Annotated in this window: 117 protein-coding genes and 1 tRNA gene (2 of these 118 only partly in view); 47 read left to right on the top strand and 71 right to left on the bottom strand. The window is 34.2% G+C overall.

Annotated features, from left to right (window positions below):
• Window positions 1–847, bottom strand: the 5' end (the start) of a protein-coding gene (locus HQN85_RS10695; protein ID WP_173271986.1) for a GMC oxidoreductase. The gene continues 890 nt to the left of window position 1, outside the view; only the first 847 of its 1,737 coding nucleotides appear in the window; it begins with the start codon at window positions 845–847; the stop codon falls past the left edge of the window.
• 110 nt (window positions 848–957) lie between these two features.
• On the opposite strand from HQN85_RS10695, the gene HQN85_RS10700 reads away from it, so the two are divergent.
• Both HQN85_RS10700 and dnaK read left to right on the top strand, forming a co-directional pair.
• Window positions 958–2,151 carry a class I SAM-dependent methyltransferase gene (locus tag HQN85_RS10700; protein WP_173271988.1) on the top strand — a complete coding sequence of 398 codons (1,194 nt, stop codon included), beginning with the start codon at window positions 958–960 and terminating at the stop codon, window positions 2,149–2,151.
• Window positions 2,152–2,324: 173 nt separating this feature from the next.
• A complete protein-coding gene (gene dnaK / locus HQN85_RS10705) occupies window positions 2,325–4,232 on the top strand; it encodes a molecular chaperone DnaK (RefSeq protein ID WP_173271990.1) in 1,908 nt (635 codons plus the stop codon).
• A 148-nt stretch (window positions 4,233–4,380) separates the two neighbouring features.
• On the opposite strand, the gene HQN85_RS10710 is transcribed toward dnaK, so the two are convergent.
• From HQN85_RS10710 to HQN85_RS10750, 9 genes are all read right to left on the bottom strand, one after another.
• Entirely contained in the window at window positions 4,381–5,076 is a 696-nt protein-coding gene (locus HQN85_RS10710) for a TMEM175 family protein (protein ID WP_173271993.1), read from the bottom strand.
• A gap of 11 nt (window positions 5,077–5,087) precedes the next feature.
• Entirely contained in the window at window positions 5,088–6,164 is a 1,077-nt protein-coding gene (locus HQN85_RS10715; protein WP_173271995.1) for a phosphotransferase enzyme family protein, read from the bottom strand.
• Complete coding sequence (locus tag HQN85_RS10720) at window positions 6,155–7,054, bottom strand: nucleotidyltransferase family protein (RefSeq protein WP_173271997.1); 900 nt, start codon at window positions 7,052–7,054, stop codon at window positions 6,155–6,157. The genes HQN85_RS10715 and HQN85_RS10720 overlap by 10 nt, the downstream gene beginning before the upstream one ends.
• 71 nt (window positions 7,055–7,125) lie before the next feature.
• Entirely contained in the window at window positions 7,126–8,694 is a 1,569-nt protein-coding gene (locus HQN85_RS10725; RefSeq protein ID WP_173271999.1) for a helicase HerA-like domain-containing protein, read from the bottom strand.
• Between the two features lie 95 nt (window positions 8,695–8,789).
• A complete protein-coding gene (locus HQN85_RS10730; RefSeq protein ID WP_173272002.1) occupies window positions 8,790–9,236 on the bottom strand; it encodes a DUF2059 domain-containing protein in 447 nt (148 codons plus the stop codon).
• A 327-nt stretch (window positions 9,237–9,563) separates the two neighbouring features.
• Complete coding sequence (locus HQN85_RS10735) at window positions 9,564–10,682, bottom strand: M42 family metallopeptidase (RefSeq protein ID WP_173272004.1); 1,119 nt, start codon at window positions 10,680–10,682, stop codon at window positions 9,564–9,566.
• Window positions 10,683–10,742: 60 nt separating this feature from the next.
• Window positions 10,743–11,150: a GNAT family N-acetyltransferase gene (locus HQN85_RS10740; protein ID WP_173272006.1), complete on the bottom strand. Its 408-nt coding sequence runs from the start codon at window positions 11,148–11,150 to the stop codon at window positions 10,743–10,745.
• 6 nt (window positions 11,151–11,156) lie between these two features.
• Window positions 11,157–12,698 (bottom strand): acyl-CoA carboxylase subunit beta, encoded by a 1,542-nt coding sequence (locus HQN85_RS10745; protein WP_173272008.1) that lies wholly within the window; start codon window positions 12,696–12,698, stop codon window positions 11,157–11,159.
• Between the two features lie 30 nt (window positions 12,699–12,728).
• Complete coding sequence (locus tag HQN85_RS10750) at window positions 12,729–13,964, bottom strand: porin (RefSeq protein WP_173272010.1); 1,236 nt, start codon at window positions 13,962–13,964, stop codon at window positions 12,729–12,731.
• Window positions 13,965–14,203: 239 nt separating this feature from the next.
• Here HQN85_RS10750 and HQN85_RS10755 point away from each other — a divergent pair, with 239 nt between their 5' ends.
• The 4 genes from HQN85_RS10755 (at window position 14,204) to HQN85_RS10770 (ending at window position 17,590) form a co-directional block, all read left to right on the top strand.
• Window positions 14,204–14,500, top strand: coding sequence for a hypothetical protein (locus HQN85_RS10755; protein ID WP_246249718.1), 297 nt, complete (start codon window positions 14,204–14,206; stop codon window positions 14,498–14,500).
• Between the two features lie 81 nt (window positions 14,501–14,581).
• On the top strand, window positions 14,582–16,186 hold the full coding sequence (locus HQN85_RS10760; protein WP_173272015.1) for a SulP family inorganic anion transporter: 1,605 nt from the start codon (window positions 14,582–14,584) through the stop codon (window positions 16,184–16,186).
• Between the two features lie 5 nt (window positions 16,187–16,191).
• Window positions 16,192–16,827 carry a carbonic anhydrase gene (locus HQN85_RS10765; RefSeq protein ID WP_173272016.1) on the top strand — a complete coding sequence of 212 codons (636 nt, stop codon included), beginning with the start codon at window positions 16,192–16,194 and terminating at the stop codon, window positions 16,825–16,827.
• 103 nt (window positions 16,828–16,930) lie between these two features.
• Window positions 16,931–17,590, top strand: coding sequence for a carbonic anhydrase (locus HQN85_RS10770; protein WP_173272017.1), 660 nt, complete (start codon window positions 16,931–16,933; stop codon window positions 17,588–17,590).
• Between the two features lie 109 nt (window positions 17,591–17,699).
• On the opposite strand, the gene pruA is transcribed toward HQN85_RS10770, so the two are convergent.
• Window positions 17,700–19,331, bottom strand: coding sequence for an L-glutamate gamma-semialdehyde dehydrogenase (gene pruA, locus HQN85_RS10775; RefSeq protein WP_173272018.1), 1,632 nt, complete (start codon window positions 19,329–19,331; stop codon window positions 17,700–17,702).
• A 151-nt stretch (window positions 19,332–19,482) separates the two neighbouring features.
• On the opposite strand from pruA, the gene lpxK reads away from it, so the two are divergent.
• From lpxK to HQN85_RS10790, 3 genes are read left to right on the top strand one after another with little or no spacing between them, the layout of a single operon-like run.
• Window positions 19,483–20,535 (top strand): tetraacyldisaccharide 4'-kinase, encoded by a 1,053-nt coding sequence (lpxK, locus tag HQN85_RS10780; protein ID WP_173272019.1) that lies wholly within the window; start codon window positions 19,483–19,485, stop codon window positions 20,533–20,535.
• A complete protein-coding gene (locus HQN85_RS10785) occupies window positions 20,507–21,322 on the top strand; it encodes a purine-nucleoside phosphorylase (protein ID WP_173272020.1) in 816 nt (271 codons plus the stop codon). The genes lpxK and HQN85_RS10785 overlap by 29 nt, the downstream gene beginning before the upstream one ends.
• Window positions 21,322–23,316 carry a putative porin gene (locus HQN85_RS10790; RefSeq protein ID WP_173272021.1) on the top strand — a complete coding sequence of 665 codons (1,995 nt, stop codon included), beginning with the start codon at window positions 21,322–21,324 and terminating at the stop codon, window positions 23,314–23,316. Before HQN85_RS10785 ends, HQN85_RS10790 begins: the two co-directional genes overlap by 1 nt.
• A gap of 53 nt (window positions 23,317–23,369) precedes the next feature.
• Here HQN85_RS10790 and HQN85_RS10795 read toward each other — a convergent pair whose 3' ends face one another.
• Window positions 23,370–24,551 carry an asparagine synthetase B gene (locus HQN85_RS10795; protein WP_216847278.1) on the bottom strand — a complete coding sequence of 394 codons (1,182 nt, stop codon included), beginning with the start codon at window positions 24,549–24,551 and terminating at the stop codon, window positions 23,370–23,372.
• Between the two features lie 340 nt (window positions 24,552–24,891).
• On the opposite strand from HQN85_RS10795, the gene HQN85_RS10800 reads away from it, so the two are divergent.
• On the top strand, window positions 24,892–25,353 hold the full coding sequence (locus tag HQN85_RS10800) for a peptidylprolyl isomerase (protein ID WP_173272026.1): 462 nt from the start codon (window positions 24,892–24,894) through the stop codon (window positions 25,351–25,353).
• Window positions 25,354–25,364: 11 nt separating this feature from the next.
• The gene (locus HQN85_RS10805; protein WP_173272028.1) at window positions 25,365–25,907 is read left to right on the top strand and encodes a DUF5606 family protein; all 543 of its coding nucleotides are present in this window, start codon (window positions 25,365–25,367) and stop codon (window positions 25,905–25,907) included.
• 237 nt (window positions 25,908–26,144) lie between these two features.
• Here the strand turns inward: HQN85_RS10805 and HQN85_RS10810 are convergent, their stop codons facing one another.
• Together HQN85_RS10810 and rlmH are read right to left on the bottom strand one after the other, a co-directional pair.
• A complete protein-coding gene (locus HQN85_RS10810; protein ID WP_173272030.1) occupies window positions 26,145–26,882 on the bottom strand; it encodes a tetratricopeptide repeat protein in 738 nt (245 codons plus the stop codon).
• A complete protein-coding gene (gene rlmH, locus HQN85_RS10815; RefSeq protein WP_173272032.1) occupies window positions 26,860–27,333 on the bottom strand; it encodes a 23S rRNA (pseudouridine(1915)-N(3))-methyltransferase RlmH in 474 nt (157 codons plus the stop codon). Before rlmH ends, HQN85_RS10810 begins: the two co-directional genes overlap by 23 nt.
• A gap of 161 nt (window positions 27,334–27,494) precedes the next feature.
• Between rlmH and HQN85_RS10820 the strand changes: the two genes are divergently transcribed.
• Together HQN85_RS10820 and HQN85_RS10825 are read left to right on the top strand one after the other, a co-directional pair.
• The gene (locus HQN85_RS10820) at window positions 27,495–28,841 is read left to right on the top strand and encodes a GH1 family beta-glucosidase (RefSeq protein ID WP_394353091.1); all 1,347 of its coding nucleotides are present in this window, start codon (window positions 27,495–27,497) and stop codon (window positions 28,839–28,841) included.
• Between the two features lie 55 nt (window positions 28,842–28,896).
• On the top strand, window positions 28,897–29,124 hold the full coding sequence (locus HQN85_RS10825; RefSeq protein WP_173272036.1) for a putative signal transducing protein: 228 nt from the start codon (window positions 28,897–28,899) through the stop codon (window positions 29,122–29,124).
• Window positions 29,125–29,126: 2 nt separating this feature from the next.
• On the opposite strand, the gene HQN85_RS10830 is transcribed toward HQN85_RS10825, so the two are convergent.
• From HQN85_RS10830 to HQN85_RS10840, 3 genes are all read right to left on the bottom strand, one after another.
• On the bottom strand, window positions 29,127–29,651 hold the full coding sequence (locus tag HQN85_RS10830) for a hypothetical protein (RefSeq protein ID WP_173272038.1): 525 nt from the start codon (window positions 29,649–29,651) through the stop codon (window positions 29,127–29,129).
• A gap of 163 nt (window positions 29,652–29,814) precedes the next feature.
• The gene (locus HQN85_RS10835) at window positions 29,815–32,088 is read right to left on the bottom strand and encodes an aconitate hydratase (protein ID WP_173272040.1); all 2,274 of its coding nucleotides are present in this window, start codon (window positions 32,086–32,088) and stop codon (window positions 29,815–29,817) included.
• 275 nt (window positions 32,089–32,363) lie between these two features.
• The gene (locus HQN85_RS10840; protein ID WP_173272042.1) at window positions 32,364–33,026 is read right to left on the bottom strand and encodes a polysaccharide deacetylase family protein; all 663 of its coding nucleotides are present in this window, start codon (window positions 33,024–33,026) and stop codon (window positions 32,364–32,366) included.
• An 82-nt stretch (window positions 33,027–33,108) separates the two neighbouring features.
• Between HQN85_RS10840 and HQN85_RS10845 the strand changes: the two genes are divergently transcribed.
• From HQN85_RS10845 to HQN85_RS10860, 4 genes are all read left to right on the top strand, one after another.
• A complete protein-coding gene (locus tag HQN85_RS10845) occupies window positions 33,109–34,476 on the top strand; it encodes a TolC family protein (protein WP_173272044.1) in 1,368 nt (455 codons plus the stop codon).
• A gap of 27 nt (window positions 34,477–34,503) precedes the next feature.
• A complete protein-coding gene (locus tag HQN85_RS10850) occupies window positions 34,504–35,865 on the top strand; it encodes an efflux RND transporter periplasmic adaptor subunit (RefSeq protein ID WP_173272046.1) in 1,362 nt (453 codons plus the stop codon).
• Window positions 35,866–36,007: 142 nt separating this feature from the next.
• Entirely contained in the window at window positions 36,008–37,006 is a 999-nt protein-coding gene (locus tag HQN85_RS10855) for an NAD(P)H-dependent glycerol-3-phosphate dehydrogenase (protein ID WP_173272048.1), read from the top strand.
• A gap of 85 nt (window positions 37,007–37,091) precedes the next feature.
• Entirely contained in the window at window positions 37,092–37,424 is a 333-nt protein-coding gene (locus tag HQN85_RS10860; protein WP_173272050.1) for a hypothetical protein, read from the top strand.
• Between the two features lie 139 nt (window positions 37,425–37,563).
• Here HQN85_RS10860 and HQN85_RS10865 read toward each other — a convergent pair whose 3' ends face one another.
• The 3 genes from HQN85_RS10865 to HQN85_RS10875 all read right to left on the bottom strand — a co-directional run bounded on the left by HQN85_RS10865 (window position 37,564) and on the right by HQN85_RS10875 (window position 40,823).
• The gene (locus tag HQN85_RS10865) at window positions 37,564–39,468 is read right to left on the bottom strand and encodes a DEAD/DEAH box helicase (protein ID WP_173272052.1); all 1,905 of its coding nucleotides are present in this window, start codon (window positions 39,466–39,468) and stop codon (window positions 37,564–37,566) included.
• Window positions 39,469–39,601: 133 nt separating this feature from the next.
• Entirely contained in the window at window positions 39,602–40,360 is a 759-nt protein-coding gene (locus tag HQN85_RS10870; RefSeq protein WP_173272054.1) for a pseudouridylate synthase, read from the bottom strand.
• Between the two features lie 4 nt (window positions 40,361–40,364).
• A complete protein-coding gene (locus HQN85_RS10875) occupies window positions 40,365–40,823 on the bottom strand; it encodes a DUF4293 domain-containing protein (RefSeq protein WP_173272056.1) in 459 nt (152 codons plus the stop codon).
• 145 nt (window positions 40,824–40,968) lie between these two features.
• Here HQN85_RS10875 and truA point away from each other — a divergent pair, with 145 nt between their 5' ends.
• Both truA and HQN85_RS10885 read left to right on the top strand, forming a co-directional pair.
• Window positions 40,969–41,724, top strand: coding sequence for a tRNA pseudouridine(38-40) synthase TruA (gene truA / locus HQN85_RS10880; RefSeq protein ID WP_173272058.1), 756 nt, complete (start codon window positions 40,969–40,971; stop codon window positions 41,722–41,724).
• Between the two features lie 6 nt (window positions 41,725–41,730).
• Entirely contained in the window at window positions 41,731–43,521 is a 1,791-nt protein-coding gene (locus tag HQN85_RS10885) for an ABC transporter ATP-binding protein (RefSeq protein WP_173272060.1), read from the top strand.
• A gap of 1 nt (window position 43,522) precedes the next feature.
• On the opposite strand, the gene HQN85_RS10890 is transcribed toward HQN85_RS10885, so the two are convergent.
• Entirely contained in the window at window positions 43,523–43,957 is a 435-nt protein-coding gene (locus tag HQN85_RS10890) for a hypothetical protein (RefSeq protein WP_173272062.1), read from the bottom strand.
• 323 nt (window positions 43,958–44,280) lie between these two features.
• Here HQN85_RS10890 and HQN85_RS10895 point away from each other — a divergent pair, with 323 nt between their 5' ends.
• Window positions 44,281–45,555: a dicarboxylate/amino acid:cation symporter gene (locus HQN85_RS10895; RefSeq protein ID WP_173272064.1), complete on the top strand. Its 1,275-nt coding sequence runs from the start codon at window positions 44,281–44,283 to the stop codon at window positions 45,553–45,555.
• A 68-nt stretch (window positions 45,556–45,623) separates the two neighbouring features.
• Here the strand turns inward: HQN85_RS10895 and HQN85_RS10900 are convergent, their stop codons facing one another.
• Window positions 45,624–46,061, bottom strand: a complete 438-nt coding sequence (locus HQN85_RS10900) for a cupin domain-containing protein (protein ID WP_173272066.1) — start codon at window positions 46,059–46,061, stop codon at window positions 45,624–45,626.
• A 513-nt stretch (window positions 46,062–46,574) separates the two neighbouring features.
• On the opposite strand from HQN85_RS10900, the gene sucD reads away from it, so the two are divergent.
• The 10 genes from sucD (at window position 46,575) to fabG (ending at window position 56,593) form a co-directional block, all read left to right on the top strand.
• On the top strand, window positions 46,575–47,447 hold the full coding sequence (sucD, locus tag HQN85_RS10905; protein WP_173272068.1) for a succinate--CoA ligase subunit alpha: 873 nt from the start codon (window positions 46,575–46,577) through the stop codon (window positions 47,445–47,447).
• A 168-nt stretch (window positions 47,448–47,615) separates the two neighbouring features.
• On the top strand, window positions 47,616–48,095 hold the full coding sequence (locus HQN85_RS10910) for a methionine-R-sulfoxide reductase (RefSeq protein ID WP_173272070.1): 480 nt from the start codon (window positions 47,616–47,618) through the stop codon (window positions 48,093–48,095).
• 128 nt (window positions 48,096–48,223) lie between these two features.
• Window positions 48,224–48,598: a septal ring lytic transglycosylase RlpA family protein gene (locus HQN85_RS10915; protein ID WP_173272586.1), complete on the top strand. Its 375-nt coding sequence runs from the start codon at window positions 48,224–48,226 to the stop codon at window positions 48,596–48,598.
• Window positions 48,599–49,043: 445 nt separating this feature from the next.
• On the top strand, window positions 49,044–50,021 hold the full coding sequence (locus tag HQN85_RS10920; RefSeq protein WP_173272072.1) for a ribonucleoside-diphosphate reductase small subunit: 978 nt from the start codon (window positions 49,044–49,046) through the stop codon (window positions 50,019–50,021).
• A 116-nt stretch (window positions 50,022–50,137) separates the two neighbouring features.
• The gene (locus tag HQN85_RS10925; protein ID WP_173272074.1) at window positions 50,138–52,522 is read left to right on the top strand and encodes a ribonucleoside-diphosphate reductase subunit alpha; all 2,385 of its coding nucleotides are present in this window, start codon (window positions 50,138–50,140) and stop codon (window positions 52,520–52,522) included.
• Between the two features lie 125 nt (window positions 52,523–52,647).
• The gene (locus HQN85_RS10930) at window positions 52,648–52,854 is read left to right on the top strand and encodes a cysteine-rich CWC family protein (protein ID WP_173272076.1); all 207 of its coding nucleotides are present in this window, start codon (window positions 52,648–52,650) and stop codon (window positions 52,852–52,854) included.
• Between the two features lie 81 nt (window positions 52,855–52,935).
• The gene (locus HQN85_RS10935; RefSeq protein WP_173272077.1) at window positions 52,936–53,811 is read left to right on the top strand and encodes a carbon-nitrogen hydrolase; all 876 of its coding nucleotides are present in this window, start codon (window positions 52,936–52,938) and stop codon (window positions 53,809–53,811) included.
• 113 nt (window positions 53,812–53,924) lie between these two features.
• Complete coding sequence (locus HQN85_RS10940; RefSeq protein ID WP_173272079.1) at window positions 53,925–54,296, top strand: four helix bundle protein; 372 nt, start codon at window positions 53,925–53,927, stop codon at window positions 54,294–54,296.
• Window positions 54,280–55,380: an agmatine deiminase family protein gene (locus HQN85_RS10945; protein ID WP_173272081.1), complete on the top strand. Its 1,101-nt coding sequence runs from the start codon at window positions 54,280–54,282 to the stop codon at window positions 55,378–55,380. Before HQN85_RS10940 ends, HQN85_RS10945 begins: the two co-directional genes overlap by 17 nt.
• A gap of 469 nt (window positions 55,381–55,849) precedes the next feature.
• Entirely contained in the window at window positions 55,850–56,593 is a 744-nt protein-coding gene (fabG, locus tag HQN85_RS10950; RefSeq protein ID WP_173272083.1) for a 3-oxoacyl-[acyl-carrier-protein] reductase, read from the top strand.
• Window positions 56,594–56,669: 76 nt separating this feature from the next.
• Here fabG and HQN85_RS10955 read toward each other — a convergent pair whose 3' ends face one another.
• Window positions 56,670–57,407: a L,D-transpeptidase family protein gene (locus HQN85_RS10955; RefSeq protein WP_173272085.1), complete on the bottom strand. Its 738-nt coding sequence runs from the start codon at window positions 57,405–57,407 to the stop codon at window positions 56,670–56,672.
• A 70-nt stretch (window positions 57,408–57,477) separates the two neighbouring features.
• On the opposite strand from HQN85_RS10955, the gene HQN85_RS10960 reads away from it, so the two are divergent.
• Together HQN85_RS10960 and HQN85_RS10965 are read left to right on the top strand one after the other, a co-directional pair.
• Window positions 57,478–59,562, top strand: coding sequence for a hypothetical protein (locus tag HQN85_RS10960; RefSeq protein WP_173272087.1), 2,085 nt, complete (start codon window positions 57,478–57,480; stop codon window positions 59,560–59,562).
• Window positions 59,562–60,173: a trimeric intracellular cation channel family protein gene (locus HQN85_RS10965; RefSeq protein WP_173272089.1), complete on the top strand. Its 612-nt coding sequence runs from the start codon at window positions 59,562–59,564 to the stop codon at window positions 60,171–60,173. The genes HQN85_RS10960 and HQN85_RS10965 overlap by 1 nt, the downstream gene beginning before the upstream one ends.
• Here the strand turns inward: HQN85_RS10965 and HQN85_RS10970 are convergent.
• The 7 genes from HQN85_RS10970 to carA form a co-directional block, all read right to left on the bottom strand.
• On the bottom strand, window positions 60,170–60,667 hold the full coding sequence (locus HQN85_RS10970) for a hypothetical protein (protein WP_173272091.1): 498 nt from the start codon (window positions 60,665–60,667) through the stop codon (window positions 60,170–60,172). The two genes, HQN85_RS10965 and HQN85_RS10970, sit on opposite strands and share 4 nt — an antisense overlap.
• A 91-nt stretch (window positions 60,668–60,758) precedes the next feature.
• On the bottom strand, window positions 60,759–61,058 hold the full coding sequence (locus tag HQN85_RS10975) for an FtsB family cell division protein (protein WP_173272093.1): 300 nt from the start codon (window positions 61,056–61,058) through the stop codon (window positions 60,759–60,761).
• 155 nt (window positions 61,059–61,213) lie between these two features.
• Complete coding sequence (eno, locus tag HQN85_RS10980) at window positions 61,214–62,509, bottom strand: phosphopyruvate hydratase (protein ID WP_173272095.1); 1,296 nt, start codon at window positions 62,507–62,509, stop codon at window positions 61,214–61,216.
• Window positions 62,510–62,665: 156 nt separating this feature from the next.
• Complete coding sequence (locus HQN85_RS10985) at window positions 62,666–63,229, bottom strand: NADPH-dependent FMN reductase (protein WP_173272097.1); 564 nt, start codon at window positions 63,227–63,229, stop codon at window positions 62,666–62,668.
• Between the two features lie 42 nt (window positions 63,230–63,271).
• Window positions 63,272–64,366, bottom strand: coding sequence for an ABC transporter permease (locus HQN85_RS10990; RefSeq protein ID WP_173272099.1), 1,095 nt, complete (start codon window positions 64,364–64,366; stop codon window positions 63,272–63,274).
• A gap of 44 nt (window positions 64,367–64,410) precedes the next feature.
• Window positions 64,411–65,178, bottom strand: coding sequence for an ABC transporter ATP-binding protein (locus tag HQN85_RS10995; RefSeq protein WP_173272101.1), 768 nt, complete (start codon window positions 65,176–65,178; stop codon window positions 64,411–64,413).
• Window positions 65,179–65,332: 154 nt separating this feature from the next.
• Window positions 65,333–66,445, bottom strand: a complete 1,113-nt coding sequence (gene carA, locus HQN85_RS11000) for a glutamine-hydrolyzing carbamoyl-phosphate synthase small subunit (protein ID WP_173272103.1) — start codon at window positions 66,443–66,445, stop codon at window positions 65,333–65,335.
• A gap of 327 nt (window positions 66,446–66,772) precedes the next feature.
• On the opposite strand from carA, the gene panB reads away from it, so the two are divergent.
• Complete coding sequence (gene panB, locus HQN85_RS11005) at window positions 66,773–67,588, top strand: 3-methyl-2-oxobutanoate hydroxymethyltransferase (RefSeq protein WP_173272106.1); 816 nt, start codon at window positions 66,773–66,775, stop codon at window positions 67,586–67,588.
• A gap of 3 nt (window positions 67,589–67,591) precedes the next feature.
• Complete coding sequence (locus HQN85_RS11010; RefSeq protein WP_173272108.1) at window positions 67,592–68,290, top strand: RluA family pseudouridine synthase; 699 nt, start codon at window positions 67,592–67,594, stop codon at window positions 68,288–68,290.
• A gap of 105 nt (window positions 68,291–68,395) precedes the next feature.
• On the opposite strand, the gene HQN85_RS11015 is transcribed toward HQN85_RS11010, so the two are convergent.
• From HQN85_RS11015 to HQN85_RS11055, 9 genes are all read right to left on the bottom strand, one after another.
• Window positions 68,396–68,866 carry a hypothetical protein gene (locus HQN85_RS11015; RefSeq protein ID WP_173272110.1) on the bottom strand — a complete coding sequence of 157 codons (471 nt, stop codon included), beginning with the start codon at window positions 68,864–68,866 and terminating at the stop codon, window positions 68,396–68,398.
• A 232-nt stretch (window positions 68,867–69,098) separates the two neighbouring features.
• Complete coding sequence (locus HQN85_RS11020) at window positions 69,099–70,553, bottom strand: glycoside hydrolase family 30 protein (protein WP_173272112.1); 1,455 nt, start codon at window positions 70,551–70,553, stop codon at window positions 69,099–69,101.
• A 757-nt stretch (window positions 70,554–71,310) separates the two neighbouring features.
• Window positions 71,311–71,523, bottom strand: coding sequence for a helix-turn-helix domain-containing protein (locus HQN85_RS11025; RefSeq protein WP_173272114.1), 213 nt, complete (start codon window positions 71,521–71,523; stop codon window positions 71,311–71,313).
• Window positions 71,524–71,525: 2 nt separating this feature from the next.
• Complete coding sequence (locus HQN85_RS11030) at window positions 71,526–72,065, bottom strand: DUF2975 domain-containing protein (protein ID WP_173272116.1); 540 nt, start codon at window positions 72,063–72,065, stop codon at window positions 71,526–71,528.
• A gap of 347 nt (window positions 72,066–72,412) precedes the next feature.
• Complete coding sequence (locus HQN85_RS11035) at window positions 72,413–72,799, bottom strand: DUF2200 domain-containing protein (RefSeq protein ID WP_246249720.1); 387 nt, start codon at window positions 72,797–72,799, stop codon at window positions 72,413–72,415.
• Window positions 72,800–72,831: 32 nt separating this feature from the next.
• Window positions 72,832–73,224, bottom strand: coding sequence for a DUF1801 domain-containing protein (locus tag HQN85_RS11040; RefSeq protein WP_173272118.1), 393 nt, complete (start codon window positions 73,222–73,224; stop codon window positions 72,832–72,834).
• 12 nt (window positions 73,225–73,236) lie between these two features.
• A complete protein-coding gene (locus HQN85_RS11045) occupies window positions 73,237–73,803 on the bottom strand; it encodes a dihydrofolate reductase family protein (RefSeq protein WP_173272120.1) in 567 nt (188 codons plus the stop codon).
• Window positions 73,804–73,867: 64 nt separating this feature from the next.
• Window positions 73,868–74,791, bottom strand: coding sequence for an SRPBCC family protein (locus HQN85_RS15775; RefSeq protein ID WP_173272122.1), 924 nt, complete (start codon window positions 74,789–74,791; stop codon window positions 73,868–73,870).
• A gap of 7 nt (window positions 74,792–74,798) precedes the next feature.
• Window positions 74,799–75,287: a DinB family protein gene (locus tag HQN85_RS11055; RefSeq protein WP_216847262.1), complete on the bottom strand. Its 489-nt coding sequence runs from the start codon at window positions 75,285–75,287 to the stop codon at window positions 74,799–74,801.
• 129 nt (window positions 75,288–75,416) lie between these two features.
• Between HQN85_RS11055 and HQN85_RS11060 the strand changes: the two genes are divergently transcribed.
• Window positions 75,417–76,403: a GlxA family transcriptional regulator gene (locus HQN85_RS11060; RefSeq protein WP_173272124.1), complete on the top strand. Its 987-nt coding sequence runs from the start codon at window positions 75,417–75,419 to the stop codon at window positions 76,401–76,403.
• A 19-nt stretch (window positions 76,404–76,422) separates the two neighbouring features.
• On the opposite strand, the gene HQN85_RS11065 is transcribed toward HQN85_RS11060, so the two are convergent.
• From HQN85_RS11065 to HQN85_RS11140, 16 genes are all read right to left on the bottom strand, one after another.
• Window positions 76,423–77,331 carry a helix-turn-helix domain-containing protein gene (locus HQN85_RS11065; protein ID WP_173272126.1) on the bottom strand — a complete coding sequence of 303 codons (909 nt, stop codon included), beginning with the start codon at window positions 77,329–77,331 and terminating at the stop codon, window positions 76,423–76,425.
• A 38-nt stretch (window positions 77,332–77,369) separates the two neighbouring features.
• Complete coding sequence (locus tag HQN85_RS11070; protein WP_173272128.1) at window positions 77,370–78,275, bottom strand: NmrA family NAD(P)-binding protein; 906 nt, start codon at window positions 78,273–78,275, stop codon at window positions 77,370–77,372.
• 105 nt (window positions 78,276–78,380) lie between these two features.
• On the bottom strand, window positions 78,381–78,827 hold the full coding sequence (locus HQN85_RS11075) for a DinB family protein (protein ID WP_173272130.1): 447 nt from the start codon (window positions 78,825–78,827) through the stop codon (window positions 78,381–78,383).
• A gap of 118 nt (window positions 78,828–78,945) precedes the next feature.
• Window positions 78,946–79,509: a hypothetical protein gene (locus tag HQN85_RS11080; RefSeq protein ID WP_173272132.1), complete on the bottom strand. Its 564-nt coding sequence runs from the start codon at window positions 79,507–79,509 to the stop codon at window positions 78,946–78,948.
• Window positions 79,510–79,533: 24 nt separating this feature from the next.
• Window positions 79,534–79,932, bottom strand: a complete 399-nt coding sequence (locus tag HQN85_RS11085; protein ID WP_173272134.1) for a hypothetical protein — start codon at window positions 79,930–79,932, stop codon at window positions 79,534–79,536.
• Window positions 79,933–80,129: 197 nt separating this feature from the next.
• Window positions 80,130–82,187 carry a TonB-dependent receptor gene (locus HQN85_RS11090; RefSeq protein ID WP_173272136.1) on the bottom strand — a complete coding sequence of 686 codons (2,058 nt, stop codon included), beginning with the start codon at window positions 82,185–82,187 and terminating at the stop codon, window positions 80,130–80,132.
• Between the two features lie 306 nt (window positions 82,188–82,493).
• A complete protein-coding gene (locus tag HQN85_RS11095) occupies window positions 82,494–83,195 on the bottom strand; it encodes an outer membrane beta-barrel protein (protein ID WP_173272138.1) in 702 nt (233 codons plus the stop codon).
• 106 nt (window positions 83,196–83,301) lie between these two features.
• Window positions 83,302–83,490 carry a hypothetical protein gene (locus HQN85_RS11100; RefSeq protein ID WP_173272140.1) on the bottom strand — a complete coding sequence of 63 codons (189 nt, stop codon included), beginning with the start codon at window positions 83,488–83,490 and terminating at the stop codon, window positions 83,302–83,304.
• Between the two features lie 12 nt (window positions 83,491–83,502).
• Complete coding sequence (arr, locus tag HQN85_RS11105) at window positions 83,503–83,940, bottom strand: NAD(+)--rifampin ADP-ribosyltransferase (protein ID WP_173272142.1); 438 nt, start codon at window positions 83,938–83,940, stop codon at window positions 83,503–83,505.
• A 23-nt stretch (window positions 83,941–83,963) separates the two neighbouring features.
• On the bottom strand, window positions 83,964–84,416 hold the full coding sequence (locus tag HQN85_RS11110; protein WP_173272143.1) for a VOC family protein: 453 nt from the start codon (window positions 84,414–84,416) through the stop codon (window positions 83,964–83,966).
• 88 nt (window positions 84,417–84,504) lie between these two features.
• Window positions 84,505–85,011, bottom strand: a complete 507-nt coding sequence (locus HQN85_RS11115; protein ID WP_173272145.1) for an Imm63 family immunity protein — start codon at window positions 85,009–85,011, stop codon at window positions 84,505–84,507.
• 35 nt (window positions 85,012–85,046) lie between these two features.
• A complete protein-coding gene (locus tag HQN85_RS11120; RefSeq protein ID WP_173272147.1) occupies window positions 85,047–85,571 on the bottom strand; it encodes a GNAT family N-acetyltransferase in 525 nt (174 codons plus the stop codon).
• A gap of 220 nt (window positions 85,572–85,791) precedes the next feature.
• A complete protein-coding gene (locus HQN85_RS11125; RefSeq protein WP_173272149.1) occupies window positions 85,792–86,154 on the bottom strand; it encodes a DUF4406 domain-containing protein in 363 nt (120 codons plus the stop codon).
• 4 nt (window positions 86,155–86,158) lie between these two features.
• The gene (gene nudK, locus HQN85_RS11130; protein ID WP_173272151.1) at window positions 86,159–86,737 is read right to left on the bottom strand and encodes a GDP-mannose pyrophosphatase NudK; all 579 of its coding nucleotides are present in this window, start codon (window positions 86,735–86,737) and stop codon (window positions 86,159–86,161) included.
• Between the two features lie 52 nt (window positions 86,738–86,789).
• Complete coding sequence (locus HQN85_RS11135; protein WP_173272153.1) at window positions 86,790–87,515, bottom strand: YqjF family protein; 726 nt, start codon at window positions 87,513–87,515, stop codon at window positions 86,790–86,792.
• 221 nt (window positions 87,516–87,736) lie between these two features.
• Window positions 87,737–87,892, bottom strand: coding sequence for a DUF3601 domain-containing protein (locus tag HQN85_RS11140; RefSeq protein ID WP_173272155.1), 156 nt, complete (start codon window positions 87,890–87,892; stop codon window positions 87,737–87,739).
• A 664-nt stretch (window positions 87,893–88,556) separates the two neighbouring features.
• On the opposite strand from HQN85_RS11140, the gene HQN85_RS11145 reads away from it, so the two are divergent.
• A complete protein-coding gene (locus tag HQN85_RS11145) occupies window positions 88,557–89,177 on the top strand; it encodes a hypothetical protein (protein WP_216847263.1) in 621 nt (206 codons plus the stop codon).
• A gap of 205 nt (window positions 89,178–89,382) precedes the next feature.
• Here HQN85_RS11145 and HQN85_RS11150 read toward each other — a convergent pair whose 3' ends face one another.
• From HQN85_RS11150 to HQN85_RS11170, 5 genes are all read right to left on the bottom strand, one after another.
• Window positions 89,383–89,937 carry a DUF6985 domain-containing protein gene (locus HQN85_RS11150; protein ID WP_173272159.1) on the bottom strand — a complete coding sequence of 185 codons (555 nt, stop codon included), beginning with the start codon at window positions 89,935–89,937 and terminating at the stop codon, window positions 89,383–89,385.
• Between the two features lie 193 nt (window positions 89,938–90,130).
• Window positions 90,131–91,297 (bottom strand): FAD-dependent oxidoreductase, encoded by a 1,167-nt coding sequence (locus HQN85_RS11155; RefSeq protein WP_173272161.1) that lies wholly within the window; start codon window positions 91,295–91,297, stop codon window positions 90,131–90,133.
• A gap of 23 nt (window positions 91,298–91,320) precedes the next feature.
• Complete coding sequence (locus HQN85_RS11160; RefSeq protein ID WP_173272163.1) at window positions 91,321–92,070, bottom strand: helix-turn-helix domain-containing protein; 750 nt, start codon at window positions 92,068–92,070, stop codon at window positions 91,321–91,323.
• A 96-nt stretch (window positions 92,071–92,166) separates the two neighbouring features.
• On the bottom strand, window positions 92,167–92,541 hold the full coding sequence (locus HQN85_RS11165; RefSeq protein WP_173272165.1) for a hypothetical protein: 375 nt from the start codon (window positions 92,539–92,541) through the stop codon (window positions 92,167–92,169).
• Window positions 92,542–92,599: 58 nt separating this feature from the next.
• Window positions 92,600–92,953 (bottom strand): hypothetical protein, encoded by a 354-nt coding sequence (locus tag HQN85_RS11170; protein WP_173272167.1) that lies wholly within the window; start codon window positions 92,951–92,953, stop codon window positions 92,600–92,602.
• Between the two features lie 253 nt (window positions 92,954–93,206).
• Between HQN85_RS11170 and HQN85_RS11175 the strand changes: the two genes are divergently transcribed.
• Window positions 93,207–93,551 carry a single-stranded DNA-binding protein gene (locus tag HQN85_RS11175; protein ID WP_173272169.1) on the top strand — a complete coding sequence of 115 codons (345 nt, stop codon included), beginning with the start codon at window positions 93,207–93,209 and terminating at the stop codon, window positions 93,549–93,551.
• Between the two features lie 77 nt (window positions 93,552–93,628).
• Here HQN85_RS11175 and HQN85_RS11180 read toward each other — a convergent pair whose 3' ends face one another.
• Genes HQN85_RS11180 through HQN85_RS11190 form a run of 3 tightly spaced genes read right to left on the bottom strand, consistent with a single transcriptional unit; the run spans window position 93,629 to window position 96,655 of the window.
• Window positions 93,629–94,132: a GNAT family N-acetyltransferase gene (locus HQN85_RS11180; RefSeq protein ID WP_173272170.1), complete on the bottom strand. Its 504-nt coding sequence runs from the start codon at window positions 94,130–94,132 to the stop codon at window positions 93,629–93,631.
• 5 nt (window positions 94,133–94,137) lie between these two features.
• A complete protein-coding gene (gene map, locus HQN85_RS11185) occupies window positions 94,138–94,902 on the bottom strand; it encodes a type I methionyl aminopeptidase (protein WP_173272172.1) in 765 nt (254 codons plus the stop codon).
• 4 nt (window positions 94,903–94,906) lie between these two features.
• Window positions 94,907–96,655 (bottom strand): S41 family peptidase, encoded by a 1,749-nt coding sequence (locus tag HQN85_RS11190; RefSeq protein ID WP_173272174.1) that lies wholly within the window; start codon window positions 96,653–96,655, stop codon window positions 94,907–94,909.
• A 202-nt stretch (window positions 96,656–96,857) separates the two neighbouring features.
• Here HQN85_RS11190 and HQN85_RS11195 point away from each other — a divergent pair, with 202 nt between their 5' ends.
• Together HQN85_RS11195 and HQN85_RS11200 are read left to right on the top strand one after the other, a co-directional pair.
• Window positions 96,858–99,068, top strand: coding sequence for an NADP-dependent isocitrate dehydrogenase (locus HQN85_RS11195; RefSeq protein ID WP_173272176.1), 2,211 nt, complete (start codon window positions 96,858–96,860; stop codon window positions 99,066–99,068).
• Between the two features lie 214 nt (window positions 99,069–99,282).
• Complete coding sequence (locus HQN85_RS11200) at window positions 99,283–100,104, top strand: hypothetical protein (RefSeq protein ID WP_173272179.1); 822 nt, start codon at window positions 99,283–99,285, stop codon at window positions 100,102–100,104.
• Window positions 100,105–100,177: 73 nt separating this feature from the next.
• Here the strand turns inward: HQN85_RS11200 and HQN85_RS11205 are convergent, their stop codons facing one another.
• A complete protein-coding gene (locus HQN85_RS11205) occupies window positions 100,178–100,867 on the bottom strand; it encodes a response regulator transcription factor (protein ID WP_173272181.1) in 690 nt (229 codons plus the stop codon).
• The gene (locus tag HQN85_RS11210; RefSeq protein WP_173272182.1) at window positions 100,864–102,366 is read right to left on the bottom strand and encodes a sensor histidine kinase; all 1,503 of its coding nucleotides are present in this window, start codon (window positions 102,364–102,366) and stop codon (window positions 100,864–100,866) included. The genes HQN85_RS11205 and HQN85_RS11210 overlap by 4 nt, the downstream gene beginning before the upstream one ends.
• Window positions 102,367–102,487: 121 nt before the next feature.
• Here HQN85_RS11210 and HQN85_RS11215 point away from each other — a divergent pair, with 121 nt between their 5' ends.
• Window positions 102,488–103,681 (top strand): redoxin family protein, encoded by a 1,194-nt coding sequence (locus tag HQN85_RS11215; RefSeq protein WP_173272183.1) that lies wholly within the window; start codon window positions 102,488–102,490, stop codon window positions 103,679–103,681.
• Between the two features lie 123 nt (window positions 103,682–103,804).
• On the top strand, window positions 103,805–104,227 hold the full coding sequence (locus HQN85_RS11220; protein ID WP_173272185.1) for a hypothetical protein: 423 nt from the start codon (window positions 103,805–103,807) through the stop codon (window positions 104,225–104,227).
• 14 nt (window positions 104,228–104,241) lie between these two features.
• Here the strand turns inward: HQN85_RS11220 and HQN85_RS11225 are convergent, their stop codons facing one another.
• The gene (locus HQN85_RS11225) at window positions 104,242–106,098 is read right to left on the bottom strand and encodes a DNA polymerase III subunit gamma/tau (protein WP_173272186.1); all 1,857 of its coding nucleotides are present in this window, start codon (window positions 106,096–106,098) and stop codon (window positions 104,242–104,244) included.
• 388 nt (window positions 106,099–106,486) lie between these two features.
• On the opposite strand from HQN85_RS11225, the gene HQN85_RS11230 reads away from it, so the two are divergent.
• The 5 genes from HQN85_RS11230 to mtgA all read left to right on the top strand — a co-directional run bounded on the left by HQN85_RS11230 (window position 106,487) and on the right by mtgA (window position 109,347).
• The gene (locus HQN85_RS11230; protein ID WP_173272188.1) at window positions 106,487–107,233 is read left to right on the top strand and encodes a DUF3108 domain-containing protein; all 747 of its coding nucleotides are present in this window, start codon (window positions 106,487–106,489) and stop codon (window positions 107,231–107,233) included.
• A 178-nt stretch (window positions 107,234–107,411) separates the two neighbouring features.
• Window positions 107,412–107,774, top strand: coding sequence for a 30S ribosomal protein S6 (rpsF, locus tag HQN85_RS11235; protein ID WP_173272592.1), 363 nt, complete (start codon window positions 107,412–107,414; stop codon window positions 107,772–107,774).
• Window positions 107,774–108,037, top strand: coding sequence for a 30S ribosomal protein S18 (gene rpsR / locus HQN85_RS11240; RefSeq protein WP_055132310.1), 264 nt, complete (start codon window positions 107,774–107,776; stop codon window positions 108,035–108,037). The genes rpsF and rpsR overlap by 1 nt, the downstream gene beginning before the upstream one ends.
• Window positions 108,038–108,047: 10 nt before the next feature.
• Window positions 108,048–108,491 carry a 50S ribosomal protein L9 gene (gene rplI / locus HQN85_RS11245; RefSeq protein WP_173272189.1) on the top strand — a complete coding sequence of 148 codons (444 nt, stop codon included), beginning with the start codon at window positions 108,048–108,050 and terminating at the stop codon, window positions 108,489–108,491.
• A 130-nt stretch (window positions 108,492–108,621) separates the two neighbouring features.
• On the top strand, window positions 108,622–109,347 hold the full coding sequence (gene mtgA, locus HQN85_RS11250) for a monofunctional biosynthetic peptidoglycan transglycosylase (protein ID WP_173272191.1): 726 nt from the start codon (window positions 108,622–108,624) through the stop codon (window positions 109,345–109,347).
• 21 nt (window positions 109,348–109,368) lie between these two features.
• On the opposite strand, the gene HQN85_RS11255 is transcribed toward mtgA, so the two are convergent.
• Both HQN85_RS11255 and HQN85_RS11260 read right to left on the bottom strand, forming a co-directional pair.
• Window positions 109,369–111,798 (bottom strand): AsmA family protein, encoded by a 2,430-nt coding sequence (locus HQN85_RS11255; protein ID WP_173272192.1) that lies wholly within the window; start codon window positions 111,796–111,798, stop codon window positions 109,369–109,371.
• A 114-nt stretch (window positions 111,799–111,912) separates the two neighbouring features.
• A complete protein-coding gene (locus HQN85_RS11260) occupies window positions 111,913–112,398 on the bottom strand; it encodes an ABC transporter ATPase (protein WP_173272194.1) in 486 nt (161 codons plus the stop codon).
• Window positions 112,399–112,449: 51 nt separating this feature from the next.
• On the opposite strand from HQN85_RS11260, the gene HQN85_RS11265 reads away from it, so the two are divergent.
• Window positions 112,450–112,932 carry a hypothetical protein gene (locus HQN85_RS11265; RefSeq protein WP_173272196.1) on the top strand — a complete coding sequence of 161 codons (483 nt, stop codon included), beginning with the start codon at window positions 112,450–112,452 and terminating at the stop codon, window positions 112,930–112,932.
• A 3-nt stretch (window positions 112,933–112,935) separates the two neighbouring features.
• Here HQN85_RS11265 and HQN85_RS11270 read toward each other — a convergent pair whose 3' ends face one another.
• From HQN85_RS11270 to HQN85_RS11280, 3 genes are all read right to left on the bottom strand, one after another.
• Complete coding sequence (locus HQN85_RS11270; protein WP_173272197.1) at window positions 112,936–113,724, bottom strand: (Fe-S)-binding protein; 789 nt, start codon at window positions 113,722–113,724, stop codon at window positions 112,936–112,938.
• Between the two features lie 55 nt (window positions 113,725–113,779).
• Window positions 113,780–115,075, bottom strand: coding sequence for a (Fe-S)-binding protein (locus HQN85_RS11275; protein WP_173272199.1), 1,296 nt, complete (start codon window positions 115,073–115,075; stop codon window positions 113,780–113,782).
• Window positions 115,076–115,275: 200 nt separating this feature from the next.
• Window positions 115,276–115,343: transfer RNA gene (locus tag HQN85_RS11280), tRNA-Phe, on the bottom strand (it continues 5 nt past the right edge of the window).

The following is a 115,343-nucleotide window of genomic DNA, read 5'->3' on the forward strand; positions in this document are numbered from 1 at the left end:
TTACTTGATATTCTTGTAAATCTTTTCTATTTACGTAAGATACACCTTTTGCTGTACCATCTTTATCTGTAATTACCTCTCTAACCATAGCGTCAGTAATTACAGTTAAATTACCAGTATTTACTGCCGGAATGACCAAACATGAGGATGCAGAAAAATCACCGTACACTTTGCAACTTCTTCCACATTGGCCACAGTAAAAACAAGGTGCACGATCTTTATTTCCTTTAATTTCTTCAGTCATAACTGCACCACGACCTGTAATTACTTGAACACCAGCTTTTTCTGCACCTTTTTTAATAAAAAGTTCATTAAGTCTTGGTTTAGGTGGCTTCATGAAAATCCCATCAGGCTCATTTTCTATTCCTTCTACAGTTCCATAAATTCCTATCATACGATCAACTTTATCGTAAAATGGTTTTACATCAGCATATGTAATTGGCCAAGGATCGGTTAAACCATCTGTTGGTTTAAAATCTATTGGACCCATTCGTAAAGAAATCCTTCCCCAATGGTTTGTACGTCCACCTAGCATTCGCGATCTAAACCATTCGAATTCTGTTTTATCTTTAGTTGTGTAAGGTTCACCGTCTAATTGCCAGCCACCGTAAGAAGCATCAAAATCTCCAAAAGGTCGCGTTGTTCCAGCACCGCGACGGGGAGATTCCCATGGCCATTTCATTTGGTGGGCATCAATTCTTGGATCGAAATATTGACCAGCTTCAAGCATCAAAACTTTTTGTCCTGCATTTGCTAAAACATATGCTGCCATTCCTCCACCAGCTCCAGAGCCAACAATTATGGCGTCATAAACTGTAGATGATTTTTTTATTTGAAAGTCACTCATTATAAATGGTTAGAAATTTAACGATATCCTAATTTAAGCTTAATTTTGGCAAATGAAAATGTTACATCTGCTATTTTAATAAAATCGATGTAACAAATTAATCTAAAGTTATGAGCAACAGTGAAATATTAGCAAAATTTAGGAATCTTTTAAAGGAAATTATTGCTGATGGCAGCTTTGTAAAACTCTCTCTTGGTAACTATCAGGGTAATGATAAAGAATTAAAAAATCTTTATGTGAAAAAGGTGAAAATCAAGAGGCATGATATGCTTTCTTTTAATTATCGTTATAAAACTAGAGATATTTTTAAAAACCATGCAATTGAAGATGGACTTAATTTAATTTACAATTTATTAAGTAACGATTTTAAGATTTGTACTTTATTTTCTGTCAATAAAGAAATAATAATTGAGCATGATAAGAAAGGTATAATAAAAATTAGACAAAGAGATTTAAATACAAATCTGCAACCAAATTTGAATCATAATAAAGAGAAAAAACGCATTATCAAATCCCAGGGAAATGCTTATTTGCATTCGTTAAAGATTACTGATGAAGAAGGAAATGTTTTTAAAAATGCACAAGATAAATACAAACAGATTAATCAATATATAGAGATTTTAAGTTCTTTAATTAAGGAATTACCTGCAGGAACCATAAAAAATGTAGTTGATATGGGCTCTGGTAAAGGATATTTAACTTTTGCTTTGTATGATTATCTACATCAACAACTAAATTTAAAAGCTAATGTTACGGGCGTTGAGTTTAGAGATGATTTGGTAAAGTTATGTAATGATATTGCTCAAGAATCTAAATTTGATCAACTAAATTTTGTTGAAGGAACGATTGAAGATTATCAAGTAAAAGATATTAATCTATTAATTGCCTTGCATGCTTGTGATACAGCAACCGACGATGCAATTTATAAAGGAATAAATGCTGGTGCAGAATTAATTGTGGTCGCTCCTTGTTGCCATAAACAGATTAGAAGAGAAATAGAAAAGAACAAAGTTAAAAATGATGTTTCCTTTTTAACCAAATATGGAATTTTTCTAGAACGCCAAGCTGAAATGATTACTGATGGCATTAGGGCTTTAATTTTAGAATATTATGGCTACAAAACCAAAGTATTCGAGTTTATTTCTGATGCGCATACACCAAAGAATGTGTTAGTGGTAGGAGTGAAGCACAAGGAAAAAGTAGCAAAGAATAAAGAAGAGATATTACAAAAAATTAAAGAGACCAAAGCTTATTTCGGGATTGATTACCATCATTTAGAAAGATTGCTCAATCTTAAATCGTAAATCACTGTCATCATTAATATTTGAATATGGCTTCTGCCAACGTGTCAGCCATTTTTACTTGTCTTTTTTACATTTTAACAGGCTTTTTACTATTATTTCTGCCAAAACCTAATTGGCACATTGCTTGTTATTAAGCATGTAAACATTAAAAATTTAAAGAAATATATAATAAAATGGGAAAAATAATTGGTATAGACTTAGGAACAACAAACTCTTGCGTTTCTGTAATGGAAGGTAACGAACCTGTAGTTATAGCCAACAGTGAGGGTAAGCGTACTACGCCATCTATTGTTGCTTTTGCAGAAAATGGCGAGCGTAAAGTAGGTGAACCTGCTAAACGTCAGGCGATAACGAACCCTACAAAAACAATTTATTCTATTAAACGCTTTATGGGCAGCAGTTATGCTGAAGTTGCTAAAGAAATTGCTAGAGTACCTTATAAAGTAGTTAAAGGTGATAACAATACGCCTCGTGTAGAAATAGACGATCGTAAATATACACCACAAGAAATTTCTGCTATCATTTTGCAAAAAATGAAGAAAACTGCTGAAGATTTCTTAGGACAAGAAGTTACAGAAGCAGTTATTACAGTACCAGCTTACTTTAATGATGCACAACGTCAGGCTACTAAAGAAGCAGGAGAAATTGCTGGTTTAAGTGTAAAGCGTATTATTAACGAACCAACTGCAGCTGCTTTAGCTTATGGTTTAGATAAAGCACACAAAGACATGAAAATTGTTGTGTTTGACTGTGGTGGTGGTACGCATGACGTTTCTGTTTTAGAATTAGGTGATGGAGTTTTTGAAGTTAAATCTACTGATGGTGATACACACTTAGGTGGTGATGACTTTGACCACGTAATTATTGATTGGTTAGCTGCTGAATTTAAAAACGAAAACGGAATGGATTTAAGTCAAGATCCAATGGCGTTACAACGTTTAAAAGAAGCTGCTGAAAAAGCAAAAATTGAATTATCAAGTACAACTTCTACAGAAGTTAACTTACCTTATATTACTGCTGATGCTAGTGGACCAAAACACTTAGTTAGAACGTTAAGTCGTGCTAAATTTGAGCAATTAGCTGGCGATTTAATTAAACGTACAATCGACCCTTGTAAATCTGCTTTGAAAAATGCTGGTTTAAAAGTTACTGATATCGACGAAATTATCTTAGTAGGTGGTTCAACTCGTATTCCTGCAATTCAAGATGCTGTTAAGTCTTTCTTTGGTAAAGATCCAAGTAAAGGTGTAAACCCTGATGAAGTTGTAGCAATTGGTGCTGCTATTCAAGGTGGTGTTTTAACAGGTGAAGTTAAAGATGTATTGTTATTAGATGTTACTCCACTTTCTTTAGGTATTGAAACTATGGGTGGTGTAATGACGAAATTGATCGAAGCAAATACAACTATCCCTTCTAAAAAAGCAGAAACTTTCTCTACAGCTGCTGATAATCAGCCTTCAGTAGAAATCCATATTTTACAAGGTGAGCGTCCAATGGCTGCTCAAAACCGTACAATTGGTCGCTTCATTTTAGACGGAATTCCACCTGCACCTCGTGGCGTGCCTCAAGTAGAAGTTGCTTTTGACATTGATGCTAACGGTATTTTACACGTAAGTGCTAAAGATAAAGCTACTGGTAAAGAGCAGAAAATCCGTATCGAAGCTTCTTCTGGTTTAACTGATGAAGAGATCAAGAAAATGAAAGAAGAAGCTGAAGCTAATGCAGAAGCAGATGCTAAGCAAAAAGAAGAAGCTGATAAAATTAATGGTGCTGATGCCTTGATTTTCTCTACTGAGAAACAATTAAAAGAGTTTGGTGATAAATTATCTGATGATAAAAAAGCACCGATCGAAGCTGGTTTAGAGAAATTAAAAGCAGCTCATTTGTCTCGTAACTTTGCAGATATTGATGCAGCTCAAGAAGAATTGCAAAATGCTTGGAACGTAGCTTCAGAAGAAATGTATAAAGCCGGTCAAGATGGTCAACCACAAGAAGGAGCTCCACAGGCTGATGCACAACAAGGTGGCGATACAGTTACTGATGTGGATTTTGAAGAAGTAAAAGACGACGAGAAGAAATAAGTCTTGAGTCAAAAGTCCTAAGGCGTGATTCTTAGGTTCATAAAAAAAGCGTCGCTGATTAATTTCAGTGACGCTTTTTTTATGGACGTTCGCCATACGAGGCAAGATTAAAACTGTATTTCTTATTGGTATTATTGTATGTTTGATATTACTTCTTACGCTTCAAACTAGGTTTATGTATAAACTCTAATTCTTTCTTTTTACCGAAGTATCTATTTAAGAGCATAATTGCTGGCCAAATTAGCATTGGGCTAAATCTACTCAACATGTTTAAATGATTTTCCCGAGGTAGTAAAAAATTTAGGAGTGCGCCAATAATAAAAATAGAAGGAACAACTAATGTTCTCCAACGAGCTAATTGCCTAGTTTTAAGATCTTCAAATCCTTCAGAAATCCTTCCTCTATGTTTTATAATGTAAGATAATAGAGCATAATTTAAGAGCCCTGTTGCCGCAACATTTGCACAATAGAAATAAAAGGGCAACGAATAAATAGTTTGTTCACTATAATAAGCTGAACTAAATGGCATTAATATAATGGTGAAAAGAAAGAAAAAGTTTAGCCAAATCAATTTATCATCGTAATCTTTAATAAAAGAAAATAACCGATGATGTGAGCGCCAGTAAATAGCAATCACAAAGAAACTAATAATAAAACCAACAAATAAGGGTATTAATTCAGACAATTGATTTAACATGTCAATACCAGTCATTCCCTTATGAATATGAGGAGGTTTAATCTCTATAATAAGAAGTGTAATTGCAATAGCAAAAACAGCATCCGTAAAGAGAATCATCCTTTCAATTTGAAATTCTTTCTTTAATTCTTTATTAACTTGCGACATATATCAGAAACTTAAGATAAACACTCATCAATTATACCCTGCAAAATCTTTTCATTTTCAAATAACTCACTTAAAAGTTTAAACTGATTCTTTGCTCTATCCAAATTTTGTGTAGCATATGTAATCGGATAATAGATGTTTCCATTTAAATAATCAGTTAAAAAACGCAAGGCCTGCATGTAAACAATATATTTCCCTGAAAATAAAATCAATTCCTTTTCCGTAGGAGTTAAAATGGTGGACATTTCAGCTAAATAACCTTTAACAGTAGCCTCAAAATAGGGTAATCTGATTTTTACTTTGTTAAGATCAGTTTCGTTTTCAGAAAAAGCACAAATGTAGGTGCGGATCATATCTCCCAAATCGGAGATGAATTTACCTGGCATTAAAGTATCCAAATCAATAACACAAACACCAATATTAGTAGAAGCATTTAATAATACATTACTAATTTTTGTATCGTGGTGCATTACACGATCTGGGAATTCTTTACTATGTTCAAAAGACCGAAAATAATCTACTATAAAATGATAATGTAAAGCAGTTTCAATTATTTCTTTAGGATTGGCTTTTAAATTAATTGTAGCTTCGTTTAATGCAAAAGTGAATTGCTCATAACGCCAAGCCAAATCATGAAAGCCAGGAATAGTAATAGTTAAAGCTGAAGTATTAAACTCATTTAACAGTCTACTTAATTTGCCAAATTGCTTTGCTGCTTCGTAAGCTTGTTTAGTATCGCTTAAAGTATCAAAAGCTAATGTATTATCTACAAATGGAAGTAAGCGCCAATACTCATTGTTATAATGGGCCATTAAGTCGCCATTTAAGGTAGTAATTGGAGCAGGAAAAAGATATTCTGGACTATGCGTCTTTAAATAATCAGCTACTATTTTAATGTTATTTGCAATAGCAGATGGATCTTTAAAAATCTCTGCATTAACATTTTGAAGGATATATTTTTTATTGTCTTTTAAAGATGAAAGTAAATAGGTGCGGTTAATATGTCCCGAACCTATTTGTTGTAAAGATACGTTGTCCGCTGTAAATCCGTAAGCTTCTATTATTTCTTTAGCAATACTTAGCTCCATAAACTTTCAGGATACATGCCATCTTTTATTAACTGATCTATGCTATTTTGCACAAAGGGCTTATCTTCTTTATAGGTAACACCAAACCATTGGTTAGAAGTTGGCACCACTTTAAAAGTTGCAGTATTGCTTTTAACTAAATTTTCTCCAATTAATGGAATAAAAAATTCTGCCTTTGGATTATTTTTGTTTTCAAGGGCAAAAACTTTAAATAAATCTTCTGTTATCTTGAAAACAGCAGGAGTAAAGCCCCAAAAATTCATAGAAACGGGTGTTTCATAGGCTAACGGATATTCTTTCTCATTCTCCTCATATACTATAGTGCCATCTTTTTCATAAACTTTGGTACGCTCTATAATCTCTTCTAAATTTCCGCTTGCATCAACTTTGCAAACTCCACGTGATACAGCACCAAAGTCCGATAATGTTTTACCAATCTGATATCCAATAATAGAATAATTACTATCAGTAGCCTCGGCATTTAAAAAATGAACCATTTTTTCGTATGCGTCAAAACCATAAAAATCATCAGCATTAATTACACAAAAGGGTTCCTTTACTACTTTTCTGCCCGATAAAATAGCATGCGCTGTACCCCAAGGTTTTTCTCTATAAATTTCCTCTTCAATACCGAATTGTTTTAAATCGAAGTTCTGAAAAACATAGTCTACTTCAATTCTACCTTTAAGTTTAGGGTCAAAAATAGCTTTAAAATTATCTACAAACTCCTCTTTAATAATAAATACCACTTTACCAAAACCAGCTTTAATAGCATCGTAAATAGAATAATCGATAATGGTTTCGCCATTGGGTCCAAAACCATCAATTTGTTTCATGCTTCCATAACGACTAGCCATACCAGCCGCTAATATTAATAAAGTAGGTTTCATCTATTGAAAAATATAGTTGTTAAATAATATAGTTGTTAAATAATAGTAGTTTAAGTGGGCTAAAGATAATATTAAAAGCCAAATAAACTACCGCCAGTCCTTGGTTTTTTGCCAGTTAGCATCCCAAATAAACCACGTACAATTTCTTTCCCAATTTGACGAGTTATTGTGGCTCCCATCACTTGTTCTACAATACTTTTTTCTCCTGGTTTAGGTTTGCTTTCAGCTTCTACACGTTTTTGTTCTTCGGCAGCGGCTTTTACTTCATTATCTTCCGCTAGTTTTTTATTTACTCTATCGGTTAACATTTCAAAAGCACTTACAGGATCAATTGTTTTCTGGTATTTAGTAAACAAGGGACTAGCTTGCATCAGGTTTTCACAGTCTATAGGGGCCATTGGCCCCATTACAGCTCTTGGTGGTGTAAGCATGGTGGCTGCAACTTCTGTTGGAATACCTTTTTCATTTAATACTGTAACTAAAGCCTGTCCAGTACCTAACCCAGTTAGTACTTTATCAATCTCATAAAAGTCGGATTTAGGATAGGTATTTACAGTTTTTTTCAATGCATCTACATCATTAGGTGTAAATGCTCTCAAAGCATGTTGCACTCTATTTCCTAACTGCGCCAATACACTTTCCGGAACATCCATTGGCGATTGCGTGCAAAAGAAAACACCAATTCCTTTAGAGCGAATTAACCTGATAATGGTATTTACCTGCTCTAAAAATGCTTTCGGTGCATCGTTAAACAGCAAGTGTGCTTCATCAAAAAAGAAAATCAATTTAGGCTTATCCAAATCGCCAGCCTCAGGCATTGCATGATAAATTTCGGCTAATAAACTTAACAGAAACGTAGAATATAAAACGGGCTGATTTTGAACATCGGAAATATTTAAAAGAGAAATAACACCTTTGCCATCTACACGATTGAATAGATCCTCAATATCGTAAGATGTTTCTCCAAACATGCCACCTAAACCTTGTTGTTCTATCGCTACAATTTTTCTTAAAATAGTGCTCGAAGTTGCGGTAGAAATAGAGCCGTAGCTGCTTTTAATTTCTGAAGCACCCGTTCCTTCAGATAAATAACCTAAAAGTTTTTTTAAGTCATTTAAATCTACAATAGGCATTTTATTATCATCGGCGTATTTAAACAGCACTGCTAAAACACCTGTTTGAGTATCATTAAGCTCTAAGATTTTGGCTAACAATACAGGGCCAAATTCAGTTACGGTAGCTCGCATTTGTGCACCCAGTTTACCGCTTAGCGAATATAATTCAACCGGAAATCCACTAGGCGAGAAGGGTTTGTTTAATTGTGAGGCTCTTTCTTCAATTTTTGGGTTAGTAGTTCCAGGTTGATTTAAACCAGAAAGATCTCCCTTTACGTCTAACATAAAAACTGGTACTCCAGCGTCGGACAGTTGCTCGGCTAACAATTGCAGGGTTCTGGTTTTACCTGTTCCTGTAGCTCCTGCAATTAAACCATGACGGTTCATCATTCTTAGAGGCAAATTTACCTCCGCTTCACCTAATACCTCGCCATCTAGAATTCCTGCACCTAAATATATAGATGCACTCGTTGGTGCATATGAGGCTTTTATTTTTTCGATGTATAATGATTTTTTATCGCTCATAATGTAAATGTTTGTACGCTTAATTTAAGAAAGAAAATAGGTTAAACTAAAAATAATTGACTTTTTTACCCATATAGCAGGACCTCGGAATTACATTAATTATACTTCTCCTTTAATTTATCAACTATTTTTTGACCAAGCTTCATGCCCCATTGCTGCCCAACTTGCATAGATTCTTGAGTAATGAAAGGGGTTTCTTTGGCAAATTTTTTTCCTATTGGCGATTGATAGAATGCAATTAATTCATTGATATCAGCAAGGGTTAAATGTTTTTCATATACAGGAGCCAACATGTCAACTAAATCGGTCATTGAGGTTTTAACCATCTCTGTACCCATTTCTGTCCAAAATTCTTCAGGTGCATTAGATTTTTGGGTCTTAAAAGCAGTTACCATCTGGTCAATTACAACTTTATAGGTGTTTTCTGCGCCAGATACAACCATCATTTTTTTTACTGCATTTTTGTATTCTGTATTTGTTTGACTAAAACATACGCTTGTAGATAGGATAAAAAATACAAGGAGGGTTAAAATTTTTTTCATGAGCTTTTTGTTTTTAGGGTTAATTTTTATCTGATTATAAAGCTATTTATTTTTAATAGAGTTTACTATTTTCCGAAAAAGAAAGTAAGTATTTCATAGGAATCGTAGTCCTGCTTTGCGTTACAATCTTTTTTATATGTATCAGGCAAGTCAAAGGCCAAGCATCTGCAACAAAAAAGTATTTTCACTGCAATCAGGTTTAAATAACTCAAAACAGCGCAATGGACTTACCTCTTACCAGCGAGTTGGTAACTAAGCACTGCAAGTTTGTTATAAAAACAAAAAGGTCTAAGTTAATCTTAGACCCTTATCTACTTTGTCTAGTTCTTACTTAAACTCTCTAAAATCTTGATCTGCTTTAATGTTTAATAAGCTTTCGTAAATTAAGCTAATTACATTATCGACATCTTCTTTATGCACCATTTCTACAGTGGTATGCATATAGCGCAAGGGCAATGAAATTAATGCAGAGGGTACTCCGCCGTTTGAATAGGCAAAAGCATCGGTATCTGTACCTGTAGAACGAGATGAAGCCTGACGTTGAAAAGGAATATCGTTTTTCTCGGCCGTTTTAATTAATAATTTATTGAGGTTGGTTTGTACCGCAGGCGCATAAGAAACTACTGGTCCTTTGCCGCATGCTAAATCACCCTGTGTAATTTTATTAATCATTGGTGTTGTGGTGTCGTGAGTTACATCAGTTACTATAGCAACATTAGGTTTAATGCGTTGTGCAATCATTTCGGCACCGCGTAAACCAATTTCTTCTTGTACCGAGTTTACAATATATAAGCCAAAAGGAAGTTTTTTCTTGTTCTCTTTTAACAAACGGGCTACTTCGGCAATCATAAAACCACCTGCACGGTTATCTAATGCTCTACCTACATAATAGCGATCGTTTAAAATCATAAATTCATCTTCGTAAGTAATTACGCATCCTACATGAATACCTAGTTTTTCTACTTCTTCTTTAGTAGTGCAACCACAATCTAAAAAGATGTTTTTTAGCTCTGGTGCTTGTTCTTTTTCTCCATGACGTGTATGAATTGCTGGCCAACCGAAAACAGCTTTGACTAATCCTTGGTCGGTATGAATATTTACGCGTTTTGATGGGGCAATTTGATGGTCTGAACCACCATTGCGGATAACGTAAATTAAACCATCGGCTGTAATGTAATTTACATACCATGAAATTTCGTCAGCATGTGCTTCTATAACTACTTTGTAAGCTGCTTTTGGATTAATTACACCAACAGCGGTACCATAGTTATCTATAAAATGTTCGTCTACATAAGGTTTTAAATAATCTAACCATAGTTTTTGCCCTTCCCACTCGTAACCAGTTGGAGCTGCATTGTTGATGTATTTCTCGAAAAATTGTATAGATTTTTTAGTAACTACTGGTACGTGTTTCTTTTTATTATCTTCTTCTTTTTTCTTTGCCATAATTTTATTTTAATTATCGTTTAAATAGATGCTGCACTAAATTGAGCATTGATGAAACGTTTATAAGTTTAACTCCATCACAACGAAATCAAAGCCATCTGCTGTGTAGGTTTTATTTGTTTCGTGGAAGCCAAATTTAACATAAAATTCTTTCGCATTTACCCTAGCATTGCACCAGAGTTTTGTCAGTTTTTGAATTTTACAGAAATCAATTAAGTATTCCATTAATTGCTTGCCCAAACCTTCTCCTTGCAAATCTGGTAAAACCGCTAGTTTACGAAACTGACCAACATCACCCTGTGTAAATAGTGAAACTACACCAGATAATTCATAGTCTACATAAATGCCAAAATGTATGCCGTCGAAATCGTTTTCGAGTTTTACAAAATCATAAGGGTGCTCGGGATACATGGCAATATGACGAATACGCCAAGTAAGCGATGGAAATATTTGTTCGACTACTGCCATTTAAAATTACAATGGAATATTTCCGTGTTTTTTACGAGGATTATTCACCACTTTATTTTCTAGCATTTTAAAGGCTTTAATTAACTTAATGCGTGTTTGCGATGGTTCAATCACTTCATCAACAAAGCCACGTTCGGCTGCACGGTATGGATTAGCAAAAATTTCTGAATACAATTTTTCTTTTTCTAACCATTTATCTTGAGGATTTTGTGCTGCTGTAATTTCTCGTTTAAAAATGATCTCTGCAGCTCCTTTGGCACCCATTACGGCAATTTCTGCTGATGGCCATGCGTAATTCATATCTGCACCAATGTGTTTGGAGTTCATCACATCGTAGGCGCCACCATAAGCTTTACGTGTAATAACAGTGATACGTGGCACAGTAGCTTCGCTAAAGGCGTATAGTAATTTTGCTCCATTGTTAATGATGCCATTCCATTCCTGATCCGTTCCGGGTAAGAAACCAGGCACATCTTCAAAAACTAACAGCGGAATATTAAAACTATCGCAAAAGCGTACAAAACGAGCTGCTTTTACCGAGGCATGGTTATCTAAAACTCCTGCTAAGTAGGCTGGCTGATTTGCTACGATACCTAAACTTCTACCAGCTAAACGGGCAAAACCTACCACCATGTTTTCGGCATAGTCTTTATGTACTTCTAAGAAGCTATCGGTATCTGTAACTGCGGAAATTATGTCGCGAACATCATACGGCTGTGAAACATTTTGAGGCAATACTTCATTTAAGCTAGGGCGATCTTCGTCAGCAATTTCATAAGGTAAACTTGGAGGAAGCTCTTCGCAGTTTTGAGGAACATAACTTAATAACTTTTTAACATGGCTAATGGCATCGAGCTCATTTGCACATGCAAAATGTGTAACTCCAGATTTTGTTGCATGTGTTGTTGCTCCGCCAAGTTCTTCAGAACTTACTTCTTCATGTGTAACGGTTTTCACTACGTTTGGTCCTGTTACAAACATATACGAAGTGTTTTCGACCATTAAAATGAAATCGGTTATGGCAGGAGAATATACCGCACCACCTGCACAAGGTCCCATAATTGCAGATAACTGGGGAATAACACCCGAAGCTTGAACGTTGCGGTAAAATATGTCGGCGTAACCGCCTAAAGAAACTACACCTTCTTGAATTCGGGCACCACCACTATCGTTTAAACCAATAATAGGAGCGCCGTTTTTCATAGCCATTTCCATTACTTTACAAATTTTTTCTGCATGTGTTTCTGAGAGTGAACCACCGAAAACTGTAAAATCTTGAGAAAAAATATAGGTTAGTCTGCCGTTAATAGTTCCATAACCGGTAATTACACCATCGCCTAAATATTTTTCTTGCTCCATTCCAAAATCGGTGCTGCGGTGTGTAACCAGCATTCCAATTTCCTCAAAAGAGCCTTCATCTAATAAAAAATGAATACGTTCACGAGCAGTTAATTTTCCTTTTTTGTGTTGGCTATCTATTCGAGTTTGTCCGCCGCCAAGGTGCGCACTTTTTATTTTATCTTGAAGGATTTCAATTTTGTTTTTCATCTCAAAGTATCAATTTTTTAAAAATAAACATTACCAACGATATTGCAAACGTGTTGTAAATACATCGTCTTTTAAATCTCCTTGATAAGCTGTTAAAGTTGTGCCATCGTTAACTACACGCTCATTATATACTGTGAATTTTAATCTGGCATTTAAAGCACATGTAATTCCGTATCCAAAAGTGCTATATTTAATATCTCCAGCAGTAGTGTTATTGCCGGCAAAGCCGATTGCATTTTCTTTAATCTTGGTATTAGGGTCATATACATCATAAGACAATAAAGCGGTGAATTTGCTTTTCGCAATTTGTTGGGTGAACCAAAAATAATAGCCGTTAAAATGACGGAGATATAGGTTTGTTAAAGGTTGTGTAGCAAAACTTTGGCTTGCATAAGGACCTGCAAGGCTAGTCGAATTAGCAACCCCTGGTTGTGTTCCTTTTACATATTCAGTTTTGAAAGTTGTGGTACCGAAAAAGCCATCATATTGTAGTTGTAAATTTGCGCCGTAATAATTGCGGTTTAAATTTTTATTTACATTTTCTGGTTTTACATTAGCCACAAACCCATTGCCATTATCAGTAAAATAAGTATCAGTATTGCTGCGTACGGTTCCTTTATAAATTGATGCTCCAAATCCTATATGCAATTGTTTATTGGCTAAACTATCAAATTTAAAATTTAAACTACCGATGAGATCTTTCCTAGAATCATAATCTCTAGCCGTAAGACCGCTACCGTTTACTATGGCGAAATCTGCTGTTAAAAATTTTGCGATTTTTTTAGAGTTGAACGTAAGCATGGCTCCCAAATCTCTTTCTCTCGGCATAATGGTTTGAAACACTCTTGCTCGTTCTGGGAAATCTCTGTAGCCAGATGAATATACAATTGAATATCCAAAAGGGCGATTGAACAATCCAGCAGTTAAAGTTAATGCAGAAATTTCTGGAGTATGCAATTGAATAAATGCATCCATTAAATTTACGCCATTTTGTGTTGCGTCTATTTGAAATACAATATTGGAGAATTTATCCACTCGGTCAATTTTTAATCTACCCCTACGAATCATAAAGCGACTATCGCTATTGGTAGAAAAATCTCCGCCTGAAAAAGAAGTAATCCCACTAGATTGTGCTTTTTGAAATTGCGTTTGTAGATATCCAGTTATTTTTATGTCATGCAGATCATAAGATGATGGGGCATTATTGCTTTGCGCCCGTGTTAAAAACGGACAAAATAGTAGTAAAAAGTAAAGCGTTTTTCTCATGAAATCAACATTGTTTTGAGGGGGTTAAATTACGGTTAATCAATTTGTTTTCTGCACAGATTTGAATTTTTAAGCACTAGAATTATAGGTTTAATTATGAAAATCTAATTTTAAATTACATTTTAATTACTATTTTATTTGATGCTTTGCATGTTTTGGAGCTATTTTTGGGGAGAACTGGAAAATTTAACGCATTTATGTTTTTAAGAAAATATCGTATACTTATTGTGATAGCCTTCATGGGCATCTTTACAACAAAGATGGTAATTTCTGGAGCACCTGTATTTTTCGCTCATTTCGATAAATATTTTATGAATGCTGTGATTATGCAACTAGAAGCAGAAAATCACGGAGATGATGCAGGAAAAGCAAACGTTAAATTTTCAGATCATAAATTGATGTTTCAACGTTATGATTTAACATATGTGCCGGTTTTAATAGATTATGGTGTAACCAATAGTTTTATTGAGCATTCTCGGCGTTATGTAGATCCTTATCATCCCTCTGTTCCAACACCGCCTCCCAACTTTTCATAATTTTATTTTCATCAGTTGTGCGAAAAATGTTTTCGCATTGCGATGATATGTCTTAAAATTATTAAAATTTAATAGGTTTTTATGGAAAATAGAAATTCGACCTCTTCTAGGTTCGAAGTAAAAAAATATATCTTAAAAAAGAATTTAAAGAAAGACTTGCCTTCAAGTGTAGTTGTCTTTTTAGTAGCATTACCACTATGTTTAGGTATTGCTTTAGCATCTGGCGCACCCCTATTTGCGGGTTTAATTGCAGGTATAGTTGGTGGTGTAGTAGTTGGTTTTGTAAGTGGTTCGCAATTAAGTGTAAGCGGGCCTGCTGCGGGTTTAACGGTTATTGTTTTAGGAGCTATCGCCCAGTTGGGCAGTTATCAAATCTTTTTACTTGCAGTGGTTTTGGCAGGTGCTTTTCAATTGGTGCTCGGTCTTATTAAGGCCGGCACTATTGGAAATTATTTCCCATCTAGTGTAATAGAAGGGATGCTTGCAGCTATTGGTTTAATTCTCATTTTAAAACAATTGCCCCATGCATTAGGTGTGGACAGCGATTTTTTAGGTGATGAAGAATTTTTTCAAGGCGATAATCAAAACACATTTTCTGCAATAAGTAATGCTGCTAGTCATTTTAGTTTAGCAGCAATTGTTATTAGTGTGCTGTCTATTTTAATTTTGGTGTTTTGGCCAAAAATTAAGAAAGTAAATGTAATACCCGCACCATTATTGGTTGTAGCTTTAGGTATTACTTTAAGCTTAGCTTTTCAACAGACTAATTTTGCATTAAAGGCCCAACAAATGGTAAATATTCCAGTAATAAATGGGTGGGGCGAATTTGCAAACTTGTTTAGTATGCCAGATTTTTCTCAAATTGGGAATAAGCAGGTTTGGATTGTAGCTGGTACAATTGCAATTGTAGCAAGTTTAGAAACACTTTTAGGCGTAGAAGCGGTTGATAAAATTGATCCGATTAAACGCGTAACTCCAACCAATAGAGAGTTAATTGCCCAAGGAACTGGTAATATGATTAGTGGAATGTTAGGTGGTTTGCCAATGACATCTGTAATTGTAAGAAGTTCGGCAAACGTAAACTCTGGTGCTAGAACTAAAATGTCGTCTATATTACATGGGGGATGGCTTTTGCTGTCACTATTATTTATACCTTCCTTAATTAATATGATACCGCTAGCATGTCTGGCGGCCATTCTTTTGGTAACAGGTTATAAATTGACACGTATTTCTTTATTTAAACACATGTACCATAAAGGATGGAATCAATTTATTCCTTTTGTTGTAACTGTAATCGCAGTTGTATTTACCGATTTATTAAAAGGAGTAGCTGTTGGAATGGCTTTTTCTATATTTTATTTACTACGAACAAATATGCGTAATCCTTTCTTCTATAAAGTGCAAGAAGAGGGCAATAAAAAGAATATTAGAATTAAATTAGCGGAAGAAGTTTCATTTTTAAATAAAGCGGCAATTCAGGTATTATTAACAGGAATACCAAAAGAAACCAATGTAATTATAGATGGTTCTAATGCTCGATATATAGATCCCGATGTACTAGAAACTATTTTTAATTACAAGCATAATGCATATACTAAAGGCATTATCGTAACTTTAGAGCACATCAAAAGTCATTATGTTGTGCCAAAATTAAATAACAAAATTGTAGAAGAAATTAAGAATTAGATATAATGAAGGCACATACTTTAGAAACACAAGCAACAATTACCCCAGAAAGAGCATTTGAAATTTTAAAGGAGGGTAATGGTAGGTTTGTACAGAATTTAAAAGCTAACAGAGATTTACTTGCACAAGTAAATGATACTAGAGCCGGTCAATGGCCATTCGCTGTAATATTGAGTTGTATAGATAGTCGTACCTCTGCAGAATTGATTTTTGATCAAGGCTTAGGTGATATTTTTAGTGTGAGAATTGCAGGGAATTTTGTAAATCAAGATATTTTAGGATCTATGGAATTTGGCTGTAATGTAGCAGGGTCTAAATTAATTGTTGTTTTAGGGCACTCAAAATGCGGTGCTTTAAAAGGAGGATTAGATGCTGCTGCAATTCGCGAAACAGGAATGGAAAATCTAACGCATTTAGTAGATCATTTTAACCCAATTATTGAAGAAATTATTACAGAAGGGGAAGAACGCTCTTCTAAAAATGATGATTTGTTAGAAAGGTTGAATATACAAAACGTAAGACAAACCATTATAGATATTCGTAATCAAAGTACTACATTAAATCAATTGGAAAAAGATGGTAAAATAAAAATAGTTGGTGCCAATTATAATGTAGAAACGGGTATTGTAAGCTGGTTATAGTAGTAACTCCCTATATAAATAACAAAGCCTTCATGATATTTAGAAGGCTTTGTTGTTTATTTGTATTGCTATTAAATATGTTAAGAGGTTAATAACTAAAATTATGTGCGCAAAAACAATAGAAACAAAAGATATAACATATGACAATCTGTTACAAGGTAATGCCGATTGGGTTGAGGATATGATAAAAACTGACCCTACTTACTTCGATAAATTATCTGCTGGACAAAATCCGCCAGTTTTATGGATAGGTTGTTCTGATAGTAGGGTACCTGCAAATCAAATTACTAATACTTTACCTGGCGATATTTTTGTACATAGAAATATCGCAAATGTGGTGGTTCACACAGACATGAATATGTTAAGCGTATTAGATTATTCAGTAAATGTTTTAAAAGTAAAACATGTTATTGTTTGTGGTCATTATGGTTGCGGTGGTGTTAATGCAGCTTTAGGAAACAAACAAGTTGGCATTATCGATAACTGGTTAAGAAATATTAGAGATGTATATCGCATGCATGAAAGAGAGATGTCGACCATAAAAGATCCAGAACAAAGATCTAATAGAATGGTTGAGCTAAATGCCATTGAGGGTGCAGCAAATGTTATGAATACTTCTATTGTCCAAAATGCTTGGGCAAGTGGGCAAGAACTTTCAATTCACGCTTGGGTTTACAGTTTAAAAACAGGCTTAATTAAAGATTTAAAAGTAAGCAGTCACAGTCTTGATGATGTTTCACCAGCTTTTAAAGTAGGTCTTTAAGTATGTAATAAATAGAAAATCCCAAGCTTAGGCTTGGGATTTTTTTTAAAAGACTATCAGTTTCTAAAAACTGTTGGTATTATGAATGGCTAATCATCTTCTCAGCAATTTACTCAGCTAAAAATGGATATCTATAATCTTTAGGTGGATCGAAAGTTTCTTTAATTGTTCTTGGTGAAACCCAACGTAATAAGTTAATCATCGAGCCAGCTTTATCATTCGTGCCGCTTCCTCTTGCACCACCAAATGGCTGCTGACCAACTACTGCACCTGTACATTTATCATTAATGTAAAAGTTACCAGCCGCGTTACGTAAACGATGTGTAGCTTTTTCTAATGCGTATCTATCCTGACCAATTACAGCGCCGGTTAAAGCATAAATAGAAGTGCTGTCAATAATATCTAAAGTTTTATCAAAATCTTTATCATCATATACATATACTGTTAAAACCGGACCGAATAACTCTTCGCACATCGTGGTATATTTCGGATCATCTACCACTAAAACAGTTGGTTCTATGAAATAACCTTTGCTATTATCATAATTTCCACCAGCAATAATTTCTACACCTTTATCTTTTTTAGCAGCATCAATATATTTTGCTAAACTGTTAAATGATTTCTCATCGATAACTGCATTGATAAAATTGCTGAAATCTTCTGTGCCCCCCATTTTAAAAGTAGCCAAATCGCGAAGCATAAATTTCTTAACTTCTGGCCAAATACTTTTTGCAATGTAAACTCTACTTGCTGCAGAACATTTTTGTCCTTGATATTCGAAAGCTCCACGAATAATCGCTGTGCTAGAAACTTCAGCATCTGCAGAACCATGAATTAAGATAAAATCCTTTCCACCTGTTTCGCCAACAATTCTTGGATAGGTTTTAAATTTATGAATATTGTTTCCAATCGTTTTCCATATATCCTGAAAAACTCCTGTTGAACCTGTAAAATGAATACCAGCAAAATCTGGATGAGAGAAAATAACATCGCCTGCATCTGGACCAGAAGCGTATACTAAGTTAATTACGCCATCAGGTAATCCCGCTTCGCGGAAAATTTGCATTAAAACATTAGCAGCAAAAATTTGTGTGTTTGCAGGTTTCCATACCACTACATTCCCCATCATCGCTACCGATGTAGGTAAATTCCCTGCTATTGCGGTAAAATTAAATGGAGTTAACGCAAACACAAACCCTTCTAATGGACGTTGTTCCAACCTATTCCAGCTACCACGAGGAGAAACTGGGGGTTGTTGTTTGTAAATTTCAGACATATAACTTACGTTAAAACGTAAGAAATCAATCAATTCACAAGCTGAATCAATTTCTGCTTGATAGGCATTTTTGCTTTGCCCCAACATTGTTGCAGCATTTAATTTATAACGATAAGGACCAGCTATTAAATCTGCGGCTTTTAAAAATATTGCAGCTCTATGCTCCCAAGCTAAGTTCTCCCAATCTGCTTTCGCAGCTAATGCAGCATCAATTGCCATAGTTACATGGTTCTTGTTTCCTTTGCTATAATTAGCCAAAACATGTTGATGATCGTGAGGAGGAGTAATTTTTCCTTTTTGTTCGGTATAAACTTCTTCTCCGCCAATGTACATTGGAATATCAATCACTTTTGAGCGACTATCAGCCAATGCTTCTTTTAATAATTCGCGTTCTTTGCTGCCTGGTGCATACCCTAAAATGGTCTCATTAACAGGTGCTGGTACGTTAAAAAATCCTTTAAGCATAAATTAAATTCTTGTTTGCACAAAGATAGTTTTTTTGACTAAAGCCTATGTGTGTTGCATGTCAAAAATATTAGCCAAAGTAAACCGATTTTGCATACGATATAAAGTCTTGCTGTTGTTTTTTAAATTATCCTTATTTTTGAGATCGAACATGATAAATTTCTTACGCCTTTTCCTCTTTCCCTTTGCTGTTATTTATGGTTTTGTGATCCTGTTAAGGAATAAACTATACGATTGGGGTATCTTAAAATCTACCAAGTTCAATTTGCCAGTGATTTGTATTGGTAATTTAGTGGTTGGCGGATCGGGTAAAACTCCTACAACAGAGTATATAGTTAAATTATTATCTGATTATAAAGTTGCAGTTTTAAGTAGAGGTTATGGTAGGGAAACGAAAGGTTTTGTACTGGCGGATAAAAATTCAACTGCAAAAACCATAGGTGATGAACCGATGCAATATTTTCGAAAATTTCCAACTGTTACAGTAGCTGTTTGCGAGGATAGAGTGAAAGGAATTAATTTATTACAAGATAATCACGATGTGATTTTATTAGATGATGCCTACCAGCATAGAGCTGTAAAAGCTGGGTTTAATATTTTGCTTTTTGAGTTTGATAAATTAATGAAGATGCAATTTCTTCTCCCAATGGGAAATTTAAGAGAGCCTTTACGCAATTATAATAGAGCAAATGCGGTATTAATTACCAAAAGTCCTAATCCTGTAAATATGGTTGATCAGGTAGAAGTGAGAAGAAAAATTGATACTACTTTAGACCAACGTGTTTCTTTCTCATCTATTAAATATGGAGAGTTAACGCATTTGTTTACATTAGAAAATATATCAAATATTACAGGTTTCGAGATTTTCTTACTTACAGGAATTGCGAATCCAAAGCCATTATTAACACATTTAAGTCAGTGTGCAAAGCATATTCATTCTTTTGAGCACCCAGATCATCATGATTTTAGTCAGCAAAATATAAATGAACTTATAGCTGCGTTTAAAAAGCATCCAGCTAAAGAAAAAATTATAATCACAACAGAAAAGGATAGTCAACGTTTATTAGGTGATAATTTAAAAGATTTACTGTTAAATTTGCCAATATACTACCTTCCAATTGAAATAGAATTGGCCCCAAAAGATAAATTTACCTTTGATAAAAATATACTAGATTATGTTGCAAGTACTAAAAGAATCAGTTGAATACCTTAAAAGGAAAATAGGAGAATTTGAACCCGAAGTAGGAATTGTTTTAGGTACAGGTCTTGGCGGACTGGTAAAAGATATTGAGATTATTCATAGCATTATGTACTCCAGCATTCCCAATTTCCCAATCTCTACTTTAGAATTTCACTCAGGGAAATTAATTTTCGGAACACTAGAGGGTAAAAAAGTAGTGGCCATGCAAGGCAGATTGCATTATTACGAAGGCTATTCGATGCAACAAATTACTTTTCCAATTCGGGTATTAAAAGCATTGGGCATTAAACATTTATTTGTTTCAAATGCTGCGGGTTCTTTAAACAAGGATTTCAAAAAAGGTGATTTGATGATTATCAGCGATCATATTAATTTGCAACCAGAAAGTCCACTGCGTGGAATTAATGATTCGGATTTAGGTCCACGTTTTCCAGACATGAGCCAGCCATATAATCGCCCATTAATTGCACAGGGATTAAAAATTGCTGAAACAGAAAAAATAACTTGTCATCAAGGAGTGTATGTTGCAGTAACAGGACCTAATTTGGAAACTAAAGCAGAATACAAGTATTTACGTATAATTGGCGGCGATGCAGTTGGAATGAGTACAGTGCCTGAAGTAATTGTAGCAAACCATATGGGCTTGCCTGTTTTCGCGATTTCTGTATTAACTGATGAAGGTTTTCCAGAAGAATTGTTGCCATTTAGCTTAGAAGAGATTTTAGAAACTGCGGCACAAGCAGAACCAAAAATGACACATATTCTTAGCCAGCTTATCTCTAATTTATAATGCAGAAAATTAGCATATCCATTCTTTTTTGTTGCTTCATTTTATGTTGTGCAAACGCATTTGCACAAGATTTAAAGACAAAGGTTACTAATAATAAAGAATTAGACTCTTTACGAAAAAAAGAAGAGGGTGGTACTGATTCGGTCGTTTTTAGTTCTAAATACATTAGATATACCACGCATAAACTTACTAAGGATAGTATCCAAACGTTACCAATAGATACTGGTTTAACTGGCATACAAAATTTTAGCGTGTTAGCTCAACCTCGTCGTCCAACAGTTGGAACTGGCGTGATGGGTTTAGCTGCAACATCTTTACTTTTCGAACCTTCAAAAACAATTGGATTTGATGCAGGATTTCATGCTTTGGATTTTTATATCTTAAATCACGAAGATGTTAAGTTTTACCAAGCCCGTACACCTTTTACTAGTTTATATTATGTAAATGGATCTGATAAGGAACAAGTTTTAAAAATTACACATTCACAAAACATCAAAAGAAACTGGAATTTTGGTGCCAATTTTAACAGAATAGGAGCGAATGGATTTTATACTCATCAACGTGGAGATGATTTAAATGCAGCAATTTTTACATGGTATCAATCACCAAATAAACGTTATAATTTATGGCTAGATGGCGTGTTTAATACATTGAAAGCCCAAGAAAATGGTTCTATTGTAAAAGAAAATATCTTTACAGAAACTGGAACAAGATTGGTTGATAAACAAGCAGAATCAGTTCGATTAAACTCTGCTAAACAGCTTTGGCGTAAAAACTCTTTTATGCTGAAACAAAGCTATTTTGTTGGTCGTATAGACAGTACAGGTAAAAGTTCTACACAAAGCATTTTGCCAACAAATAAAATAACTTATACTTTAACCTATACCAATAATTCCTATTCATTTAAAAAAGATGAAGCTGATGATTTTAAAGTTTTACCTAAAGGTATTGTAGACGCGGTTTTTACTAACGATTCTACAAGTGTAAAACACATTCAAAACGAATTTATCTATAGCTTTTTTTTAAGAGCAAAGGGAAATTCGATCATTAAAAATGAATTGAAAATTGATGCAGGTATTCGACATGATTTTTATAAATATGCACAATATCGAATATTGAGAGATAAAACTAATTATTCTAAATACCCTAATTCATTTCAAAATATTAGTTTGTTAGGTAACTTGGGTTATAGATTTAGTAATAGAGTAGATTTCAATTTAGATGTTCAACAAATTTTTCAGGGAGAAAATACAGGTGATTTCTTATATGAAGCTAAAAGTAATTTGCTGTTAAGTAAAACAGCTGGACGAATTGTTTTAGGGGCTTACCTTCAAAATAAATCTCCTGAAGAAATTTACAACAGATATGAGGGTAATCATTACAGCTGGGATAAAAACTTCGATCGAACCAAAACTGCTAACCTATCTTTTAATTATATTAATGAACGTTTTAATATAGATGCTTCAGCTGCTTATTATTTAGTTTCCAATTACCTTTATTTTATTAAAAGTGGAACAAATAGTATAGAGCCCACTCAAGAAACAGGTGATATTAACATGCTTAAATTAAGTTTAGGTAAACGATTTACTTATAAAACTTACCATTTGGATGCTTATGTAGCCTATCAAAAAACAGATAGCAAGAATATTTTAAGAACACCAGAAGTATACACGTTTAATAGTATCTATAAAGAGCAAACGTTCTTCAAAAGACTTAAAACACAAATTGGATTTGATATTAGATATAATACACCTTTTGTGGCTTCATCATATTCTCCAGCTGCGAGTCAATTTTATAATGGAGATAACCTCACCTTTGGTTCTAAACCAGTTGTTGATATTTGGGTAAAAGCAGGTTTACGCAGAGCTAATCTATTTCTTAAATACGATTATGTGAATCAGGGATTATTTAGCAATGGTTTTTATACAGTTAACCGTTACCCAATGCCAGATCGATTATTGAAATTTGGTGTAAGCTGGAATTTCTACGACTAATTCTAAAATCTTTATTGATAAATTTATTTTCGGACTTCGGACTTTCTGACCTTTTAGGTTTTCTGTGGTTTTTTCTTTGCTGCTGGAAATAACACATTATTGAGAATTAACCGATAACCAGGAGAATTTGGATGTAAACTTAAATCAGTGGGTGGGTCATTCACTTGGTGTTGGTAATCTTCCGGATCATGACCTCCATAAAAAGTAAATTGACCTTTGCCAATTTCGCCATGCAAATAACGAACTTCATTACCGCCCTTGTTTTCTCCCAATACTGTAATGCTAGGTTTTACTAAACTCTTTCTAAAAGCAGTAGTTTGCCCCATAAAACCTTTAATAACTTTGTCATGATCTTGCGTTAACATGGTTGGAACTAAATCCCATTTTGCAGAAAAATCGAACAAAGTAAAATAGTCATTGCTTTCTATAAAATTACGCGTTTGAGTGACATCAATATCCGAAAACTCATAGCGTTCAGGGTTCATATCAATTTTAAAATCTTTAAATGCAACGCTGTTCGCATAATTAAGTTTAGATTGTGCGTTGGCATCAGTGCCATCGCCATCAAACATACTTTCTGCAATATCAATTCCTTCTGCAGCAAGTGCAATATCGAAACTATCAGTGCCAGAGCACATCGCAAATAGAAATCCGCCGCCAGCACAAAACTCTTTAATACGTTTTGCAACTGCCAATTTCATCTCAGAAACCTTTTTAAAACCATTTCTTTTTGCTGCAGCCTCTTGGTTCTTTACATCTTCTCTGTACCATGTTGCATTTCTAAATGAAGACCAAAACCTTCCATACTGACCAGTAAAATCTTCGTGATGCAAATGCAGCCAATCATAACCTGTTAATTTGTCTTTTAAAACCTCATCATCGTAAATAATATCGTAAGGAATTTCAGCATAAGTTAAAACTAAGGTTACCGCATCGTCCCAAGGTAACTTGCTTTTTGGAGAGTAAACGGCAATTTTCGGAGTTTTCTCCAATTTTACCATTTCCATATTTACATCAGGATTATTGATTTCGTTCAAGATCGCGTTCACTTTTCCATCTGCTAAAATTTCATAAGAAACACCCCTTATTTTACACTCATCTTCAACAGCTTTTACATATTTTACTAAAAAACTACCACCTCTATAATTTAAAAGCCAATCAACTTCAGCTTGTTGCTTTATACTCCAATAAGCAATCCCATAAGCTTTTAGATGGTTTTTCTGATTTTCATCCATATAAATTAATATAGAAGATGCTTTCCCAATAACAGAAAAAAGAAGAATGATAAATAAGAAAATATATTTTTTCAAAATCATAATTGGACCAGCTACACGAATGTATATTTTTTGATGACCATTCTAAAATTATTATGCTGAATTAACGTTAAAATCCATTCTTTCATATAGAATTATAATTTCTTGACAGGATTTATACTGTATTAGTTAGTGCTTTCGTTTCAATTTGCTAAATTTGCCCTTCAACAAAATTATTATCGGTTCATATTCACAATTACAGCGAATAAAAATCATAATAGTTTTGTTATTATTAAAACACTAATCCAACGAAAATTATACGATGAGTAAAGCAATAATAAAAACTGAAAAAGGTGACATGACTGTTGAGTTTTATGATAATGATGCTCCTAAAGCAGTTGCCAATTTTAAAAAGTTAGCCAGTGAAGGCTTTTATGACGGAATTACATTTCACCGTGTAATCCCTAATTTTGTGGTTCAAGGCGGATGTCCTAACTCAAAAGATCCTGCAAAAGCGCATTTAGCTGGTACAGGTGGTCCTGGATATAAAATTGATTGTGAATTAGATGGCGAAAATCAATATCACGATCGCGGTGTGCTTTCTATGGCTCATGCAGGAAGAAACACTGGCGGATCTCAATTCTTTATTTGCCACAGCAGAGCAAATACTGCTCATTTAGATCGTAACCATACTTGTTTTGGTAAGGTTATAGAAAATGTTGATATTGTTGACGATATTAAACAAGGTGATAAAATTTTATCGATCGAAGTACTAGAAGGTTAATCTAAAAATATATGAATTTAAGAGGAATTGTAGCCGTTTCTGGCAGACCAGGTTTATTTAAACTTGTTGGACAAAATAAAGCGGGCTACGTTTTAGAAAGTTTAGATGCACAAAAATTAAAAATTGTAGCTAATATTTCTACAACAAAATTAGCTTCTTTGGAAGATATAACCATTTATGGTGAAGATGAAGAATTAAAATTGACAGATGTTTTAGCAACTATTGCGGCAACAAAAACTGCAGTACCAGATGCTAAAGCTGATGGACCAACGTTAAAAAAGTTTTTTTTAGAAGTTGCACCAGGACATGACCAAGAGAAAGTTTATACTTCTGATATGAAGAAAATTTTAACTTGGTATCACTCCTTAAAAGATATGCCCCTGTTCACTGAAGCAGCTCCTAACACAGAAGTAGAAGGCGCAAAAGCAGATGATAAACTTGAGGCAAAAGCGAAAGCAGCACCAAAAGCTAAACCATCTAATGCTAAGGCACCAACTGCAAAATCATCAGCGCCAGCTAAAAAGGCAAATATGACAAGCAAAAAAGGTGTTTAATTAGTATAAATTACTTTTTAATAAAGAAAAGCCAGTTTGAAAGAACTGGCTTTTTTAGTTAATAAGATACCACAATATAATTACCATAATTAACGAAATGATGATGGCAATATTCATGTATTTACGTTCTTTGGAAGTATCTGTTTTAAATTTGTATTTTCGTTTATAATCGCTGGGTAACATAATAATTCTCCTTTCTTTAATGATGAAAGATGGTGAGCTTTTCCATAAATAATATTATTTGCAATAGGTTGCCAGCATCCTTTTAGCATCATTATTTCCTAAAGCTACTGCTTTCTTAAAATCTGCGCAAGCTTCTTTATTTTGGTGAATACTTATCCTCGCTAATCCTCTATTCATATATGAATTTTGATTAGTTGGATTAATTTCTATCGCTCTAGAGAAATCGGAAATGGCACCATTAAAATCTTTTTGATAGCCTAGTAAAACTCCTCTCTGAAAATAAGGCTCTTCAAAAGATGGATCTATTTTAATAGCCTTACTGTAATCAAGAATTGCCTCTTTAAACTTACTTAAATCTTTATTTGCATTTCCCCTAATTAAATAAGCCGAAGGATAGCCGTCTTTTATGCTAATAGATTTGTCAATGTCCAAAATAGCTCCTTTAAAATCTTTTAAAACATATTTACTCATTCCTCTAACAAAATAGAGAAGTTCGTTTGCTGTATCTATTTTTAGTGCTGCAGTAAAATCAACTATTGCACCTTTATGATTATTTAGATCTTTTTTTGTTAAACCTCTATTAAAATAACTTCGCCAATTGGTAGAATCTATTTCGATAGCTTTGTTATAAGCTTCAATTGCACCAACATAATCTTTTTGAGCTTGCTTATCTACGCCCAAGTTAAAATAATCAATGCTATTAACTGGATTTGAATATTGAGCCTTACTACTAAAACAGAAAAATAAAGCTAAAACTGTTAGTGATAATTTAAGCATGGTGATAAGGTTCATTCTTTAAAATTGTAAAAGCCCTATACAATTGTTCTACAAAAAATAACCGTACCATTTGGTGCGAAAAAGTCATATCTGAAAGTGAAATGCTAGTATTAGCACGTTTATATATGCTTTCATCAAACCCATAAGGCCCCCCAATTATAAAAACCAAGTTTTGTACACTGCCAATCATTTGTTTGTTTAAATAAGTAGCAAATGAAACTGAGCTATGTTTTTTTCCTTTTTCATCTAATAAAACAACCACATCTGCGGGATTTAGTTGCTTTGCGATAAACTCGGACTCTTTATTTTTTTGCTGTGCTTCGGTTAAATTCTTAGTATTCTTAATATCAGGAATAATTAAAATAGTAAAATTGATATAATGTTTCAATCTATTTAAATACTTCTCAATACCTTCAATCAGGTATTTGTCTTCGGTTTTACCAATGGCTATTAATGTTATTTTCAATAGATAATATTTTTTTAAAGCTACGATTTCAAATTTACCTAATTATTTTGAACAGTAAATTTATGTTTTTGTGTTATTAATAGTTTTTGATTGTTATTGGAAATTGTTAATATTAACTTAACAGGAATGTTAGACCTTAGAGGGGTTTTAAGCAAATGAATATGCTAGCTAAAGATTTTGGAGACGATTTTTTATGGGGCGTTGCCACAGCAGCCAGTCAAATTGAAGGGGCAGCAACTACATATGGTAGGGGAGCATCCATTTGGGATACATTTAGCAAACGAAATGGTAAAATAAAAAAAAGCCATAATCCAGAAATAGCCTGCGATTTTTACCATCAATATAAAACAGATATTGCATTAGTTAAAACATTAGGATTTAAAATTTTCCGTTTTTCTATCTCTTGGTCACGTATTTTGCCAGAAGGAAGAGGCTCGATTAACGCAGAAGGAATACAATTTTATCATCATGTGATAGATGAATGTTTAAAACAAGGCATTACTCCTTATGTTACATTATACCATTGGGATTTACCTGAAACTTTAGCTAAACATGGGGGGTGGACAGCTTTTAGCATTAATGCAGATTTTATTGCTTTTGTAACCTTGTGTGCAAAAACATATGGTGATAAAGTTAAAAACTGGATTGTTATTAATGAACCTTTTGGATTCACCTCACTAGGTTACATGCTAGGCATTCATGCACCAGGTGAAACAGGATTAACTAATTTCTTTTCGGCTGTAAAACACACTGCGCTTGCACAAGCGGATGGTGGTAAAATTTTAAGAGCTGAAGTGGATAATGCAAATATTGGCACTACATTTTCCTGCTCAGAAATTATTCCTTACACGCAAAATGCATCAGATTTATTAGCTGCAAAACGTATAGATTGTTTAATGAATCGTTTATTTATCGAACCAACTTTGGGAATGGGTTTTCCAACAGCTGGTTGGGATGTATTGGAGAAATTTGCAGTAAGTCATTCTTTATGGCGCTATCAAGAAAGAATGACTTTCGATTTTGATTATATCGGATTGCAAAATTATTTCCCTTTGGTGATAAAATACAATGCATTCATACCTGTAATTCAGGCTTGGGAAGTAAAGGCAAAAAGTCGTAAAAAACCCCATACTGCAATGGGTTGGGAAATTAATGCAGAAAGTTTCTATAATATTATTAAACAGTTTGCCGCTTATCCGAAGGTAAAAAATATAATGATTACAGAAAATGGCGCTGCTTTTATTGATAAGTTAATTGCAGGAAGGGTACATGATGAGGACCGGATTGAGTATTTTAAATTGTATCTAGCAGCCATGCTTAAAGCTAAGAATGAAGGAATAAATATTACAGGTTATATGGCTTGGACGTTGATGGATAATTTTGAATGGGCAGAAGGATATGATGCCCGTTTTGGTTTAATATACAACGATTTTAAAACGCAAGAGCGAACTATTAAAGACTCAGGTTTATGGTGGAAAGATTTTTTAAGCGAAGGAAATAGAAAGTAGAATAGTGGAAATAACTTTTAACCTTGAACATTCAACTTTTAACTAATTTTGTGGCATGGAAGATAAAATTGTAGTATATAAAACTTTTGAAAACCCAATGGAAGCAAATATTGTATTAACCCGGCTAAAGGATGCTGGTTTTAATTCTTTCCTAACGGGAGAAAATACAGCACTGGTTTACCCTGTTTTTGATATTTCAGTAAGCGGTGTACAATTACACGTTTTTGAAAACGAAGTAGAAGCTATTGATAGATTATTAGCTGAAGAGATGAGGGAAGAATAATTTCAATTTACCTCTTTGTTTTTTTCTAAAGTATTAATATAATCATTTTTGCTCCACAATATAAAATGATATATGCTTCCTCTTGATGTTGAGTTAGAACTAATCCCAATTCTTATTACGAAATTCTTGCCAGCATAATCAGTAAAGGCGAATCCATCTTTTAAATTTGAGCCTATTTTTTTCATTCCATAAGATAGAGCCTTTGCTTTAATATTTTGGTACATAATTTTATTATGAACCTGTAATGAGACCCTATTTTCAACTTCAGAGCTGTAGTCAATATTTAGCCATAATTCTGCTTTCTCAGTTTCATAATTGTTAACGCTATAACCCCATTTCATAGTTCCAAAAGCCTCTTCTGTTTCTTCCGTTGATTCTATTAATTGCCAATTTTTATCAATGAGAAAATTGGTAATTGTACCCACATCTGACCGCTGTATTGTTAATAAATTATCAAAATTAATTTGACTATAGCAAAAATTAATTGTGCTTATAAAAATTAAAGGTATGAATAAAGCTTTTTTCATAAATGAATAATTATTATTATAGAGTTGTTTAAATAATGTATTAAGTTATTAAAGTTATGAAAATTAATTAGTCATTAAATACGAGAAACCGTAAAAAAAGCACAAAAAATCCCGTTAAGATTTTACCTAACGGGATTTTTCATTTATGATTAATTATCAAATATTACAATCTTGCAGCAGCTTCTCTTCTGATAATATTTAATGCTCCACCAGCTTTAAACCATTCAATTTGTTGTGCATTGTAACTGTGGTTAACGAAAATAGTTTCGCTAGTTCCATCTGCATGGTGTAAAACTATTTGTAAAGGCACATTAGGTGTAAAGGTGGTTAAACCAATAATATCCAACGTATCATCTTCACGAATTTTATCGTAATCGTTTTTGTCAGCAAAAGTTAAACCTAACATACCTTGTTTCTTCAAGTTTGTTTCGTGAATACGAGCAAAAGATTTAACCAATACAGCACGAACACCTAAATGACGAGGCTCCATTGCAGCATGTTCACGAGATGAACCTTCACCATAATTCTCATCGCCTACAACAACAGAACCTAAGCCTGCCGCTTTGTAAGCACGTTGAGTTGCTGGAACTGGACCATATTCGCCTGTTAATTCATTTTTAACATTATCAGTTTTGTCGTTAAAATAATTAACAGCACCAATTAACATGTTATTAGAAATGTTATCTAAATGACCACGGAATTTCAACCAAGGTCCTGCCATAGAAATATGATCAGTAGTACATTTTCCTTTTGCTTTAATTAATAACTTTAAGCCTTTTAAATCTGTTCCTTCCCAAGGTGTAAATGGATCCAATAACTGTAAACGATGTGAGGTTGGAGAAACTAAAACTTGTACTCCAGAACCATCAATAGCAGGAGCTTGGAAACCCGCATCTTCAACGGCGTAACCTTTTACAGGCAATTCATCACCAACTGGTGGATCTAATTTTACTTGTTCACCTTTATCATTTGTTAACGTATCTGTTAAAGGATTAAAGCCTAAATTACCTGCAATTGCAATAGCCGCAACAATTTCTGGAGAAGTTACGAATGCGTAAGTATTCGGATTACCATCGGCACGTTTAGCGAAGTTTCTATTGAACGAGTGTACGATTGTATTTTTTTCTGCTTTCTCAGCACCAACTCTATCCCACATTCCAATACATGGACCACAAGCATTAGTAAAAATTGTAGCGTTTAAATTTTCGAAGGTTCCTAATAAACCATCACGGTTTGCAGTATAACGCACTTGCTCAGAACCTGGATTTATACCAAATTCCGCTTTAGTAGTTAATCCTTTATCAATAGCTTGTTTTGCAATAGATGCAGCACGAGATAAATCTTCGTAAGATGAATTTGTACATGAACCAATTAAACCCCATTCTACTTTTAATGGCCATCCATTAGCAGCAGCAACTTCTTTCATTTGAGAAATAGGAGTAGCTAAATCTGGTGTAAAAGGACCATTCAAATAAGGTTCTAATTCATCTAAATTGATTTCTATTAATTGATCGAAATATTTTTCTGGCTCTGCATACACTTCAGCATCACCAGTTAAATGTTCTTTAATTTTATTTGCTTCATCAGCAACGTCGGCACGATTAGTTGCACGTAAATAACGTTCCATACTTTCATCATAACCAAATGTAGAAGTGGTTGCACCAACTTCCGCACCCATGTTACAGATTGTTCCTTTACCTGTACAGCTTAGATTCTCAGCTCCATCACCAAAATATTCTACAATAGCTCCTGTACCACCTTTTACAGTTAAAATACCAGCAACTTTTAAAATTACATCTTTAGCCGAAGTCCAACCATTTAGTTTACCTGTTAACTTAACACCTATTAATTTAGGGAATTTAAGCTCCCAAGGTAAGCCAGCCATCACATCACAAGCATCAGCACCACCAACACCAATAGCAACCATTCCTAAGCCACCTGCATTTACAGTATGACTATCGGTTCCAATCATCATTCCACCCGGGAAAGCATAATTTTCTAATACCACTTGGTGAATAATACCAGCACCTGGTTTCCAAAAACCAATGCCATATTTATTTGAAACAGAAGCCAAGAAATCAAAAACCTCTTTACTTTCTGTGTTAGCATGAGGTAAATCTATAGCAGCACCATCTTTAGCGGTAATTAAGTGATCGCAATGTACTGTAGAAGGAACTGCAACTTGTGGTCTACCTGCTTGCATAAATTGTAACAATGCCATTTGCGCTGTTGCATCTTGCATTGCAACTCTATCTGGTGCAAAATCTACATAATCGGTACCACGGATAAATGCTTTATTCGCATTTCCATCCCAAAGGTGTGTGTATAATATTTTTTCTGAAAGCGTTAAAGGTCTACCAACTACTTTACGAGCCGCATCTACACGACTGCTAAAGTTTGCATACACCTTTTTAATCATTTCTATATCAAAAGCCATTGATAACTTGGTTTTAAAGGTAATCTATTCGTCTAATTGAGAGCGAATTTACAAAAAAAATAGGCTTAATGGTATCATATCTATCTCCTAATTTTATTTAGCATTATTCTAAATAAATTGATGGCTTTACTAGATATAAAATGTTATTGTTCAAAACCGAACAGCTTTGTGCATTTACGAACAGTTATTTTGTTTGTTTAAAATATAAACAGCTGATAATTAGCTGTGTATATGGTTTTTAGTTTTTGGCATAAACTTCGCCTTTAGGCTCGATGTTAAAGCGTGCCAAATTGGTATCCTTTTTCACTTAAATATTTTAACACTTTTGGAAGGGTATAGTGTAAACGGTCAAAGGCTTTTAAACTATCGTGAAAAACCACGATCGAGCCATTTTGAGTGTTTTTGATAACGTTCTGGTAACATTTTTCTGGAGAGAGATTAAGGTCGAAATCGCCACTTAACACATCCCACATAATGATTTCTAGTCCAGAGTCATTAGTTCGTAGTTCTGAGTCTCGATATGATTTCAGACTTTTGACTTTAGACTTTAGACTTTTAATTTGAGATTTCTTAATTCTTCCATAAGGTGGGCGAAATAAGTTAGTTTGTGTAAGTTGTTGGCATTTTAAGATGTTTTGAATATAGGTTTCATCATCGGTTTTCCATCCTTTAAGGTGATTAAAAGTGTGGTTTCCAATAGCATGCCCCTCATTTTTTACTCGCTCAAATACCATAGGATGCTTACTAATATTATCTCCAATACAAAAGAAAGTGGCTTTTACATCAAAGCTTTTTAAAGTATTTAATACAAAGTCTGTAACATTGGGTATAGGTCCATCGTCAAAGGTTAAATAAACAATTTTTTCCGAGCGGGATTTGTTCCATGTTAAAGATGGATAGAACCATTTGAGTAATAGTGGAGATTTAACTAGGTACATACCCAAAAGTAATATTTAGGTTGCACTTAAGAAATTTAAAAAATCAATTAATTGTTTATTTATTATTGTGAAACTAATTTTTATGAAACAAGTTGCCAATTTTAGCTTTTTAACCAAGCTTACATTTATTTTATCTTTAATTATAACTGGGTTTAGCCAAAAAAGCTTTGCGCAAGAACTAATTACTATACAACAAGCAGTAGATAAAACACTAACTAACAATTTACAAGTTAAGCAGTCTATTTTTAGTGAAAGCTTATCTGATATTAATTTAAAGCAATCTAAATATGCGTTACTTCCTACCTTGGGTGCCAATTTATCTCAAGATATGCGTTGGGGCCGTAATAATCAGGGTGCATCTGGGGTTTATGAAAATACTCAGAACTATAGTTTAAATGGCGGCGCAAGTTCAAATGTTGATTTATTTAGTGGCTTAACAAAAATGAATCAGATCAAGCAAAACAAGGTATTGCTTGAAGCTAGTAAAACAAATACTAGTAAGGTGAAAAACGATTTAATTCTATCTGTTGTTACGTCGTATCTTCAAATTCTTTACAATAAGGATTTTTTAAAAGCCGCAAATGATCAATTGACAGTAGCCAAGCAACAATTAAATCAGCAACAACAATTATTAGATGTTGGTAACAAAACATTAGCAGATCTTTCACAAGCTAAATCTCAGGTTGCAACAGCTGAATTAAATGCTACAAATGCACAAAATGCTTTATCGATTTCTTATTTAACCTTAGCGCAATTAATGGATATTCCTTCTTCAACAGTTTATGAAGTGCAAGCTCCTGTTATCGACAATTTAAGCACTCCAAATGGGAAATACAATGCTGAAGAAATTTATGCCAATGCAAGTGCCATGTTTCCAGATATTAAATTAGCCGGTTTGAATACCGAAGCCGCAAAAATTGCTGTTAAAATTGCTAAAGGAAATTTGTTACCTACACTTTCATTTAATGCGAGCTATGGAACAGGTTATTTTTATAATTATAATTTTAATCCACTGTATCCAAATCCATCGTTTTCAAATCAGTTGAGTAATAACATCTCAAAAGGTATTGGTATGAGTTTGTCTATTCCTATATTTAATGGACTTCAGATAAAATCTAATTACAGAAGAGCTAAAATCAATTTGATGCAAACTGAAACTGAGGAGCAGTTGGCGAAAAATAACCTGAATAAAGTTATTTATCAAGCAGTTGCAGATTTGAAAGCGGCAGAAGGCCGTTATGCCTCTACAACCAATGCTTTTACAGCACAAAAAGATGCATATTATGTAATTGAACAACGCTATAACGTAGGTTTAGTAAATTCATTAGATTACAGTACTGCTTTAACAAATAAAAACAAAGCAGAAATAGATATGATACAAGCTAAATATGATTTAATATTTAGAGCTAAAGTGATTGATTATTACCTAGGCAAACAGATTACATTTTAATAAACAAAACAATACTTATACATAATTATGAAACTTAAACACATTTTAATTGGCGTTGGTGTACTACTTGTACTGTTAATAGTTGCAAAATTTACAGGCCTTATTGGTGGCGAACAAATTGAAAAGGTAACTGTAGAAAAAGCAGGCAGTAAAAAAGTAGTAGAAACAGTAACTGCGAGTGGAAAAATACAACCAGAAACAGAAGTTAAATTAAGTTCTGAAGTTTCTGGTGAGGTTACCCAGCTTTTGGTTAAAGAGGGCGATGTAGTTAAGAAAGGTCAATTACTTTGTAAAGTTAGACCAGACGTTTTGCAATCTGGTTATGAAAGAGCAGTTGCTTCATATAATTCTCAAAAAGCAAGCGTTGCAGCCTCTCAACAACAGCTGATACAAACACAAGCCAATTTTGCAAATGCAGAAGCTACTTACAAACGTAATGTAGAGTTGTACAATAAAAAGGTTATTTCTGCCGCAGAATTTGATGCTGCAAAAGCAGCATACTTAACTGCAAAAGCAAATTTAGCAAGCGCTAAAGAAAATGTGACTGGTGCAAGATTTGGTTTAGAGCAAAATGGAGCAAATGTTAAAGAAGCAGGTGCAAACTTAGCTAAAACTACTATTTATTCTCCAGTTGATGGTGTGGTTTCTAAATTATCTATTGAATTAGGTGATCGTATTTTGGGTACTTCACAAATGGCTGGTACAGAAATTATGCGTATATCTAACTTAACAACCATGGAAGTGAATGTGGATGTAAATGAAAATGATATTAACCGTGTGAATGTTGGCGATAGCGCTTCAGTGGAAGTTGATGCTTTTGCAGACAAGAAATTTAAAGGTGTAGTTACTGAAATTGCAAGTTCTTCAACTAGCGTTGGTACCGCAACTACTTCTGTAGATCAAGTGACTAACTTCTCTGTAAAAGTTCGTTTAATTGCAGATTCATATAGCACTGTTAAAGGAGGAGCGAAAGATTTACCATCTCCATTTAGACCAGGACTTTCTGCAACTGTTGATATTGAAAGCGAATCCGTAACTGGATTAGCAGTTCCAATTCAATCTGTATTTACTAGTGATAAGGATAAATCAACAGATCCAATGGCTAATGCTGGAAATGATCAAAATCAGGATAAACAAAAGAGCAAATTGACTGATAAAAAAGTAAAACAGTTTGTTTATTTATTCGATAGCAAAACTTCGACAGTTAAACAAGCTGAAGTAACGACTGGTATCCAAAACGATCAATTTATAATTGTTAAAACTGGATTGAAAGATGGACAAGAAATTGTTTCTGGCCCTTACTCTGCTATTCAAAACAAGTTAAAAGATGGTATGAAAGTAGAGAAAACCACTAAGGATAAGCTATTTACTGCTGAGAAGAAAAAGTAATATCCCAAAATCATAATAATTAAGTATTTTTGACGCTTAGGTAAGGTTTAAAATAAATGCTCGTTTGGCATTTATTTTAAACCTTTTGCCTTTTGGAATAATTTGCGCATAAGTATTTGCTCTTATTCTTAACTTAATAATTATGATACCTAAAATTGCAATGATTGGTGGCGGAAGTTGGGCTACCGCGATTATCAAAATGTTGTCGGATAATCTTTCTGAGAAAGAAATTTTTTGGTGGATGCGCAATGAAGAGGCGATAACGCATATTAAAGCATTTAAACACAACCCTAATTATCTAAGTTCTGTAGAAATTAAAGTGCCTCAAGAAAATATCTCATCAAATATTCGTGATATTATTGCAGCCGCTGATTACCTAATTTTAAATGTCCCAGCAGCTTTTTTAAAAGAGACTTTAAAAGATATTGGCCCTGAAGATTTAAAGGGGAAAAAAATAATTTCAGCTATAAAAGGAATTGTTCCAGATGAAAATTTAATTATCGGTGAATTTATCAATCAAAAATATAATATCTCACTAACTGATATTGTGGTAATAAGTGGACCTTGCCATGCTGAAGAAGTTGCATTGGAAAAACTCTCTTACTTAACTATAGCAAGTATGGATATAGATTTAGCCCAAAATTTCGCCGATTTATTAAGTACAAGATACATTAATACAAATGCATCCGATGATATTTTTGGAACAGAGTATGCTGCGGTTTTGAAAAATATTTATGCAGTAGCAAGCGGAATTTGTCATGGTGTAGGCTATGGAGATAATTTTCAGGCTGTGCTAATTTCTAATGCCATTAGAGAAATTAAACGTTTTGTAGATGCTGTACATCCAATTGATAGAGATATAATGGAATCAGCTTATTTGGGCGATTTAATGGTTACTGCATATTCGCAATTTAGCCGTAACCGAACATTTGGGAATATGATAGGGAAGGGTTATACTGTAAAATCGGCTCAATTGGAAATGAATATGGTTGCAGAGGGGTATTATGCAGCAAGCTGTATGCACTATATCAATCAGAAGTATAAAGTGGATATGCCTATTAGCAAAGCTGTTTACCATATTTTATATGAAAACCGTTCTCCAGCAACAGAAATGAGGTTTTTAACAGAAAAGTTAAATTAAGTAAGCAAATATTCTTTTTGTTTTTGAATAATAGATTTTGAAACAATAACTCATCCGCTATTGTTATCTATAAAAATCTAAGATTATGAAAACGAAAAAATATTTAATAGGAAGTTTAGCTGCTATGGCGATGATTGCGTCAGTGAGCTTTAGTGCGAGCGCACAGGAGAAAAAAACTGAAGCAGGAAAAGTATTACAAAAAACAGGAAAAGTAGCTAAAAGTGTTGGCAATAAAACTGCTGAAGTTGCCGTAAAAGGTACTGCAAAAGTTGTTGATGCAAAGTATAAAGGCAGAATGGCGCCAGATGGTTCTGATGTATATATTGATGGTAAAAATAATAAGTATTACATCAATAGTAAAGGGGCAAAAATTTATTTAAAAGCTAGTCAAATTAGAATTAGACCCGCTAATAAGTAATATTTTGTCATTCCGACTTTGGAGGAATCTCTAAATGAAATTCTTCCTTACACTCTGGATGAAAAATACTCAGGATTAATAAACAACAAAGCCTCGACAATTTGTCGAGGCTTTGTTGTTTATATAAGGTTGTACCTAATTAAGATCTACGTCTTCTTTCGCCACCACCTTCGCGTCTTCCGCTACCACCAGTGTTTCCACCTTTATCATCACGGCTACGGCCAGAGAAATCTCTGAAACCACCACCATTACCACCATCGCGTCTTCCGCTTCCACCGCTGCTTCTTCTATCGCCACCACTACTTCTTCTTTCTCCGCCGAAACCACCGCCTCCGCTTCTTCTTTCTCCACCGCCATAGCCACCACGTCTTCTTTCTCCACCACCTTCACCGCCTCTGCTACCCACTGGTGCATCACCGCTTTTTTCAATTCTTACTTCACGGTTGTTAAATTTAACATCCTTGAAGTTCGTAAATAAAGCATCAACGGTATCATTTTCTACTTCAATGAAAGAATAAACTCCTTTTAAATCTATTTTACCTACTGCTTTACCAGAAATTTTGCCATTATTACATACAAAACCTAATAAATCACCTCGTGTAAAATCATCTACAGAGCCCACGTTGATAAATAAACGAGTGTAATTGCTGTTATCGAAATTTCTTGAACCGCGTTCACCTCTTTCCCCACGTTCACCTCTTTCACTACGCTCATCTGGTGCATTTAAATCTGGTGCTTTAGAATAATAATCTAAAAAGCGATTAAATTCTAATGAAGCAAACTTTTTAATCACTTCTTCTTTGCTCAACTCTGCAAATTCATCCATAATTCTTGGAATGTATTGATCAATTTGCTCATTGTTTACTTCCACATTGTGAACTTTATGTACTAAAGCGAACAATTGTTTTTCGCAAACATCAAAACCTGTAGGTAATTCTGCTTTTGTAAATTGTTTACCAATAATTCTTTCAATTTGGCGAATTTTACCAATTTCTTTAGAGTTAACGATACAGATAGAGATACCAGTTTTACCAGCACGGCCTGTACGACCAGAGCGATGAGTATAACTTTCTATTTCATCAGGTAAAGAATAGTTAATTACGTGAGTTACATTGTTTACATCGATACCACGAGCAGCAACATCAGTAGCAATTAATAATTGCATGTTACGATCGCGGAAACGTTGCATCACTTTATCACGTTGTTGTTGAGATAAATCTCCGTGTAATGAATCTGCATTGTAACCATCTTTAATTAGATGCTCGGCAACATCTTGTGTATCCAATTTGGTTTTACAAAATACTACTGCAAAAATTTCAGGATTAAAATCTACAATTCGTTTTAGGGCAGCGTATTTATCACGAGCACGAACAATATAATATTCGTGTTCAATGTTTACGTTACCTGTATTTTTTGTGCCCATGGTTAATTCTACAGGATTTTCCATGTAGTTTCTTGCAATACGACGAACCTCAGGAGGCATTGTTGCAGAGAATAACCATGTTTTTTTATCGTCAGGTGTAGTCGATAAAATGTCGTTTATGTCTTCTTGGAAGCCCATGTTTAACATTTCGTCGGCTTCATCCAATACTACATATTTAACGCTAGAGAAATCGATGGCTTTACGGCCAATGATATCTAACATGCGGCCGGGCGTGGCCACTACGATTTGTACGCCATTGCGTATTTCACGTAGTTGTTGCATAATGTTTGCGCCACCGTAAACGGCAACTACATGTGCATTAGGCGTGTTTTTAGAGAAATTCTTGATGTCGTTTGCAATCTGCAGACATAGCTCACGCGTTGGGCACAAAATTAGGGCCTGCGGCTTATTGCTCTTAAAGTCTATTAATTCTAACAGCGGCAAACCAAATGCGGCTGTTTTTCCTGTTCCTGTTTGGGCCAAACCAACAAAGTCGTTACTACCTTCTAACAGTACAGGAATAGATTGCTCCTGAATAGGCGTAGGATTTTCAAAACCTAGCTCTTTTACGGCATTAACAACGTCATCACTTATCCCCAATTTACTAAATGGGTTTATCATTATAACATTTTTTAATTAAGCCGCAAAGGTACGGTTAATAATCCGTATTTCACAGTGTGTCAGGTAAATAGTTTTTGAAAGGAAATTATTGGTTTAGAGTGGGTTAGTGAAATTCTTTAAATATACTTTGTGTTTATTCCAAACCAACAAGCATATGTGCCAATATGGGTTCACATTTTTCTTTGCAACAAGCATAAAATTTTTTATGCTTCCAAGTAGCAGATTTAGGCGACAAACCCCACCAAAATTCTGTTAACGCTAGGGGCTTTAATTGATACTGAAAAGCATATTGCAATAATTTTGGCCCAGCACATTCACCAGCACCCGCCGGAGGATTTCTATAGCCTGCCTTACTGAAAATGTCTTTTAAACTTTTTTCTTCTCCAGCCTGATTTAAAAAATAATATTGATCAAATATTTTATTTTGTAATGCAATAGAATGTTGTTTTCTTTTGATTTTGAACTGATCTATTTGCTCTTTATTTAGCGTTTGTTCTGCTTTTAATTCTTTTATTTCCGCATTGATAGTATTCAATTCTTCCATTCCCTTATTTAGGAAGCTATTTGCTGTAAGTAAATCGAATATCGGCGGGACAAATTTAGAGTGGTTATTTGTACCTGCAAGTTTACCTGAGAATGCCGCTAGATATCCAATTTCTTTTTTAGAATTTTGAACAATTAAAACGCCAAACATTTTGCCTATTACAACTCCAGTTTCATCGTTTAAACCAAAATTATGATCCCATTCAGTTTGGTTTTGCAAATAATTTTGTAATTCTTCTGCTGCAATTAAACAAAGTGGATGAGGTTCATCACCTTGCAATAACATAAATTTTGTTGGCAAAGCAACCTTATCTATTGCTTGCACAAAATTGATGAAAAGGTTCGTCATCTACCTACCTCAATCTATCGGCGCTTCTTATCAGTTTATCATCATTATTAATGCCTCTTATAGCTAAAATGATAAAAAAGATGGCAATAACAGGTAAAAACATACCAGCGCTATAGTTTGCAGTTTCTAATCCCCCAGGAATTTTTTTAGCATATTGACTGCACCAAAAAGATAATCCAATAATTAAAACCACAGATGCAATACTTATTCTTTTTTGAGTTGTTCTGTTTTTAAAATTAAAAATATTGACAAAACACATAATGGCAACCGCTATAGTGCTAATAAATAACGGCATAAAAGATTCTATTTGTTTAGTTTGCATACCAGTTTTTTGATATAAACCGCTTGCAATAATTTGATAGTCCATTCCGCCAAAATTTGCAGTAACCATAGGGATAAAAAGTAAGCAGCAAATGGTTATGCCTGCTAATAAAAGCCATATCGATTGTATTCTTTGTATCATAGTTCTAAAATTATTTTAACAAACTTAGCAAAAACTTGTAGCTAAAAGCAAGTTTGCCATCTCTCTTCGGTCATAAAAAATAAAAACAAAAGAAATATATCAAATCAACAACACTAGCAAACTAGAAAAAACTATTTTTGTGGTATTGAGATATTTTATAGAATTAAGTTATGATGGTACAGATTTCCACGGTTGGCAAACACAACCTAACGGGATAACTGTGCAAGCGTGTTTAGATAAAGCATTAACAACATGTTTTAGGCAAGATATTATTTCATTAGGCTGTGGCAGAACTGATGCAGGTGTACATGCTACTCAGTTTTATGCACATTTTGATGTCTTCGATTTACCAGAAGTAACCGTTGTTAACTCGGTAACAAATGTTAATTCATTATTACCTTATACCATTGCCATAAAACGAATTTTTGCTGTAACTAATGAGGCTCATGCCCGTTTTGATGCTATTGCTAGAGCCTATAAATATCACCTTCATTTTGAGAAGGATCCTTTTAAGATAAACAAATCTTGGTTATATAAGGGCGAATTAGATTTCGAGAAAATGAACGAGGCCGCTCAATTATTATTGAATTTTACAGATTTCTCTTGTTTTAGTAAATCGAAAACACAAACATTTACCAATAACTGTAAAATCACACAAGCTGGTTTTGAGAAAATAGATGGAGGATTAATTTTTACCATTAAAGCCGATCGATTTTTAAGAAATATGGTAAGAGCGATTGTTGGAACTTTGATTTTGGTAGGCAAAGGTGATATTGATGTATTAGAGGTTACACAAATTATAGAAAGTAAAAGTAGAAGCAAAGCAGGACAATCTGTGCCAGCTTGTGGTTTATATTTAGTTGCAGTTGAATATCCATTTATTCAATCAAGAAAAAATTAAAAAAGAATGTCTAAAATAACTGGAGATGCATTTAATGTTGGCTTACTTAAAAGAGTTTTTGAGTATGTAAAACCGTATCGAAAAACATTTGTGTGGTCGGTGGTTTTAACACTTTCTTTAGCTATTATAACGCCTGTTAGACCATTTTTAATAGGTTATACGTTAGATAAGTTCATCCTTTTAGGAAACTATAAGGGTTTGGTGCAAATGACCATTTTAATGGTTGTTTTATTGCTTTTGCAAACCCTAATTCAATACAGTCAAACATTGCTAACCAATACTTTAGGGCAATCTGCTATTAAAGATTTAAGAATAAATGTATTTAACCACATTAGCCGTTTACGTCTTAAATATTTCGATCAAACACCAATTGGGCAATTAATAACCAGAACTGTTTCTGACCTAGAAACGATAGCCGATATTTTTTCTGAAGGATTAATTGCAATGGTTGGCGATTTATTGCAAGTTGTGGTAATTATTGCTTGTATGCTATGGATAGATTGGGAGTTAACGCTAATCGTTTTATTGCCTATTCCTTTTTTAATTGTGGCGACTCGTATTTTTCAGAAATCTATAAAAGTAGCCTTTCAAGAAATTAGAACAGAAGTTTCTAACCTTAATACCTATTTACAAGAACACATTAGCGGTATTTCTATCATCCAATATTTTGCAAGGGAAGACCAAGAATATGCTAAATTCAAAAAGATAAATTCTCGCTATCGCGATGCAAACATCCGCTCTAATTGGTATTATTCTATTTTCTTTCCAGTAGTTGAGCTAATTTCTGCTTTATCGCTAGGTTTATTGATTTGGTATGGGTCTAAAATGATTTTAGAAAAACCACTTGATGTTGAGCCTGGAACAATTACTACATTTATTATGTTCATCAACATGCTTTTTAGGCCAATTAGAGAGCTTGCCGATAAATTTAACACTTTGCAAATGGGTATGGTTGGTGCAGAACGTGTATTTAAAGTTTTAGATACTAAAGAAACTACCGAAAATAAAGGAACATACACTCCCGAAAAAATGCAGGGAGCAATTAGCTTCAATAAAGTATGGTTTAGTTATAATCAGGATGGAGAAGTTGAACAGGAAAACTATGTATTAAAAGATATTTCTTTCGAAGTTAAGGCTGGGCAAACAGTTGCTTTAGTAGGGGCAACAGGTGCAGGGAAATCATCAACTATTAATATTTTAAATCGTTTTTATGAAATACAAAAAGGCGAAATTAAAGTAGATGGTGTGCCAATTAAGGATTATGAATTAGGCTATTTACGTAGTCATATTGCAACGGTATTACAAGATGTTTTCCTGTTTTCTGATACGATTTTTAATAATATAACACTTAACAACCCTTCAATTTCATTTGATGAAGTAGTAGAGGCAGCCAAGAAAGTTGGAGCACATGATTTTATCGAACGCTTACCAGGGGGCTATCATTACAATGTGATGGAACGTGGTGCAACACTTTCTGCGGGACAAGCACAATTGATCTCATTTATCAGAGCCTTGGTTTATCAACCATCAATTTTGGTGCTGGATGAAGCTACTTCGTCGGTTGATACTGAAACAGAAATGCTCATACAAAGTGCTATAGAAAAATTAATGCAAGGCAGAACATCGATTGTAATTGCGCATCGTTTGTCCACCATTCAAAAAGCCAATTTAATTATTGTATTGGATAAAGGAGAGATTAAAGAAAAAGGGACACACCAACAACTGTTGAAACTTGATGGCTATTATAAACGTTTATACGATTTACAATTTTCATCTGTTGGCATTGCTAAAAATTAATCTATTTAATTAACTGATCTTCAATAATAGTTTTCGTTACTGTAGTACCGCTTGTTACCGTAGTTTCTGTAGCCAAACCAATACTCGTATTTCTAACAAAACTCAACTTTTGTGTATATGCAGGAGTTCCTGAAAAAGTAATGTTATCTCCAGTTGCATCAATGCTATATGTTCTGGTAGAAATAGGTGTTTTATTTTGTTTTACCACTTTTCCATCGGCACTAAAAACTAACGTGTCAATTGGGTTATATTTTACTGTATCTGGGTTGCCAGCAACGTTGTTTGTGTAAATAGTTTTAATGGTGTATTTAAGCGGCCACTTTCCAATAATTTGCTTTTGTACCAATTCTTGAGGATTAACTTCTGTTTTTTTACAACTATAAATCGTAAGTGCTAAGCCAGCTAAAAGAATACTAACAAGGTTCAATTTTTTCATGGTTAATCACAAAGATAGTTCATTTGTTGCATTCGTTTTTTAAAACGATATGTTTTTAACACAACGCTATCTTTTTTAAAATTTGTACGTCATTGCGAGGCACGAAGCAATCTTACAACAATAAACAGCAGAACTTTGCATTAAGATTGCTTCGTGCCTCGCAATGACGAGTTTGTGATAAAGAAATTTGTTTAAAATCGGAATGCCAATTTTACAATATTAGTTTGTAAAACAATACTATCTTATCCAATACAGATGTAATTTCTTAAAAAAATAGGATGTCAATAAAAAATGTTCCTATCTTCAATTCTTATTCAAATTAAATGAAGTCAATTTTATCTAATTTAACCTTTCAAGTTTTAGTAGCCATCACTTTAGGCGTTTTAGTTGGAGTTTTTTATCCCGCATTTGCACCTCATGCAGAGTTAATTAGCAAGAGTTTTATTAACATGATTAGCATGTTAATTGCCCCAATTATATTTTTCACCATTGTTTTAGGTATTGCCCACATGGGGGATATGAAAAAAGTTGGTCGGGTTGGGGGTAAAGCATTGCTTTATTTTGAAATCGTAACTACCCTTGCTATTATTATCGGTTTAGTAGTGGCTAATGTTTTAAAACCCGGAGTAAATGTACATGTACCGCCCGGCAATGTAGCTAAAATTGCTACCTACACCGCACAAGCTGGAGAAATTAATTGGCTAGAATTCATCGCTCATATTATTCCTAAAAATATTTTTGAAGCATTTACCAAAGGTGAAATTTTACAAATCTTATTTTTTGCTATTTTATTTGGGTATGGTTTAAGTAAAATGGGCGAAAAAGGCCATTCTTTGATTAGCAGCTTCGATAAAATTTCAAAAGTATTATTCAATATCATGAAAGTGGTAATGCGGTTTGCACCAATTGGCGCTTTCGGCGGAATGGCTTTTAGCGTTGGTAAGTATGGCTTAGGCACTTTATTGCCGATGGCGAAATTAATGGGTTCAGTTTATTTAACCTGCTTCTTATTTATTTTTGTGGTGCTAAATGGCATTTGTCGCTATTACAAATTTAGCTTGTGGCAATATTTAAAATACATCCGACAAGAAATATTAATTGTGTTAGGCACATCATCATCAGAATCTGTATTGCCAAGTATGATGAAAAAGATGGAAGATATTGGCTGCGATAAATCGGTGGTAGGTTTAGTTATCCCGACAGGATATTCATTTAACTTAGATGGTACAGCAATTTATTTGGCCATGGCGGTTATCTTTTTAACCCAAGTTTTTAACATCGATTTATCTATTGGCGAACAAATTTCTATTATGGCTGTGTTAATGGTTACTTCAAAAGGAGCAGCTGGTGTTACTGGAAGTGGATTTATTGTGCTAGCAAGTACGCTTACAGCTTTAAAAATTATGCCTGTAGAGCATATTGCTATTTTGTTAGGTGTTGATAGGTTTATGAGTGAAGCAAGAGCAATTACCAACATGATAGGCAACGGAATTGCAACCATCGTTATCGCAAAAAGTGAAAAGGAATTTGATGAGGGAAAATATTTAAAAGCGATTAGACCAGCCGCTATAGAAAGAGCAGAGGAAGATCATTTTTAAGAAAACTCTGTCATTCAGGGCGCAGCGAAGAATCTCAAAGATAGTAATTACCAAAGGTACTTAAACACCTACTTCTTCTCGTAAACAATTAAAATAACCAAATCATTATTGGTATTAGGCTCAATGCCATGAGAACTCCCCGGTCTAGTTAAAATAGCATCCCCGGCTTTAACTGGGAAAGTTTCACCATTCATTTTCATTTTGCCATTTCCGCTCAGTATATAATAAATCTCATCCTCTTTTTGCAAATGATAACCAATTGATGAACCTGGTTTTAAAACCCTTTTTCTGAAAACTGTTTTCAAGCCTTTAGCGTTTCCAAAAAAATTGTATCCAACCGTTTTCCCTCCACCATTATGAGTGCCCGGCTCTTCTTTAGCGACATCTACATCGTTTTGAAGAATGAATTTACTTGTGTCTATCATTTGTGATTTTGCAGTAGGATTAAAAGCAAATAGAAAGGTTGTAAAAAATAAAACAGCGTAAAAGCGAGTTGAGATTTTCATTGATTATGATTTTTAATAAAAATAGCAATTTGATTGCTTTTTGTCAAAGAGCATGTTTAAACAGATAAATATACCATTGCTTTTTTAACACAACTCGTGTTGTTCTATTGCACATCTTTTTCTCATCTTCTTCTTATCAGCATCGTAAATGAGTATAATAATGTTAAGTGTTGAGACGGACTTAGTTCGGAGTTTGGTCGGAGTTGGTTCGGACTTGTGACAATTGTACCCGAGCCTACCCCGTTTTAGCTTCGACTGATATATGAACTAAAAGCTAACTTGACATATTCTTGTTTTCAAACTTTCATAAGTCTATTAAATTTTTGACTTTGTCACAGTTATTTTGCGCTCTTTGTAAGTCATTAAAAGGTTTGAGTGGTTGCCCGTAAGCTTGTTTAATAAGCCCATGGGACTAACATAATTGGAATAAATATGGATATGATAAATTATCTGCCAATTGCATTTGACAATCCATTTCAATTACCTTAGATTTGCACACAAAAAATAGATATAATGAGTGTTTTAGTAAATAAAGATTCAAAAGTAATTGTTCAAGGCTTTACTGGTAACGAAGGTACGTACCATGCAGAACAAATGATAGCTTACGGTACAAACGTTGTTGGCGGGGTAACACCTGGTAAAGGCGGTCAAACGCATTTAGATAAACCTGTGTTTAACACAGTAAAAGATGCAGTTGATAAGGCTGGTGCTAACGTATCTATTATATTTGTACCCCCAGCTTTTGCTGCAGATGCAATTATGGAAGCTGCAGAAGCTGGTATTAAAGTAATTGTTTGTATTACAGAGGGTATCCCAACTAAGGATATGATTGCTGTAAAATCTTATATTAAAGGAAGAGATTGTCGTTTAATCGGACCGAATTGTCCAGGTGTAATTACTGCGGATGAAGCTAAAATTGGTATTATGCCAGGCTTTATCTTCAAAAAAGGTACAGTAGGTGTTGTTTCTAAATCTGGTACGTTAACTTACGAAGCAGTAGATCAAGTGGTAAAAGCTGGTTTAGGTATTACAACTGCAATTGGCATTGGTGGTGATCCAATTATTGGAACTACTACTAAAGAAGCGGTAGAATTGTTAATGAACGATCCAGAAACTGAAGGTATCATCATGATTGGTGAAATTGGTGGCGGTATGGAAGCGGAAGCTGCATTGTGGATTAAAGCAAATGGTACTAAACCAGTTGTAGGTTTCATCGCTGGTCAAACTGCGCCTCCAGGACGTAGAATGGGTCATGCTGGTGCAATTGTTGGCGGTGCCGATGATACTGCTGCTGCTAAAATGAAAATTATGGCTGAGTGTGGAATTACCGTAGTAGAAAGTCCTGCAGAAATAGGTGAAGCAATGGCCAAACTATTAAAAAAATAAAGACTGATCTTTAATCAATATTAAAAGCGTTTCAATTATGGAACGCTTTTTTTGTGCTCAAAACCTTACGTTGGTATGAAAAACAAAGTTGTACAATTTTTTATATTTGTATAAACGGCAAAATCCAAACATTAGCGCAAAACGTATATGTTTAAAAATATAACCCACATGAAACAAATAATCAATAAAACAGTAATGGCATTAAGTCTGTTGTTTCTAACAAGCTTAGGTGCTTGTGCACAGAAACAAGGAAAAGCAACGCCATCTAAAACCACCAAGAAAATGGAATATAACAAATTAACCAAAGAAGAAGAAGATGTAATTGTTCGTAAAGGAACAGAATATCCAGGTACGGGTAAATATGATAAGTTTAACGAAAAGGGTACATATACTTGCAAACGTTGCAATGCAGCTTTGTATAAATCAGACTCTAAATTTGATGCACATTGCGGATGGCCATCTTTCGATGATGAAATTAAAGGTGCAGTAAAACGTGTGCCAGATGCCGATGGACAACGTACGGAAATTGTTTGTGCAAATTGTGGTGCTCACTTAGGTCACGTATTTGTTGGGGAAGGTTTAACTTCAAAAAATACACGCCATTGTGTAAATTCAATCTCAATGAATTTTGTTCCTGACAAAAAGTAATTATTTTAATCGATTTTTAATGCTCAGATTTATCTGGGCATTTTTTTTGCTTATTGGCAGCTGAATAGATGAGTTTTTATGTAAATACAACTCATTTTGTATATTTGAATTTGCCTATGAGAAATAAAATGAAACTTTTGCTGTTCTTTTGCCTTGCCTCTTTGGCAGTAAAAGCTAAATCTTTACCAACAAAACATCCCGATACGGTTGTAAAAATGATTTACACATCTTATTACGCTAAAAAGTTTGAAGGTAGAAAAACATCTAGCGGCGAAAGATATAGAGGGGCTAAATTAACAGCAGCACATCTTACACTTCCCTTTGGTACATTGATTACTGTTAGAAACTTAGTGAATGGTAAAACAGTTACCGTTAGAGTGAACGATCGCGGGCCACATAGCAAGAAATTTTCATTAGATCTTTCCACTTCAGCAGCTAAAGCAATTGGTATTTATAGACTAGGTTATGCCAAGGTAGAAATCTCATATGTGTCTCCAAAATAATTTAATAATTCTTGTGTTATAACACATTTCTTAAAATTATTAACACTCCTTTTGATTCTCTAAGTCCTTAAAAAGAAATAATTAGCTTTTTTCTATGTTGTTTATGACCAAATTTTGATGAGAATTTCTGTTCAATTCAACAACATGTTAACAACTTTGTAACTCAAAAAATCGATCAACTTCTATATTTGTTAAAGAAAGTTCTTTAAAAGAAATCACTCCTATATTATTTTAAGTACTTAATATTTAGTTGTTTAAAAGGCGTTAAAAAATCAATGTTTTTTAAAATGTTTCACTAAGTACTCAAGATGTTGGCGGCGTGATTTTGATAAAGCTTTTTAGGTTAAGGGGTTAACAGTTTTTAAAGAATAAGGCGAATTTTTACCTGCACTAAAAAACGAATTAATCTATACTAGCAATTTCTAAACGTTAAAAAACTAAACTTATGCAGCAAGAACAAGAATTATTATTAAAAGAAAACAAAGATCGTTTTGTTCTACTCCCAATTAAATATCCGGCCATTTGGGAAATGTATAAAAAAAGTGAGGCGAGTTTTTGGACAGCGGAAGAAATTGATTTATCTGATGATCAAAAACATTGGGATAATTTAAATGATGGGGAAAGACATTTCATTTCTCACATTTTAGCTTTCTTTTCTGCTAGTGATGGTATTGTAAACGAAAACTTGGCTGTAAACTTTATGAGTGAAGTACAGTTGCCAGAAGCACGTTGTTTTTATGGTTTCCAAATTATGATGGAAAATATCCATGCTGAAACTTATGCACTGTTAATTGACACGTATATTAAAGATCCTAATGAAAAAGATCGTTTGTTCCATGCAATTGATACTGTTCCGGCAGTAAAAAGAAAAGCAGAATGGGCATTACGTTGGATTGAAAATGGAACTTTTGCAGAACGTTTAGTCGCTTTTGCTGCGGTTGAAGGAATTTTCTTTAGCGGTAGTTTTTGCTCTATTTTCTGGTTGAAAAAACGCGGTTTAATGCCTGGATTAACCTTTAGTAATGAGTTGATTTCTAGGGACGAAGGTATGCATTGTGAATTTGCTTGCCTGTTGTACAGTATGCTAGAAAATAAATTAGCCGAAAAACAAGTGCATGATATCATCCGCGATGCGGTAGAAATTGAAAAAGAATTTATTACCGATGCTTTGCCGGTTGCCTTAATTGGAATGAACGCTAAATTAATGAGCCAGTACATTGAGTTTGTAGCCGATAGATGGATTAGTGAATTAGGCTATAAAAAAATATATAATGCATCAAATCCATTCGATTTTATGGAGATGATTTCGCTACAAGGAAAAACAAATTTCTTTGAGAAAAGAGTAGGTGATTATCAAAAAAGTGGAGTATTAACTTCTACAGAAGATAAAGCAGCTGCATTTTCACTAGATGACGATTTTTAATTAGAGTTAAAGACAAAAGGTTAGGGCTTTGTCTGGTACTTGAAACCATATAATAAAAATAATTTAAAACCTGGTGCCGCTATTAATTTAATACGCACCATTAATACTTGATTAGGATGTTTGTAATAAAAAGAGATGGCCGCCAAGAAGCGGTAAAGTTTGATAAGATAACTGCTCGTATTGAGAAGTTGTGTTATGGTTTTAACGCAGAATTAGTAGACCCTATAGATGTTGCCAAAAAGGTAATTGAAGGATTGTACGATGGTGTTACTACTTCAGAACTTGATAATCTTGCGGCAGAAACGGCTGCGTCCCTAACTACAAAACACCCAGATTATGCTTTGTTAGCATCGCGTATTGCAGTGTCTAACTTGCATAAAAACACCGTTAAATCGTTCTCAAAAACGATGGAGATGTTGTATACTTATGTAGATCCTAAAACAGAAAAACCTTCATCGCTTATTGCAGAAGATGTTTGGGAAGTGATTAAAAACAACGCTGATATTTTAGATAGTACAATTATTTACGATAGAGATTTTGGTTTCGATTACTTCGGTTTCAAAACCTTAGAAAAATCGTATTTATTAAAAGTAAATGGGGTGATTGTTGAACGCCCACAACATTTATTTATGCGTGTGGCAGTTGGCATTCACAAAGAAGATATCGAAAGTGCCATCAAAACCTATAATTTAATGAGTGAGCGTTGGTTTACACATGCTACACCAACTTTATTTAACGCAGCAACTCCAAAACCTCAAATGTCATCATGTTTCTTATTAACTATGCAAGATGATAGTATTGAAGGTATTTATGATACATTAAAGCAAACTGCCAAAATTTCTCAAAGTGCTGGTGGTATTGGTTTAAGCATTCACAATATCCGCGCAACAGGAGCTTATATTGGTGGTACAAATGGCACAAGTAATGGTATTGTACCGATGTTAAAAGTATTTAACGATACCGCTCGTTATGTAGATCAAGGTGGAGGTAAACGTAAAGGTGCTTTTGCAATCTATTTAGAGCCTTGGCATGCTGATATTTTTGCTTTCTTAGACTTACGTAAAAATCATGGTAAGGAAGAAATGAGAGCTCGTGATTTATTCTATGCACTTTGGATTTGCGATTTGTTTATGCAACGTGTGGAAGACAATGGCGATTGGAGCTTATTCTCTCCAGATGAAGCACCAGGTTTAGCAGATTGTCATGGTGAAGAGTTTAATAAGTTATATACCAAATACGAACAAGAAGGTAGAGCTCGTAAAACGATAAAAGCACAAGAACTTTGGTTCGCTATTTTAGATGCTCAAATTGAAACTGGTACACCATATTTATTGTACAAAGATGCGGCGAATGGTAAATCAAATCAGCAAAATTTAGGTACAATCAAGTCGTCTAACTTATGTACAGAAATTATTGAGTATACCTCTAAAGACGAAGTTGCTGTTTGTAATTTAGCTTCATTAGCATTACCAAGATTTGTAATTAATGGCGAATTTGATCACCAAAAATTATATGATGTAACTTATCAAGCTACATTAAACTTGAATAAAATTATCGATCATAACTATTATCCAGTTATTGAAGCGCAAAACTCTAACTTCCGTCACCGTCCAGTTGGATTAGGTGTACAAGGTTTGGCAGATGCATTTATTTTAATGCGTTTACCATTTGAAAGTGATGCGGCTAAGGAATTAAATACCGATATTTTTGAAACCATTTATTTTGCTGCAATGACAGCATCGGCTGATTTAGCTGTTAAAAATGGCGCTTATGAAAGTTTTAAAGGTTCACCACTATCTAAAGGTAAATTCCAATTTGACCTTTGGAATGTAACTCCAAAAAGTAACCGTTGGGATTGGGAAAGTTTGCGCAAACGTGTAGTTAAAACTGGTGTATACAATTCATTATTAGTAGCACCAATGCCAACCGCATCTACTTCGCAAATTTTAGGAAACAATGAATGTTTCGAACCGTATACTTCAAATATTTATACACGTCGTGTATTAAGTGGAGAGTTTGTAGTAGTGAACAAACATTTATTAAAAGACTTAGTTTCATTAGGTTTATGGACGCCAGCAATGAAAGATAGAATTATTTTAGCGAACGGTTCAATTCAAGATATTGCAGAAATTCCAGATTACATTAAAGAATTGTACAAAACAGTTTGGGAGATTAAAATGCGTAATATCATCGATATGGCTGCCGATAGAGGTGCATATATCTGTCAATCGCAATCTCTAAACTTGTTTATTAATGCACCAAATACATCGAAATTAACGTCAATGCATTTCTACGCTTGGAAAAAAGGGTTGAAAACAGGTATGTACTATTTACGTACACAAGCTGCTTCTCAAGCTGTTAAATTCACGGTAGAAAACCAAGGAGGTAAAGCAATTGAAGCTGTAATTCCAGATACAATTCCTCAAGATCAAGTAGCTGAAGAAATCGTTGATGGACCAGTTTGCTCGATGGAAGAAGGCTGTATCAGCTGTTCAGGCTAGTTTTTAGTTTGCCAAATAAATATGAAGGAGTACAGATGGTAACATCTTGCTCCTTTTTTGTTTTACTTTGCGGTTAGATTTGTCTCTTTATCCTTAATTTAAAAGCTTATATCTTTGTGTAAAGAATGACTAAACACGAAATTATTCCATGTGATCGTTGCGGAACTGCTATTGAATGTAAGGCAAATTCGTATACAAAGTGCCAATGCAGCACAGTACAGCTCAACATTAATGAAGTACAATACATTAGTGAACTGTTTGATGGTTGCTTGTGTGCAAAATGTCTTTTTGAATTACAAGAAGAATATAGAGAAGGTTTAACTGCCAGTTAGTTGTAAACTCTCAAAAACCTACACCTTTTACCTTTTTACCCTCCACCTTTTTCCTTAACTTTGTAGTTCAAATTTATACAGATGAGTAAAGTAAAGGTTGGCTTAGTGCAGATGAGCTGTACAAAAGATAAACAAGAAAACTTAAACAAAGCGATAGCTAAGATTAGAGATGCAGCAGCAAAAGGAGCGCAAATTGTGTGCTTGCAAGAACTGTTTACCTCTTTGTATTTTTGTGATGTAGAGGATTATGATAACTTTGATTTAGCAGAGAAAATTCCTGGTCCATCTACAGATGCGTTGCAAGTAGTTGCTAAAGAATTAGGAGTGGTAATTGTTGCTTCATTATTCGAAAAAAGAGCTGAAGGATTATATCACAATACAACTGCGGTTTTAGATGCTGATGGAAGTTATTTAGGTAAATACCGCAAAATGCATATTCCTGATGATCCGGCTTTTTATGAGAAATTTTACTTTACACCTGGCGATTTAGGTTACAAAGTTTTCGAAACCAAATATGCTAAAATCGGTATTTTAATTTGTTGGGATCAATGGTATCCAGAAGCTTCTCGTATTACAGCTTTAATGGGTGCAGATATTATGTTTTATCCTACTGCAATTGGCTGGGCAACAGATCAGGATGAAGAAACTAATCAAGATCAATACAATGCTTGGCAAACTATTCAACGTTCTCATGCAGTAGCTAATGGAGTTCCTGTAGTAAGTGTAAACCGTGTAGGTTTTGAACAAGATGGAGCCATGAAGTTTTGGGGTGGTAGTTTCGCAACTAATGCACAAGGCAAATTGCTTTATTTAGCGTCGCACGATAAAGAAGAGACAGAGGTAGTGGAGTTAGATTTAAGTCAAAGTGATTATATGCGTAAGCATTGGCCATTTTTAAGAGATAGACGAATAGATTCTTATCAGCCAATCACAAAAAGATATATTGATGGGGATTAGTTTTTAGTCTGGGAAGTCAGTAAAGTCAGAAAGACCGAGAGTGGAGAAGTGAAACTTAAGATAAAGTTTGTAAGTTAGTAGAGCAAAGTCATCCCGATCTAAAACAAATAGATATGGCTTTTAAATTTGAAAAACTTAAAGTTTGGCAAAAAGCGCTAGACTTAACCGACGAAATTGATAAATTAACAAAGACTTTTCCAAAGGAAGAACTGTTTATTCTAACTTCACAAATTAAGAGAGCAGCAGATTCGATTCCTTTAAATATAGCTGAAGGAAGTACTGGACAAAGTAATGCAGAATTTACTAGATTTCTTCGTTATGCTTTGCGATCTGATATTGAAGTAGTAAGTTGCTTATATATCGGAAAACGTAGAAAATATATAACAGAAAAACACTTTTTAGAATTATATAAATCTTGTGAAGAGGTTTTGTTAATGATAAATGGTTTAATAAAGTCATTAAATAATAATGTCAGAACACCATAAAAGTAATACATCTAATCTTTCGGACTTTCAGACTTCCGGACTTTCCGACGTATCTAAAACGCCAAAGGCGCAGGGCTATCACTTTCCTGCAGAGTGGACTAAACATGAAGCTACTTGGTTAAGCTGGCCCCATAAAGAAGAATCTTGGCCAGGTAAGATTGAGACCATATATGAGCCTTATTGTCAATTTATAAAGATTGTTGCTACAGGCGAAAAAGTACGTATTAATGTAAGAGATGAAGCAATGAAAGCATCTGCTATTGCTCACTTACAAAAAGTTGATGCTGATTTATCTCAAATAGAATTTTATTTTAATGAGAGTAACGATGCTTGGTGCAGAGATCATGGACCTGCATTTGTAGTAAAGGGAAATAAAAAAGCAATAATTGATTGGGGTTACAATGCTTGGGGAGGAAAATATCCACCATTTGATTTGGATGATATAATACCGACAAAAATTGCAAAGCAGTTTAATCTCCCACTGTTTATGCCCGATATTGTAATGGAAGGTGGCTCTGTAGAATTTAACGGAGCAGGAACAATTTTAACAAGTACTGCTTGCTTGCTAAATGAAAATAGAAATCCTCATTTAAATAAAGAACAAATCGAAACGTATTTAAAGGAATTTTATGGCGCAGGGCAGGTATTGTGGGTAGGAGATGGAATTATTGGAGATGATACTGATGGCCATATCGACGATATTACTCGTTTTGTAAATGAAGATACTGTTTTAACGGTTTTAGAAAGTAATCCTTTGGATGAAAATCACATCCTATTACAAGAAAACTACCAAGCATTAAAGGAAATGAGATTGCCTGATGGAAGACCATTAAATATCATCAAATTGCCAATGCCTTCCCCAGTGATACACGAAGATACACGCTTGCCAGCATCTTACGCAAACTTTTATATCGCAAATGCTGCGGTTATTGTACCCACATTCAGAGACGTAAATGATAAAATTGCACTTGAAATTATTCAAAAAGCTTTTCCCGATAGACCAGTTGTTGGTATAGATTCTACCGATATTATTTGGGGATTAGGAAGTTTCCATTGTTTAAGTCAACAAGAACCAGCGGTTTAGTTTTAAAGGTTTTGTCATCCTGAGCCTGTCGAAGGACTATAAAGTGTTTCGACAAGCTCAACATGACTTGGTCTAAAAAAATGATTTTTACGTAATTTCCAATTATTAAAAACTTCTTATGCAAGCCATATATAACTACTTTGTTTATATTTTAGAATGTTCGGATAAGAGTTATTATGTAGGTGTAAAAAATGACTTGGAGATAAGGTTAGAACAGACAATAATGTTGAAAATCCAAGTTCTTATACTTTTTCTAGAAGACCAGTTGTATTAAAATATTATCATAGATTTGATTATATAAATCATGCTATAGAATTCGAGAAGCAAATAAAGGGTGAAGTAGAAACAAAAAGGAGGCTTTATTTAAGGAAGATTGGGATGAAATAACTAGATTATCAAACCTTAAAAACAAAAAATAGATTATATCTTTGGTCTTCGACAAGCTCAGACTGACATTAATTATAAACTAATGAAATTACTAGAAGGAAAAACAGCACTAATTACAGGTGCTTCAAAAGGAATAGGTCGCAAAATAGCCGAAAAATTTGCAGAACAAGGTGCTAATGTTGCTTTCACTTATTTATCATCTATAGAGAAAGGACAAGCTTTGGAACAAGAATTACAAAGTTTTGGAACAAAAGTTAAAGGCTATCGTTCTGATGCTTCTAAATTTGATGAAGCTGAACAATTGATAAATGACATTGTAGCAGAGTTCGGTACGATTGATATTGTAGTTAACAATGCAGGTATTACAAAAGACGGTTTGTTAATGCGGATGACAGAAGAAAATTGGGATGACGTAATGAATGTTAACCTTAAATCTATCTTTAACGTAACCAAAGCGGTTTCTAAAGTGATGATGAAAGCTCGCAAAGGTGTTTTCATTAACATGAGTTCTGTAGTAGGTGTAACAGGTAATGCTGGTCAGGCAAATTATGCAGCTTCAAAAGCAGGTATTATAGGTTTCACTAAATCTGTTGCTAAAGAATTAGGTTCTCGTAACATTCGTGCAAATGTGGTTGCTCCAGGTTTTATTCGTACCGAAATGACCGAAGTTTTAGATCCAGCAGTTGTGGCAGGTTGGGAAAAAGATATTCCATTAAAACGTGCTGGTGAAACAGAAGATATTGCTAACGTTTGTGTCTTTTTAGCATCAGATATGAGCGCTTATGTAACAGGACAAACATTATCTGTTTGCGGCGGAATGCTGTAAAAAGTTAAAATGAATTTAAAGTTGAAAGGTTGAAATGTTTTAGATTCAGAACATTTCAACCTTACAACATCTATAGCTACTTCACCACATAATTTCCGTTTACCTGATCAACTGGTACTAAGTTTTTATCTTTATCAAATACTGTATATCCCTTTTGTAAGGTCTGCCAAAAAATAGCTTGTTGAGGAAACTGAATACTATATTTTTTGAGGTTAGCATCAGTCATTTTAAACGGATAAATGTTCACGGGGATTTCTTCTTGTCCACCATTGCGAGCTTCAACTGCTAAAACATAAACTTCTTTAATCTTTTCATCTGTTAAAGGAATGCAACCCACAGTTACACAATTGCCATGAATGTAAATATCTCCACCAGTTTTATTGCCTTTTCCAGTTCTTATTGCATCAACTTTGTTGGGATAATCAATACCTAAAGATAAATGATAACTACTTTCTGGATTAAACACATTAATTTTATAAAAACCCTCTGGAGTTTGTAAATCACCTTCCATTACTTTTGGACCTAGTGTTCCAGAATGTTCACAAAAATCATAGGTTCTAAATAATTTATAACGGGTTTGATTCGATGTTTTTAACCAAACCTCCAATTTTCCTTCAGCTTTAAAAGCTGCTATATAGAGATTGAAATTTCCATAAAATCCTGCACTTTGTAAGTCAGATTGTAGTGATCTCCATTTTTCCGCATATGCATTTTTAACACGTTCAAATTTTAATTGATTTTGCTTAAAAGTACTTTGAGCAAATGCAGGTGTGGTCATCATAAAAATGAGCATTAACTTTATAACTATTTTCATTAGTGTATCTATTTTCGCTAACAAATTACGTTGATTTTTTTAGAAAATTAGCATCTTTACGTTTAAGCTTATGGATAATTTTTTTTCCGCTTCTTCAATTTTTGCTTTCATTAGCTGCCTTTTATTAGGTTGTTTATATGCTTGGCTTTTATATCGAAAAAATCAAAATCTTGAAAGGAATTTAAAATATACACTTACAGCCTTAAGGGTACTCACAATTGCAGCTATTGCATGGCTGTTTTTCGCACCTCTAGTAAAACTGATTTCCTATACGCCAGAAAAACCAATTATTGTTTTAGCACATGATAATTCTATTTCTGTTGCTCAAATTGAGCCAGTAGGATTTAATAAACGTAAATATCAACAAGATTTACAAGAATTAGCAAATCAACTTTCTACCAAATATGAAGTTAAAACATACAGTTTTAGTGACAGTGTTAAAAGTGGATTAAACTTTTCTGGAAATGGGAAATTAAGTAATGGATCATTATTGTTTAATCAATTAAATGATGAATTATTAAATAGAAATGTAGGTGCGGTAATTTTGGCAGGCGATGGTATTTTTAATCGTGGGGGTAATCCATTATATGAGTTAAATAAAATAAAAGCGCCTATTTACACCGTTGCATTAGGGGATACCATACCAAAACGAGATGTTTTAATTGCTAATGTAAGCTATAATAATTTAGTGTATTTAGATAACGAATTTACGTTGGAGGTACAGCTGCAGGCCTATGAAAGTAAAGGGGAAACAACTCAACTTTCGGTGTTAGAAAATGGGATTAAAATCAAAGAGCAAAGCGTATCAATAAACTCGAATAGCTTTGTGAAAGATGTGCAGGTAAAACTAAAGGCAAGTAAAATCGGGATACAAAAATACACCATTAATTTATCTCCCTTAAAAAATGAAATTACGACGAAAAACAATAGTCAAACTGTTTTTATAGAAGTAATTGATGCTCGACAAAAAGTTTTAATCGCTGCTGCGGCTCCTCATCCAGACATTACGGCTATAAAACAAGCTATTGAATTAAATAAACATTACGAAGTAACAGTTGCATTGGCAGATGAATTGAATACAGTCGATGCAAATAAATATAGTTTAGCCATTTTATATCAATTACCTAGTACTGTAAATACTAATACAGCTTTAGTTAATAAAATACAAGAAGCAAAATTACCTTTATGGTATATTATCGGTGCCCAAAGTAATATAAGTGCTTTTAATCAGGTGCAAAAAGAGCTTAATTTTAGTAGAATTAATGGCTCATTACAAGAGGTTTTTCCTTATCCTGATGCTAATTTTACAGCTTTTAATTTAGATGCAAATTCTTTAAAACAATTGAACGATTACGATCCATTGCAAATGCCGTTTGCAAGTTTAAATATAAATGGAAACTACACATCAGTTTTAAATCAACGCATTGGTAAGGTGAATACGCAAAATCCATTGTTATTTTTTATGGATGATAATGGTAAGAAAATAGGTTTTTTACTAGGTGAGGGGATATGGAAATGGAAATTGGAGGAAGCGAAAAATGAGCAAAGTCTTCCATTATTTAATGAATTGATTACTAAAACGGTTCAATATCTTTCTGTTAAGGATGATAAACGAAAATTTAAAGTGTACAGCACAAAAAGCACTTTTGATGAAAATGAAAATGTTGTATTAAACGCAACTTTATACAATGATGCTTACGAATCTGTAAACACACCAGATGTAAATGTTCAAGTTAAAAATAATGATGGTAAGACCTTTAATTACACATTTTCTAAATTCGGAATTGCTTATCGATTAGATGCGGGTACTTTGCCCCAGGGAAATTATACCTATGTTGCTAGTACTGCTTTAGGCGATAAGAAATATAAAGATTCTGGTGCTTTTTATGTAAATGCGTTAATCGTCGAATATCAACAAACCACCGCCAACCATCAATTATTATATACGATGGCAAAACAAAGCGGAGGTAAAATGATTATGCCAAGCAATTTGTTAAGTTTGGTTAATGAACTTGAAAAAAGTGGACAATTAAAAACGATAAGTTATGAAGATCGTAAATACGAGGAACTCATTAATTTGAAATGGTTATTTGGATTAATTGTACTTTTATTGAGCGTGGAATGGTTTTTAAGAAAACGTAATGGAGAAATATAATGGATGTTAGTACTACCTATCTCATCGAAATATTAGGGACAATCTCCTTTGCAATTTCGGGTTCTTTTGCGGCTATGCAAAGACGATTAGACCCATTTGGGGTACTAATAATTGCATTTGTAACATCTATTGGAGGAGGAACAGTTCGCGATTTACTACTTGGTGATACACCAGTTGCTTGGATGAGAGATGTAAATTATTGCTTGCTAATATTAGTAACTTCTTTACTCACTATATTTTTTAAAACACAAATTAAAAAATTTAAGGTTACCCTTTTCTTATTCGATTCATTAGGACTAGGCTTATTTACCATGGTTGGCGTGCAAAAAGGAATTGTTTTTGGATTAAGTCCAGGTATTTGTGTAGCGCTTGGAACAATTACGGGATGCTTTGGTGGTGTAATTCGTGATACCTTGCTAAATACTATTCCTTTAATTTTTAGAAAAGAGATTTATGCGACTGCTTGTATTTTAGGTGGTGTTCTTTACTTCGCGTTACTCTATTTTAATCTGAAAACAGATATTGCTAAAATAATGGTAATTGCCTTCATTTTTACCTTAAGGATAATTGTTGTGCGCTATAAATTAGCATTGCCAAAATTTGGGTATTAATTGTATAAAAACTCTTCCAGTTTACCTTTATGATTGGCGTCGTTTAATTGCCAAAGCTCTTTAGACCAACTCTTTTTGTCTTCTTGTTTGTCCAAATAGGGAAGAACTAAACGCATAGCTCCTAAAGCAAGTCCTTTTTGATCTTTAATAGTACTATTTTCCAATGTGAATTTGGTTAATCCAGCCATGTACATTAGCATCAAATCAGAATCAGTGTTAAAGTAATTTGTTTCTTTCTCGCCAAGAAAAAAAGTATAGTCAAGAGTGCCATTCATCCATTTAATTAAAAACTGACCAGCTTCTGTTCTAGAAGTGTTTTTTTTATTAATTGGCGTATCAAATAGGTAGGTAGTAACTTTTAATACTGTAGGTTCAGCATCTTTAAAATGAGCGTTTTTGTTTAACTTAATATGCTTTAAGTTGGGTAATTCTTGCGAATAAGAATAATAAATGCTTGTGAAAAACAATAAGAAAAATAAGCTAATTTTTTTCATAACACCCTTGCAGAGTTAATTTATATTCTTTTAATACGAATATAAAGTATTACAATGAAAATAGTTGTGAAATGTTTGATTAACCTGTTGGTTATTTTTTTGCGTCGTCTTTAACAATTACAAAGACATCTTCATTGTCCTTTTTCATGAAGTATTTTTCACGAGCGAATTTTTCTGCTGTCACTAAATTACTATCTAGCTCTTTCAAATCTTTTTTAACGGAAGCCGTTTCTTTTGTATAAAAATCTTTCTCTTCTTGTAATTTATGCACTTCTGCACGATATTCATATTGTGAAAGCATATCATTTTTATCAAAAAACAGCATCCATACGGCAAAAGCTACAATAGCTAAAAAGTATTTATTTCGCAAGAGTTCTAATAACCGTTTCATCAGCGCAAATATATAATTAAATAAAAACATCCGAAGGTTTTAAATCTTCGGATGTTTTGCAAATGTGTTTATCAACTTGTTAACATTGTCGACGTTATTTTAGCTCTCAAATGAGCTATCTTCGGCAATTATAGCAGGATATAAATTGAATGCTATTATTTTTTAGCGTATTTGAAATTTCTACCAATAAAGCGTGCTGCAGCACCTAATTCTTCTTCAATACGTAATAACTGATTGTATTTTGCAATCCTATCAGAACGCGAAGCAGAACCAGTTTTAATTTGTCCACAGTTTAAAGCAACAGCTAAATCTGCAATAGTAGTATCTTCAGTTTCACCACTTCTATGACTCATTACAGAGGTATATCCACTATTTTGAGCTAAACTTACCGCATTAATAGTTTCTGTTAAAGAACCAATTTGATTCACCTTTACTAGAATTGAGTTTGCAGTATCCGTATCAATACCAGTTTGTAAACGTTTAACGTTAGTTACAAATAAATCATCACCAACTAATTGAACCCTATTGCCAATTTTCTCAGTTAACGTTTTCCAGCCAGCCCAATCATTTTCATCCATACCATCCTCAATAGAAATAATAGGATATTTTACAGAAAGATCAGCTAAATATTGTGCTTGCTCTTCGCTTGAGCGAATGGCGCCTTTATCACCTTCAAATTTCGTGTAATCGTATTTTCCATCTTTGTAAAATTCAGATGAAGCACAATCTAGTGCTAAACAAATATCTGAACCTGGTTTGTAACCTGCTTTTTCAATCGCTTTCAAAACAGTTTCAATCGCATCTTCTGTACCTTCAAAAGTAGGAGCAAAACCACCTTCATCACCTACAGCAGTAGATAAACCTCGGTCGTGTAAAATCGCTTTTAAATTATGGAATACTTCAGTTCCCCAACGTAGTGCTTCAGAGAATGAAGGTGCACCAACAGGCATAATCATAAATTCTTGAAAAGCAATTGGAGCATCAGAGTGAGAACCACCATTAATAATATTCATCATTGGAATTGGTAATGTATTTGCATTTACACCACCAACATAACGATATAAAGGTTGTCTGCTTTCTGCAGCAGCAGCTTTTGCAACTGCTAAAGAAACACCTAAAATTGCATTTGCACCTAAATTTCCTTTATTTTCAGTTCCGTCCAAGTCAATCATTAACTTGTCGATTAAGTTTTGTTCAAAAACATCAACGCCTTGTAACGCTTGAGCAATTTTGGTATTTACATTTTCAACAGCTTTTAAAACACCTTTACCCATATAGGTTTTCTTGTCGCCATCACGCAATTCAACTGCCTCATGTTGACCAGTACTTGCTCCTGATGGAACTGCTGCACGACCCATTTGGCCATTTTCTGTAACTACTTCAACTTCTATTGTTGGATTTCCTCTAGAATCAAGGATTTGTCTTGCGTGGACATCAATTATTAAACTCATTTTATTTTGGTTTTGATTAAATAATCCCTTAGTGTAAAAAGTACAATTACCTAGGACATTTTCAAAGTTAAAATAATTTTTAAATTATAAGGAGGGTTACGCTTTATTTTTTAATAAATGGAAGAAAATCAAATGTATAGACAAAATTAATCCTACTTAATTGTCATCCATTTTATGTTTTGCATCAACCCAATACAGTAATTCATTTACAAAAACTGCAGCTCTTTTATCTGTTCCCACTGGATCACTTGGTATACCATTTTCATCAAATGTTTTTTCTACCGTAGCTACTGGAAACATTGCTGGAATTGTCAATGCTCCAATTTTCCATAAACTAAATTGTAAGGATGTAATGACTTGTGTACCAGCAAAGGCACCTGCAGAAACTGTTGCAATGGCAATAGGTTTGCGTTTCCATTCTGCATACAATAAATCAGTTACGTTTTTTAAACTAGCAGGATAACCACCATTATATTCTGGAGTTACAATAATTACACCATCTGCTTTAGTTATTTCTTCTGCAAAGGAAAGCATAGCTTCCGAAGGGTCAGAAATGAATCTTAATCGCTCTTCAAAAATTGGAAAATTATACGCTTTTAGGTCAATGATAGTGACGTTCGCTAACTTATTTTCTTCTAAATAATTTTTAAAATATAAAGCAACGCGATGGCTATTTCGGCCATGTCTAACGCTGGCAGATAAAATTGAAATATTTTTCATGGGAATAATTTTTAAGCCTAAGATACGATTAGGCTTTTAAAATTAAGATTCCCACTTGAAGGTTTTAACGGCTACAGCATAAATTCCGATCCCCCAAATTAACATGACTAGCAATTGGTGTTTCACATCCCAAAGGTTTGAACCTTCAAAAGCTACCTTACGCATTGCATCATTTAAATAGGTTAGGGGCAAAGCTCTGCTTATTGGCTGTAACCAAGTTGGAAATGCATCAATAGAAAAGAAAGTACCTGATAATAAAAATTGGGGTAACGTAATGATATTAGATATAGGAGGGATTGTACTTTCACTTTTTGCTAAACCAGAAACAACGAAACCGAAGCCCATAAATACAACTATACCCATTGTTGCTAAGACGAGCATATTTATCACAGTGACCGCCCCATTAATAAGGGTAAAGTTAAACGCAAAATGCCCGATTAAAATAATAAATAAAGCGCCTAATAAGGCAAAACCAATACGAGCCATACCTTCCCCCAATACAATGCTTGAGCGCTTTACTGGTGTAGCAAAGAAACGTTTAATCACTAAATTTTGACGTAAACTAAAGAACACGAAGGCAGTACCAAATACTCCTGTGCTCAATAAAGAGAAACCCAATTGTCCTGGCAAGATAAAATCTATTGTACGATATAAACGACCATTTACTGTACTTGCTCTAATTTCTGTAACGTTTGGCTTTAAATTCTGAGTGTTTAAATTATAAGAAAGCTCGTTTAAAACCGATTTTAAAATATTGCCTTTATCTAAAGATGCAGAGGTATATTTAACATTTGTAAAATAGGCTGGTAGGTGAGCAGGGTTTTTTTCTACATCAATTACTGCATCAAAATCTCCTTTCTCTAAACTTTTATTGATGCTTGCCAAATCTCCATTTTTAGTTAGCCTAATGACAGAAATTTTTTCTAATGCAGCTATAATTGGATTTTGTAAATCTGAACCTGGTGCTACAGCGACATCAATCTTGGTGCCTCCACCACCTAAAAACCCGAAGACAAGAATAAAAATTAAGGGAAAAGCTAAGGTGAAAACTACAGCAGATGGACTGCGCATAATTGATCTGAAACTTGCTTTTGCTAATGCTAAAGTGGCTTTTGTGTTACTATATGAAGTTTGCATTGTTTAAGATTGAAAGGTTAAAATACTGGAATGTTTGGGTTTGATTAATCTTCACGCCACTCTTTACCGGTTAAATTGATAAATACATCTTCCAAATTTGCTTTTTTTACTTCTTTTTTGCGCTCAAAACCACCTGCAATTAAATTATCTATCAATTGATCTGGCGTATCTAAAGCAATAATTTGCCCTCGTTCTACAAAAGCAACACGATCACATAACTGCTCTGCTTCATCCATATAATGAGTGGTAATTACGACTGTAGTTCCGTTGTTGCGAATTTCAGTAATCAAATCCCATAGATTTCTACGAGCTTGCGGATCTAAACCAGTTGTTGGTTCGTCCAAAAAGATAATTTTTGGTGAGTTGATAAGTGTAGTTGCAATAGAAAAACGTTGTTTTTGTCCGCCAGATAAAGCTTTATATTTTGCTTTAGCCTTATCTTGCAAGTTTACTTTAGCCAACATTTCCATTGGTTTAATGCTTACACCATATAAACCTGAAAATAATTCGAGCAACTCTACTAAATTCAAATTAGGGTAATAACCAGCGGCTTGTAATTGAACACCTATAATTCGTTTAATTGAATTTTGATCCTTATCAATAGAAAGTCCATCTACAGTTACCTCACCCGAAGTTTTAGGACGGAGCGTTTCAATAATTTCTAAGGTAGTTGTTTTGCCAGCTCCATTGGGGCCAAGTAGCCCAAAGATTTCGTTCTCATAAACATCAAAGGTTAAGCCTTGAACTGCTTTGAAATCATCGTAATTTTTTACCAGGTTCTTCACGCTGATAATGGCGTTTCTATTTTCCATGGGCATAAATGTAAGAAGGTTTAGATGAATAGAAAGTGAATTTTTATTAAAAACATAAAAATGTCGGTGAAATGATGTTTTTGACGGATAAAGGACAACGAAAAAGAGCAAAGACATAATCTTTGCTCTTCATTTATTCTTGTTGTTTAATAAGTTACCAAACTAAATCACCTTTGATTAAGCCAACAAAATCATCAAATAAATAGCGAGAATCATGCGGACCTGGCGAAGACTCTGGGTGATATTGTACAGAGAATGCTTTTTTACCTTTTACTCGAATACCTTCTATCGACTGATCGTTTAAGTTGATGTGTGTAATTTCTACTTTATCAGATTTTCTAACTTCTTCTGGAATAACACCAAAACCGTGATTTTGAGAAGTCACTTCACAATGATTTTTAATTATATTTTTAACAGGGTGGTTTAATCCACGATGTCCGTTAAACATTTTCATGGTTCCAATCCCGTTTGCTTCAGCTAATAACTGATGACCTAAACAAATCCCGAATAAAGGTTTATCTGCCGCTAAAATAGATTTAACTGTATCAATTGCATATTCCATTGCTGCTGGATCTCCAGGGCCATTTGAAATAAAATATCCATTTGCACCCCATTTGTCCATTTCATCAAATGTTGTTTTGGCTGGATATACTTTTACATAAATATCTCTATCATCAAAGTTTCGCAAAATGTTTTTCTTGATGCCTAAATCTAAAGCAGCAATTTTATAATTAGCATCTGGATTACCGTAATAATAAGGTTCTGTTGTAGAAACCTGAGAAGAGAGCTCCAATCCATCCATGTCTGGTACCTCGGCTAATCTCTTTTTCAATTCTTGTAAATCAGTAATTTCTGAAGAAATGATAGCATTCATTGCACCCTTATTACGAATGTGGCGAACCAGTGCACGAGTGTCAATTTCTGAAATACCAACAATATTCTCATTTTGGAAGTTGTCTTGTATTGATTCTGATGCTTCTTTTCTACTATAAAGAATGTTGTAATTCTTACAAACTAAACCAGCAATTTTTATAGATCCCGATTCGATTTCTTCTTTATGCATTCCATAATTACCAATATGTGCATTGGTAGTTACCATAATCTGACCAAAGTAAGAAGGATCTGTAAATACTTCTTGGTAGCCTGTCATGCCTGTATTAAAGCAAATTTCGCCAGTAGTAGTGCCTATTTTACCAGCTGCTTTGCCATAAAAAACGGTGCCATCGGCCAATAACAAAATCGCAGGTAACTTGGTGTAGTTAGTCATGTGTACAATAAATATGGAAGGTGAAAAAAGAGAAAAAAGAATGGAATTTCGTAACGGTTATGCCGTTTTTGTAAAAAGATAAAGAAATCTGATCGAACTCATTCATTTCAGGATACAAAGTTAGTTTTTTCAATGGTTTTTTCAATATATTTTTTGAAATTTTAATCTGTAAGAAACAATATTTACCACCTAAGACAGATTAGAACATTTAAAAAGAAATCTAGCCAAGTGAGCTCAGGTTTCTAAGATATCAAGTCCATTATTCCTAAAGGTTCTTTCTTCCTTTTACAATAATAAAACCTAATTTTGCTTTACAAAACAAAGAACATGTCTGTAAACAAAGAAATTAAGCGGATTACCACACACATTTTGCAAGAAATGAAACATCGTGGTGAAAAAATCGCGATGCTAACTGCTTATGATTATTCTATGGCAACTATTTTAGATGATGCCGGTTTAGATGTTTTATTAGTAGGCGACTCTGCATCTAATGTAATGGCTGGTCACGAAACTACTTTGCCAATTACCTTAGATCAAATGATTTATCATGCTCAAGGTGTTGTAAGAGGAGCTAGTCGTGCTTTTGTGGTAGTCGATTTACCTTTTGGTTCTTATCAAGGAAATTCAAAAGAAGCCTTAAATTCTGCTATTCGTATCATGAAAGAGTCTGGTGCACATGGTGTAAAATTGGAAGGTGGAGTTGAAGTAGTAGAGTCAATTCAACGAATCATTACTGCAGGCATTCCTGTAATGGGACATTTGGGTTTAACACCTCAATCTATTTATAAGTTTGGAACCTACACGGTTAGGGCTAAAGACGAAGAAGAAGCAAACAAGTTAAAAACTGATATCATCGCTTTGCAAAATGCAGGTTGTTTTGCAGTAGTGCTAGAGAAAATTCCGGCTAAGTTGGCTAAAGAAGTTACAGAGAGTGTAAATATTCCAACTATTGGTATTGGTGCTGGTCCAAGCTGCGATGGGCAGGTGTTAGTCGTAAATGATATGATTGGTTTAACTAAAGGATTTAAGCCTCGTTTCTTACGTCAGTATATTAATTTATACGATGGAATTTTAGGTGCAGCCCAATCGTATATTAAAGATGTAAAGGCAAAAGATTTCCCGAACGAAAAGGAGCAGTACTAAAAAATGTCCATTACAGAAGCAGATATTTTATACGAAGATAACCACTTGATAGCCGTTAATAAACGTGCTGGTGATATTGTGCAAGTGGATGAAACTGGCGATGAACCCCTGGACGAAAAGGTTAAGAAATTTTTAGCCGCTAAGTACAATAAGCCAAATGGTGCGTTTCTAGGTGTTATTCACCGCTTGGATAGACCAGTAAGTGGAGTAATTTTGTTTGCTAAAACCAGCAAAGCATTAGAACGTATGAATGCTGTTTTCAAAAACCGAGAAGTACGTAAAACCTATTTTGCAGTTGTACGGAATAAGCCTGCACGATTGGAAGGTAATTTAGTGCACTATCTCATTAAAAACCCACAAAAAAATTTAGTTGCGGCTTACAATAAAGAGGTGCCAGATAGCCAAAGATCTGAATTAGATTATAAACTGATAGGAGAAGTTGGTGGCTTCTATTTATTGCAGGTAAATCCGTTAACAGGTCGTTCACATCAAATTAGAGTACAGCTTTCTACAATGAATTGCCCAATTGTAGGTGATAATAAATACGGCTATCCTCGTGGGAGCAGAAAAGGAAGCATTTGTTTACATGCTAGACAATTGGAATTTATCCACCCTGTGCAAAAAGAACCAGTTAAAATATTTGCCAAACTTCCAGTTGATGGTTTTTGGGAACGTTTTGAAGGGTTTGAAGTAAGAAAGTAAAAATTTTAAATCGTCATTGCGAGGCACGAAGCAATCTTAAAGCATTTAATAGATGCCTATCTTTGTTAAAGATGCTTCATGCCTCGCAATAATACTGCCTAAAGTTTACTGACAATCTACTTTCGTAAAAACTATAGACTGGCCAAAGGTTAGCTTAGAAGTATCTTTAAACATCATTTTGCCATTTTTCCCTTCCACAACATCTCCAAAACCTTCTAACAATTGATCTCCTTTTTTTAGAAAAGCTACTTGTCTAACTGATTCTTTTCCTTCGGAGTTAAAAGTATATTCGGCTAGTAAAGTATCACCATGAAGTTCTCCCTCAACAATACCATTGTTTTTATCTTTCTCGTATAAATTATATCTTAATTCGCCCGTAGTAATGTTTCCACTAGTCATTACTTTTAATGTGGCGGTATCTTTATCTTTTATGTAAGAATAGCAAAATTGTTGTGTTCCGGCTTGTACATTTGTATCTAAAGCAACTGCATCATTTGCATTTTGTTCGGTTTTATTGCTTTGGCAAGCAACTATAAATCCGGCAAAGCCGATTAAAAGAAAAGCTAATTTTTTCATACTCGTTTTAAATTTCCAGTATTGATAACAGATATAAGAGATAAAGGTTTGATTTATCTAAGAGCTATTGAGGGAGTCTAAAATTATTACATGCATTACGATACCCAATCGAGTTGGGTATGACGTGATTATTGGTTAGCTACTTTGCAGGAAGGGTAACTAATGTTATAAAAGAGAAAGTCCCAGTAAAACCGGGACTAACTCAATCAATCAACAAAATAAAGACGTTAAACTACCATACAAAAGTGCCAACTGCACCACCTGGTAAAGAAGTAGTAACTAGTTTGCCATTATATTTAATGTTAAATGTTTGCCCACTTGTACTTGTATTGCTTACAATTAATACCCGTTTACCATCTGCGGTTTTAAAGGCAACGTTTGCTAAAGTGCTATTTAGCGTAGAACCAATTCGTACTGAACCCGGTCTAACAAACTTTGAGGCATGCGCAATAATATAATAAGCAACATTTCTGGTTACTGCTGGACTAATCGTTAATGCACCCAAACAAGTGGTACAACCGCCATCTGGTGTATGTGGATTGTAATTTGCATCTGCTGCTAAATTCCATTCTAACACATTTCTGCTCCAGTTACGCGTTGCGCCAATAATTAAAGTTGAAACATGCCACTTTAAATCTTCTGCAAAATTGCCTGGTCCGCCAACCCATTGCTCAGTGAAATAGATATTTTTATTTGGGTAGGCTTCGTGAACCTGACTAAGTGCCGAGATGTTGCCACCATATAAATGGAATGCAGAACCATCAACATAAGGATTCGCCGCAGGATCTGCTAAAATAGCCATTGGATAATCTGGACGATCGGCATTATGATCATACACAATAATTTTGGTAGTGATACCTGCTGTTTGAAATGCTGGACCTAAAGCTGTTTTAATAAAGATAGCCTGATCTGCTGCTTCCATGTACATGCTTGGCGTATTGCCTGGATGTAAAGGCTCGTTTTGAATGGTAATGGCATCAATTGGAATGCCTTGCGCTTTCATTGCCTGAATATATTTTACAAAGTAGGTTGCGTAAGATTGATAATAAGCTGGTTTTAAACTTCCACCTTTATAGGCATTGTTAGTTTTCATCCAGGTTGGTGCTGTCCACGGCGAACCTAATATTTTGATATTTGGGTTAATGGCTAAAATCTTTTTCAGGATAGGAACTAAATCTGTCATTTCTGCAGCAATAGAGAAATTATCTTGGTTGATATCCGTTTGCCCCGTTGGTCGTTCGTTGTAAGTAAAAACGTTAGCGCTTAAATCAGATGCACCAATGCTAATGCGCAAATAGCTCACGCCAATCGCCCCATCTTCAGTCGAAAACAATTCTTTCAGTAAAGCATCCTTTTCAGTACTGCCTAAACTATTCAATAAGGTTGCACTTCCACCAGTCAAGGTATAACCAAAACCATCAATTTGCTGAAAGACTTGAGCTTCATCTACTTCTAATGTAGTATAGCTGTTATTGGTAGCTGTAAAGTTCAGGGCAACGTTTTGTTTTTGTAGCAAAGCTGATTTATCTCCTGTGGTTAACCAAAAAGCTACATCGCTGGCAACGGGTGTGGTTACTGGTGGAATAGTAGGATTGCCATTATCGGTTGAAGTCTTGATAGCTTTTTTGCAGGCACAAGAAGCAAAGATGAGAGCGAATGAAATACAGGTGATAGAAAATAATCTCATGAAATTGTGAAGGTTAGATCGAGTTTATTGGTTTTTTAAATTAAACAACCGAAAACTAATCAATATAGTTGAATGATTAAAATTCTTTATTTGATCTCCTTTAGGATGCAATACGCTTCATGCACAAAAGTTTTATTGCAAATTGATTGTTTCTATATATTAAGAAAAGAGGTTTTTATTTATTCTTATTGTTATCTGATACGGTTAAATAACATAAAAATAATTTATCACTATTAATAGATCTTACTGGAAGTAGTGGTTATACTATAGTATAAGTTGTAAAAATTAACCCTTTCTAATCCTTATGTGTTGATTTTATGATAAAATAAGGCACCTAAAAGATGATTTTAAGGAAAAATGCTTTATCCTACATTTGTTCATGTTGAAAATTCGGTCAACGTTCGCGTTCTGCGAGAGAGTTAGGGATGATTTTTTTGGTTGACTGAATTTCAACATTTTTTTCAAATTGATAAATGATAACGATTTTTAAGTATTTATGGTTTGTAAATGTGTTGATGACATGTTTATTTGCTACGCTACTTTACTATGCTTTCGGACATTTTTTATTGACAAACATCCAATCTTATTTCCTGCTCGCTTTATTAATTTTGAATTGTATATTGCTTGTTTCCTGTTTTAAAATAAAAAAAAACAGAAAAATACTTGCTTACATGGCACTAATTATAGTTTCGTTGCCAAGTCTTTGTTGTGTAATCCTAGTAATGAAAGTGCTATTTCTATAGAACCGTATTATACATTATTCTCCATCATTCGTATATTCTAAAATATCTCCAGGCTGACAGTTTAAGACTTTACAGATGGCTTCTAAAGTAGAGAAACGAATAGCCTTTGCTTTTCCTGTTTTTAAAATGGATAAATTGGAAAGTGTTAAATCAACCTTTACTGAAAGTTCATTTAAAGACATCTTTCGTTTAGCCATCATCACATCTAAATTTACAATTATTGACATGGTTATATGATTAATTCGTTTTCTTGTTGTAATTCAATGCCTCTTGCAAATAATAAGGATATAAAATATAAGATGCCTGCAAAGAATAAAAAGGCATCTCCAAGCCCAATATGTTCGGTAAGATTTGGAAGATTTAATTTTAGGGCTATAAATTTACCTGCATAGCCTACAGCTACTTCACTTAACAGACCGACGAATAATGAAAAAATACTCATTCTCTTAATCAATTGACCAATGGTTTCGCTAAAAGGGCTAACCATATTAATTTTCAAGAAGATTTGAATTAAACAATAAAATAATAAGGCTTCTAATACTGTAATGGCTATCATACAGCCAACTAAAATAGAGTAGTCTATTATATCATAAGCGTGTAGGTGCGATAAATCTAAATTTAATGCTAAATTTTTTGCACCCATAGGGTTGATGTACATAGCCATAATATAATAGCATAAAAGCATACCTGCTTTTACACAAAGTCCAACAAAGGTAATCCAGGACAAAATGTTGAGGACTTTTAGAATAGTAGTGGATTGTGTTGTCATAATTATAAAATTTAAATTATATGACAAAGGTAAAATAATTATTGAATATCAATAAAAATAAATTGAAAAAGGATAAACGATATCGATGGTGTATTAAGATTGCTTAGTAATTCGCAATGACGAACACCAGTATGGACTTACTTAATTAACGTATTACGATTAAACGATCGAGTTGGGCTGATTCATTCCTAATAGATCATTCCAGTGAACGGCGATCACGAAGTGCTTAGATATCTAATCTTAAAGTGCATTAAGATACCAATCGAGTTGGGTATGACGACGCCTAGGAAAGATTGCCTCTCGTAATGATGATAAATTGCTAAGAGAGTAGGTCAGAAAATTTGTTCTTATTCTTCTCGTAAAATCTTTTCCATTTTACGGCCTTTTGCTAATTCATCTATGATTTTATCTAAATAGCGGATTTGTTGCGTTAAAGGATTTTTAATTTCTTCTATTCGATAGCCACATATTACTCCAGTAATGAGTTGTGCATTAGGATTTAGTTTAGCTTGCTGAAAGAATTTTTCGAACGTTACTTTTTCATCGATAAGTTCTTGTTGTTTTTTTGCATCGAAACCAGTTAACCATTCTATTACTTGTTGTAATTCTGCAATAGTCCTACCTTTCTTTTCAACTTTTGTAACGTAGTGTGGGTATACAGATGCGAAAGTTAGTTTTGCAATTTTCTGATCATGTTCTGGTGTAGCATTCATCTTATTAATGTTTAGCCACATTTTAAAATCTGCGGCATAATTACTGAAATTCGTTATTTCAATCGTTCTAAATGTCCTTTTCTTTTCACAATGTTTTTATAATCCCATTGTATTTCTATCGACTTTTTTAACCAACGTTTTACTTCTTCAGGTTTAATTTCGGAAAAATTGGTGTAAAAAATAGAAGCATCTTTAAACTTTTTACCGACTACATTTAAATTTTCTTCCTCAAAACCCGCTCCACTCCAAAACATAAGTCTTATTCCAGCCTTTTGTTTGCTATATCCAACAATTGGATTACCTTCTAAAAACCAAACAGGATGTGCATGCCAAATTTTACTTTCTGCTAAGCTAAGCTCCTTATTAATTAATTTAGCTAAGTGGTCACAAATTTCTCTTTCGCCTTCGGTTTTACTGTTGTTGTAGGTTGGAATTTCTTGGTTCATATTTTATCCTTATCAATCAACAGTATAATTCAATTCAGTTACGCCACAAGTAAACTGATGGGAGTTTAAGAGCTTCAGTTTTGTTTTCTCAGTAATACCTTTAAACAAAGGGATGCCTTGTCCAAGAATAATCGGGTTAACAAATAGCCAGTAGCCATCTATCAAGTTCTGTTCAATAAGTGAGTGCGTTGCCGTCGGACTACCAAAAAGTAAGATGTCGTTACCTGATTGTTTTTTTATTTCATTGATATGATCAGCAAGATTGTCGCTAATAATGGTAGTATTGTTTAGCTCTGCATCCTTCATAGTTTTTGATAAGACAACTTTGTGAACTTGACTATACCACTTTGAATGTTCAATATCGTGTTTGCTCGCTGTCGGGCTATCAGCTGCGGTAGGCCAGTAGCCTTCCATCATTTCATATGTCACTCGTCCATATAAGGCAGTATCTCCTTCGCCAATCCGATTACCAACGTAATCAAAAATTTCTTCATCAACTTTAATCCAATCCATTTCTCCATTCGGACCCGCTACAAAACCATCAAGGGATATGTGCATAAATGAAATTATTTTTCTCATGTGGTTTACGTTTAAGGTGTCTCGTAGTATTAATGCAATATAATTACAAAATTTGAATTTACATTTAATTCTCCTTTGCCCCAAAAACATTGGTACCTTTTCCTGTGGTGATTAAGCTAAATAAACTTTCTTGCATCAATGCTCCCCAAGCCCAAGAGCAATTCTCATAACATTCGAAAGTTGGCACTAAACCTTCATGTGTAAAACGAACCTGAGTTTTATTATTGATCTCCTTAATTTCAAAAACTATTTTTGTGCCTGTCCATTCGGTTTGATTTGAGAAACTTAGTTTACTGTCGGTAACCAACCAAACCACTTTTTCGTTAGGAATTAGCTCAACTAATTTTTGTCGCGAAAAGTGAACATCATTCATTTGGTAATCAAATTCATCACCTAAATTTTTTGTGCTTCCTTTTATTTCGCCTTGCCACCAGGCACCCACATTCATAATGGCATTAAATACTTCTGCAGGAGTTTGGTTGACAAAAAAAGTACTAGTGAAATTAGTAGATGATAATGCTTTTTCATCTTCCGTTTGCGGTTTGTCTTTACCATTTGGTTCACCTTTCCCAGTCGTGATTAACTTATACAAACTTTGATGAATGTAAGTGTTCCAAGCATTTTCGCAAATATCATAACACTCATAGGTTGGTACTAAGCCTACCTGCGTAAATTGAAGCTGAGTTTTATCGCCTATTTCAGTTATTTCAAAAACAATGGTGTTACCTTTCCATTCCTCTTTGTCTTTGGTAAAACTAAAATGGTTATCTAGTACTTCCCAAACTACTTTTTCATTTGGAACGAACTCCACTATTTTCAATTTGCACACATGTACATCTTGATAATGATACCTCCATTCTTCATTTAATTTTTGGGTATTTCCTTCAATTTCTTCGCTCCACCAACCGCGTACATTATTAACTGCATTAAATACTTCTTCGGGAGAATGGTCAACTACAATAGTTGTTGTAAAATTTGATGCTTTCATTGTTTGATTACTTTAATAAAACCAATTGACCTAAATGATATTGCAAATGAGAGGTTCTTGTAATGATGATATTTAACTTGTTGCGATGCGGTTCGTTAGCAAAGTCTTCGGCAGAAACAGCCGTATGTTTTTCAAACCATTGGTCTATTGTCAATGCATCGAACTTTTGCTTTAATACTTCACATTGCTTTGTCCAAAACGCTCGTAGCTCTGCTACTGATGGCATCGGCGTTGCAACGTTATCGGGAGATTTTATAAAAGGCTCAGCTAATGCTGGATATAATTTTTCGCCCATGTCTAATAAAATCAGCATATCATCGTGAACTGCAATAAGGTGACCTAATAAATAAATACCTCTGTTTTTACCTGGTGCAATTTGTTTTTGGAAGGTCTCGTCAGTTAAGGTGCTAATTAAAGCATCACCACTTTTTATCGATGCATTCCAACGGTCTAATACGATTTTAACGCTAGTTTCTGTTTGTGTCATTGTTGCCATATCAATCTTTATATAAATCTAACATCACAAATGTAATGTCTAAATATAAAGTAAATATGGTGTAAAATAGACTTTATGATGGGTTGATTTGGACAAGCAAAGATGATACCTTTGTATAAAATGATAGCAATGAAACAGCTTACAATTATTGTCCCTAATGGTGATAACAACCTGAGTAGTATTACGGGCGCTTATGAAATATTTACAAAAGCAAATTCATATGGTAAAGCTAAGGGTAAAAATGAATTGTTTAATATTCAGTTAGCTGGCATTGCTGAAAAGGTAGAATTTAATAATGGTTTATTTACGGTAAAGCCACATACCCATATATCAGCTATTGCTAAAACCGACCTGATCATTATTCCTTCCTTAAACCATAACTATGAAATGGCTTTAGCTGGAAATGATTTGCTCTTGGATTGGCTAGAGAAACAATATAAAAACGGTGCAGAAATCGCAACAATTTGCACAGGTGCGTTTATGCTAGCTGCATCTGGTTTGCTAGATGGAAAAAGTTGCTCTACGCATTGGTCGGTAACGGATAATTTTAGAGCAATGTTTCCTAAAGTTAATTTACAAATCGATAAGTTGATTACCGATGAAAAAGGGATTTATACCAATGGTGGTGCTTATTCCTTTTTGAATTTAATGCTGTATCTGGTTGAAAAATATTACGACAGAGAAACTGCCATTTATTGTTCTAAAGTTTTCCAAATAGAATTGGATCGGAATGCACAATCAGAATTTGCAATTTTTATAGGTCAAAAAACACATAGTGATGATGTGGTAAAAAGTGCGCAAGAATACATTGAAAATAACTTGCAGGAAAAAATCAGCATAGAGAATTTATCGGCTAAGTTTAATGTAGGCAGAAGGAATTTTGACCGCAGGTTTATTAAAGCAACAGGAAATACCCCCATAGAATATACACAAAGAGTGAAGATAGAAGTGGCTAAAAAGGCTTTTGAAACCAATCGAAAAACCGTAAGCGAAGTCATGTATGAGGTTGGTTATGCTGATATAAAAGCCTTTAGAGAAGTGTTTAGGAAAATTACAGGTATGTCTCCATTAGAATATAAAGGGAGATATTATAAGGAAACCTCATTGTATAAGTAGTTGCTTAAACTTTAATTTTTCAGTTAAACGATTGCCTAAACTCCAAGGGTGAAATGTTAGTCTTTGTCTTGAAAAGTTTGCTGAATGATTGTGGATGTTCAAAGCCCAATTCGTAAGCAATTTCGCTTATTGACAGTGCTGTCGTAGATATCTTTTCTTTCGCCTTCTCAATCAATTTATCGTGAATGTGTTGTTGTGTGCTTTGCCCTGTTAGCATTTTGAGTAAACCACTCAAATAATTTGGAGAAACATTTAACTCATCGGCAACATGCTGAACAGTTGGCAAACCTTTCGAAATTAAATCGCCACTGTTAAAGTAATCTGACAACAATGTTTCTAATCGATCAAGTATTTGATGATTGATCTTTTTTCTGGTAATGAATTGCCTTTGATAAAAACGCTCTGAATAGTTGAACAAGGTTTCAATTTGCGAAATGATGATCCGCTGGCTAAACTTGTCAATATTTGAATGGTATTCTTGTTTAATATTCTGAATAACGTTTAGAATTACATTTTCTTCTTTTTCAGAAAGCCACAATGCTTCTTTCACGGAATAATCAAAAAATCCATATTGTTTAATGGTTTTTGCAAGCGGAGTGTTCCAAAGAAAATCTGGGTGAATGAGCAACATCCACCCTGATCTTTTAATTTCTTCATCCTGACTATTGATGATTTTTAACACTTGATTTGGTGCCATGAAAAACAATACCCCTTCGTTAAAATCACAGGCTTGTTGACCATAGTACATTTTATTTACGCCTCTTTTTAGCGCAATGCTGTAATAATCAAATGTCAAATTTTCAATGTTATCACTTGGTGCTACATAGATTTGAGCATAATCTACCACACTAATTAAAGGGTGTTCGGGTTTAGGTAAACCTCTCAATTCATGAAACTCACTAATCGACTTTAATCTATGCACTTTCATACCTCAAAGATAATTGTTTTTTAAAAGGACTATTCCTATTAATGAGCACCCTGATTAAAAACCATTGCAAAATCTTTTGCGAAGTCAGTAAGTTTCACTTTGCCTAACGTTGGTTTGTTCTTGTTATAATCATCGTATAAAACGCCACTCATTCTGCCTTGGTTCATTGCTGCCAAACCTTCGGCGCCTTGCGAACTAAAACCCACTCGTTGTAAATTTGCAATAAAATCTTCATTCGAAATTACAACCCATTTTACATCGGATTTTCCAATGGCTTCACCTAAAATTGCGGCCACTTCATTTGGCGTCACTTCATCACTTGCAATGTAACGGATTTCTCTTCCATCAAATGGCAAGTCAATTTCTTCAGCAATCGTATCTGCAATATCTAATGGCGAAACCCAAGGTTCCTTAAATTCATCGCCGCCGTAGTTTTGAAAAATACTTCCTGCGTTTTTAATGGAAGGAATAAAAGCAAACATATTGTAATAAAAGCCAACAGGTCGCATAGTTTTGATGGAAACAGTGCTTGGCAGTTCTTTCAAAATATTTTCAACCCAATGGTGCGTGGCTAATAGTCCTACGCCTTGGTCGGTATGACCGCCTATGCTGCTCAGATGGATCACTTTTGTAACACCTGATTGCTGAATGGCTTGCGCATAATTCTTGGCAATGTCTAACCAATATCCAGTGATGTCAATGGTAGGGTCGAAGAAGTTAAAAGGTGGCTCCATCAAATAAACGATATCTGCACCTTTGAATGTGTTGGAAAGAAACTCTAGATCTTCAATCGTTCCGATGGCGGGTTTGGCACCCATCTTTTCAATTTCTTCTTGTTTATCGGTTTTACTGCTGATGATGGTTACCGAATGTCCTTTTGCAATCAATTGTATTGCAAGTGGTTTGCTGATATGCCCTAATGAGCCTGTTAATACTACTTTCATTTTTTATGCTATTTAGCTTGACTATACAAAATTGCACCGAAGTTGAAAAACAGACTTAGCCAAATCTACTTTTGTAGTAGCCAAAAATGAGGGGAATAGATTAGTCTATATATCCAAAAGCCTTCTGTGATAGTTTATTTGCCCAAGATGATAGGCTAAATGTGTTGTTAAGTGAATTAAGAAATATTCGGTGGAAGTTTTCGCTTCAAAAACTAAAATTGGAAATTCTTTGTCCAATTCTTCATCAGTTAATTTATCGAGTGAGGTAGCTACAATTTGCTGTGTTTGCGTTATGCTTTTAATGAGTTCGGCTCTGGGAATGTTTTTTAAAGAGAATTCTAGCGGCCTGTTTCTAACGTAATTTGTCTTTCCAATTTCGGCACCGATATAGGCATTCAAATTTCCAATTAAGTGTTGACAAAGGTTCCCTGCAGAATTCGCGATTTGTTGATCAACTATCCAAAGGTTAGCTTCGTTTTGGTATAAGTCGATTTCATTTTTTAATTTATTCAAATCTCTATCGAATAAAGATTTTAGTGATTCGATGATCATTGGGTTAGTTTTTGATTTTCTTTGAAGATAGTGCAGCAATAGTTACTTGGCTAATTTATAACACAAGTGGGACGCTTGCGCTAGATTGGGTTGCTATTATAAGATATTCGTAAATACTTTATTTATTTAAATATTCACGCCGAGTTTTCTTTCTAAGGGTGTTTTGTGGGTCATTTTTAAGTTTTATTAATATGTTATTTGCGTTTTTAATGGAATCCAAAAACGCACGTTCTGTTCCTAAGTATGTTTTTGTACAATGTTTATCAAGTTCAAAAAATACTTTTTTTGCCCAAACTGTGTCTTGAAGTAAATTATAAGAAAATTCTACGATACTTCCAACTTTATAACCCATTGATGATAAATTGGAATAAGCTTTTTCTATAAATTCAAAATGGCTATAAGGTCGATTGTATTCCTCATATAACTTATCTTTTTCCCTTTCAGGAGGGTCAATTCCTTTTACCTCGTAGGGGGAAACCTCTCTGTAAATGGACTGCTTTCCAGTTGTGTCAAATCTAGGGATGTCAGATAACCTTAAAACAGTATCTGGTTGTGATTCTGGTTTAGTGTCAGGTGTTGAACTATTACAAGATGAAATAACAATACACATAAATGTGCAGAATAAAATATTTTTATATTTCATTTTCTCGATCAGAGTTGTTTTTATCGGCTTTTCTTTCATTTTTTCGAATTATTGATTAAAGCTTTAGATAAGTTTCTTAATCCTTATTCTTGCTAGATTTTCGGTTTGATTATCTAATATTTGATGCGTGATTTCGCCAATTTTTGAGATGTCATCGCTTTTCCAATTCTGGTCTTTTAAAGATAAAACTCCATCTAAAAAATTATCCATATCATCAGATTCAAATAGGTTCATTGTCAACATATTATTAATGTGGTTGTACTTAATTATCCCTACAAACTGGTAATATCGTTTGATTTCATAAAAGTCTCGTTGCAATTTATTAATGGCGATATTAAGATTATGAACGCCTTGTTCTCCAAATACAGCCTCATAGTTATTCACTACATCTTCATTTGTGAAAACAATCCATTTTTTTAGTGCATCATGCTTTACAAGGTCGTGGGCAATTAATTCTATCATAAATAATTAATAATTTACAAGCGTTCTAAAACTTAGGTATTTATACTGCAAATTGTCGGTTATAATTACAGCTAACTAGTTTATATCTGCCATTATTTGCTCCAATACTGATAATGCTATTTGCATAAAGCCATAACATGGCTTATCATTTACTAATATAAAACAATACATCATCAAATAGATATTTGAATGATAAATTACAACTTCAACACCAAACCCGTATAATAATTAATCCTTGCGGCGGCATTAAAATATCTATTATTTGCTGCGTTTAAATCATTGCCTAAACTATAGCTTTGATTAAACAGATTGTTCACCCCAAAAGAAAGATCGAAAGCTACTTTACCAATTTTTAAATTCCTCATTCCAGCTTTTACATCAGCTAAGTGATACGGTTTTGCGAAAACTGTATTTGCATCATTCAATGGAATAGCAGCTGTATAATTGTGCTGTGCAAATAGATAAAAACCTTTGTCGAAATTAAACAGCAAACTGCTGACGATTGTGTACGTAGGTACGCCAGATAATTTATTTCCAGAATAATCTTGCAAAGCATTTTTAAAATCATCAAACCTAAAATGACTGTAGGTATAACTGCTTCTTAATTGTAAACCATTTATGAAGCCTTTTGCTGTGGGTTCAATTAGCCATGTAGCTACCTGAAATTCTGTACCCAATTGCTTTGTTCCACCTGCATTTATAAAATATTCTACATCGTTTGTGTTTAGTCGCCTTACTATCGCATCTTTTAAATTGAAATAGAATACAGTTGCATCTATATCAATTCGTTTATTGGTAGTTTGGTAACGAAGGCCACTTTCATAATTCCAACCAGCTTCTGCTTGTAAATTGGTATTGATGACATTATCTGAGGAACGAACTTCGGCCAGTGTAGGAGGTGAGTAACCTTTACTTGCGGATGCTCTTACTGTAAAGTTGCGATTAACTAAATAAGACGCAGCAAGTTTAGGCATCAACTGTTTTTTGAACGTTTTTTCTTTTTCAGCCAATGCCAAAGGGAAATAAGATTGGTAGTTGTATCCGTAAAAGTTTAAACTAGAACCAACCTCTACCAATAAACGCTGTTGGATATCGAAATTTAAACGTAAAAACGTAAAGCTTTGGTTGGCTTTTAGATGATCTGATGCAAGCAAAGTAGAAGGCGAGCCATTGGTATTTCCAAAATTGTTAATGTTCGTTTTGGTGCTTGCTGTTTCTAAGCCACCTTGTAAGGTATAGTTTAGATTTTTATTTGTTTTAGCGTATTCGATAAACGTTCTTAAACCTATGGTACTTTCTGTTCTTTTCTCGTAATTGGTAATAAATGGATTTTTAAAATCTGTGTGCGCAGTATACAAAGCAATTACATGCTTCAAGTTACTGGTGAAACTATAACTATTCGATAGTCCGCCAAAAAATGTTTTGTTAAAGATGCCTGCTTGTTGTTGCACTGCACCCGGTAAAGTAGGCGTTGCTGGTCGTGCAGCTTTTGGGTTGGCTGCTAATTGTGCAACGGTTAATCCGCCTGGGGTTTGGTAATCTAAATCGCTATACAACAAGAAAGCTTTTAACTGACCTTTTGTCAAATAGTCCCACTGTTGTGAAGTCTGAATATATTTTCGTTTTAATGCACTATTTTCTCGGTATCCATCGCTTTGCTGATAACCTTGAACAATGTTGAATTTGTAATTTTTAAATACCTGACTAAGATTTGCATTCTGATGAAACAGTCCGTAAGAACCAGCAGTTAAACCAACTTCAACTTGGTTGTTGTTTGCCAATGGCGATGTAATTAAAACAGCGCCACCTGTATTTGCACCAAATATGCTTGCTTGCGGACCTTTATAAATTTCCATGGCACTAATGGCGGTAGCATCTAGCGAGTTTAAGTAGCTATTGCCGCCTGCATCTGTAAAAGGAAAATCATCGATGTATATTTTGATATTCCTAATGCCAAATGGCGAACGCAACAAACTTCCACGAAGCGATAAACGGTAACTTCCGGGAGAACGTTCTTCCATGCGAACTCCGGGCGCTGTATTTATCAAACCAATTAGCGAAGAGGTAGATTGATTTTGAATTTGATTGCTATCTAAAATGCTAACTGTACCAACCGATCTGAGTAAGGGCTGCGGATTGTAATATCCTTTTACCGTTACCTCATTTAGCTTTTTAACGCTATCTGTTGGCTTAACTTGAGCAGCGACTGTAAAGGAAAATAGGGCAAGTAGAAGTGTAAGGGATAATTTTGACATAGCAGTTAAACTGCTGCAATTTAAAAATTAATTACGATTGCTGATGATTGGTGTTAGTGCTAACAATAAATAATTAAATGCAGTTTTTGGGTTCTATTCTTTTCTACTATGCTTTTCCTCCATGTTCGTCATCCTGAGCTTGTCGAAGGATCTTTATTTGTAGGCCACATGCGTCATTCCCGTGAAAACGGGAATCTTAAAGCGATAAAAAGAAATGATTAATGCATTAAGATGCCCAGTCAAGCTGAGCAAGACGATATGTTGCGCTATCGGCTGATGTCTTACCAGCAGAAATAGCTAATGCGATTAGTTAATTCGGTAGGCTACACCAAATCTGATTACTCGTGAATGGGCTTCCCATGGTCCACCACCAATCATGCCTTCCAAATAATTGCTTAAGCCATAAGAATAACCTGCATACACACAAAATTTCTGGTAGTTTGCTGTTAATTGAATGCGTGGTCTAAGATCTGTTTTTAAGTTTTTTCTATCTCCGTCTGTAGCATATACTGTTCCATCTGCTATTTTAGCTTCTCCTTTTTCTTGTGATTTTAAAATAAAGCCTATGTCCATTCCAGCGGTTAAGTCGAGCGTTGTTTTATATTTGCCAAAACGAAAACCGAAATTAGGGTGCAGGTTTAAAAATTGCGTAGTTAACTTACTTTCCCCGCTTGCTTTCACATATGAAGACCCTGTAGCATAGGTAGAAGCGAAATCAATGTCAATTTTACTGCTCATCGCTTCGTAGCCTAAGTCTAATCCGACTAAGAAATGATTAACGAAAATATGTTTAGCATTGGCTGATAAACCATATACAAAACCATTTTTTTCTCCGTAAGGATTGTTGGTGTAATTATTTTCACTACCTACAATTATAAAAGAAGTTTTGGCAGCAGAGCTTCCTCCAAAAGAAAATAAACCTGAGTTAAAGGCAACGGAAACTTCAGTTTGTGCAAATGCAACTGTTAAGAAAAATAAACTGAATGCGGTAAGTAAAATTTTTTTCATGATGAGTTATTTGGTTGGTTTCCAATGTATACGCATATAAGCTGTTAAACGCTACTAGGGACAAGAGATATTTCCAATCTTCAATGCATTGCACCCTTTTCTAAAGCTATTCTTGTTTTTCTTTAGGGTTTTTAAATAAGAAGTAAAGCGTCATTAAAAAAGTTAAAATATAGATTACCGCCATGGCAGGGCTTTCAAATGTGAAACTTTTAAAATCGAATTGTTTATAAATTGTTACGCCTAAAACGACAGCAATGATGATTAATGGAAATGATAATCCTTTTTTGTTGTTCATAAGTGATAAGGTTTAATTGATAATTTTTGCATTTGAATCTGCTTTTAGATTTGCTATTCGCTCTCGCCATTGTTGAAGTTCTTCGGGTGTTAGCCTTACCCAATCCGTTACTTCGCCCACAATTTTTAATGGTGCTGTACTGCGATAAGAACGTGTTGGATTACCTGGGAATTTTTTGTCGGTAACGTTTGGATCATTTTCAAAACTTCCTGTAGGCTCAACTAAGTAAACGCGATCTTCTCCATTGCCTTTGGCTAGGGCAGCAGCAAGTCCGGCACCATTAGGTAGGGCAGTAAAATAAATATGGTTCATAATCACTTCATCATAATAATTAGAGTTAAAACCAGCTGTAAGTAAATCTCCAGGTTTCAAATCTGCTTTTGTTCCATGATAAAAAGGGCCTATGTCTAAAATCTCAGCATCTTCAATTCTCTTACTTTCGTCTTTCATTCTTAATATATTAGGTTGATCAATTACTTTTTGCCAAGTTCTTCTGCTAAACCAACGAGTAGTCCTTCGGTGCCACGAATATAACACAGCTTATAGGTTTCTCCATATTTAACTATTTCACCTACCAGTTTTGCGCCTTTTTTGATCAACCTTGCTACCAGTTCCTCTAAGTCTTCCACGGTAAACATTACTCTTAAATAACCAAGAGAGTTTACAGGCGCAGTGCGATGATCTGAAATGGTGTGCGGACTTAGAAACCGTGAAAGTTCTAATCGACTGTGACCATCTGGTGTAATCATCATGGCAATTTCTACACTTTGATTGCCTAGCCCAGTCACACTACCTGCCCATTCTCCCTCTATCATAGCTCGGCCTTCAAGTTTTAAACCTATCTCTGTAAAAAAAGCAATCGCATCGTCTAATGACTCTACAACGATGCCCATGTTGTCCATTCGCAGTAATTTATTTTGTGCCATAGTCTTAATTAAATCTTTGCGTTAAGGTATAAAGTTTCCATCTAATATGCAGACTGTTTTTTTGTCAAACGACTAACAAGCAGTTTCTTTAATTCGCTGGATATTTTTCGTAGGCCAATTTGTAAATCTCTGGCTCCGAAAGTCCTTGTTGTCTAAGCTGGCCGCAGTAAGTGGCACGAAGTCCTGCTAAGTCATCAAAGGGATGGGATTCCAGAATGCTGTGATGTCTAGCGTTTTCCTTTTGTCTCCAACTATCATTAAGTTGACCCAATAATTCCTCCTGCTTTTGAAACATCATTCTTCTGGAATCTTTGTCCGCTATTCTATTTTTTAATTCATAGTCAGAAGCCATCGCAAAAGTCACATTAGCAAAAATCCAATAGAGTAAATCATCGATGTTGTTCGTTCCTTTCCTTTCGTATTCTTGCCCCCGCTCTGAGATAATGTAAAACATATAACCTAAATTGTCGACTTCAATATAAGGATGGGCGTCCCATTTTTGATTTCCGAAACTAGGTAGAAGATTTAGTGGAACATGGATTTTTAAAGCCAATTCCGTTACTATTTCCTCTATGTCGTTAAGTGAATACGTCATCAATAAGTTCTGTTTGTTATAAGTTGCCCAAAAATTCAGTTTTGTAAGGTTAGTTTCATCGTGATGTCCGTTTGTTCTTCTGTTCCAAGTATAAATGTATGTTTGGCAAACTCAACGAAGCCATTTTTCTTGTAGAAACTGATAGCTCTGGGATTTTCTTCCCAAACCCCTAACCAAATATAATTTATCCCTTTGCTACGGGCTACTTCAATTGCTTTATCATACAGCATTTGACCTACCTTCTTTCCATGAAATTCTTTTAACACATAAATCCTTTCAATTTCTATAGCATCATTATCTTTTAATTTTGTTTGAGATGGACCAGAATTAAGTTTTAAATAACCAATTATTCTTGTGTCAATTTTTGCCACATAAAACTCAGCATGCTCGTCACTCAGTTCAGCTGTAAGTTTATCGGTCGAAAAACTATTTTCCAAGTAGTTATTCATATTTTCTTCCGTATTACTTTCAGCATAGGTTTCGAAAAAAGTTTGCTTGCCAATTTGTTGTAATTGGTTAACGTCCTTAATCGTAATTTTTTCAATGCTAATGTTTTCCATTGTTTTTTGCTACGTAATTTAAGGTATTTACTGCGTCATTGCGAGGGACGAAGCAAACTTAAAGCATTATACAGGATATCCTACTATAGTTGTAATATTGCTTCGTTCCTCGTAATGACGACTACTGGATTAGTTCCTTAAAGAATGTTTTCAATTTTACATATTGAAGTAACATGATGGTTTTTCTATCCTTTACAAACTAGGCTTGCCCTACATAGGTTTATTTTTCTAATAAGTTAGGGATTTCGTCTAAACTGTAATAAATTTTCAAACCCCGCTCTTGTGCAATTCTCACATCGTTGTCGGCTCCTTTTGATGCTCCTTCAAGTCGAAGAACTGCGTCACATTTTTCAAGAAGGCGATGTGCAACAGGATATTGTATTTCATCCCATGCACTGTCTCCAATTTCTTTTGAACCAGCTAAGTGCATTAAGGGTAAAGCTACCCATTCACCAATTATAGGGATATGTCCTTTACGAAATAATGGCAAGGCAACCGATTCAAGTTTATCTAAATTCTTTTTTATCAAAATTGGATCGTCGTTAGTGCCTCCTCTATAAGGCCCTGCTATAAGTATCATCATAGTTTTAAAGTATGTTGTTCAGTTTTACATATTGAAGTAACATGATGGTTTTTCCATCTTTAATTTCTCCAGTTTCTATCATTTGCATTGCTTGGGCAATATCAAGTTCTAATACTTCAATATTTTCTTCTTCATGCTCAAGGCCGCCACTGTCTGTTACTTTCATTTCCTTTGCGTATTCGGCCACAAAAAAATACAAAATCTCTGTTACCGAACCTGGAGACATATAGGCTTCAAAAATTTTTCGTACTTCGGTAACTTTATAGCCTGTTTCCTCTTCGGTTTCTCTTCTAATACAATCTTCAGGGTTATCTTTATCTAACAAGCCTGCACAGGCTTCAATTAACATTCCAGATTCATTTCCATTCACAAAAGTTGGAAGTCTAAATTGTCTGGTTAGGATCACTGTTTTTTGTGCCTTGTTATACAGTAAAATGGTAGCTCCATTTCCCCTGTCGTAAGCTTCTCTGCTTTGAGTAAGTGTGGTGCCATCTTCTTTGGTGTACTCGTAGGTTATTTTTTTAAGCACATACCAATTGTCAGAAAGTACTTTAGTGTCTACTATTTTTACATTGTTTATCATGTGTTCATTGTTTATTTAATGTTCGCAAATGGTTAAGCCCTTTACAGTACTATTATAATTTCTTTCTTTTCCACGCAATTACCTTTATTCCTTCCGAATAATGTGCTGAGTCAGGTTTTCTTTCAGATAGATTAATTTCACCAATGGTATAGGTTACTTGTAGTTCTTTTATATTTACGCTTTTTAGTTCCCACTCTTTGTGATGAATGTCATAACGATAAATTTCACTGTCTTTATCAAGATATAGGCAATATCTTTCAGTCAACCACATAGCGAGGTCTGTTTTGCTTTTCAAATTGTCTCCAACATTAAACTCTGTATAAAGTTTAAAATGTTTTTTAGAATTTTCTGATTTATAAACTTTATCGTTTCTACTGATTTTTGATTTTTCATATGGAAGTCCTGAAATTGCTTTCGCTAAAAATGTAGAAATTATTTTCCCCGCTTCTATATTCAAGAAGTAAACACCTTTCTTGTTATTATTATCAATATAAGTCCTAATATTTATTTCATCGAAATCTGAAATCAAACTGACCGATGGAAAATATTTGGGTCTAATTTTTTCCATCGTAAAAGCAACCAATGAAATGTAGCATTTACCTTCAAAAGTGTCAATTGATAGATTTGAAGGGACACATTTTTTTAAAAGTTCAAAAGGAACTTCCCAATGTAAAAATAATGCCTTGTTCCACTCTTGATAGTAGGTCCAATTTCCTTTTGGCATGCCAAAAGGTCTGTGGAGTGTTTTATTTAATATTTCTTCTATACTTTCATTCATTGTGGCGGCTTATGATTAGACAAGTTTTTGGTTTTTGAGCTCTTTTATAGTGCTGAAGTTATGATAATATGAATTCATTTTTGAAGTGAATTCGCTGACAAACACATATTATTAACCATCAATTATTTTATAAGGGTTCACATAATCACTAAAGTTTTCGATAATCTCAGTTTGTTCTTCCTCATACCATTGTAGTCGGTAAACAATAGGTTTATTATCCCTTAAAACGTGAAGTGTAAGCCATCAGCATGTGCAAGAAAATTTGTTCCCTGATAAGTCCAAATCTCACCAATATCGTGAACAATTCCGTCGAAATCAATGAAGGTCTTTTTAACTTGGTAAACTTGCCCTATTTTAAGATGAAGTAAGTTGTTCATAAATTTTTGCTAAAAGAGAGTCGATTGGTAAACTTAGTCATTGTATTTTCTTTAAAAAATCATCTTTTAGGGTGCTAAGTCTATCATACTGATTAGTTTCTGTAGACTTAATGTGCTTAAATTGAGAGGTAAACTGTTTTCCCTTATGTTTATCGGTTTTTCTTCACGAGAGATGAAGATTTCTAGAGGAGAGAAGATCATTTCTCGTCGAGAAATGTCTTTCGACTTACGGTCGAAGCCCTTCGCATTTGAGTTAAAGCACTTTTCTAAACAGTAAAAGGCTATTTACTTTGGGAAGATGCTCTTTACGTAACGGTCGAAGCGCTTTTCTAAACGGTAAAAGGCTATTTACTTTGGGAAGATTCTCTTTGCGTAACGGTCGAAAGGCTTTCCATTACGGTCGAAGTGCTTTTCTAAACGGCAAAAGCCTATTAACTTTGGGAAAATGCTCTTTACATAACGGTCGAAAGGCTTTCCATTAGGGTAAATTGCTTTCGACTTTCAGTAAAAGAGCTTTACTCAATAGGAAAAGGTCGGTTCCTTATGCTAAATGCAGTTAAATCACATTAATTAACTTCGTGCATATCTTTTATTGCAGTGTGCCGTTAGTAACTGGTTGAAAACAATAGGTTTTTACCACACCGCCGATCTAAACATGAAAAACATGAAAATTGCTAAATTAATTATAGACTATTCGAAACTATCGGATGCAAATTTGAACCAAAGAGCACAAAATGTATTGGATGCCTTAACAGGAAATGCTAATTTTCCTATAACAACGCCAACCTTGATGGCATTTAATAAAACTCTAAGTACTTACAATACTCATTTAGCTAAAGCAGCTAATGGTGATAGAGAACTGATTGCCTTAAAAAATCAAACTAAATTGGCGTTAACCTTAGCGATGCGCCAATTAGCATTAGATATCTCCACTCAAGCCAACGGCGATAAAGCTAAATTGCTAAGTAGCGGTTTTGATATGGGAAGTACTGGTGAGGCTAGTGCTCCCTTAGAAAATCCAAGAGAGTTTACAATAAGCGATGGGGCTAACCCTGGAGAGCTTATTTTTTCGTGCAAAGGTGTAAAAAATGTATTGAGTTATATTTTTCAATATTCAGAAGAAATGCCTACTGCAGATACTCCATGGAAAATTCAACCTAACAGTTCACGTCAGTTTACGTTTGTGGGCTTAAAAAGTGGTGCACGTATTTATGGTCGTATTACGGCAGTTGGTAGGAGAGGACAAAAAGCAGAAAGTGATATTATTTCTAGAGTTGTGCAGTAAATGATTTGAGGCTTCGGCCCCGAATCATTTAAAAGTTGGTAAACTTGTATAGATCCTTCGACTATGCTCAGGATGACGGCTGAGGTTAATCGTCATACTGAGCGTAGTCAAGAATTATTTTTCTCGCAAGGAATATCCCTTTACTGATGCACGTATTTGATATGTACCTCTAAAAGGCTGTTAACCTTTCGGCTAAACCATCATTTTAAAACTTTGATAAAAGTTCATCTTCCTCGTCTGGTTTGCCGTATGCGTCCGCTTCCGTTAAATGTCCGTCTTGGTCGCTTATTCTTGTAAGCTTTTTACCTTGTTTAAACACTAATTGAAGTCCATGCTCTTGTTCCCAATCACACTCGCAAGCAATTTGAACATATATGTCTTGCTCTTTGTAAGGCCTTCTTGTTACATAAATCTCTGTTGGCTGAATAAAATTCCAAATTTCATTTTTATTCTTAATTTGTCTTAGTGGTTCATCCGCTTCATCATATTCCACTTCGTCCAAAAAGTCCATACAGTTTTGATAAGCTAATTCAGAAATTGAATCTCGGTCGACAGCAGTTAGTTTTAGAAAATTTGTCAATGCTTGGTCTGCTTCATCAACAAAAGTGTGGTCATCTTCAGGTTCAAAATCGGTAAAAGTAATCGTCAACTTCATGTTGTCGAAAAAGGGAATGGAGATTTCTTCACTTTTCCACCAATCGGGAAGACCTGTATCTTGTTTTAGTCTTCCAATAATCTTTGATATAACTTCTTTGCTCATTTTTATCTTGTTGTTTTTAAGCTGGTTACTAACGCTTAAATATACATATGTTTTTATATTCACTGCTAGCCAATAGTTACATTAATTGCTATTCAGCCCATTTTAATGACCTTTAAGTAAATATTGCCTGAATGGATTTTGCTATATAATGGTATAGAATTTAGTATTGATTATAACAAGCTAGACACTCTTGCTATTCATGGTTTCCGCTAAAAAAGGCAGTCATTATTTCCAATGCATTTTTGCTGTGCATTCTTTCCCCATTGTCAAGCGATTCTTGGGCCATTTGAGATGCTCTTTTTCGCATAACTGTTTCATAAGATGCAATCGCTTTTGCTATCGTTTCGTGTTCGTTACTTGATAAAACTTCAGACAACTCTAAGGCATCAAGCATTGCCATATTTACACCTTCGCCAGCAAACGGCGGCATTACATGAGCTGCATCTCCAAGCAGGGTGATATTTGATTGAGCTTCCCAAGTTTGATCTAAAGGCATACAATATATTGGTCGTGGAATAAATGGCACTGTTGTGTTTTCAAATAATTCATGCCAAATTGTGCTCCACTCTGGATAAGCTTTCTTAAACCAATTTAGTACTTGGTTGTGATCTTTAAAATCTAACCCACTTGTTGTAGCCCAATTTTCGGCTGCTTTGAAACTTGCATAAAACCCGATTTCTCCATTTGCTTTTTGCCCCATCAAAATATCTTTTTCGTTTCCGAAAGCCATTATTTTTCCTCCTCGAAGAATGGCAGAAACTTTTGGTACTACTTTTTCACCCTTATAGATGTTTCCTTCAAGCATCGTTATGCCAGAATAAAAAGGTTTAATATTCGTAATGTAGGGGCGAATTTTCGAATTTGCTCCATCTGCTGCAATTACAATATCTGCGTAAGTGCTTTTGCCATTTTTGAAATGCAACAACCAGCCCTCGCCTTGTTTATCCATGGATAAAAAGTGACTGTTCCAAACAATATTATCAGGGTGTAAAGAATTTATTAATAGTTTTCGGAGCACTCCTCGGTCTATTTCCGGACGAAAATATTGGTCGCCAAAGTTTTCTTCTTTTTTAGTTTCATGATCGGTAAAAACAATTTCGGCTTGATCGTTAGTGATCGTTGTTTTATCTGCGCCCGGCATATAGTTCTTTTTGAACTCCTCCAGCAAATCGGCTTTTCGAATAGCTGCCAAACCTGAATTTTCATGTAAATCGAGAGGGGAGCCTTGAACTCTTGCGTTTTTATCGACATCTCTTTCATATACTTTTACATTTACGTTTTGTAATTGTAAAAGTCTGGCTAGGGTAAGTCCGCCTGGACCACCGCCTACAATTGCTATTTGTTTATTTTGTATCAGCATAATTTTAAATTTATGCTACAAAATTAGTCTTCACCGTAGGCTAAGAATTGTAAAAATCGGTCGTTTTCATTTTTATAGAGTTCTTTCGGAGAAACGCCAGAAAATTGTTTAATTTCTTTAATAAAATGTGACTGATCGGTGAAATTGAGTTTTGGATAAAGATGACCGTTTTTGATAAATGGAAGCGAATATTGGAATCGAAGTATTTTGCAATATGCTTTTAAAGAAAGTCCAAACTGCTGATTGAAGTATCTATTCATTTGGCGTTCACTCCAATGTAGCTTTTCAGCAAGTTCTTTGATTGGCATTTCGCCATTTGAAGCGAAGATCAATTGAAATAATTCACGTTTGCGTTCATCTATTTTCTTTGGCAAAATAGATTTGATCTTGTTGCTTGCTTTTTCACAAAATCTTTCAAAATTATCCAAGTCATTGATAGTGACATCCCAAAAACCAGCAGGCAAAATTTTTCCTGTGTTGATGATGTCAGCTATTGGCTCATTAAAGATGTATTCTATAGCGAGTGGATTAAAACTCACCGAAAAGAAATTGACAACTTCTTGGTGAGTGTATTTGGGTTTTGTTTCTAATCCCAAAAGCGCTACGATCAATTGATTGTCCTTTGTTTTGGAGAAGATTAAATCTACTTTTCCATTTGGAATGATGACTGCTTGCTCTTGACTTGAGAAACCTTGCAGGCAAGTGAAAGCATACACAAAATCAGTAAGTGATTTATCAGGTTCGATGAGTTGAAAGTTTAATGCGTTTTTCATCGGTCGTAACATTTCGGGGCTTTGGAAATTTGGACGGTTACTTGAATTTATTATTATGCTATAACACAAAAATTCATCTGTTTAAATTTTCTGATTTTATCTCCTTAATAATTTTTGTTGTGAAATTGTTTTTTGAGCTGAAGGTCCAAGCCCAAGCTCTTCTATTTCTGAACAAACCTTGTCAAACTGAAAATTTGTCAATTCAATTTCTGTTAATATGTCAAGAATTGCAGAATTTGCCATTATCTCATCTTCGTCAGATTTTGCAACTTTTATATAGTTACTGAGTTCGTTATCTGTCAATATTTTTTTTATTGTTAAAAATTTTCTAAACGTTTCATAACGATAGTGTTCAGTGTTTTTGTCGTCACTTTTGTCAAATTCTTTCAATTGCTCATTTAACACTTGCTTCGTTAAAAGTCCAAGATCAATCCACAAATTTGTATATCCTAATTTTAAAAGTCTATCCATGTAAGGTATGTTTTAAATGGTTTCTACTTAAATATATAGAAGTTTATTTTTGTGTTTATTACTTATCCTCCCTTTTCACCAACAATACTTCGCCATTCTCTAAAGAAAGATAGCCTTGTTCATAACAAAAGAAATAAACCTGACCTTTTTGTGTGGCGTAACTATGGGTATGGTAATTAAAATCGAAACCCTTTCTTAGTAATGCTTCTCGTTTGACTTTAATTTTGCCATCAGGATTTTTGGTTTTAAGAATAGCTCTATTCTTTTTTAAAATCCGATTAACCTCATTTACAAAACTATTGTCTTCCGTTCTTTTAAGGTTGTTGTAGTTTGTGCGACATTGATCGTCGCAGAATTTTTTATCAGCCCTGCCATTAATAACAGCATTGCAGTCTAGACATAATCGTTCCATACTGTTTTTGTTTTTAATAGGGGTGATGGTTAAAACTACTGAAAAATAAAATGATAAAGAATTTTATCGCAATTTTAATGCTTAAATAAGGCCCTTGTCCTCTCTCTTAATTTTGGCAGACGTGTTTAACCGTTTATACACGGTTATAACTGTTTAAAATCCGACTACTTATCTCCACTCTTTTCAACTTTGTCCTGTCGGTAGTCGTGGTGACTATTGTTTGTTAAATAGTTAGAAACTTAATTTAAAGATCATGGAAAACGTAGTAAACAAAGTAGTATTAAGCGGTTGTGCAGGTAGCGATGCAGAAATTAAAGTAGTAGCAGGTAACACTAAACTAGCCCGTGTAAATATGGCCGTAAACGAACGTTATAAAAATGCTGCAGGTGAAGAAACGAAAAAAACACATTGGTTTTCATTAACCTTTTGGGGTGCTAAAGCAGATATAGCAGAGTTAAAGATTAAGAAAGGGACGTACTTTTCAATTGAAGGCAGATTACAAAATAACAATTATGAAGCAAAAGATGGTACTAAACGCTATAGCACAGAAATAGTGGTAGAAGAGGTGGTAATCAAAGAAGCGGAAATTGCGGGCTAGTGCTGGGTTTATAAATTGGGATGTTTGTCTGCTAATGAACAGCATACAAACATCCTCTTTTAGTATTCAATTATAGTTTAAAATATCAATCTCCAATTAAATACATTATCCACTTCACCAACCTTTTCGAAGTGGTTGTGTTCTAATATCCCAAATGATGCAGGGTTATCTTTTGCAGTTTGAGCAAATATAGACTTCACATTTTCCTGACTTTTTGCCCATTCAATCATGCGGCCAACACCTTCGGTCATATAACCTTTGCCTCTAAAATCTTCGTAGGTTCCATAACCAATTTCTATTTCGCCATTTTCATCAGGTTCACCCACAAAGCAGATATCACCAATCATTTTATTTTCCGTTTTTAAAATGAGTGTCCACAACGTAGAGAACAAATGGTTTTTACCTGTGTCAGCTACGTTTGGTAAAATGGTTTCTTCTAAAGCTTCTTTAAGTGCAGGAGAAATTATTTTGTGCGTAGGGTTTAGCTGCAACTCCTCTTCTAAGGAATTATCGTTCTTAATATATTTTACTAATTGGTCGTGAGTGAGCGGTTGTAAAATGAGGCGTTTGCTTTCGATCATAAGGTTTAGTTCCAAATTTCATTTTGATTGGTCAGGATTAGTGGAATGCCATCCGTAACCATAATGGTGTGTTCATGTTGTGCTACAAATCCGCCGCGGTTACCTACTAATGTCCAGCCGTCTTTTTCAGTATTGGCGATGGTAGACTTGGTTGATATAAATGTTTCTACAGCAACGGTTGTATTCTTTCTGAAACGTTCAAAGTTATAACGATCTTGAAAGTTGGCAATTTCATGTGGTTCTTCATGTAAACTTCTGCCTACACCATGGCCTGTTAAATTTTTAATTACGGTGTAACCAGATTTCTTTGCTTCAGTTTCAATCAGCCTTCCAATCTCAGAAATTTTAACGCCGCCTTTTATTTGGCCTATGGCTTTCTTCAAGATGTTTTTAGAAGCGGTCACTAACTTTTGGTATTGATAAATATCTTCGCCCAACACAAAAGAACCTCCATTGTCTGACCAGAAACCATCTAATTCTGCAGATACATCAATGTTCACTAAATCGCCTTCTTTAAATATCTTTTGTTCGCTCGGAATACCATGTGCAATTTCATTATTCACGCTAATACAAGTCCAACCAGGGAAGTCATAAGTTAAACGCGGAGCAGATTTTGCGCCGAGATCATTTAAAATGCTACCGCCAAAATCATCTAATTGTTTAGCACTCATGCCTGGTTTCACATAAGCTCGCATTTCTTTGAGCGTAATGGCTACAGCATCACTTATTTTTTGCATTCCTGCAAGTTCTTCGGCATTAGTTATCGACATAATTCTATTTATTAAGCAAAGATATGGCTTTTTCTAAAAGTTCATCCCTACCTTCTTGTATACCTTTAACGGTTGGCTTCACTACAATGTTTGGTATAATTCCAATTCTTTGTGTTTCTCTACCATCAGGATAATACACGCCAATTTGTGTATAGCTCGAACCTATTCCTCCGGGCAAGGTAATCGGCATACCTACACTACCATCTGCTCCTGCAGTTTGACTGCCTATTACCAAAGTGTTTGGTCGTGTACTTAATGCCATCACCGATAATTCGGCCAAGCTTTGCGTTTCTTCATTCACCAGAATAATGACTTGCCCTTTGTAATTGTCTGTTCTAGCTATTCCAATTCTGGCTTGTGCCATGTATTCATAAGACATGTAGGTAAATAATCCTGGAGTTTCGGTACTTCCTTGTGTATATCGGGCGATATCCATCGGCTTTGTAAATAAATATTTTCCAATGTCCCAAGCAAAATCTGTTGGTTTAGGATAGGTGCGCATATCAATAATTATCCCTTTAGCTTTCATGGCTAAAGGCATAACAGAATTTAAGCGTTTGCCTAACCTACCAGGATGAAAATAGGCAACGTCATTAATTATCTTAAAACCTGTATCGGTTGCTGCAGGTTTTTTATAATTGGTTCTGTTAAAAGGATAACATTTTAAAGTTGTAGTTGCAGATTGATTATTTCTAAGATAACTTACTTTCATCAAGGTATCGTTGGTCCTTAAAAGCAGTTGTGCCATTTTTCTTAATTTGGTTGGATAGTTTGATGCAGACATGTATGGCAATTTTTCTTTCATCAGCTGTGCTACCGGAACTGTATTAATGGTTTGTATTACATCGCCTCTCTTTAACGAATTGGTGCCAACTATTTCATCATTGCTGTAAGTAACAACAGGTTCATTATTCACAAAAACGATTTCGATATTTGGGGCCATTGTACCATAAAAAGTTCTAAAGGCATTGTCGAAAGGGGAAAGATCTGCGTGTGAATCGCTAATCTCTGCCACCAAAGCAGCTGCGGTAAGTTTATATGTTAATTCATCTTTAGCAGCTATAAATTTTGGTAAGTATTCTTTTAAGATGTTTCCCCAGGGTTTATCTGTTAAGTTTCTATAGGGAGCGAAATATTCTATGCTGCTCCAAAATCTAAATAAGGCTAACACTCTATAACCATCATCTGGGTATTTAAAACTACGGTAAGGATCTTCATTTTTAAATATGGCAACAGGCGTTTCGGCATCGTATAATTTTACATAATAACTTTCTTCCGTTCTATCTGCTATTTTGATTTGGTTAATCTGGTCGATTAATTTTTTGCTCAGTCCTGAAGTTGTTACCCAGTCGAAATTTGGTTTGTATTTGATAGCTGCTGCAGGAATTACTTTTGGAGTAAGGGTTTTAAATGGACCGAGACCATTTATCCAATTGGATAAAACTACATTTCGCTCTGCGTCGTTCTTTACAGCAAGAACTTTGGGAATAATCCTAAATAGTTCGAAATCCCAATTGTAATTTCCTTTAGCAACAGCCGGATGATGATATTTTAAAAAGCTCCATAGTTTACCCAGCACTGCCAAATTGGTAATTTGCATGGGTGTTAAGTTTTTCAAACTGAGGTTTGAACCTGCAGTAAACTCTTTATCTAAAGAAGCTTTAGGTTTTTCTTTTTCAGTCGGATTTACTGTTTGAGCTTTATTGGTAACCACAAAAAGCAAGAGGAGTAGGGTAAGGAGTTTTGTTTTCATCAAGTTCTTTTTATAAGTTGACGATCTTGTATATCAAATGGTTGCATCAATATAGCAATAGTTTTACGCATATGGTTTGTCCATCATCAAAACCAATTTAACATTACCATGTTATTAAATTCATTCGTTTATTTTATCTTTAGGCGATTTTAGCCAACCGGTCAAAAATCCAATCGAAATTAATATTAACAAGCAATATCATATGTCAAAGATTATCTATACCAAAACAGATGAAGCGCCAATGTTGGCTACCTATTCATTTTTACCAATTGTACAAGCTTTTACCTCTTCTGCAGGTATTGATGTAGAAACTAGAGATATTTCATTGGCAGGAAGAATTTTGGCAAATTTCCCAGAGTTTTTAAAAGACGATCAAAAAATTGGTGATGCCTTAGCTGAACTTGGTGCATTAGCTACTACGCCAGAAGCGAATATTATCAAATTACCAAATATTTCTGCTTCTATACCACAATTGGTAGATGCAATTACTGAATTGCAAGCACAAGGTTATGCGTTGCCAAACTATCCAGATAATGCGCAAACTGAAGAAGAAAAAGCAATCAAAGCTAAATATGGCAAAGTATTAGGTTCTGCTGTAAATCCAGTTTTACGTGAAGGAAATTCGGATAGAAGAGCACCAAAAGCAGTTAAGAATTATGCAAAAGTTAATCCACACTCAATGGGAGCATGGTCGGCAGATTCTAAAACAAGAGTAGCAAGCATGAGCGAGGGAGATTTTTATGGTTCAGAGAAATCTTTAACCGTAGCAGAAGCCACTCAATTTAAAATAGAATTTGTAGCCGAAGATGGTTCGGTAACAGAGTTAAAAGGCTTAGCTAATTTAAAAGCTGGTGAAGTAATTGATAGTTCTGCCTTAAGTCTTTCTGCATTAAAAGCATTTGTGGCGAAAGAAATTATAGCTACCAGAGCAGCCGGAACATTATTGTCTGCCCACTTAAAAGCAACGATGATGAAGGTTTCTGATCCGCTTATTTTTGGTGCTATTGTAGAAGTATATTTTGCAGATGTATTTACAAAATATGCTGATTTATTTAAGGAATTAAACATCGATACGAGCAATGGTTTAGGGGATGTGTACGCAAAAATTGCAGGTCATCCGAAACAAGCTGAAGTTGAGGCAGACTTAGCAAAAGCCATTGAAAATGGTCCGGCCTTAGCAATGGTAAATTCTGATAAAGGGATTACTAATTTGCACGTACCATCGGATGTGATTGTAGATGCTTCGATGCCTGCCATGATCCGTACTTCTGGTCAGATGTGGAATGCGGCTGGTAAACTTCAAGATACAACAGCTCTAATCCCTGATCGTTGTTATGCAGGTGTGTATACTGCAACAATAGACGATTGTAAAGCCAATGGTGCTTTTGATGTGACTACGATGGGTTCTGTTCCGAATGTAGGTTTAATGGCTCAAAAAGCTGAAGAATATGGTTCTCATGATAAAACTTTCCAAGCAAAAGCAAATGGTACTATTCGTGTAACAGATGCAAACGGAAAAGTTTTCTTCGATCAGAAAGTAGCAAAGGGCGATATTTTTAGAATGTGTCAGACTAAAGATGCACCAATTCAGGATTGGGTAAAGTTAGCGGTAAACAGAGCTCGTTTATCGGCTACACCAGCAGTTTTTTGGTTAGATGAAAATAGAGCACATGATAGAGAAATCATCGCTAAAGTGAAAAAATATTTAGCTGATCATGATACTAATGGGTTAGATATCCAAATTCTTGCTCCTGTAGAAGCGACTAAATATACTTTAGAAAGAATTAGAAAAGGACAAGATACAATTTCAGTTACAGGAAACGTATTACGTGACTACTTAACAGATTTATTCCCGATTTTAGAATTAGGTACATCTGCAAAAATGTTATCTATTGTTCCTTTAATGAATGGTGGTGGTTTATTCGAAACAGGCGCTGGTGGTTCTGCTCCAAAACATATTGAGCAGTTTATAGAAGAGGGATATTTACGTTGGGATTCGCTTGGTGAGTTCTTAGCTTTACAAGCTTCATTAGAGCATTTAGCGCAAACACAAAATAATGCAAAAGCTCAAGTTTTAGCTGATGCATTAGATGAAGCAAATGCGAAATTCTTAGCTACAGATAAGTCTCCAGGAAGAAAGCTAGGCACAATTGATAATCGTGGTTCGCATTTTTATTTGGCTTTATACTGGGCTGAGGCATTAGCAAACCAAACAAAAGATGCAGATTTGAAAGCGAGATTTACACCACTTGCAAAAGCATTAACAGAAAATGAATCTAAAATAGTTGATGAGTTAATTGGCGCACAAGGTAAGCCACAAAATATTGGTGGTTACTATCATCCAAATGATAGCTTGGCAAGTAAAGCGATGCGTCCAAGTGAAACATTGAATAGTACTTTGGCAAGTTTGTAATCTAATTGGCTTAACTAGTTTTAATAAAAAAGTCGCAGCATTTGCTGCGACTTTTTTATGGTCAATTCTTTCTTAATCTTTTAAGATGATATCAGATCAATTCATTCCGTTTTTAAGTGCTAATTAAAATTTTTATCTCCTTAAAAGATGATTTTTTAAGGTTTCTTGAATGACTAGGTTTGCCGATTAATTTAATCTTGTAATCTAGACAACAATGAGAAAGAATATTCTTTATAGTTTAATTGCCCTAATGGGTTTATTTACAGCTTGTAAAAAAGGAACTGATCCTAAGCCGGTTGATCCTATTGTAATTGCTGATCCATATAAGAATTCACGTCCAATAATGCTAACTAGCGATGATGGTACCTCATTGAAATATTATTATAATACTGAAAATCAAATTATTAAAGTAGAGTATTTTAACAAGCCTGGGGTTGTTTACAGTTCTCAGAAAAGCACTTACTCAAATGGTAGGCTTGTTCAAGTTTTATTAGAAAATGTTAATTCAATAAAATATGTAACTGATTATAAATATCAAGGCAATACAAATCTTATTGAGAGTACAAATTTTACTGCTACTGATTATCAAAACCCTGCCAGCCCAGTAGTTACTTTAACAAGTAGTCAAGAGTATAGCTACTTAGGTGGAAATATTTTCAAAATAACAACCAAAAATGTTGACAATGCTCCTACCATGATTAATACATTTACGTTTAGCTTAAAAGGTGGAAATCCATTTGTAACAACAGATTATATTCCACAATCAATAAATGGTATTCCAGCTTCTGATTCATATCATTCAACAATAGAATATTATAAAGATATAATAGATCCAGTTTATTATTTCTTTACAAATTCTACAATTGCAAGTAAGTTTATACAAAAAAATGGAACATTCAGTGCAAATAACAGCAGTTACAACCAAACTTATGAATTAGACGATTTGGGTAGATTAAAAACTGTAACAGCAGTAACATTAAATAATTCCATTACTCAAAGCGTCGTTAAAACTACTTATACCTACGAAAGTTATTAAATAGCAAGTTTATATCATCTACATATGTAAGTTCAAAAGCCCAAATGCAATGCAAATGGGCTTTTTTCATAGTTTAAAAAATCAATTTATAACCCTGTCCTCTAAAGTTTAAAATAGCTATTGAAGAATCTTGCTTTAGGTATTTTCTTAGTTTGGTTATAAATACATCCAAACTTCTACCAGAGAAATAATCATCATTTCCCCAATGTGTTAAGAGCAATTCTTGTCTTAAAACCATTTGTTCATGGCGGGTTTGTAGCACATTTAATATTTCTGCTTCACGGAAGGTTAGTTGCTTCTTTGAACCTTTGTAAACTAAAACTCCTTCTGGATAGTGGAATACATATTCTCCAATTGCAAATGGACCTGTTTTCTTTAACTCAATGGGACGAGTGTTTACAATTCCCAAAAGTGACCTTATTCTAATTATCAACTCCTCCATACTGAAGGGTTTTTTAAGGTAATCATTAGCCCCACTTTCAAATCCATTTACCACATCTGTAGGCAATGATTTTGAGGTTAAAAATAGGGCAGGCGTTGTTAGATCTTTACTTCTAATTTTTTTCAATAATGAAAATCCATCCCCATCTGGTAACATTACATCTAAAATTAATAAATCGAACTTAGTTGAAGAATGTGCCTGTAAACCTTCGGCAACTGTAGCTACATGCAATACATCAAAGCCTTTGCTTTCTAAACTTTCTTTAATAATTTCAGCAAGAGCAGGTTCATCTTCTACAAAAAGAATTTTTAAATTACTCATAAAGGCCATCCCAATTTTAATTCTGTTCCGTGTTGATTGCTCTGAAGGCTGTACCAACCCTTATGCTGTTCCATAATTTGTTTAACATAGTTTAGGCCCAATCCATAGCCTTTAACAGACTGCACGTGGTGTTGTTTAGCTCTATAGAATTTCTCAAAAACGAACGGCATGTCCGATTTATCTATTCCGGGACCGTTATCTTTAATCACTGTAACGAAATAGTCTGACTCTAGTAACAATGTGATGTCAATTTCTATCTCGTCTCGTCCGTATTTAATTGCATTGTCTATCACATTAGCTATCGCGTGTTGAAATTGTGATTTATCTGCAAGTATTTCAACTATGCCTGTGTTATTGTTTAGTGTAATTTTTACTTTCTTGGCAGTAAGGCTGTATATATCAATAATTTCATTTATAATGATTTCAATTTGGATTTTCTCTTTTTTAATTTCATCAATCCCTGTGTCGTAAAGTGATATTTTTAATATTTTATCAGTTAATTCACTAATGCGATTTAATTCATTCTTAGCATGTTTCAAATAGCGTGTTGCCTTCTCCTCGTCATCTCTTACAGCCTGTTGATTTAACGCTTCAATGGCGAGCATACTTGTTGCGAGAGGTGTTTTAAATTCATGTGTAATGTTACTAATGAAGTCGTTTTTTATGGCAGATAGTTTTTTCTCTTTTCTCAAACTTTTCAGTAAATAATAAAGACAGAAAGCAATTAACAATACTAAAAATATAGAGCTGAAAAGAATCAACCACATATTAGATAAGATGTAGGGAAATGGATCTTTGAATAAAACACGGATATAATTTTGCCCAGGATTATGATTATAGGTAGGGAGTGAATGTGTAATGATAGGATACTTTTTTAACAGTGATTGTTTAAAAGTGCTACTATTGGTTGTGCTGTCCTTTCTTTTGGCGTAAAAGTTATACTTTACAAAAATTGATTTATTAGCTAGATATTTATTTAGAATTGGGCGCAAATTAGCGGTATCAAATTCCATTTTGTTAGTAAGGTCTAGCATATACTTGCCCAACTCTTGCGTTCTGTAATATATTATATGATTATTGAGGTCTTCATTCCTAAGTAATTCCGAAAATCTCTGAGCAATAAGAGTGGTCATTTGTTTTTTATTCTCCTCTTTGATCATAGTATTTACGTCATGAAGAGAAAAGGAACTCGAAAATTTATCTTTTGGATTTTTTGTTTCGCCAACTGTATAAATAACCCTTTTATCTTTTTTGTCGAGCCTACTTGTAATGGTAAATAAAGCGGTGTCTAATAGTTTTCTCTTTAAAATGTTTTGAATGCTATCAGCTCTAAGGCTAAATTCTTTTTTAAAGGCATCTTCAAAAACTAGGTTTACCTCTTTTTCAAAATTTTGCTTGGTGATATTATAGTATTTGCTAATCCAGTAAACTTGCAGCCCTAAAAGGATAAGCATGGCTGTAAAGCAAAGTGCAGGAAGTAATTGATGTTTTTGCCGCATGATCAAATCTAATCATAAAGCTGTTTATTACGCTGCTGTTAACATAATATAACATTCGATAACATGTTGTTAACCCTCTTTTATTGGGACAATAATCACATTTGTATCAAAGAAAATAAATATGAAAAAAATAGTTAGTTATATATGTTTCCTGTTTCCAATTTTTGCTTTTGGTCAAGGTATGGTGTTAAAATCTGGAGATCAGTTTCCAAATATTTCGATTAATCAACTAATTAATGCGCCTGTTAAAAATATTAACCTAAGTGAAAGCAAGGATAAAAAGTTTTACATTCTAAATTTCTGGGGAACCTGGTGTAGTCCTTGCATACCAGAAATGGATGAATTAACTAAACTGCAAAAAGCCAATGCTAATAAGCTACAGGTAATCGCAATTTCTGACGATGATCCATTAAAACTTCAGAAATATCTTAAAAATAAACCTACCAGCATTTGGCTGTCAACTGATACCAGTTATTTGTTTTATACTTTATTCAATTTAGCTTCAGTAAGTCAATGTGCTATTGTAAACGCTGATAAGAAAATTGTAGCGGTAATGAAAACACACTCGATTACACAAGGATTATTAGATAGTTTATATTCAGGAAAGAGGATCGTGTCTAATGCTGATATTAAAGAAAAACCTATAAATACCTCATCAGATATTTTTGCTGTGGACTCTACACTAGCGTCAAATTTTACGGTACGAAGTTATATGATTGGTCAACAATCAATGGGAAAAAGATATGCAGGGAAGAGTGTTTTTGCAAAAAGAAGACGAAGCTTTATCAATACAGGAATAATTTCTTTGTATAAAGATGCCTACAATATCGTATCAAATAATCAAATTATTTATGAAGTGGATAAGAAAAAAATTGATAATTATAGTGATAAGAACACTTTGTATTGTGTAGATATTTTGGTTAGACCAGAAGAAAAGGACAGTCTGAATGTTATTCTCCAACAAAAATTAAATGCCGTTTTACCTGTTAAAGCTAGAATTGAATACAAAACTATCCCTGTGTATGTGATAACCGATAATGGTTTTAAGCTGCCAACTTCTACTAAAGAAACGAGTTATGGTTTTAGCGGTCGAGGATATGAGGGTGAGGCAGTTACCATTGTTGACTTTGCTAACGATTATTTGAGCAATGAACTTTCTTTGCCAGTTGTGGATGAAACCAATTTAAAAGGAAAGTTTGATATTAAAACTGCTATAGAAATGCGAACTCAAGAGAATGTAATTAAATCTATCGAAGCGCTGGGGTTAAAAATTGAAAAATTAGAGCGTAAAATGAGAATGATGGTATTATATTAATTTGAGCAATATTAGCCCAAACTAAATACATTATTTTAACAACTAATTAGTAATTGTTTTGAGCTTTAATCAAAACAATTACTTTGTGCATTTCGTTATATTTATAGAATTAATCGAAAAATTATGAGCACAAATTCAAATAACAATCCGCAAAAAGCCACAGATAAATTGCATCCAAGTGATCTTGGAGAAACAAAAGATTTTAACGATTTATCTTTTGATGAGGAAAAACAAAGTTACGAGCTAGATGTAAAAGGAGAGGATAAAGATTATGATCACCCTATGCCTTATGAAACTGTAGCTACAGGATCTGTAGATGATAATTCTACTTTCGACGAAGCTAATCCTTATGTAGGTGATGAGTATGCAACTGATGTGGAGAAAGTAAATGATAAATTAGATGAGCTTGGTATGCACGTTGATAATAATGGAGATAGTGTCTTGTTAAGTCCGGAAGATGAAATTTTATCTAGAACTCCAGAAGATGAAAGAGATGATTTAGATGAAGAAGGCTATCCTAAAAATGATGCGCCGAATGCGAATTAGTGGGTGACTAACAATTAAGGATTAATATCCAAATTGAAGCGTTTTCGCATTTCTTCCAGCTGTGGATTTTTCTCAATGAGGTAGCTATATTTATCTTTATTGGTGTAAATACGTTTCTTTTGGGTGTTCTCTGCTCTTCTCGAAACAATTTGTAAATCGAAATTTTTTAACGCAGTGCGAAGAAAGTTTAACAATTCAATTTTTTCATCTTGAAGTGTACTTTCCAAAGCTAAATTTTCTACCAATACTGTAATTTCCGTGCCATTTAAAATCGGATCATTATTCATTAAAGTATAGAGATGAATTTTGTCAGCATCTTTGGCTTTTTGTGTATAGATTTTCCAAAATTCTAAAAATTGCTCTTCAGTAAATTCTTGCTTTTCATTCCCAGTTGCATATTGCGGACCTTTATCTTCCTCGCCATTTGCAACACGTTCCAAATCTGTTAATGACGGAATTAGTGAAGTAATTTTGGTAGTATGTAAAGGTTGAATTTTAATAGATCCACTTAAGGGTTTATTAACCGAGGGTGTTTTAGGGATTTGTATAGGAATTTCTGTTGGTAAAGCAACATCTAAATGATCTGGTAAATCTTGCAAATCTTCCTGCTCAAGAAAATCTTTTAGATCATTAATCGTAGCGCTTTCAACTTTTAGCTTCTCACTGTCAACTTCCCGACTTCCCGACTTCTCAACTTCCTGACTTTCTAATTTGTTAGGAGTTTTTTTTTTATCCTGATCTAGGTCAGTTGCTCTTGGTTGTTGCGCTAATTGTATCACTGATGGAATGTGACACATTTTAATTAACGTTAACTCGACTTGCAAACGCTGATTTTTACTGTTCTTGTAAATTAAATCGCATTGGTTAGCCAAATTTAAAGCTGTTAAGATAAAACTAAGGTCAGTTAATTTACTTTGGGCTAAATATTTTTGCTTGATGTTTTCACTTACCTCTAACAATTGCAACGTTTGACTATCTTTCCCTACCAATAAATTTCTAAAGTGACTAGCCAAACCATTGATGAAGTTATTGCCGTCAAAACCATTATTTAAAACTTCATTAAATAATAATAAAGTCTGACTTACATCTCCACTGCTTAAAAAATCAACTAGTTTAAAATAGTAATCGTAATCTAAAATATTCAGGTTATCAATTACTGCCTTGTAGGTTAAATTTTTGTTGGTATAACTTACAATCTGATCAAACATAGAAAGCGCATCACGTAAACCACCGTCTGCCTTTTGAGCAATGATATGTAAACCATCGCTATCTACCGAGATATTTTCTCTTGTAGCAATTTTGTTTAAATGATTAGCAATGTCTTCTACTTGGATACGATTGAAATCAAAAATCTGGCAACGAGATAAAATCGTCGGTAAAATTTTATGTTTCTCTGTAGTTGCTAAAATAAAAATAGCGTAAGATGGAGGTTCTTCTAATGTTTTAAGGAATGCATTAAACGCATTTGCAGAAAGCATATGAACCTCATCAATAATATAAATTTTGTATTTCCCTGCTTGTGGTGGTATGCGTACTTGTTCAATCAAACTCCTAATGTCATCAACAGAGTTGTTAGAAGCGGCATCTAATTCATGGAAATTAAAAGAATGTCCAGTCTGAAAAGAAATGCAACTTTCGCAAGTTCCACATGCTTCTTGTTCAGGTGTCAGATTGGTACAGTTAATTGTTTTTGCTAAAATACGGGCACAAGTAGTTTTCCCAACGCCACGTGGACCGCAAAACAAAAATGCCTGAGCTAACTGATTATTTTTAATGGCATTTTGTAAAGTGCCCGTAATATGCTGTTGGCCAACTACAGTTTCGAACGTAGCTGGACGATATTTACGTGCCGAAACAATAAAATTTTCCATCGCAACGAAAATAGGAATTTTTGTTGGATGTTCGAATGATGAAATGCTTGAATGTTGAAAAGTTGAATTGAAAAGACGGAGTTGGAAAATCCGTTTAGTAAAAGCAATATCAGGCCTACCTAGTTTTAGGTATTTTTTAAAAATACGTAGTACTACGGATAAATTATTAAGGATAGATGCCGATTTTTGTATTCAAATAATACCTACTATGGAAAGACTAATTGCGTTTTTGAAATTAATGGGCGGATTTGCTGTTTACCTCTATAAATTAGCTAAATAAGACGGTCTAATTAGGTAGCAAGTACTTGTCTAAAGAATTAATTAGCATTTTCGGTCAACTTTGTAACTATGGGCATAACTTTTAAGTCTTAAAAGTAAAAACCCAAATATGAAAAGAAAATTACTATCTGCGTTGCTACTTTTAGTATTAAGTATAAGCGTAAATGCTCAGGTTGACACCGTAAATGCTATAAATAACAAGTTATTACTTCAAAATTTAAAAGAAGGAACCCATACTTATTTGGTTTATATGACTGACTCTTTAATGGCGAAGAGAAGTATTGGAGATATTTGGAAAAGAACAACTAAATTCACTACATTTCATCAACAACCAGTGGTAGAGTTTAAATGGGAATGGCTGCATGCTGATAGCACATTCGCTACTATCATTAACATCTGCGATCGTAAAACATTAGCGCCAATTTATCATTATGCAAATTATAAAGGGCGTGGCGTTTTTGCTCATGATTTTCGTGATGGTTTCATGATCCCAACAGACACTATTAAAAATAACATGGCAACTAAGAAAACGAAGGTAGCATTAACCATTCCAATTATAAGCTGGGAGCAAGATTTAGAAACCTATGCTTTATTGCCAATTAAAAAAGTAGGTCAGAAATTCGACATCTCATTTTTCGATCCAAATGAGGTCAAGCCAAGTTACCACACCTATGAGGTGGTGGGCAAAGAGGATTTGGCCATAAATAGTGAGATGAAGGTGAAATGTTGGTTGCTTAAAATTAAATACACACCAGATAGTTATGCTACATTTTGGTTAACTGAAAAGAATAAAGAAGTGGTTAAAATGCAAGAATATTTTAAGGGTAAGTATAGAGTTAAGGTGTTACAATATTAATTCAAAAGCATTCATTATCAGATTTCTAACTTTACAGCTTAAGGACTACATGTTTTCTTTATAACATTTTGATTTTAAGAATAATCTCACTACATTTGTGCCTCCTAAAAAATGGGCATTCCTTTGGAACAACCCGTCTTATAGGAAAATAAATTATAAATCACTTTAAAAAACAATGATGAATCAGTACGAAACTGTTATCGTTCTTACCCCGTTGTTGTCAGAAGATGTTGCGAAAGAGGCATTAGCTAAATTCAAAGGCATTATTACTGATAGCGGAGCCGAAATTATCGCAGAAGATAATTGGGGTTTGAGAAAATTAGCGTATCCGATTGAAAAAAAAGCAAGCGGATTTTTCCACCTTACAGAATACAAAGCTGAAGGGGAATTAATTAACAAGTTAGAGTTAGAATTGAAACGCGACGAGCGTGTTTTACGTTTCTTAACTGTAAGATTAGATCGCCATGCGATTGCTTATAGCGAGAAAAAACGCAGTGGAGCTTTTAACAAAAAACCTAAGAAAGAGGAGGCTGGAGCATAATGGCAAAGGATCAAATACAATATGTTACCGCTCCAAAAGTGGACGATAACAGAAAAAAATATTGCCGTTTTAGAAAAAATGGCATCAAATATATTGATTACAAAGACGCAAACTTCTTGTTAAAATTCATCAATGATCAAGGTAAAATTTTACCTCGCCGTTTAACTGGTACTTCATTGAAATTTCAACGTAAAGTGGCTCAAGCGGTTAAACGTGCACGTCACATCGGTTTGTTACCTTTCGTTACTGACCAATTAAAATAAGCGCAGAGAGATGGAAATTATTTTAAAGCAAGATATCAAATCACTAGGTGAGAAAGATGATATCGTTACAGTAAAACCAGGGTACGGTCGTAATTATCTAATTCCACAAGGTTTTGGACAATTGGCTACACCATCTGCTAAAAAAGTATTGGCAGAAAACTTAAAGCAAGCTGCTTTTAAACAAGATAAAATTAAAAAAGATGCTGAGGGCATTGCTGAACGTTTAACTGATGTTAAATTAAGCATTGGTGCTAAAGCTGGCGAAACAGGTAAGATTTTTGGTGCTGTAAACACTATTATGATTGCTGATGCATTAAAAGCTAAAGGTTTTGATGTAGATCGTCGTCGTATTACTTTCGAAACTGAACCTAAAATGGTTGGCGAATATGTTGCTAACTTAAACTTGCACAAAGAAGTGAAAGTTAAAGTTTCTTTCGAAGTTGTAGCTGAGTAAGCATTTGTCATCCTAAGGATGTCGAAGGATAACAAAAATAATTTAACCGTTCTTGAAACTCAAGAACGGTTTTTTTATGTTCCTTAATTCCCAATACTAACTCTTTATCCTTTTTATTACCTTTATCCCAATGGCAAAAAGAAAAGCAAAATCCACCAATTCAAAAAAACAATCTTTGCTAAAACGCATTAGCATAATTGCTGGTAAAGTGTTGTTATGGTTTTTTCTTGTAAGTGTAATTTGGGTCTTAGCTTATCGCTTTATCAATCCACCAACTACTTTATTAATGATACAGCGTAACTGGGAACGCAAAGCGGATAATAAACCAAGAAAAATGGCTCAAAAATGGGTTAAGTTCGAAGATATTTCTGATAATATGAAACGAGCTGCAGTATCTGCCGAAGATCAACTCTTTTTGCAACATATGGGTTTTGATATTAAAGCTATCGAAAAAGCATATGCAAGTAACGCTAAAGGCAAGAAGGTAAAAGGCGGAAGTACTATCTCACAGCAAACTGCTAAAAATGTGTTTCTTTGGCCAGGTAGATCATACATTAGAAAAGGTTTTGAAGCTTATTTTACGTTATTGATTGAATTATTGTGGAGTAAAGAGCGAATTTTAGAAGTGTATCTAAATGTAATAGAAATGGGAGACGGTATTTATGGAGCAGAAGCTGCCTCACAAGCATATTATGGTAAATCCTGTAGTAATTTATCTCGAAGTGAAGCATCCTTAATTGCAGCATGCTTTCCTAATCCACTACGATGGACACCTAAAAGACCAACAGGCTATATTAGACATCGTCAGTATTTGATTATGAGAAATATGAAAAGGTTAGGCCCACTAGACTTTTGATGTTAGATGGAAAAGATATGACTAATCGTGATCCTTATTCCATCGTACTTTTATTCCGCCTTTACCATCATCAACTGCTTTTAGATGTAAAACAATGCCTTTCATCCGAGCTTGTTCTTTAGCAGCCTTATCTGTTATATTTTCATCCTTTTTAGGATTTCTTAGAGGAATATCCATTGCAATATCAGTTCCTAAGCCTAAAGCATATATTCCTTTCATGTTAAAGTTTAATACACTGGTATTAAACTGCATAGGGCTAATTATAATTTTATCCCCGTTTAGCGTTAATATGCCATCTAAATTATCAATGGCTATATTAGAAAAATCTCTATTTGCAAATGCTAATTTCTGCACCTTTTCTAAAGGTTGAAAACCAATTAGTGCTGCGTTATTTAAATTAAAAATAACTTGTCCATACATAGATCTTGAAACGATATTTCCTTTATCAGTAATACTTCCAACTGCATTTACTTTTGCAGATAAATAACCTTTGATATTTTGATTAGTAATGGAAGTTTGTCCGAAATTCTCAAATGCATAGAAGAAATCCTTCACATTCACTTTGCTAATGATCGAATTAATGGTGAATTTATTGATAGTGCCAGACTGTTTTATATTTCCAGTTAAATTCAAATTTCCACCTGCATGACTAACATTAATTTTATTGAAATAAATTCCATCGCCTACCATAGAAACATTTGAATTTAAGTTATTAGCTACAAAGCGATTATAAATCGCTTTATTTACATTAAGTTGGATTTGAACTTTAGCTGCCTCCAAAACTGCACTTAACTGGTCTGAAACTTCTTTTATGGAATTTTTAGTCGTTGACTTTCTTTTTACTGATTTTCTTGTGCCTAAAAATGGCATAAATTCACTTAAATATAATTGCGGGCTATTTAATTTTAAATTTACTAGTATCTTTTCAGGAGCAGTATAATAGAAATTAAGGAAATTTTCAATTGAGCAATTCATATTCAGGACACTTTTTCCTAATTGAAATCTACTTCCAGTAATATTTAAGTCTTTTTGATTAAAATTGAGAACTAAAAAACTATTTACCAATTTCATATTGCGAGGTAAATAGGTAATGTCTGCATCTTTAATAGCAACATTTCCAGTTAATACAGGCTTGGTAAATCTAAAGTTATCAATATCTGCTTTACAGTACAATCTAACATCTGCAGTTCCTTTTTTAAAACTAAAAGTTTCTCCACCAAGAGAGCTATTTAATTTCTCTAAAGGAAATTGAGAGGTTACAAAACCCGTTGCAATGGGTTTAGCTAAATTGCTTATTAAAAAAGTATCAACTTTTAGTGGTGCATTGTAATAATCGCCAGTTAAATTATAAAATTTAATGGCAGAGTTTTCATCCCCTATGGCTTTATTGACTGTGTCCTTATTGGTAAATGTTCCTGTGAAATTGCATTTAGTAAGTTGCCCTGAAGGAATGGTTACTGTGTTGTCTTTAACAATCATTCGAACATTAATTAAAGGATCTTTCCCACTTTTACTACCATCATCTATAATGTGGCCAGTGACCGCAATGGGTTCATCAATTGCAAATTTCAAAAGTTTAGATGAAATATTAGGTGACAATAATAAGGCGATGTCTTTGTATAAAATTTTATCTACTCTAATATCAATAGAAAATGCAGAATCGTTTTTTGCGAGGTCTATTTTAGCACCAATAAAAAATTCATCTTCGCCAATGTTTAGTTTTTCTTGGTCAATAGTAACAACCTTACTTTTGTTGTTGTAATGTGCAATTAAAGTACCTTTTAATGTTTTGTCTTTCAAGAAACTTCCTTTTTTCGTGTTAAAAGCAAAACTTTTAATTGTTGTATTTAGTTTCAAATTTCCGTTCCATCCAGAGTCTGGATAATTTATTTTTCCTTCAAGGTCGTCTATTATAAAATGAAAAAGCTTAAATCGCTTTTGATTATCTACAATTAAATTAACGTTATTAAAATCAACTCGTTTGATCTCAAAAGCATTTGAAGATTTTTGTTCGGTAGGCTTTACATCTTTTTTAGATTTAAACATGCTCGTATTACTATATCCAGTACTATCAGTATACAAATAAACAGCAGCGTTATTAATCCCTATTTTGTTGATTTTGATGCTTCCCGTAAGAAGTGAAAAAATATTTAGAGAGACATCAATGTCTTTCGCATTCAATAGTTCGTGTTTATGCTTTATCCATAAACTATCTCTGAGTTGGACTTTTTTAAGAGAAACAGATACGCCTGGAAATCCCTTTAATAATGTAGTTTCCATACTCTCAACATCAATTTTACCATTTACATTGGCATTTAGTTGATTTAGGATTGTGCCCAAAATAGCTTTGTTATTATGATTGATGTAATAAGCCGCCCCTAGCCATACAAATATGATTAAGATAAATATAGAAGCAAGTATTTTAAGAGAAATTTTGAGCCAGCGAGACATAGATGGGGTTTGATGTTATTAAAGATAACAAATTAAACCTTTTAAAGTTTGTGTTGCTCATTAGGACGTGTAGTATTGACACCTACTGATTTTTCCTATGAAATAACGATTTGATTAACTTTCTAGCTGTTCTGCAAATATCGACTTATGCCAACTGTTTTCTAATGGAACTTCCCATTTCTCTTCATACTCTGCTAAAGTTTGCACCATGTTGTTAAATACGATAGTCTGTGGTCCAATTTTTTTGATGGTAATTAAAGTCTCAAAATCTTCTTTGGTATTTAAGTAGATCTGATCATTTAATTTATAAGCCATATTAAATCGATCAAATAAATCAACACCATATGTATTTTCAATCTCTTTAATGACGCGAACAGATGAATCTATAGAACAGCCAGTTGCTGAGGCTGAATCTTGATCTACAATTAAAACAATGAAAAAGTTGTAAGGGATTTCTGCTTTTGCTTTGAGCTGATGACCATGCGCTTTCCATTGGGCTGTAAAAACATCCAATTTTTGCTGTATTTCTTCAGCTTCCGCTGCTGTAAACTCACGATTACTTTGGTAAATCCAAACTTTAGAATGTGGAGAAAAAATCATGTTCCAAATTTATCATTTTATTTAATTTACTCTTCTAAAAACGTCCTTCTGATGAAAAAGTTTACATTGAACTTAAAAATTGTGTTTTCTTTTACTGTTTGCCTAGCTTTTTGTGTTTTTTCGGGATTTGACTTGCCTGAAAACAACACAGTTTTTATCCAAAATGTGCTCACAAAATATTACGATAAGGATGGACAAAATCAGGAAGTAAAGCGGTATGAAATAAATGTTACTAACACTGGTTTTTGTCGCTATAGGAAGGTTTTTGTGAATGGAAAGGAAGAATATTTTGCTTTTAATCTCTCACGTTTTAAAACAATGGATTATTACGGGACTTCCACTAAAGGTGATTTATATTTGCGCACCAAAAATGACGATGTAATTATTCAAACACGTAACGATAGTCGAGGAGAAATCGATTCTATGGGTACTTATGTTGTTATTCCGTTAAAAAATATTGATGTAGAAGAATTAAATGCGTTGGCAGAAAACTTTAAAAAGTTAAATCAGACTTTAGTAGCAAGTAATAAGTAAAACCTATAATCCATTTGCTTTTGCTGTAATTTCTGCAATATCTAAAACTTTAACTTCTTGGTCTTTATCCTTCAACTTAACACCATCACTTAACATCGTCATGCAGAAAGGGCAACCGGCCGCTATAATTTGTGGTTGAGTTTCTAAAGCTTCTTCAATTCTCTCTATGTTGATATCTTTATTTCCTCTTTCCGGTTCTTTAAACATTTGAGCGCCGCCAGCACCACAACAAAGTCCATTGCTTTTGCAACGTTTCATCTCCACCAATTGCGCATCTAAAACTTCTAATGCTTTACGTGGAGCTTCATAAATTCCATTTCCCCTACCTAAATAACACGGATCGTGATAGGTAATTTTACGGCCTTTGAAACTTTCGCCACCTTCTGCTTTGAGCTTACCTTCATTAATCAAGTCTTGTATTAATTGAGTATGGTGTATTACTTCGTATGTACCACCTAAACCAGGGTATTCATTTTTAATGGAATTAAAGCAATGAGGGCAGCCTGTTACAATTTTTTTGATGTTATAGCCATTCAATACCTCGATATTAGTCATGGCTTGCATTTGGAATAAGAATTCATTTCCTGCCCTTTTAGCCGGATCTCCAGTGCAGCTTTCTTCTGTTCCCAACACGGCATATTTAATGCCTACATGATGTAAAATCTTGCAAATATCACGTGTGATTTTTTGTGCTCTTTCATCGTAACTTCCAGCACATCCTACCCAGAATAATATTTCAGGCTCTTCGCCCATAGCCATTAATTCGGCCATTGTTGGTACTTTAAATTCCATTTTAGTATTTAGTTTTAGTGCCAAGTCGTTAAAACTTGAACTTCCTTAATCTTAATTATCCTTCTTGCGCCCAATTTAAACGATCTGCTGGAGAATATTTCCATGGCGCTCCATTATTTTCTACGTTTCCTAACATTGCATTAATACTTGCTGGAGCAACAGATTCTTCCATTACAGCAAATCTACGTAGCTCTACAATTATAGCTAATGGATCAATATTAATAGGACAAGCTTCTGTACAAGCGTTACAACTTGTACACGCCCAAATTTCTTCACGACTGATATAATCATCTAATAAAGATTTTCCATCTTGATGATCAGCACCATGTTTATCTATGTTTTTACCTACTTCTTCTAAACGATCGCGGGTATCCATCATAATTTTTCGAGGTGATAATAATTTGCCTGTAATGTTAGCTGGACACACTGAAGTACAACGACCACATTCTGTACAGGTGTAGGCATTCATTAAATTTACCCAAGTTAAATCATGTACATCTTTAGCTCCAAATTTACCAGGAGCAGTTTCTGCAGGCACAAAAGAAGGATCAAGCATTGCTTTTACTTCATTAGTAACGCTTGCCATATTTGTAAATTCGCCTTTTGGTTCCAAATTAGAAAAATACGTATTTGGAAATGCAAAAAGTATATGAAAATGTTTCGAATAGGGTAGATAATTAAGAAAAGCAAAAATTCCAACAATGTGAAACCACCAACATATTCTTTCAACCAAGATTAAACTACTTGCCGAGGTAGGTAATAAGCCTTGTAAATAAGCACTCACAGGAAATGCCCCAGCATTTATATAATGACCTTCCCCTAACGCCTGTAATTTAGCATCTGATGCATTCATGAGTAAGAATGCAGTCATTAATAAAATCTCTGTAATTAAGATATAATTAGCATCAGATTTTGGCCATGATTTCATCTCTACACCACTAAAGCGTTTTAATTTCAATACATTTCTTCTGATTAGAAAAACAGCACAAGCTAGCCAGACACCTAAAGCTAAGAGTTCAAATGAACCAATTAAAAAGTTGTAAAAACCGCCTAAGCCAGCAAATATGCGATGAGTACCAAAAATACCATCAATCATAATCTCTAAAACCTCAAGATTGATAATTACGAAACCTAAATAAACCACTAAATGCAATATAAAAGGTACTGGTCTAACTGCCATTTTGGTTTGACCGAAAGCAACTTTAAGCATGGTTGCAAATCTTTTTGCAGGCTGATCTGTACGATTTTGAGGTTTACCTATTTTAATATTGCGAATTACTTTACGGGCGTTGAAGGTAAATAATGCAACTCCTGCAAGTGTAAGAATTAAGAATATTATTTGTGATGCCATAGTTTATTTGCTGTAATGGTTTAGCTAAGTTAAAATATTTAGCATTAAAAAATTTATTATGCATGCATAAAATCAAAAATTTAGAATGGATATGAATAATTACAAGACTAAAACTTTAAATACCAATCTAATTAGATTTTTAAATTTCACTAAAAACCCTCTTAAAACAAAAAACCCCAGATTGCTCTGAGGTTTTAAAGTGGTATGGGCCGGGATCGAACCGGCGACACATGGATTTTCAGTCCATTGCTCTACCGACTGAGCTACC

This window comes from Pedobacter boryungensis (assembly GCF_013204825.1).
GTDB classification, from domain to species: domain Bacteria; phylum Bacteroidota; class Bacteroidia; order Sphingobacteriales; family Sphingobacteriaceae; genus Pedobacter; species Pedobacter boryungensis.

What these genes read in the sequence shown, in the direction of transcription:
- HQN85_RS10720 (WP_173271997.1), bottom strand. Translation starts at nt 7,054, where the DNA reads ATGAAACCTACTTTATTAATATTAGCGGCTGGTATGGCTAGTCGTTAT.
- HQN85_RS10890 (WP_173272062.1), bottom strand. Translation starts at nt 43,957, where the DNA reads ATGAAAAAATTGAACCTTGTTAGTATTCTTTTAGCTGGCTTAGCACTT.
- HQN85_RS11085 (WP_173272134.1), bottom strand. Translation starts at nt 79,932, where the DNA reads ATGATAGAATTAATTGCCCACGACCTTGTAAAGCATGATGCACTAAAA.
- HQN85_RS10770 (WP_173272017.1), top strand. Translation starts at nt 16,931, where the DNA reads ATGTGCGCAAAAACAATAGAAACAAAAGATATAACATATGACAATCTG.
- HQN85_RS10995 (WP_173272101.1), bottom strand. Translation starts at nt 65,178, where the DNA reads ATGGAAAATAGAAACGCCATTATCAGCGTGAAGAACCTGGTAAAAAAT.
- HQN85_RS11265 (WP_173272196.1), top strand. Translation starts at nt 112,450, where the DNA reads ATGAAAAAGTTTACATTGAACTTAAAAATTGTGTTTTCTTTTACTGTT.
- fabG (WP_173272083.1), top strand. Translation starts at nt 55,850, where the DNA reads ATGAAATTACTAGAAGGAAAAACAGCACTAATTACAGGTGCTTCAAAA.
- HQN85_RS10930 (WP_173272076.1), top strand. Translation starts at nt 52,648, where the DNA reads ATGACTAAACACGAAATTATTCCATGTGATCGTTGCGGAACTGCTATT.
- HQN85_RS11255 (WP_173272192.1), bottom strand. Translation starts at nt 111,798, where the DNA reads ATGTCTCGCTGGCTCAAAATTTCTCTTAAAATACTTGCTTCTATATTT.
- HQN85_RS11200 (WP_173272179.1), top strand. Translation starts at nt 99,283, where the DNA reads ATGAGAAAGAATATTCTTTATAGTTTAATTGCCCTAATGGGTTTATTT.
- HQN85_RS10885 (WP_173272060.1), top strand. Translation starts at nt 41,731, where the DNA reads ATGTCTAAAATAACTGGAGATGCATTTAATGTTGGCTTACTTAAAAGA.
- HQN85_RS11035 (WP_246249720.1), bottom strand. Translation starts at nt 72,799, where the DNA reads ATGTGGCTAAACATTAATAAGATGAATGCTACACCAGAACATGATCAG.
- HQN85_RS11195 (WP_173272176.1), top strand. Translation starts at nt 96,858, where the DNA reads ATGTCAAAGATTATCTATACCAAAACAGATGAAGCGCCAATGTTGGCT.
- HQN85_RS11135 (WP_173272153.1), bottom strand. Translation starts at nt 87,515, where the DNA reads ATGAATGAAAGTATAGAAGAAATATTAAATAAAACACTCCACAGACCT.
- HQN85_RS10870 (WP_173272054.1), bottom strand. Translation starts at nt 40,360, where the DNA reads ATGACGAACCTTTTCATCAATTTTGTGCAAGCAATAGATAAGGTTGCT.
- HQN85_RS10820 (WP_394353091.1), top strand. Translation starts at nt 27,495, where the DNA reads ATGCTAGCTAAAGATTTTGGAGACGATTTTTTATGGGGCGTTGCCACA.
- HQN85_RS11155 (WP_173272161.1), bottom strand. Translation starts at nt 91,297, where the DNA reads ATGCTGATACAAAATAAACAAATAGCAATTGTAGGCGGTGGTCCAGGC.
- HQN85_RS10940 (WP_173272079.1), top strand. Translation starts at nt 53,925, where the DNA reads ATGGCTTTTAAATTTGAAAAACTTAAAGTTTGGCAAAAAGCGCTAGAC.
- HQN85_RS11260 (WP_173272194.1), bottom strand. Translation starts at nt 112,398, where the DNA reads ATGATTTTTTCTCCACATTCTAAAGTTTGGATTTACCAAAGTAATCGT.
- map (WP_173272172.1), bottom strand. Translation starts at nt 94,902, where the DNA reads ATGTCGATAACTAATGCCGAAGAACTTGCAGGAATGCAAAAAATAAGT.
- HQN85_RS10840 (WP_173272042.1), bottom strand. Translation starts at nt 33,026, where the DNA reads ATGTACCTAGTTAAATCTCCACTATTACTCAAATGGTTCTATCCATCT.
- HQN85_RS10965 (WP_173272089.1), top strand. Translation starts at nt 59,562, where the DNA reads ATGGATGTTAGTACTACCTATCTCATCGAAATATTAGGGACAATCTCC.
- HQN85_RS11100 (WP_173272140.1), bottom strand. Translation starts at nt 83,490, where the DNA reads ATGAACAACAAAAAAGGATTATCATTTCCATTAATCATCATTGCTGTC.
- HQN85_RS10865 (WP_173272052.1), bottom strand. Translation starts at nt 39,468, where the DNA reads ATGATAAACCCATTTAGTAAATTGGGGATAAGTGATGACGTTGTTAAT.
- HQN85_RS11095 (WP_173272138.1), bottom strand. Translation starts at nt 83,195, where the DNA reads ATGAAAAAAATTTTACTTACCGCATTCAGTTTATTTTTCTTAACAGTT.
- HQN85_RS10920 (WP_173272072.1), top strand. Translation starts at nt 49,044, where the DNA reads ATGCAGCAAGAACAAGAATTATTATTAAAAGAAAACAAAGATCGTTTT.
- HQN85_RS10735 (WP_173272004.1), bottom strand. Translation starts at nt 10,682, where the DNA reads ATGGCAAAGAAAAAAGAAGAAGATAATAAAAAGAAACACGTACCAGTA.
- panB (WP_173272106.1), top strand. Translation starts at nt 66,773, where the DNA reads ATGTCTGTAAACAAAGAAATTAAGCGGATTACCACACACATTTTGCAA.
- HQN85_RS10760 (WP_173272015.1), top strand. Translation starts at nt 14,582, where the DNA reads ATGGAAAATAGAAATTCGACCTCTTCTAGGTTCGAAGTAAAAAAATAT.
- HQN85_RS10845 (WP_173272044.1), top strand. Translation starts at nt 33,109, where the DNA reads ATGAAACAAGTTGCCAATTTTAGCTTTTTAACCAAGCTTACATTTATT.
- HQN85_RS11140 (WP_173272155.1), bottom strand. Translation starts at nt 87,892, where the DNA reads ATGAACAACTTACTTCATCTTAAAATAGGGCAAGTTTACCAAGTTAAA.
- HQN85_RS10725 (WP_173271999.1), bottom strand. Translation starts at nt 8,694, where the DNA reads ATGAGCGATAAAAAATCATTATACATCGAAAAAATAAAAGCCTCATAT.
- HQN85_RS11040 (WP_173272118.1), bottom strand. Translation starts at nt 73,224, where the DNA reads ATGAACCAAGAAATTCCAACCTACAACAACAGTAAAACCGAAGGCGAA.
- HQN85_RS10855 (WP_173272048.1), top strand. Translation starts at nt 36,008, where the DNA reads ATGATACCTAAAATTGCAATGATTGGTGGCGGAAGTTGGGCTACCGCG.
- HQN85_RS11275 (WP_173272199.1), bottom strand. Translation starts at nt 115,075, where the DNA reads ATGGCATCACAAATAATATTCTTAATTCTTACACTTGCAGGAGTTGCA.
- HQN85_RS11220 (WP_173272185.1), top strand. Translation starts at nt 103,805, where the DNA reads ATGAGCACAAATTCAAATAACAATCCGCAAAAAGCCACAGATAAATTG.
- HQN85_RS11120 (WP_173272147.1), bottom strand. Translation starts at nt 85,571, where the DNA reads ATGGAAAACATTAGCATTGAAAAAATTACGATTAAGGACGTTAACCAA.
- HQN85_RS11065 (WP_173272126.1), bottom strand. Translation starts at nt 77,331, where the DNA reads ATGAAAGTGCATAGATTAAAGTCGATTAGTGAGTTTCATGAATTGAGA.
- HQN85_RS10835 (WP_173272040.1), bottom strand. Translation starts at nt 32,088, where the DNA reads ATGGCTTTTGATATAGAAATGATTAAAAAGGTGTATGCAAACTTTAGC.
- HQN85_RS11030 (WP_173272116.1), bottom strand. Translation starts at nt 72,065, where the DNA reads ATGACAACACAATCCACTACTATTCTAAAAGTCCTCAACATTTTGTCC.
- nudK (WP_173272151.1), bottom strand. Translation starts at nt 86,737, where the DNA reads ATGATAAACAATGTAAAAATAGTAGACACTAAAGTACTTTCTGACAAT.
- HQN85_RS15775 (WP_173272122.1), bottom strand. Translation starts at nt 74,791, where the DNA reads ATGAAAGCATCAAATTTTACAACAACTATTGTAGTTGACCATTCTCCC.
- HQN85_RS11150 (WP_173272159.1), bottom strand. Translation starts at nt 89,937, where the DNA reads ATGAGCAAAGAAGTTATATCAAAGATTATTGGAAGACTAAAACAAGAT.
- HQN85_RS10750 (WP_173272010.1), bottom strand. Translation starts at nt 13,964, where the DNA reads ATGAGAAAAACGCTTTACTTTTTACTACTATTTTGTCCGTTTTTAACA.
- HQN85_RS10700 (WP_173271988.1), top strand. Translation starts at nt 958, where the DNA reads ATGAGCAACAGTGAAATATTAGCAAAATTTAGGAATCTTTTAAAGGAA.
- HQN85_RS10740 (WP_173272006.1), bottom strand. Translation starts at nt 11,150, where the DNA reads ATGGCAGTAGTCGAACAAATATTTCCATCGCTTACTTGGCGTATTCGT.
- carA (WP_173272103.1), bottom strand. Translation starts at nt 66,445, where the DNA reads ATGACTAACTACACCAAGTTACCTGCGATTTTGTTATTGGCCGATGGC.
- HQN85_RS10765 (WP_173272016.1), top strand. Translation starts at nt 16,192, where the DNA reads ATGAAGGCACATACTTTAGAAACACAAGCAACAATTACCCCAGAAAGA.
- HQN85_RS11205 (WP_173272181.1), bottom strand. Translation starts at nt 100,867, where the DNA reads ATGAGTAATTTAAAAATTCTTTTTGTAGAAGATGAACCTGCTCTTGCT.
- HQN85_RS11170 (WP_173272167.1), bottom strand. Translation starts at nt 92,953, where the DNA reads ATGGAACGATTATGTCTAGACTGCAATGCTGTTATTAATGGCAGGGCT.
- HQN85_RS10755 (WP_246249718.1), top strand. Translation starts at nt 14,204, where the DNA reads ATGGGCATCTTTACAACAAAGATGGTAATTTCTGGAGCACCTGTATTT.
- HQN85_RS10900 (WP_173272066.1), bottom strand. Translation starts at nt 46,061, where the DNA reads ATGAAAATCTCAACTCGCTTTTACGCTGTTTTATTTTTTACAACCTTT.
- rpsF (WP_173272592.1), top strand. Translation starts at nt 107,412, where the DNA reads ATGAATCAGTACGAAACTGTTATCGTTCTTACCCCGTTGTTGTCAGAA.
- HQN85_RS10805 (WP_173272028.1), top strand. Translation starts at nt 25,365, where the DNA reads ATGAATTTAAGAGGAATTGTAGCCGTTTCTGGCAGACCAGGTTTATTT.
- lpxK (WP_173272019.1), top strand. Translation starts at nt 19,483, where the DNA reads ATGATAAATTTCTTACGCCTTTTCCTCTTTCCCTTTGCTGTTATTTAT.
- HQN85_RS10810 (WP_173272030.1), bottom strand. Translation starts at nt 26,882, where the DNA reads ATGAACCTTATCACCATGCTTAAATTATCACTAACAGTTTTAGCTTTA.
- HQN85_RS11080 (WP_173272132.1), bottom strand. Translation starts at nt 79,509, where the DNA reads ATGAAAGAAAAGCCGATAAAAACAACTCTGATCGAGAAAATGAAATAT.
- pruA (WP_173272018.1), bottom strand. Translation starts at nt 19,331, where the DNA reads ATGCTTAAAGGATTTTTTAACGTACCAGCACCTGTTAATGAGACCATT.
- HQN85_RS10830 (WP_173272038.1), bottom strand. Translation starts at nt 29,651, where the DNA reads ATGAAAAAAGCTTTATTCATACCTTTAATTTTTATAAGCACAATTAAT.
- HQN85_RS10990 (WP_173272099.1), bottom strand. Translation starts at nt 64,366, where the DNA reads ATGCAAACTTCATATAGTAACACAAAAGCCACTTTAGCATTAGCAAAA.
- HQN85_RS10915 (WP_173272586.1), top strand. Translation starts at nt 48,224, where the DNA reads ATGAAACTTTTGCTGTTCTTTTGCCTTGCCTCTTTGGCAGTAAAAGCT.
- HQN85_RS10850 (WP_173272046.1), top strand. Translation starts at nt 34,504, where the DNA reads ATGAAACTTAAACACATTTTAATTGGCGTTGGTGTACTACTTGTACTG.
- HQN85_RS10945 (WP_173272081.1), top strand. Translation starts at nt 54,280, where the DNA reads ATGTCAGAACACCATAAAAGTAATACATCTAATCTTTCGGACTTTCAG.
- sucD (WP_173272068.1), top strand. Translation starts at nt 46,575, where the DNA reads ATGAGTGTTTTAGTAAATAAAGATTCAAAAGTAATTGTTCAAGGCTTT.
- rplI (WP_173272189.1), top strand. Translation starts at nt 108,048, where the DNA reads ATGGAAATTATTTTAAAGCAAGATATCAAATCACTAGGTGAGAAAGAT.
- HQN85_RS11180 (WP_173272170.1), bottom strand. Translation starts at nt 94,132, where the DNA reads ATGATCGAAAGCAAACGCCTCATTTTACAACCGCTCACTCACGACCAA.
- HQN85_RS11175 (WP_173272169.1), top strand. Translation starts at nt 93,207, where the DNA reads ATGGAAAACGTAGTAAACAAAGTAGTATTAAGCGGTTGTGCAGGTAGC.
- HQN85_RS10975 (WP_173272093.1), bottom strand. Translation starts at nt 61,058, where the DNA reads ATGAAACGGTTATTAGAACTCTTGCGAAATAAATACTTTTTAGCTATT.
- HQN85_RS11270 (WP_173272197.1), bottom strand. Translation starts at nt 113,724, where the DNA reads ATGGAATTTAAAGTACCAACAATGGCCGAATTAATGGCTATGGGCGAA.
- HQN85_RS10790 (WP_173272021.1), top strand. Translation starts at nt 21,322, where the DNA reads ATGCAGAAAATTAGCATATCCATTCTTTTTTGTTGCTTCATTTTATGT.
- HQN85_RS11055 (WP_216847262.1), bottom strand. Translation starts at nt 75,287, where the DNA reads ATGGCAACAATGACACAAACAGAAACTAGCGTTAAAATCGTATTAGAC.
- eno (WP_173272095.1), bottom strand. Translation starts at nt 62,509, where the DNA reads ATGAGTTTAATAATTGATGTCCACGCAAGACAAATCCTTGATTCTAGA.
- HQN85_RS10800 (WP_173272026.1), top strand. Translation starts at nt 24,892, where the DNA reads ATGAGTAAAGCAATAATAAAAACTGAAAAAGGTGACATGACTGTTGAG.
- HQN85_RS11115 (WP_173272145.1), bottom strand. Translation starts at nt 85,011, where the DNA reads ATGACGTATTCACTTAACGACATAGAGGAAATAGTAACGGAATTGGCT.
- HQN85_RS11215 (WP_173272183.1), top strand. Translation starts at nt 102,488, where the DNA reads ATGAAAAAAATAGTTAGTTATATATGTTTCCTGTTTCCAATTTTTGCT.
- HQN85_RS10935 (WP_173272077.1), top strand. Translation starts at nt 52,936, where the DNA reads ATGAGTAAAGTAAAGGTTGGCTTAGTGCAGATGAGCTGTACAAAAGAT.
- HQN85_RS11045 (WP_173272120.1), bottom strand. Translation starts at nt 73,803, where the DNA reads ATGAGAAAAATAATTTCATTTATGCACATATCCCTTGATGGTTTTGTA.
- HQN85_RS10860 (WP_173272050.1), top strand. Translation starts at nt 37,092, where the DNA reads ATGAAAACGAAAAAATATTTAATAGGAAGTTTAGCTGCTATGGCGATG.
- HQN85_RS11020 (WP_173272112.1), bottom strand. Translation starts at nt 70,553, where the DNA reads ATGAGATTATTTTCTATCACCTGTATTTCATTCGCTCTCATCTTTGCT.
- HQN85_RS10715 (WP_173271995.1), bottom strand. Translation starts at nt 6,164, where the DNA reads ATGGAGCTAAGTATTGCTAAAGAAATAATAGAAGCTTACGGATTTACA.
- HQN85_RS11125 (WP_173272149.1), bottom strand. Translation starts at nt 86,154, where the DNA reads ATGATGATACTTATAGCAGGGCCTTATAGAGGAGGCACTAACGACGAT.
- HQN85_RS10875 (WP_173272056.1), bottom strand. Translation starts at nt 40,823, where the DNA reads ATGATACAAAGAATACAATCGATATGGCTTTTATTAGCAGGCATAACC.
- HQN85_RS11070 (WP_173272128.1), bottom strand. Translation starts at nt 78,275, where the DNA reads ATGAAAGTAGTATTAACAGGCTCATTAGGGCATATCAGCAAACCACTT.
- mtgA (WP_173272191.1), top strand. Translation starts at nt 108,622, where the DNA reads ATGGCAAAAAGAAAAGCAAAATCCACCAATTCAAAAAAACAATCTTTG.
- HQN85_RS11165 (WP_173272165.1), bottom strand. Translation starts at nt 92,541, where the DNA reads ATGGATAGACTTTTAAAATTAGGATATACAAATTTGTGGATTGATCTT.
- HQN85_RS10745 (WP_173272008.1), bottom strand. Translation starts at nt 12,698, where the DNA reads ATGAAAAACAAAATTGAAATCCTTCAAGATAAAATAAAAAGTGCGCAC.
- HQN85_RS11210 (WP_173272182.1), bottom strand. Translation starts at nt 102,366, where the DNA reads ATGCGGCAAAAACATCAATTACTTCCTGCACTTTGCTTTACAGCCATG.
- HQN85_RS10730 (WP_173272002.1), bottom strand. Translation starts at nt 9,236, where the DNA reads ATGAAAAAAATTTTAACCCTCCTTGTATTTTTTATCCTATCTACAAGC.
- HQN85_RS11160 (WP_173272163.1), bottom strand. Translation starts at nt 92,070, where the DNA reads ATGAAAAACGCATTAAACTTTCAACTCATCGAACCTGATAAATCACTT.
- arr (WP_173272142.1), bottom strand. Translation starts at nt 83,940, where the DNA reads ATGAAAGACGAAAGTAAGAGAATTGAAGATGCTGAGATTTTAGACATA.
- HQN85_RS11225 (WP_173272186.1), bottom strand. Translation starts at nt 106,098, where the DNA reads ATGGAAAATTTTATTGTTTCGGCACGTAAATATCGTCCAGCTACGTTC.
- rpsR (WP_055132310.1), top strand. Translation starts at nt 107,774, where the DNA reads ATGGCAAAGGATCAAATACAATATGTTACCGCTCCAAAAGTGGACGAT.
- HQN85_RS10795 (WP_216847278.1), bottom strand. Translation starts at nt 24,551, where the DNA reads ATGGATGAAAATCAGAAAAACCATCTAAAAGCTTATGGGATTGCTTAT.
- HQN85_RS11060 (WP_173272124.1), top strand. Translation starts at nt 75,417, where the DNA reads ATGAAACAGCTTACAATTATTGTCCCTAATGGTGATAACAACCTGAGT.
- HQN85_RS10960 (WP_173272087.1), top strand. Translation starts at nt 57,478, where the DNA reads ATGGATAATTTTTTTTCCGCTTCTTCAATTTTTGCTTTCATTAGCTGC.
- HQN85_RS11090 (WP_173272136.1), bottom strand. Translation starts at nt 82,187, where the DNA reads ATGTCAAAATTATCCCTTACACTTCTACTTGCCCTATTTTCCTTTACA.
- HQN85_RS10910 (WP_173272070.1), top strand. Translation starts at nt 47,616, where the DNA reads ATGAAACAAATAATCAATAAAACAGTAATGGCATTAAGTCTGTTGTTT.
- HQN85_RS10985 (WP_173272097.1), bottom strand. Translation starts at nt 63,229, where the DNA reads ATGAAAAATATTTCAATTTTATCTGCCAGCGTTAGACATGGCCGAAAT.
- HQN85_RS10925 (WP_173272074.1), top strand. Translation starts at nt 50,138, where the DNA reads ATGTTTGTAATAAAAAGAGATGGCCGCCAAGAAGCGGTAAAGTTTGAT.
- HQN85_RS11015 (WP_173272110.1), bottom strand. Translation starts at nt 68,866, where the DNA reads ATGAAAAAATTAGCTTTTCTTTTAATCGGCTTTGCCGGATTTATAGTT.
- HQN85_RS11010 (WP_173272108.1), top strand. Translation starts at nt 67,592, where the DNA reads ATGTCCATTACAGAAGCAGATATTTTATACGAAGATAACCACTTGATA.
- HQN85_RS10970 (WP_173272091.1), bottom strand. Translation starts at nt 60,667, where the DNA reads ATGAAAAAAATTAGCTTATTTTTCTTATTGTTTTTCACAAGCATTTAT.
- HQN85_RS10785 (WP_173272020.1), top strand. Translation starts at nt 20,507, where the DNA reads ATGTTGCAAGTACTAAAAGAATCAGTTGAATACCTTAAAAGGAAAATA.
- HQN85_RS11145 (WP_216847263.1), top strand. Translation starts at nt 88,557, where the DNA reads ATGAAAATTGCTAAATTAATTATAGACTATTCGAAACTATCGGATGCA.
- HQN85_RS10825 (WP_173272036.1), top strand. Translation starts at nt 28,897, where the DNA reads ATGGAAGATAAAATTGTAGTATATAAAACTTTTGAAAACCCAATGGAA.
- HQN85_RS11230 (WP_173272188.1), top strand. Translation starts at nt 106,487, where the DNA reads ATGAAAAGAAAATTACTATCTGCGTTGCTACTTTTAGTATTAAGTATA.
- HQN85_RS11025 (WP_173272114.1), bottom strand. Translation starts at nt 71,523, where the DNA reads ATGTCAATAATTGTAAATTTAGATGTGATGATGGCTAAACGAAAGATG.
- dnaK (WP_173271990.1), top strand. Translation starts at nt 2,325, where the DNA reads ATGGGAAAAATAATTGGTATAGACTTAGGAACAACAAACTCTTGCGTT.
- HQN85_RS11110 (WP_173272143.1), bottom strand. Translation starts at nt 84,416, where the DNA reads ATGGCACAAAATAAATTACTGCGAATGGACAACATGGGCATCGTTGTA.
- HQN85_RS11075 (WP_173272130.1), bottom strand. Translation starts at nt 78,827, where the DNA reads ATGATCATCGAATCACTAAAATCTTTATTCGATAGAGATTTGAATAAA.
- HQN85_RS10895 (WP_173272064.1), top strand. Translation starts at nt 44,281, where the DNA reads ATGAAGTCAATTTTATCTAATTTAACCTTTCAAGTTTTAGTAGCCATC.
- HQN85_RS10710 (WP_173271993.1), bottom strand. Translation starts at nt 5,076, where the DNA reads ATGTCGCAAGTTAATAAAGAATTAAAGAAAGAATTTCAAATTGAAAGG.
- HQN85_RS11190 (WP_173272174.1), bottom strand. Translation starts at nt 96,655, where the DNA reads ATGAAAACAAAACTCCTTACCCTACTCCTCTTGCTTTTTGTGGTTACC.
- HQN85_RS10955 (WP_173272085.1), bottom strand. Translation starts at nt 57,407, where the DNA reads ATGAAAATAGTTATAAAGTTAATGCTCATTTTTATGATGACCACACCT.